The 109,902-nt window shown below is 67.0% G+C and carries 112 protein-coding genes (1 of these 112 only partly in view); 55 read left to right on the top strand and 57 right to left on the bottom strand.

The features are described from left to right. Positions 1–190 precede the first annotated feature (190 nt). Positions 191–1,177 carry a cobaltochelatase subunit CobS gene (gene cobS, locus ILP92_RS08515; RefSeq protein ID WP_198915953.1) on the top strand — a complete coding sequence of 329 codons (987 nt, stop codon included), beginning with the start codon at positions 191–193 and terminating at the stop codon, positions 1,175–1,177. Positions 1,178–1,310: 133 nt separating this feature from the next. Here cobS and ILP92_RS08510 read toward each other — a convergent pair whose 3' ends face one another. After that, complete coding sequence (locus ILP92_RS08510; protein WP_198915952.1) at positions 1,311–1,856, bottom strand: PRC-barrel domain-containing protein; 546 nt, start codon at positions 1,854–1,856, stop codon at positions 1,311–1,313. Positions 1,857–2,140: 284 nt separating this feature from the next. Between ILP92_RS08510 and cobT the strand changes: the two genes are divergently transcribed. The 3 genes from cobT (at position 2,141) to ILP92_RS08495 (ending at position 6,279) form a co-directional block, all read left to right on the top strand. Beyond that, complete coding sequence (cobT, locus tag ILP92_RS08505; protein ID WP_198915951.1) at positions 2,141–4,015, top strand: cobaltochelatase subunit CobT; 1,875 nt, start codon at positions 2,141–2,143, stop codon at positions 4,013–4,015. A gap of 52 nt (positions 4,016–4,067) precedes the next feature. Next, a complete protein-coding gene (locus ILP92_RS08500) occupies positions 4,068–5,876 on the top strand; it encodes an aminopeptidase P family protein (RefSeq protein WP_198915950.1) in 1,809 nt (602 codons plus the stop codon). A gap of 61 nt (positions 5,877–5,937) precedes the next feature. Next, positions 5,938–6,279 (top strand): DUF427 domain-containing protein, encoded by a 342-nt coding sequence (locus ILP92_RS08495; protein WP_198915949.1) that lies wholly within the window; start codon positions 5,938–5,940, stop codon positions 6,277–6,279. Between the two features lie 4 nt (positions 6,280–6,283). Here ILP92_RS08495 and ILP92_RS08490 read toward each other — a convergent pair whose 3' ends face one another. After that, complete coding sequence (locus ILP92_RS08490) at positions 6,284–7,972, bottom strand: chloride channel protein (protein WP_198915948.1); 1,689 nt, start codon at positions 7,970–7,972, stop codon at positions 6,284–6,286. A gap of 100 nt (positions 7,973–8,072) precedes the next feature. On the opposite strand from ILP92_RS08490, the gene ILP92_RS08485 reads away from it, so the two are divergent. Continuing rightward, a complete protein-coding gene (locus tag ILP92_RS08485; protein ID WP_235971238.1) occupies positions 8,073–8,498 on the top strand; it encodes a YybH family protein in 426 nt (141 codons plus the stop codon). Between the two features lie 70 nt (positions 8,499–8,568). Here ILP92_RS08485 and ILP92_RS08480 read toward each other — a convergent pair whose 3' ends face one another. Further along, entirely contained in the window at positions 8,569–8,949 is a 381-nt protein-coding gene (locus ILP92_RS08480) for a hypothetical protein (protein ID WP_198915946.1), read from the bottom strand. A gap of 260 nt (positions 8,950–9,209) precedes the next feature. On the opposite strand from ILP92_RS08480, the gene ILP92_RS08475 reads away from it, so the two are divergent. The 5 genes from ILP92_RS08475 (at position 9,210) to ILP92_RS08455 (ending at position 13,942) form a co-directional block, all read left to right on the top strand. After that, on the top strand, positions 9,210–9,845 hold the full coding sequence (locus tag ILP92_RS08475) for an SDR family NAD(P)-dependent oxidoreductase (protein WP_198915945.1): 636 nt from the start codon (positions 9,210–9,212) through the stop codon (positions 9,843–9,845). A 66-nt stretch (positions 9,846–9,911) separates the two neighbouring features. Beyond that, positions 9,912–10,685 carry a 5'/3'-nucleotidase SurE gene (surE, locus tag ILP92_RS08470; protein ID WP_198915944.1) on the top strand — a complete coding sequence of 258 codons (774 nt, stop codon included), beginning with the start codon at positions 9,912–9,914 and terminating at the stop codon, positions 10,683–10,685. Then, on the top strand, positions 10,682–11,323 hold the full coding sequence (locus ILP92_RS08465; protein ID WP_198915943.1) for a protein-L-isoaspartate(D-aspartate) O-methyltransferase: 642 nt from the start codon (positions 10,682–10,684) through the stop codon (positions 11,321–11,323). Before surE ends, ILP92_RS08465 begins: the two co-directional genes overlap by 4 nt. A 127-nt stretch (positions 11,324–11,450) precedes the next feature. Beyond that, positions 11,451–12,617, top strand: coding sequence for a peptidoglycan DD-metalloendopeptidase family protein (locus ILP92_RS08460; RefSeq protein ID WP_198915942.1), 1,167 nt, complete (start codon positions 11,451–11,453; stop codon positions 12,615–12,617). A 116-nt stretch (positions 12,618–12,733) separates the two neighbouring features. Then, positions 12,734–13,942, top strand: a complete 1,209-nt coding sequence (locus tag ILP92_RS08455) for an SMP-30/gluconolactonase/LRE family protein (protein ID WP_214649985.1) — start codon at positions 12,734–12,736, stop codon at positions 13,940–13,942. A 68-nt stretch (positions 13,943–14,010) separates the two neighbouring features. Here ILP92_RS08455 and ILP92_RS08450 read toward each other — a convergent pair whose 3' ends face one another. The 6 genes from ILP92_RS08450 to ILP92_RS08425 form a co-directional block, all read right to left on the bottom strand. Then, positions 14,011–14,844, bottom strand: coding sequence for an ATP-binding protein (locus ILP92_RS08450; RefSeq protein WP_198915941.1), 834 nt, complete (start codon positions 14,842–14,844; stop codon positions 14,011–14,013). Positions 14,845–14,885: 41 nt separating this feature from the next. Continuing rightward, a complete protein-coding gene (gene tatC, locus ILP92_RS08445; protein ID WP_198915940.1) occupies positions 14,886–15,785 on the bottom strand; it encodes a twin-arginine translocase subunit TatC in 900 nt (299 codons plus the stop codon). Then, the gene (tatB, locus tag ILP92_RS08440; protein WP_198915939.1) at positions 15,782–16,255 is read right to left on the bottom strand and encodes a Sec-independent protein translocase protein TatB; all 474 of its coding nucleotides are present in this window, start codon (positions 16,253–16,255) and stop codon (positions 15,782–15,784) included. Before tatB ends, tatC begins: the two co-directional genes overlap by 4 nt. A 24-nt stretch (positions 16,256–16,279) precedes the next feature. Next, positions 16,280–16,534, bottom strand: a complete 255-nt coding sequence (gene tatA / locus ILP92_RS08435; protein ID WP_198915938.1) for a twin-arginine translocase TatA/TatE family subunit — start codon at positions 16,532–16,534, stop codon at positions 16,280–16,282. Positions 16,535–16,799: 265 nt separating this feature from the next. After that, a complete protein-coding gene (locus tag ILP92_RS08430; protein ID WP_198915937.1) occupies positions 16,800–17,894 on the bottom strand; it encodes a Gfo/Idh/MocA family protein in 1,095 nt (364 codons plus the stop codon). Positions 17,895–17,902: 8 nt separating this feature from the next. Then, positions 17,903–18,604, bottom strand: coding sequence for a GntR family transcriptional regulator (locus ILP92_RS08425; RefSeq protein WP_198915936.1), 702 nt, complete (start codon positions 18,602–18,604; stop codon positions 17,903–17,905). A 90-nt stretch (positions 18,605–18,694) separates the two neighbouring features. On the opposite strand from ILP92_RS08425, the gene ILP92_RS08420 reads away from it, so the two are divergent. From ILP92_RS08420 to ILP92_RS08395, 6 genes are all read left to right on the top strand, one after another. Continuing rightward, positions 18,695–19,849, top strand: coding sequence for an LLM class flavin-dependent oxidoreductase (locus tag ILP92_RS08420; RefSeq protein ID WP_198915935.1), 1,155 nt, complete (start codon positions 18,695–18,697; stop codon positions 19,847–19,849). Next, complete coding sequence (locus ILP92_RS08415; RefSeq protein WP_198915934.1) at positions 19,849–20,742, top strand: aldo/keto reductase; 894 nt, start codon at positions 19,849–19,851, stop codon at positions 20,740–20,742. The genes ILP92_RS08420 and ILP92_RS08415 overlap by 1 nt, the downstream gene beginning before the upstream one ends. A 4-nt stretch (positions 20,743–20,746) precedes the next feature. Continuing rightward, positions 20,747–21,247, top strand: a complete 501-nt coding sequence (locus ILP92_RS08410; RefSeq protein WP_198915933.1) for a flavin reductase family protein — start codon at positions 20,747–20,749, stop codon at positions 21,245–21,247. A 70-nt stretch (positions 21,248–21,317) separates the two neighbouring features. Next, positions 21,318–21,899, top strand: a complete 582-nt coding sequence (locus ILP92_RS08405) for a TRAP transporter small permease (protein WP_198915932.1) — start codon at positions 21,318–21,320, stop codon at positions 21,897–21,899. Between the two features lies 1 nt (position 21,900). Continuing rightward, complete coding sequence (locus tag ILP92_RS08400; RefSeq protein ID WP_198915931.1) at positions 21,901–23,190, top strand: TRAP transporter large permease; 1,290 nt, start codon at positions 21,901–21,903, stop codon at positions 23,188–23,190. Positions 23,191–23,212: 22 nt separating this feature from the next. Beyond that, complete coding sequence (locus ILP92_RS08395; protein ID WP_198915930.1) at positions 23,213–24,289, top strand: TRAP transporter substrate-binding protein; 1,077 nt, start codon at positions 23,213–23,215, stop codon at positions 24,287–24,289. Between the two features lie 126 nt (positions 24,290–24,415). Here the strand turns inward: ILP92_RS08395 and ILP92_RS08390 are convergent, their stop codons facing one another. Together ILP92_RS08390 and ILP92_RS08385 are read right to left on the bottom strand one after the other, a co-directional pair. Further along, positions 24,416–26,215 carry an NAD(P)/FAD-dependent oxidoreductase gene (locus ILP92_RS08390; protein WP_198915929.1) on the bottom strand — a complete coding sequence of 600 codons (1,800 nt, stop codon included), beginning with the start codon at positions 26,213–26,215 and terminating at the stop codon, positions 24,416–24,418. A gap of 176 nt (positions 26,216–26,391) precedes the next feature. Further along, the gene (locus ILP92_RS08385) at positions 26,392–26,832 is read right to left on the bottom strand and encodes a phosphate-starvation-inducible PsiE family protein (protein ID WP_198915928.1); all 441 of its coding nucleotides are present in this window, start codon (positions 26,830–26,832) and stop codon (positions 26,392–26,394) included. A gap of 126 nt (positions 26,833–26,958) precedes the next feature. Here ILP92_RS08385 and ILP92_RS08380 point away from each other — a divergent pair, with 126 nt between their 5' ends. Together ILP92_RS08380 and ptsP are read left to right on the top strand one after the other, a co-directional pair. Next, positions 26,959–28,197: an aspartate kinase gene (locus ILP92_RS08380; RefSeq protein ID WP_198915927.1), complete on the top strand. Its 1,239-nt coding sequence runs from the start codon at positions 26,959–26,961 to the stop codon at positions 28,195–28,197. Positions 28,198–28,412: 215 nt separating this feature from the next. Continuing rightward, positions 28,413–30,677, top strand: coding sequence for a phosphoenolpyruvate--protein phosphotransferase (gene ptsP / locus ILP92_RS08375; RefSeq protein WP_198915926.1), 2,265 nt, complete (start codon positions 28,413–28,415; stop codon positions 30,675–30,677). Between the two features lie 56 nt (positions 30,678–30,733). Here the strand turns inward: ptsP and ILP92_RS08370 are convergent, their stop codons facing one another. Then, positions 30,734–31,522 (bottom strand): EcsC family protein, encoded by a 789-nt coding sequence (locus tag ILP92_RS08370; RefSeq protein ID WP_198915925.1) that lies wholly within the window; start codon positions 31,520–31,522, stop codon positions 30,734–30,736. Positions 31,523–31,559: 37 nt separating this feature from the next. Beyond that, positions 31,560–32,045 (bottom strand): GNAT family N-acetyltransferase, encoded by a 486-nt coding sequence (locus ILP92_RS08365; protein WP_198915924.1) that lies wholly within the window; start codon positions 32,043–32,045, stop codon positions 31,560–31,562. Between the two features lie 91 nt (positions 32,046–32,136). On the opposite strand from ILP92_RS08365, the gene ILP92_RS08360 reads away from it, so the two are divergent. Continuing rightward, entirely contained in the window at positions 32,137–32,742 is a 606-nt protein-coding gene (locus tag ILP92_RS08360; RefSeq protein WP_198915923.1) for a flavin reductase family protein, read from the top strand. Between the two features lie 27 nt (positions 32,743–32,769). Here ILP92_RS08360 and ILP92_RS08355 read toward each other — a convergent pair whose 3' ends face one another. Then, a complete protein-coding gene (locus tag ILP92_RS08355; protein ID WP_198915922.1) occupies positions 32,770–34,389 on the bottom strand; it encodes a SulP family inorganic anion transporter in 1,620 nt (539 codons plus the stop codon). 268 nt (positions 34,390–34,657) lie between these two features. Here ILP92_RS08355 and ILP92_RS08350 point away from each other — a divergent pair, with 268 nt between their 5' ends. The 4 genes from ILP92_RS08350 (at position 34,658) to ILP92_RS08335 (ending at position 38,286) form a co-directional block, all read left to right on the top strand. Further along, positions 34,658–35,536, top strand: a complete 879-nt coding sequence (locus ILP92_RS08350) for an S-methyl-5'-thioadenosine phosphorylase (RefSeq protein WP_198915921.1) — start codon at positions 34,658–34,660, stop codon at positions 35,534–35,536. 185 nt (positions 35,537–35,721) lie between these two features. Further along, positions 35,722–36,258: an adenine phosphoribosyltransferase gene (locus tag ILP92_RS08345; protein WP_198915920.1), complete on the top strand. Its 537-nt coding sequence runs from the start codon at positions 35,722–35,724 to the stop codon at positions 36,256–36,258. A gap of 1 nt (position 36,259) precedes the next feature. Further along, positions 36,260–36,934 (top strand): type 1 glutamine amidotransferase, encoded by a 675-nt coding sequence (locus tag ILP92_RS08340; RefSeq protein ID WP_198915919.1) that lies wholly within the window; start codon positions 36,260–36,262, stop codon positions 36,932–36,934. Then, a complete protein-coding gene (locus ILP92_RS08335; RefSeq protein ID WP_198915918.1) occupies positions 36,931–38,286 on the top strand; it encodes a glutamine synthetase family protein in 1,356 nt (451 codons plus the stop codon). Before ILP92_RS08340 ends, ILP92_RS08335 begins: the two co-directional genes overlap by 4 nt. A 12-nt stretch (positions 38,287–38,298) precedes the next feature. Here the strand turns inward: ILP92_RS08335 and phaR are convergent, their stop codons facing one another. The 3 genes from phaR to ILP92_RS08320 form a co-directional block, all read right to left on the bottom strand. Further along, complete coding sequence (gene phaR, locus ILP92_RS08330) at positions 38,299–38,850, bottom strand: polyhydroxyalkanoate synthesis repressor PhaR (RefSeq protein ID WP_198915917.1); 552 nt, start codon at positions 38,848–38,850, stop codon at positions 38,299–38,301. A gap of 145 nt (positions 38,851–38,995) precedes the next feature. After that, positions 38,996–39,448 carry a phasin family protein gene (locus ILP92_RS08325; RefSeq protein WP_198915916.1) on the bottom strand — a complete coding sequence of 151 codons (453 nt, stop codon included), beginning with the start codon at positions 39,446–39,448 and terminating at the stop codon, positions 38,996–38,998. Positions 39,449–39,596: 148 nt separating this feature from the next. Beyond that, positions 39,597–41,396 carry a PHA/PHB synthase family protein gene (locus tag ILP92_RS08320; RefSeq protein WP_198915915.1) on the bottom strand — a complete coding sequence of 600 codons (1,800 nt, stop codon included), beginning with the start codon at positions 41,394–41,396 and terminating at the stop codon, positions 39,597–39,599. Between the two features lie 122 nt (positions 41,397–41,518). On the opposite strand from ILP92_RS08320, the gene phaZ reads away from it, so the two are divergent. Then, positions 41,519–42,844, top strand: a complete 1,326-nt coding sequence (gene phaZ / locus ILP92_RS08315; protein ID WP_198915914.1) for a polyhydroxyalkanoate depolymerase — start codon at positions 41,519–41,521, stop codon at positions 42,842–42,844. 3 nt (positions 42,845–42,847) lie between these two features. On the opposite strand, the gene ILP92_RS08310 is transcribed toward phaZ, so the two are convergent. From ILP92_RS08310 to ILP92_RS08295, 4 genes are all read right to left on the bottom strand, one after another. Continuing rightward, positions 42,848–43,567 (bottom strand): alpha/beta fold hydrolase, encoded by a 720-nt coding sequence (locus ILP92_RS08310; protein WP_198915913.1) that lies wholly within the window; start codon positions 43,565–43,567, stop codon positions 42,848–42,850. A gap of 130 nt (positions 43,568–43,697) precedes the next feature. Then, the gene (locus tag ILP92_RS08305) at positions 43,698–44,651 is read right to left on the bottom strand and encodes an alpha/beta hydrolase (RefSeq protein WP_198915912.1); all 954 of its coding nucleotides are present in this window, start codon (positions 44,649–44,651) and stop codon (positions 43,698–43,700) included. Beyond that, positions 44,648–45,379 carry an alpha/beta hydrolase gene (locus tag ILP92_RS08300; RefSeq protein ID WP_198915911.1) on the bottom strand — a complete coding sequence of 244 codons (732 nt, stop codon included), beginning with the start codon at positions 45,377–45,379 and terminating at the stop codon, positions 44,648–44,650. Before ILP92_RS08300 ends, ILP92_RS08305 begins: the two co-directional genes overlap by 4 nt. A 39-nt stretch (positions 45,380–45,418) precedes the next feature. Further along, positions 45,419–46,702, bottom strand: coding sequence for an MFS transporter (locus tag ILP92_RS08295; RefSeq protein ID WP_198915910.1), 1,284 nt, complete (start codon positions 46,700–46,702; stop codon positions 45,419–45,421). 223 nt (positions 46,703–46,925) lie between these two features. Here ILP92_RS08295 and thrS point away from each other — a divergent pair, with 223 nt between their 5' ends. Beyond that, positions 46,926–48,872, top strand: coding sequence for a threonine--tRNA ligase (gene thrS, locus ILP92_RS08290; RefSeq protein WP_198915909.1), 1,947 nt, complete (start codon positions 46,926–46,928; stop codon positions 48,870–48,872). Here the strand turns inward: thrS and ILP92_RS08285 are convergent. Then, positions 48,865–49,218, bottom strand: a complete 354-nt coding sequence (locus tag ILP92_RS08285) for an arsenate reductase family protein (protein ID WP_235971236.1) — start codon at positions 49,216–49,218, stop codon at positions 48,865–48,867. The genes thrS and ILP92_RS08285 overlap by 8 nt on opposite strands. 157 nt (positions 49,219–49,375) lie before the next feature. Here ILP92_RS08285 and ILP92_RS08280 point away from each other — a divergent pair, with 157 nt between their 5' ends. Then, positions 49,376–49,582 carry a cold-shock protein gene (locus ILP92_RS08280; RefSeq protein WP_198915908.1) on the top strand — a complete coding sequence of 69 codons (207 nt, stop codon included), beginning with the start codon at positions 49,376–49,378 and terminating at the stop codon, positions 49,580–49,582. A 70-nt stretch (positions 49,583–49,652) separates the two neighbouring features. On the opposite strand, the gene ILP92_RS08275 is transcribed toward ILP92_RS08280, so the two are convergent. From ILP92_RS08275 to thyX, 4 genes are all read right to left on the bottom strand, one after another. Then, entirely contained in the window at positions 49,653–49,928 is a 276-nt protein-coding gene (locus ILP92_RS08275; RefSeq protein ID WP_198915907.1) for a hypothetical protein, read from the bottom strand. Between the two features lie 139 nt (positions 49,929–50,067). Next, a complete protein-coding gene (locus tag ILP92_RS08270) occupies positions 50,068–50,538 on the bottom strand; it encodes a hypothetical protein (protein WP_198915906.1) in 471 nt (156 codons plus the stop codon). Between the two features lie 614 nt (positions 50,539–51,152). Next, on the bottom strand, positions 51,153–52,217 hold the full coding sequence (locus ILP92_RS08265; protein WP_198915905.1) for an ATP-binding protein: 1,065 nt from the start codon (positions 52,215–52,217) through the stop codon (positions 51,153–51,155). Further along, entirely contained in the window at positions 52,214–53,119 is a 906-nt protein-coding gene (gene thyX / locus ILP92_RS08260; protein WP_198915904.1) for an FAD-dependent thymidylate synthase, read from the bottom strand. The genes ILP92_RS08265 and thyX overlap by 4 nt, the downstream gene beginning before the upstream one ends. A gap of 149 nt (positions 53,120–53,268) precedes the next feature. Here thyX and ILP92_RS08255 point away from each other — a divergent pair, with 149 nt between their 5' ends. From ILP92_RS08255 to ILP92_RS08235, 5 genes are all read left to right on the top strand, one after another. Then, the gene (locus ILP92_RS08255; RefSeq protein ID WP_198915903.1) at positions 53,269–54,441 is read left to right on the top strand and encodes a hypothetical protein; all 1,173 of its coding nucleotides are present in this window, start codon (positions 53,269–53,271) and stop codon (positions 54,439–54,441) included. Further along, a complete protein-coding gene (locus tag ILP92_RS08250) occupies positions 54,441–55,811 on the top strand; it encodes a porin family protein (protein WP_198915902.1) in 1,371 nt (456 codons plus the stop codon). The genes ILP92_RS08255 and ILP92_RS08250 overlap by 1 nt, the downstream gene beginning before the upstream one ends. Before the next feature lie 169 nt (positions 55,812–55,980). After that, positions 55,981–56,415 (top strand): VOC family protein, encoded by a 435-nt coding sequence (locus ILP92_RS08245; protein ID WP_198915901.1) that lies wholly within the window; start codon positions 55,981–55,983, stop codon positions 56,413–56,415. Then, positions 56,382–57,080, top strand: a complete 699-nt coding sequence (locus ILP92_RS08240) for a DUF1194 domain-containing protein (protein ID WP_198915900.1) — start codon at positions 56,382–56,384, stop codon at positions 57,078–57,080. Before ILP92_RS08245 ends, ILP92_RS08240 begins: the two co-directional genes overlap by 34 nt. Continuing rightward, entirely contained in the window at positions 57,077–57,784 is a 708-nt protein-coding gene (locus tag ILP92_RS08235) for a DUF1194 domain-containing protein (RefSeq protein WP_198915899.1), read from the top strand. Before ILP92_RS08240 ends, ILP92_RS08235 begins: the two co-directional genes overlap by 4 nt. Here ILP92_RS08235 and ILP92_RS08230 read toward each other — a convergent pair. Genes ILP92_RS08230 through ILP92_RS08220 form a run of 3 tightly spaced genes read right to left on the bottom strand, consistent with a single transcriptional unit; the run spans position 57,778 to position 59,031 of the window. After that, entirely contained in the window at positions 57,778–58,275 is a 498-nt protein-coding gene (locus tag ILP92_RS08230) for a MarR family winged helix-turn-helix transcriptional regulator (RefSeq protein WP_198916020.1), read from the bottom strand. The genes ILP92_RS08235 and ILP92_RS08230 overlap by 7 nt on opposite strands. Before the next feature lie 58 nt (positions 58,276–58,333). After that, the gene (locus tag ILP92_RS08225) at positions 58,334–58,615 is read right to left on the bottom strand and encodes an FAD assembly factor SdhE (protein ID WP_198915898.1); all 282 of its coding nucleotides are present in this window, start codon (positions 58,613–58,615) and stop codon (positions 58,334–58,336) included. Further along, complete coding sequence (locus ILP92_RS08220) at positions 58,612–59,031, bottom strand: helix-turn-helix domain-containing protein (RefSeq protein WP_235971234.1); 420 nt, start codon at positions 59,029–59,031, stop codon at positions 58,612–58,614. Before ILP92_RS08220 ends, ILP92_RS08225 begins: the two co-directional genes overlap by 4 nt. 73 nt (positions 59,032–59,104) lie before the next feature. Between ILP92_RS08220 and ILP92_RS08215 the strand changes: the two genes are divergently transcribed. Together ILP92_RS08215 and ILP92_RS08210 are read left to right on the top strand one after the other, a co-directional pair. Beyond that, positions 59,105–60,307, top strand: coding sequence for a pyridoxal phosphate-dependent aminotransferase (locus ILP92_RS08215; protein WP_198915897.1), 1,203 nt, complete (start codon positions 59,105–59,107; stop codon positions 60,305–60,307). Between the two features lie 169 nt (positions 60,308–60,476). Continuing rightward, entirely contained in the window at positions 60,477–60,896 is a 420-nt protein-coding gene (locus ILP92_RS08210; RefSeq protein WP_198915896.1) for a hypothetical protein, read from the top strand. A gap of 38 nt (positions 60,897–60,934) precedes the next feature. Here the strand turns inward: ILP92_RS08210 and ILP92_RS08205 are convergent, their stop codons facing one another. Continuing rightward, a complete protein-coding gene (locus ILP92_RS08205; RefSeq protein WP_198915895.1) occupies positions 60,935–61,756 on the bottom strand; it encodes a DUF4198 domain-containing protein in 822 nt (273 codons plus the stop codon). Here ILP92_RS08205 and ILP92_RS08200 point away from each other — a divergent pair. Beyond that, on the top strand, positions 61,755–63,113 hold the full coding sequence (locus ILP92_RS08200; RefSeq protein WP_235971232.1) for a HupE/UreJ family protein: 1,359 nt from the start codon (positions 61,755–61,757) through the stop codon (positions 63,111–63,113). The genes ILP92_RS08205 and ILP92_RS08200 overlap by 2 nt on opposite strands. A gap of 149 nt (positions 63,114–63,262) precedes the next feature. Here ILP92_RS08200 and ILP92_RS08195 read toward each other — a convergent pair whose 3' ends face one another. Next, positions 63,263–64,162 carry a UTP--glucose-1-phosphate uridylyltransferase gene (locus ILP92_RS08195; RefSeq protein WP_198915894.1) on the bottom strand — a complete coding sequence of 300 codons (900 nt, stop codon included), beginning with the start codon at positions 64,160–64,162 and terminating at the stop codon, positions 63,263–63,265. Between ILP92_RS08195 and ILP92_RS08190 the strand changes: the two genes are divergently transcribed. From ILP92_RS08190 to ggpS, 4 genes are all read left to right on the top strand, one after another. Then, positions 64,161–64,460 carry a hypothetical protein gene (locus ILP92_RS08190; RefSeq protein ID WP_198915893.1) on the top strand — a complete coding sequence of 100 codons (300 nt, stop codon included), beginning with the start codon at positions 64,161–64,163 and terminating at the stop codon, positions 64,458–64,460. The two genes, ILP92_RS08195 and ILP92_RS08190, sit on opposite strands and share 2 nt — an antisense overlap. Before the next feature lie 126 nt (positions 64,461–64,586). Continuing rightward, positions 64,587–65,702, top strand: coding sequence for an NAD(P)H-dependent glycerol-3-phosphate dehydrogenase (locus tag ILP92_RS08185; protein ID WP_235971230.1), 1,116 nt, complete (start codon positions 64,587–64,589; stop codon positions 65,700–65,702). Next, positions 65,699–66,475 (top strand): HAD-IIB family hydrolase, encoded by a 777-nt coding sequence (locus ILP92_RS08180; protein WP_198915891.1) that lies wholly within the window; start codon positions 65,699–65,701, stop codon positions 66,473–66,475. Before ILP92_RS08185 ends, ILP92_RS08180 begins: the two co-directional genes overlap by 4 nt. Next, entirely contained in the window at positions 66,475–67,965 is a 1,491-nt protein-coding gene (gene ggpS / locus ILP92_RS08175; RefSeq protein WP_198915890.1) for a glucosylglycerol-phosphate synthase, read from the top strand. The genes ILP92_RS08180 and ggpS overlap by 1 nt, the downstream gene beginning before the upstream one ends. Positions 67,966–68,044: 79 nt before the next feature. On the opposite strand, the gene ILP92_RS08170 is transcribed toward ggpS, so the two are convergent. After that, positions 68,045–69,160, bottom strand: coding sequence for a polysaccharide biosynthesis/export family protein (locus tag ILP92_RS08170; RefSeq protein WP_368667858.1), 1,116 nt, complete (start codon positions 69,158–69,160; stop codon positions 68,045–68,047). A gap of 99 nt (positions 69,161–69,259) precedes the next feature. On the opposite strand from ILP92_RS08170, the gene ILP92_RS08165 reads away from it, so the two are divergent. Both ILP92_RS08165 and ILP92_RS08160 read left to right on the top strand, forming a co-directional pair. Then, entirely contained in the window at positions 69,260–70,090 is an 831-nt protein-coding gene (locus tag ILP92_RS08165; protein WP_198915889.1) for an NAD-dependent epimerase/dehydratase family protein, read from the top strand. Beyond that, positions 70,087–70,698, top strand: coding sequence for a sugar transferase (locus tag ILP92_RS08160; RefSeq protein WP_198915888.1), 612 nt, complete (start codon positions 70,087–70,089; stop codon positions 70,696–70,698). Before ILP92_RS08165 ends, ILP92_RS08160 begins: the two co-directional genes overlap by 4 nt. Here ILP92_RS08160 and ILP92_RS08155 read toward each other — a convergent pair. The 3 genes from ILP92_RS08155 to ILP92_RS08145 all read right to left on the bottom strand — a co-directional run bounded on the left by ILP92_RS08155 (position 70,695) and on the right by ILP92_RS08145 (position 75,507). Beyond that, complete coding sequence (locus ILP92_RS08155) at positions 70,695–71,360, bottom strand: YjbF family lipoprotein (protein WP_198915887.1); 666 nt, start codon at positions 71,358–71,360, stop codon at positions 70,695–70,697. The genes ILP92_RS08160 and ILP92_RS08155 overlap by 4 nt on opposite strands. 2 nt (positions 71,361–71,362) lie before the next feature. After that, positions 71,363–73,486 (bottom strand): YjbH domain-containing protein, encoded by a 2,124-nt coding sequence (locus tag ILP92_RS08150; protein WP_198916016.1) that lies wholly within the window; start codon positions 73,484–73,486, stop codon positions 71,363–71,365. Positions 73,487–73,629: 143 nt separating this feature from the next. After that, positions 73,630–75,507 carry a polysaccharide biosynthesis protein gene (locus ILP92_RS08145; RefSeq protein WP_198915886.1) on the bottom strand — a complete coding sequence of 626 codons (1,878 nt, stop codon included), beginning with the start codon at positions 75,505–75,507 and terminating at the stop codon, positions 73,630–73,632. Between the two features lie 271 nt (positions 75,508–75,778). Between ILP92_RS08145 and gnd the strand changes: the two genes are divergently transcribed. Next, a complete protein-coding gene (gene gnd / locus ILP92_RS08140) occupies positions 75,779–77,179 on the top strand; it encodes an NADP-dependent phosphogluconate dehydrogenase (RefSeq protein ID WP_198915885.1) in 1,401 nt (466 codons plus the stop codon). Positions 77,180–77,251: 72 nt separating this feature from the next. Here the strand turns inward: gnd and ILP92_RS08135 are convergent, their stop codons facing one another. The 7 genes from ILP92_RS08135 to ILP92_RS08105 form a co-directional block, all read right to left on the bottom strand. Continuing rightward, on the bottom strand, positions 77,252–78,898 hold the full coding sequence (locus ILP92_RS08135; RefSeq protein ID WP_198915884.1) for an acyl-CoA dehydrogenase family protein: 1,647 nt from the start codon (positions 78,896–78,898) through the stop codon (positions 77,252–77,254). Between the two features lie 69 nt (positions 78,899–78,967). Then, positions 78,968–80,392 (bottom strand): UdgX family uracil-DNA binding protein, encoded by a 1,425-nt coding sequence (locus ILP92_RS08130; RefSeq protein ID WP_198915883.1) that lies wholly within the window; start codon positions 80,390–80,392, stop codon positions 78,968–78,970. Next, positions 80,392–81,627, bottom strand: coding sequence for a putative DNA modification/repair radical SAM protein (locus ILP92_RS08125; protein WP_198915882.1), 1,236 nt, complete (start codon positions 81,625–81,627; stop codon positions 80,392–80,394). The genes ILP92_RS08130 and ILP92_RS08125 overlap by 1 nt, the downstream gene beginning before the upstream one ends. Positions 81,628–81,676: 49 nt before the next feature. Further along, entirely contained in the window at positions 81,677–82,066 is a 390-nt protein-coding gene (locus tag ILP92_RS08120; RefSeq protein WP_198915881.1) for a type II toxin-antitoxin system death-on-curing family toxin, read from the bottom strand. Then, on the bottom strand, positions 82,063–82,287 hold the full coding sequence (locus ILP92_RS08115) for an AbrB/MazE/SpoVT family DNA-binding domain-containing protein (RefSeq protein ID WP_198915880.1): 225 nt from the start codon (positions 82,285–82,287) through the stop codon (positions 82,063–82,065). Before ILP92_RS08115 ends, ILP92_RS08120 begins: the two co-directional genes overlap by 4 nt. A 52-nt stretch (positions 82,288–82,339) precedes the next feature. Beyond that, entirely contained in the window at positions 82,340–83,437 is a 1,098-nt protein-coding gene (ychF, locus tag ILP92_RS08110; RefSeq protein WP_198915879.1) for a redox-regulated ATPase YchF, read from the bottom strand. A 63-nt stretch (positions 83,438–83,500) separates the two neighbouring features. Beyond that, positions 83,501–83,695 carry a hypothetical protein gene (locus tag ILP92_RS08105; protein ID WP_198915878.1) on the bottom strand — a complete coding sequence of 65 codons (195 nt, stop codon included), beginning with the start codon at positions 83,693–83,695 and terminating at the stop codon, positions 83,501–83,503. A gap of 82 nt (positions 83,696–83,777) precedes the next feature. On the opposite strand from ILP92_RS08105, the gene trpA reads away from it, so the two are divergent. The 8 genes from trpA to ILP92_RS08065 all read left to right on the top strand — a co-directional run bounded on the left by trpA (position 83,778) and on the right by ILP92_RS08065 (position 91,885). Next, the gene (gene trpA / locus ILP92_RS08100) at positions 83,778–84,569 is read left to right on the top strand and encodes a tryptophan synthase subunit alpha (RefSeq protein ID WP_198915877.1); all 792 of its coding nucleotides are present in this window, start codon (positions 83,778–83,780) and stop codon (positions 84,567–84,569) included. Positions 84,570–84,733: 164 nt separating this feature from the next. Further along, entirely contained in the window at positions 84,734–86,044 is a 1,311-nt protein-coding gene (locus ILP92_RS08095; RefSeq protein ID WP_198915876.1) for an NAD(P)/FAD-dependent oxidoreductase, read from the top strand. Between the two features lie 30 nt (positions 86,045–86,074). Beyond that, positions 86,075–87,247 (top strand): alpha-hydroxy acid oxidase, encoded by a 1,173-nt coding sequence (locus tag ILP92_RS08090; protein WP_198915875.1) that lies wholly within the window; start codon positions 86,075–86,077, stop codon positions 87,245–87,247. Between the two features lie 24 nt (positions 87,248–87,271). Continuing rightward, positions 87,272–89,194, top strand: a complete 1,923-nt coding sequence (locus ILP92_RS08085) for an alpha-amylase family protein (protein ID WP_198915874.1) — start codon at positions 87,272–87,274, stop codon at positions 89,192–89,194. Positions 89,195–89,395: 201 nt separating this feature from the next. Beyond that, positions 89,396–90,070 (top strand): 50S ribosomal protein L25/general stress protein Ctc, encoded by a 675-nt coding sequence (locus tag ILP92_RS08080; protein WP_198915873.1) that lies wholly within the window; start codon positions 89,396–89,398, stop codon positions 90,068–90,070. Positions 90,071–90,231: 161 nt separating this feature from the next. Next, on the top strand, positions 90,232–90,930 hold the full coding sequence (pth, locus tag ILP92_RS08075) for an aminoacyl-tRNA hydrolase (RefSeq protein ID WP_198915872.1): 699 nt from the start codon (positions 90,232–90,234) through the stop codon (positions 90,928–90,930). 18 nt (positions 90,931–90,948) lie between these two features. Further along, positions 90,949–91,320 (top strand): DUF2237 family protein, encoded by a 372-nt coding sequence (locus ILP92_RS08070; RefSeq protein WP_198915871.1) that lies wholly within the window; start codon positions 90,949–90,951, stop codon positions 91,318–91,320. Beyond that, positions 91,307–91,885, top strand: a complete 579-nt coding sequence (locus ILP92_RS08065; RefSeq protein WP_198915870.1) for a DUF4893 domain-containing protein — start codon at positions 91,307–91,309, stop codon at positions 91,883–91,885. The genes ILP92_RS08070 and ILP92_RS08065 overlap by 14 nt, the downstream gene beginning before the upstream one ends. Before the next feature lie 93 nt (positions 91,886–91,978). Here ILP92_RS08065 and trpB read toward each other — a convergent pair whose 3' ends face one another. The 11 genes from trpB to ILP92_RS08010 all read right to left on the bottom strand — a co-directional run bounded on the left by trpB (position 91,979) and on the right by ILP92_RS08010 (position 102,351). Continuing rightward, entirely contained in the window at positions 91,979–93,211 is a 1,233-nt protein-coding gene (gene trpB / locus ILP92_RS08060; RefSeq protein ID WP_198915869.1) for a tryptophan synthase subunit beta, read from the bottom strand. Positions 93,212–93,336: 125 nt separating this feature from the next. Further along, positions 93,337–93,615: an N-(5'-phosphoribosyl)anthranilate isomerase gene (locus ILP92_RS08055; protein WP_198915868.1), complete on the bottom strand. Its 279-nt coding sequence runs from the start codon at positions 93,613–93,615 to the stop codon at positions 93,337–93,339. Positions 93,616–93,687: 72 nt separating this feature from the next. Next, complete coding sequence (locus tag ILP92_RS08050; RefSeq protein ID WP_198915867.1) at positions 93,688–94,332, bottom strand: phosphoribosylanthranilate isomerase; 645 nt, start codon at positions 94,330–94,332, stop codon at positions 93,688–93,690. Positions 94,333–94,336: 4 nt separating this feature from the next. Next, entirely contained in the window at positions 94,337–94,702 is a 366-nt protein-coding gene (locus ILP92_RS08045) for a LapA family protein (RefSeq protein WP_198915866.1), read from the bottom strand. Positions 94,703–94,709: 7 nt separating this feature from the next. Next, entirely contained in the window at positions 94,710–94,991 is a 282-nt protein-coding gene (ihfB, locus tag ILP92_RS08040; RefSeq protein ID WP_198916015.1) for an integration host factor subunit beta, read from the bottom strand. A gap of 305 nt (positions 94,992–95,296) precedes the next feature. Beyond that, entirely contained in the window at positions 95,297–96,973 is a 1,677-nt protein-coding gene (gene rpsA / locus ILP92_RS08035; RefSeq protein ID WP_198915865.1) for a 30S ribosomal protein S1, read from the bottom strand. A 296-nt stretch (positions 96,974–97,269) separates the two neighbouring features. Continuing rightward, a complete protein-coding gene (locus ILP92_RS08030) occupies positions 97,270–97,866 on the bottom strand; it encodes an inner membrane-spanning protein YciB (protein WP_198915864.1) in 597 nt (198 codons plus the stop codon). 9 nt (positions 97,867–97,875) lie between these two features. Then, positions 97,876–98,781, bottom strand: coding sequence for an EamA family transporter (locus ILP92_RS08025; RefSeq protein ID WP_198915863.1), 906 nt, complete (start codon positions 98,779–98,781; stop codon positions 97,876–97,878). A 40-nt stretch (positions 98,782–98,821) separates the two neighbouring features. Further along, the gene (copM, locus tag ILP92_RS08020; RefSeq protein WP_198915862.1) at positions 98,822–99,244 is read right to left on the bottom strand and encodes a CopM family metallochaperone; all 423 of its coding nucleotides are present in this window, start codon (positions 99,242–99,244) and stop codon (positions 98,822–98,824) included. Positions 99,245–99,369: 125 nt separating this feature from the next. Next, positions 99,370–100,602, bottom strand: coding sequence for a signal recognition particle-docking protein FtsY (gene ftsY, locus ILP92_RS08015; protein ID WP_198915861.1), 1,233 nt, complete (start codon positions 100,600–100,602; stop codon positions 99,370–99,372). Positions 100,603–100,668: 66 nt separating this feature from the next. Further along, a complete protein-coding gene (locus ILP92_RS08010) occupies positions 100,669–102,351 on the bottom strand; it encodes an NAD(P)H-dependent oxidoreductase subunit E (protein ID WP_198915860.1) in 1,683 nt (560 codons plus the stop codon). A 194-nt stretch (positions 102,352–102,545) separates the two neighbouring features. On the opposite strand from ILP92_RS08010, the gene ILP92_RS08005 reads away from it, so the two are divergent. Both ILP92_RS08005 and ILP92_RS08000 read left to right on the top strand, forming a co-directional pair. Further along, positions 102,546–103,595, top strand: coding sequence for an alkane 1-monooxygenase (locus tag ILP92_RS08005; protein WP_198915859.1), 1,050 nt, complete (start codon positions 102,546–102,548; stop codon positions 103,593–103,595). Positions 103,596–103,638: 43 nt separating this feature from the next. Then, positions 103,639–104,031 carry a hypothetical protein gene (locus tag ILP92_RS08000; RefSeq protein ID WP_198915858.1) on the top strand — a complete coding sequence of 131 codons (393 nt, stop codon included), beginning with the start codon at positions 103,639–103,641 and terminating at the stop codon, positions 104,029–104,031. A gap of 61 nt (positions 104,032–104,092) precedes the next feature. Here ILP92_RS08000 and xseA read toward each other — a convergent pair whose 3' ends face one another. Together xseA and ILP92_RS07990 are read right to left on the bottom strand one after the other, a co-directional pair. Further along, positions 104,093–105,640, bottom strand: coding sequence for an exodeoxyribonuclease VII large subunit (gene xseA / locus ILP92_RS07995; RefSeq protein WP_198915857.1), 1,548 nt, complete (start codon positions 105,638–105,640; stop codon positions 104,093–104,095). 37 nt (positions 105,641–105,677) lie between these two features. Continuing rightward, positions 105,678–105,878, bottom strand: a complete 201-nt coding sequence (locus ILP92_RS07990) for a hypothetical protein (RefSeq protein ID WP_198915856.1) — start codon at positions 105,876–105,878, stop codon at positions 105,678–105,680. Positions 105,879–106,046: 168 nt separating this feature from the next. Here ILP92_RS07990 and purD point away from each other — a divergent pair, with 168 nt between their 5' ends. From purD to ILP92_RS07975, 3 genes are all read left to right on the top strand, one after another. Beyond that, on the top strand, positions 106,047–107,315 hold the full coding sequence (gene purD / locus ILP92_RS07985; protein ID WP_198915855.1) for a phosphoribosylamine--glycine ligase: 1,269 nt from the start codon (positions 106,047–106,049) through the stop codon (positions 107,313–107,315). Positions 107,316–107,406: 91 nt separating this feature from the next. Next, positions 107,407–107,985 carry a nitroreductase family protein gene (locus tag ILP92_RS07980; protein WP_198916014.1) on the top strand — a complete coding sequence of 193 codons (579 nt, stop codon included), beginning with the start codon at positions 107,407–107,409 and terminating at the stop codon, positions 107,983–107,985. Then, positions 107,982–108,710: an EI24 domain-containing protein gene (locus tag ILP92_RS07975; RefSeq protein ID WP_198915854.1), complete on the top strand. Its 729-nt coding sequence runs from the start codon at positions 107,982–107,984 to the stop codon at positions 108,708–108,710. The genes ILP92_RS07980 and ILP92_RS07975 overlap by 4 nt, the downstream gene beginning before the upstream one ends. Here the strand turns inward: ILP92_RS07975 and ILP92_RS07970 are convergent. Beyond that, positions 108,640–108,936, bottom strand: a complete 297-nt coding sequence (locus ILP92_RS07970; RefSeq protein ID WP_198915853.1) for a DUF1467 family protein — start codon at positions 108,934–108,936, stop codon at positions 108,640–108,642. The two genes, ILP92_RS07975 and ILP92_RS07970, sit on opposite strands and share 71 nt — an antisense overlap. After that, positions 108,933–109,337 carry a methylmalonyl-CoA epimerase gene (mce, locus tag ILP92_RS07965; protein ID WP_198915852.1) on the bottom strand — a complete coding sequence of 135 codons (405 nt, stop codon included), beginning with the start codon at positions 109,335–109,337 and terminating at the stop codon, positions 108,933–108,935. Before mce ends, ILP92_RS07970 begins: the two co-directional genes overlap by 4 nt. A 147-nt stretch (positions 109,338–109,484) precedes the next feature. Between mce and ILP92_RS07960 the strand changes: the two genes are divergently transcribed. Further along, positions 109,485–109,902, top strand: partial view of a response regulator transcription factor gene (locus ILP92_RS07960; protein WP_198915851.1) — the 5' portion only. It continues 296 nt past the right edge of the window; the window shows 418 of its 714 coding nt (coding positions 1–418); its start codon is at positions 109,485–109,487; the stop codon falls past the right edge of the window.

Below are 109,902 nucleotides of genomic sequence, written 5' to 3'. Positions count from 1 at the left end.
GCAAGCGGATCTCCCGGCGCAGCGCGTTCTTGTTGCGGGGGACTAGATCAAACGGCGTCCGCCAACACCAGCGTCAAAGCGCCCGCGCCCCTTCCCCTTGCACCACGAAGGGATATGTTGCACCACGCGCGGCAGATGCACTTGGTCCCGTATTCGACGCCCTTGGGACCGGATGAAAGGACCTTTCCCGATGGCCGATGGCAGCATTGATATCGACGCCAAACCCACCGAAGATATCTCGGTGCGCGATGTGTTCGGCATCGACAGCGACATGAAGGTGCACGGTTTCGCCGAGCGCACCGATCGCGTGCCCGAATTCGACAGCACCTATCGCTTCGATCCCGACACCACGCTGGCGATCCTGGCGGGCTTCCAGTTCAATCGCCGGGTGATGATCCAGGGCTATCACGGCACCGGGAAGTCCACCCATATCGAGCAGGTTGCGGCGCGGCTGAACTGGCCCTGCGTGCGGGTGAACCTGGACAGCCATATCAGCCGGATCGACCTGATCGGCAAGGATGCGATCAAGCTGCGCGACGGCGTGCAGGTGACCGAGTTCCAGGAAGGCATCCTGCCCTGGGCGCTGCGCAACCCGACGGCCATCGTGTTCGACGAATACGACGCGGGCCGCGCCGACGTGATGTTCGTGATCCAGCGGGTGCTGGAGGTGGACGGCAAGCTGACGCTGCTGGACCAGAATAAGGTGATCGAACCGCACCCCTATTTCCGCCTGTTCGCCACCGCCAACACGGTGGGTCTTGGCGACACGACCGGGCTTTACCACGGCACCCAGCAGATCAACCAGGGCCAGATGGACCGATGGTCGCTGGTGGCCACGCTGAACTACCTGGACCACGACGCCGAGGCCGAGATCGTGATGGCGAAGATGCCGGGCTACGACACCGACAAGGGCCGCAAGATCGTGGGGCAGATGGTCACCGTCGCGGACCTGACCCGCACGGCCTTCATGAACGGCGATCTATCGACCGTCATGTCGCCCCGGACCGTCATCGCCTGGGCGCAGAACGCCAACATCTTCAACGACGTGGGCTACGCGTTCCGGCTGTCGTTCCTGAACAAGTGCGACGAGCTCGAGCGCGAGACGGTGGCCGAGTTCTACCAGCGCTGCTTCGACGAGGAGTTGCCCGAAAGCGCCGCCAGCCTGTCGCTGGGCTAGGACGGGCCTGCGCCCGTGCGAGAGGCGCTGCCTCTCGCGCTCTCCGGGATATTTTCGAAAAGATGAAGGGGCGGCCCGTGCGGGGTCGCCCCTTTTTCAATTTCGGTCGCGGCTTCGGCGTGGCCGGGCGGGCCTAGCCGCCGGTACCCTCGGCACCCTGGCTTTCGACCGCTTGCTGGTTCTGCTCGATGGCGCGCTGGCGCGAGACGCTGACGAATTCGTCGGCCGCTTCCAGGTCGGCCTTGGTCGCGCTGGTGACCAGCCGGACATTGCCCATGTCATCGGTGCTGGTGGACAGCGCGCTCATCTGAAGGGCGACCGACTTCTTGCCCATCCCCAGGAAACCACCGACGCCGATCACGATGCCTTCGACGGCTCCGTCGAGGGTCACGATCATGTCGTCGATATCGCCGATGCTTTCGCCGGTCTGCGAATAGACGCGGCTGCCCAGCAGGTCGTCGGCAAGGATCGTGTTCTCGCTTTGCATCACGATCTGGCCTTCGACGGGTTTCGGGGGCGGGGCGGGCTCGGCCTGGGCCACGTCATTGGCCATGGCATCGCCTTCGACGGGCGCGGTCGCGCCGTCCGTGGCCTCGGTCTGGGCCGAGACCGCCAGCGGGACGGTGGCGAGCAGCGCGAGCAGGGCGGCAGGTCCGGTCTTCTTGAACAGTGCAGACATCACTTTCCTCCTTGTCGCGACCGCCGGATCGCGCGGGCGCGCCCCTTCGCGGCGCCCGTCGGCGGCGGTCGATGTGAGCGTCAAGTCTGCGCTCGGGGCACGACCCGCGCGATAGCCGGACCCGCGGGGCGCCGGAATCGGCCAAAACCGGACCGTTTCGCCCCGGGCGATCGGCCAATTCCGGCCCATGGCAGCGGCGCACAAAATCGTGCGGAGCTCGAAAAGCGCGGCAACCGGGGCGCCTTCGCATTGTGTCTGCAGCCACGCAGGCTAGATTGCGCGCCATGAGCAAACCGCCCGACAATCCAGCCGATCCGTTCAAGAAGGCCCTGGCCGAAGCCACCCGCGTGCTGGCCGACGACCCCGACATGGGCGTGACCTATTCCGTCGATCCGCCGGGGATGAACAATGACGGGCTGCGCCTGCCGCAGATCAGTCGCCGGATGAGCCGCGACGAGGTCATGCTGGCGCGCGGCACCGCGGACAGCTTCGCGCTGCGCCGCCGGTATCACGACGCCGCCACCTTCAACCGCTACGCCCCGCCCGGCCAGATGGCGCGCGAGATCTACGAGACCATGGAAAACGCCCGCTGCGAGGCCATGGGCGCGCGGATCATGCCCGGCACAGCGGGCAATATCGACGCGCGCATCGAGGCCGAGGTGGTCAAGAAGGGCTACGACAACGTGGGCGAGCGCAAGGAAGTGCCGCTGTCGGTCGCCGCGGGCTACCTGATCCGCCAGATGGCCACGGGCCGCGATCTGCCCGAGGGGGCCGAGAAGGCGGCGGCGCTGTGGCGCGAGTTCTTCGAAGGCCAGGCGGGCCAGACCCTCGAGGGGTTGCAGGACACGCTGTCGGACCAGGCTGGCTTCGCGCGCATGGCGCGGCAGGTGATCGACGACCTGGGCTACGGCGACCAGCTGGGCGAGGATCCCGACGCCGAGGATGCCGACGACGACAGCGAAGCCCAGGACGAGCCCGACGACGGCACCGATCCCGACAGCACCGGCGACGACGACAGCGGCGAGGATCAGGACGCCGACGCCGCGCAATCCCAGGAGCAGACCCAGGACGCGGCGCAGGCCGAGATCTCGATGGACGAGACCGCCGACATGGAAGCGGGCGACGAGGTCGAGATGCCCGAGGGCGACGCGCCCATGGAGCCGCCGCCCCCGCCCCCCGTCAGCGAGGCCGATCCGGGCTACGTGGTCTACGACCAGTCCCACGACGAGGAGATCCGCGCCGAGGAACTGGCCGAACCGGCCGAGCTGGAGCGACTGCGCGCCTATCTCGACAAGCAGCTCGAGCCCATCAAGGGTGCTGTGGGGCGACTTGCCAACAAGCTGCAGCGGCGGCTGCAGGCCAAGCAGAACCGCTCGTGGGAGTTCGACCTGGAAGAGGGCACGCTGGACGCGGGCCGCCTGGCGCGCGTCGTGGCCAACCCCACCACGCCGCTGAGCTTCAAGGTCGAGAAGGACACCGAGTTCCGCGACACGGTGGTGACGATCCTGCTGGACAATTCGGGCTCGATGCGGGGACGGCCGATCAGCATCGCCGCGATCTGCGCCGACGTGCTGTCGCACACGCTGGAGCGTTGCCAGGTGAAGACCGAGATCCTGGGCTTCACCACCCGCGCCTGGAAGGGCGGACAGGCGCGCGAGGCGTGGCTGAACGCTGGCCGCCCGCAGCGACCGGGTCGGCTGAACGACCTTCGCCACATCGTCTACAAGGCCGCCGACGCGCCCTGGCGGCGGGCGCGCACCAACCTGGGCCTGATGATGAAGGAAGGGTTGCTGAAGGAAAACATCGACGGCGAGGCGCTGGAATGGGCGCATCGGCGGCTGTCGGCCCGCCCCGAGGCGCGCAAGATCCTGATGGTGATCTCGGACGGCGCGCCGGTGGACGACAGCACCCTGTCGGTGAACCCGGCGAACTACCTGGAAAAGCACCTGCGCGACGTGATCGACATGGTCGAGCGGCGCAAGCGCGTGGAGCTGATCGCCATCGGAATCGGCCACGACGTGACGCGCTATTACAACCGCGCCGTCACCATCACCGATGCCGAGCAGCTGGCCGGTGCCATGACCGAGCAACTGGCCGGGCTTTTCGACAGCGACCCGCGCAAGCGGGCGCGGGTCTTGGGCATCCGGAACATCCATTGAACCTGCATCGGCCGCCGCGCCGCGATACCTGAAGACGAAAGGAAGGGGCGCGATGTTCCAGGATTTCGATGTCTCGAACCGTCCCGACCAGGGGCCGCCCCGCATCGCCGCGCTGCGTGCCGAACTGGCCGCGCGCGGACTGGATGCGTTCCTGGTGCCGCGCGCCGATGCGCACCAGGGGGAATACGTGGCCGATCGCGACGCCCGTCTGGCATGGCTGACGGCATTCTCCGGCTCGGCGGGGATATGCGCCGTCTCGGCGGCGGGCACGGCCTTGTTCGTCGACGGGCGCTACACGCTGCAGGCGCGCGCGCAGGTGGATTCCAGCATCTCGGTTCACGAAATCCCGGCCGCGAAGCTGTCGAACTGGTTGGTCGAGACGCTGAAGCCGGGCGCGGTGGTGGGGTTCGATCCGTGGCTGCACACCCAAGCCGAGGTGGAGCGCCTGCGCAAGGCCTTCGGGGCGAGCGATCTGTCCCTGAAACCGGTCTCGAACCCGCTGGACGCGGTCTGGACGGACCGGCCGGACCCGCCCAAGGGAAAGGCCCAGACCTATCCCGACGCTCTGGCGGGGGCATCGGCGGCCCAGAAACGCGTCCGGATCGCGAAGGATCTGCGCGCGGCGGACCAGGCCTGGGCCGTTCTGAGCCTGCCCGACTCGATCTGCTGGCTCTTGAACATCCGCGGCAGCGACATCCCCCGGATCCCGATCGTGCAGTGCTTCGCGCTGATCGAGGCGGCCAGCGGCGACGTGCGCCTGTTCGTCGATCCGGCGAAACTGGATGGCGTGGCGCTGGACGGCGTCGATATCCTGCCGCCCGACGGGCTGGTCGCGGCCCTGGCCAATCTCAGCGGCCCCGTGCGGGTGGACCGTGACAGCGCGCCTTTCATCGTCGGTCAGACGCTGGCGGAGGCGGGCATCGACGTCGCCTGGGACATGGATCCCTGCCTGCTGCCCAAGGCCCGCAAATCCGACGCCGAGATCGCGGCCACCCGTGCCGCGCATCTGCGCGACGGCGCCGCGATGTGCGAGTTCCTGTGCTGGCTCGACGCGCAGCTGGACGATGTGACGAACGGCGCGCGCCTGACCGAAATCGACGTGGTGCGCGCGCTGGAAGGGTTCCGGCGGGCCACCAATGCGCTGCGCGACATCAGTTTCGACACCATCGCGGGCACCGGCCCGAACGGCGCGATCACCCATTACCGTGTGTCGCAGGACAGCAACCGGGCCGTCGCGTCGGGCGACCTGCTGCTCGTGGACAGCGGCGGGCAGTACGTGGACGGCACCACCGACATCACCCGCACGATGGCCGTGGGTGCGCCCGACGCCGCGCAGGTCGCGGCCTTCACGCGGGTGCTGAAGGGGATGATCGCGATCAGCCGCGCGCGCTGGCCGAAGGGGCTGGCGGGGCGCGACCTGGACGCGCTGGCGCGCGCGCCGCTATGGATGGCGGGGCAGGATTACGGCCACGGCACCGGGCATGGCGTGGGCGTCTATCTCAGCGTGCACGAAGGCCCCCAAAGGCTGAGCCGCCAGAGCGAAATCGCGCTCGAGCCCGGCATGATCCTGTCGAACGAGCCGGGGTATTACCGCGAGGGCGCGTGGGGCATCCGGATCGAAAACCTCGTGGTCGTGCGCCCGGCACCCGCCCTGGCCACCGCCGACGCCGATCGCGACATGCTGAGCTTCGAGACGCTGACATGGGTGCCCATCGACCGACGCCTGATCGACGCGGGCGTCCTGTCGCCGGGCGAACGCGCCTGGATCGACGGCTATCACCGGGACGTGGCCGCGCGCATGGCGGGCAAACTGAGCGCCCGGGCGGCGGACTGGCTTGCGCGGGCGACCGCGCCGCTCTGACATTGCCAGCGCGCGCGGGTCTGCTAGTCTGCGCGCTCACATCGCAAGGGAGGGCCAGCGGATGTCTGATCGGATCACAATCGAAAACGCCGAAGGCACGTGGGTCGTGCGCGCGGGCGGCGCGGTGATCGGCGAGTCGACCGACGCCCTCATGCTGCACGAAGACGGCTATTCCGACGTGGTCTATTTTCCCCGCAGCGACATCGCCATGGCGTTCCTGGACACGTCCGACAAGACGACGACCTGCCCCCACAAGGGCCAGGCCAGCTACTTCTCGATCGTCACGAAAAGCGTGACCCTCAACGATGCAGCATGGTCCTACGAGGATCCGAAGGACGACGTGAAGCAGATCGCCGGGCACGTGGCGTTCCAGCACGAAGACCTGGCGGTCGAACGGGTCTGAGCGATCAAGAATGCTCTTCGGCGGCGGTCGCGGCAAGCGCCCGGTTATAGGCGCGCAGCGCGTCCACGTGAAAGAGCGCGCCCAGCATTTCCGGCGGCTCGCCCCGCGCCCCCAGCTTGACGACCGGGATGAACAGCCGGGTCGTGTCCTCGAACATGGGCATGGCTTCTTCCAGCGTGGCGTCGCCTTCGATCAGGATGCCGCGCTCGATGGCCTCCCAGATCTGATCGCGGGGCGCGGCCCGTTCGTGATCGGGGCCGCGCATGACGTTCTTCACGCGGAACATCGACAGAAGATACGCCTGCGGCCCGGCCGCCAGGTGGATGTTGCGCCGCTCCAGCTGGGTCAGGAAGAAGCTGCGATCGACCAGGCGTGACGCCAGTGCGGTGGAGGTGGACACGGCCACCATCACCGCCAGCCCGGTCTGCCAGTCGCCGGTCAGCTCGAACACGATCAGCGTCGTCGAAATCGGCGCGCCCAGCACCGCCGCCGAAACCGCGCCCATCCCCGCCAGCGCATAAAGCGTCTCGGCCCCGGACACTTCGGGAAAGACGCTGGTCGCCACGAGCCCGAAGGCCAGTCCCACCAGCGCGCCCAGCATCAGCGACGGCGAGAACACGCCGCCCCCCATGCGCCCGCCCATGGTGATTGCGACGGCGGCGGTCTTCACGATGGCCAGCACGACCACTTCGTGCAGCACCAACTGGCCGGTCAGTGCCAGCGACGTCGTCTCATATCCCACGCCGATGATATGGGGGAAGTAGATGGCAATGCCGCCCAGCAGCGCGCCCGCCACCATCGGGCGCGCCCAGCGCGGCAGGCCGAGCCGCGCCTGCCCTTCGCTGGCCAGATCTTCGGCGAAGAAGATCGCGCGCATCAGCACCACCGCCATCAGCCCGCAGACCAGCCCCAGGATCAGGAAGGCCGGAAGCTCCTGGTAGAAGGACAACACGCCCTCTTCGATCAGGATGAACTCGGTCACGTCGCCGAATTCCAGCCGGTTGATGACCGTGCCCGCCGCCGACGCGATGACGATGGGGGCGAAGGCGTGGACGGCGAAATGGCGCAGCACGACCTCCAGCGCGAACAGCGCGCCCGCGATGGGCGCGTTGAAGCTGGCCGACACCGCCGCCGCCACTGCGCAGCCCAGCAGATCGCGCGCGGTGATCCCGTTGGCCCGGATCAGGTTGTTGACCCATGTGGCGATCACGGCCGCCAGGTGGACCACCGGGCCCTCGCGCCCAGACGAGCCGCCCGAGCCCAGCGTGATCAGCGACGCCGCCGCGGAGGCCAGCCCCTCCTTCACCTCGACCCGGCCATCGCGCAGCGCCGCGCCCTCGATCACGTCGGCAACCGAGCGCACGCGCCCGGCCTCGGTATAGCGGTTCAGGATCAGTCCGACGACCAGCCCGCCGCAGATCGGGTAGAGCAGGATCAGGTACCACGGCAGCGCCTGGGCGAACTGGGTCAGCGCGCTGATGTCGTCGGTGCCGTAAAGCGTCGCCTGCAGCCACTCGATGCCCTTGCGAAAGAACAGCGCCGCGAAACCCGATGCACAGCCGACGGCAAGCGCGATGAACCAGAACTGGATCTGCCCCGGCCCCCGGTGGCGCAGGACGCGCCAGCCGTTGCGGCAGCTGACGACCACCTCGTTCAGCAGGGACCAGTTCGGATTCGGGCCGCGATCGGTCATGTGCTGCGTGACCCTTGGAAGACTGCAATGCGTGTTTTACCTCTAGGACATTGGTGTGGCTGCGAAAAGGGAAGGATCGGAAATGCGGGATCCGGGCGATATGCCTGCGCTTTTCGTGCAAGCGTGGATGGCGCGCGATGCCGATGCGCTGGCCGCCCTGTTCGCGCCGGACGCGGATTTCGTCAACGTCGTCGGGCTTTGGTGGCACGACCGCGACGCGATCCGGCGCGCCCACGCCTACGGGCTGCGCGGCATGTTCTCCGCCTCGACGCTGCGCGTGGGGCGCGTCAAGCGGCGGGATCTGGGCGGGGTCTGCGTGCTCCACGCGCGGATGCACCTGGACGGTCAAACCGCGCCGGATGGCAGCGAAGCGGGCCCGCGCCAGACCGTGATGAGCTTCGTCATGGCGCGGCAGGGCGACGGCACCTGGCTGTGCGTCTCGGCCCACAACACCGATATCGTGCCGGGCGCCGAAAGCCACGTGAACGACGGCGCGGACCTCAAGCCTGCCGATTACCGGGACTGACCGCAGATCCCGGGCCAACGCGGTCCCGCAGGGCACGGCGCAGACAGGCCCGAAAGCAGCGCATCGTCGGTCAGGGAACGATCAACTTCAGGCGCAAAGCCGTCAGGAAGAACAGCGTCGCGCTGAAGACATGCAACGCGATCCAGCGCTCCCAGTCGATGGCGACGACATAGAGCGCCACGCCCGGATGCGCGGCAAGCCGCCAGAACGCCCAGGCGAATGTCGCGTGAAGCGTGACTTGCAGCGAAATGGTCAGGGACACCAGGCCGATCCCGGTCACGTCGCCCAGAACGATCAGGACCGGTCCGATGGGCCCGCGCCGGATCAGCTGCGCGTGGTGGTTGATCAGCCAATCGCCCTGCTTGTCGGGATCGCCCCCGGTCACGGCATCGTTCAGGAACCCCAGGACGATCAGGATCGAACAGACACCGATCAGGACTGTCAGGAACACGCGGCTGGAGCACCGTGCCGCCGATCTGTCCGTCTTCTTCTCGAGATGACACCCGTCTTCCCTTCGGTCCTGCAGGCGACGGATCGTTCCCGCGCCACGATAGGAAGAACGGGGGGCGCGCGCAAACGGTTATCCCCCATGCCGCGCAGGGCCGCGGCAGGCGGGCGTCGCCTCACAGGCACGACCGGACCCGCTTCGCGCGGGTCGATTGATGCGGCTGACCGCTTGACCCCGCGCGCGCGACGCAGCACACCGCGCCCATGACCGACGTAGCCCTCATCACAGGTGCATCGCGGGGCCTGGGCGCGGCCTTGGCGCTGGCGCTCTGCGACACCCATCACATCGTCGCCGTCGCCCGCACCACCGGCGCGCTGGAAGAGCTCGACGACAGCATCCAGGCGCGCGGCGGACAGGCGACGCTCGCGCCCATGGACGTGACCAATGCCGACGCCATGGCGCATCTCTGCCGCGGGATCTATGACCGCTGGGGCCGCCTTGCGCTCTGGCTTCACCCTGCCGTGCACGCGGCCCCCCTGGCGCCCGCGCCGCACCTGGCCGCGAAGGATTGGCAGAAAAGTGTCGCGGTCAACGCCACCGCCACCGCGACCCTGATCCCCATGGTCGCGCCGCTTCTGGGCACCGAAGGCCGCGCCGTGTTCTTCGACGATCCCCGCGCGGGCGAAAAGTTCTTCGGCCATTACGGGGCGACGAAGGCCGCGCAGATCGCGCTTGCCCGCTCGTGGCAGGCCGAGACCGCGCGCACCGGACCGCGTGTCGAGATCGTGACCCCGGCCGCCATGCCCACGGCCACGCGGGCGCGGTTTTTCCCCGGCGAAGACCGCGCCGCGCTCACGTCCTGCGCCGAGGAAGCCACACGCATCGTGTCGCTGCTCTAGGCGGCTTGCTGCCCGATTTGGCCTGACCTAGACAGGGTTCAGACCCCATCGAAAGGCGGCCCTGCTTTGCGCATCCTCATCACCAATGACGACGGCATCCATGCGCCCGGCCTGCAGGTCCTTTCCGAGATCGCGCATGCCATCGGCGACGAGGTCTGGACCGTGGCACCCGCCTTCGAGCAGTCGGGCGTCGCGCATTGCATCAACTACGTCCACCCGACCCTAATCCAGCAGCACGGCGATCGGGTCTGGGCCGCCGAAGGCTCGCCCGCCGATTGCGTGCTGGGCGCGCTGCACGAAATCCTGCCCGGCCCGCCCGACCTGATCCTGTCGGGTGTGAACCGGGGCAACAACGCGGCCGAGAACGTGCTCTATTCCGGCACCATCGGCGCCGCTATGGAAGGCGCGCTGCAAGGCATCAACTCGATCGCGCTCAGCCAGTTCTACGGTCCGGGCAACCGCAAGCTGGACGACACGTTCGACGCCGCGCGCGGCTGGGGCGAGCGTGTCGTGCGCGCGATCCTGGCGGCCGATCAATGGGGCGACGAGGATTACCGCACCTTCTACAACGTCAACTTTCCGCCCTTCCCGTCCGACCAGGTCAAGGGCGTGCGCGCCTGCTCGCAGGGCTTTCGCCGCGGCACGGGCTTTCACGTCGCGCCCGTGACAGCGCCTTCGGGCCGCAGCTTCCTGTGGATCCGGGGCGGCGACCAGCAGCGCCCCACCGCCGAGGGTTCGGACGCGGCGGCGAACCTGGACGGCTACGTGTCGGTCACGCCGCTGACCGCGGACCTGACCAATCACGGCGCGCTCGCGTCCCTGTCGGACGCGCTGGGATGAGCGTGGACGCCGCGACCCGGATGCAATTCCTGTTCGCGCTGCGCAGCCAGGGCATCACCGACAAGCGCGTGCTCGACGCGATGGAAAAGATCGACCGGGGCGCTTTCGTGCGCGGCATCTTCGCCGACCGCGCCTACGAGGACATGCCCCTGCCCATCGCCTGCGGCCAGACCATCAGCCAGCCGTCGGTCGTGGGTCTGATGACGCAGGCGCTGGACGTGCAGCCGCGTCACAAGGTGCTCGAGATCGGGACCGGCTCGGGCTACCAGGCGGCGATCCTGTCGCAACTGGCCCGCCGGGTCTATTCGGTCGACCGTCACCGCCGCCTGGTGACCGAGGCGCGCGAGGTCTTCGACCGGCTGGGCCTGACCAATGTCACCGCCTTCACCGCCGACGGCAGCCACGGTCTGGACGACCAGGCGCCCTTCGACCGCATCCTGGTCACGGCGGCCGCCGAAGACCCGCCCGGTCCCCTCTTGGCGGAATTGCGTGTCGGCGGTATCATGATCGTGCCCGTGGGCCAGAGCGACGCGGTTCAGACGCTGGTGAAGGTGACGCGGACGGAAGACGGCTTCGACTACGAAGCCCTGCGCAAGGTGCGCTTCGTGCCCTTGCTGGAAGGACTGGGGCGCGAGTAACGCGCCGGTCGGAAGGGAATGCGGCAAGGTCATCCGGGCACAGATCCGGGGGCCGAACGAGGCGGAAACAGACGGCGCGCTATCGGCCCGGCAAGAGGCCTGCGCCCCCGACGAAGGACGAGCAGACATGACCTTCCCCCCCCTATCGATGCGGCCCCTGCCGCTGATCCTGGCGTCGGCGCTTGGCCTGGCGGCCTGCGACCAGACCGGGACGTTCGATTTCGATCTGCGCGACACGGTCGACGGCTTCGACACCTCCACCGCGGTGCGGCAGGCCGTGGCGGCCCCGCCGCGCCCCGACAGCCGTGGCATCGTCTCCTATCCCAGCTACCAGGTGGCCGTCGCCCAGCGCGGCGACACCGTGCAGGCCGTCGCCAGCCGCGTGGGCCTGCCCGCCGACGAGGTGGCGCGCTACAACGGATTGCCCCCGAACGTGCCGCTGCGGCGCGGCGAAATCATCGCCCTGCCCCGCCGCGTGGCCGAGCCGTCGCCTGCCACCGGGGCCCCCATCGCCGGTCCGATCCGCCCGGCGCTCGAAACGCCGGGTCTGGCGGTGGAATCGATCACCTCAACGCCGCTCGAGCAGCGCGCGGGCGAAGCGATCCGACGGGCCGAGGCGCGCGGCATCCAGACCGGGCAAGAGCCCACGCGCCATCAGGTCGCCCGCGGCGAGACGGCCTTTTCCATCGCGCGGCGCTACGGCGTTCCGGTCAGGGCGCTGGCCGAGTGGAACAGCCTCGACGCCGACATGACCGTGCGCGAAGGCAGCTTCCTGCTGATCCCCGTGGCGACCGAAGCGCCGCCCGAAAGCGTCACGGCCCCCGGCGCAGGCTCGGTGGCCCCCGCACCGCCATCGGCCGTGCAGCCCCTGCCCGACGAACAGCTCGACCAGGCGCCGCCCCGGGATGTGCCCGCCTCGCCCGACCTGGGCGCGCAAAGCGCGGGCGGCAAGTTCGTCTTCCCCGTCACCGGTCCGATCATCCGGCCCTATCGCAAGGGGCGCAACGACGGCATCGACATCTCGGCCACGCCCGGAACCCCGGTCAGGGCCGCCGACGCGGGAACGGTCGCGGCGATCACCCGCGACACCGACCAGGTGCCCATCCTGGTGCTGCGCCATCCGGGCAATATCCTGACGGTCTATGCGGGCGTGGAAGGGATCGGCGTGCAGAAGGGCGACAGCGTGGCCCGCGGCCAGACCGTTGCCCGGATCCGCGACACCGACCCCAGCTTCCTGCATTTCGAGGTGCGCGAAGGCTTCGATTCGGTCGATCCGGTGGGCTACCTGGAATAGCGCGGCTCGGCGGCTTCCCGCCCGTTTCCGCGCCGCGGCGACAGTGCTGCGCGACAGCGTCCTGCGGCGGTGCCTAGTCTTGTTCCCTGGCACGATTTTTTCAGGGAGAGATTGACATGGCTGATCTAATTTCAAGGCGCGCGGCGCTGGGGGCGATCGGCGCGGGGTCCGCGGGATTTGCCTTGACCGCGGCGCAGGCGCAGGAGTCCGGCCCGGCCCTCGGCCCCGTCGAACCCCCGTCGACGGTCAGCGATCCGCCGCGCCAGTTCGGCCCCGACGCGCCGCCCAACGTATATTTCTGGGATGCGGACGTGATCGCGGTGGATCCCAGCTTCAACGGCCTCGCCCAGGCCAACGCGCCCATCCAGCGGCTCTGGACGGGCGCGCTCTGGGCCGAGGGGCCCGCCTGGAACGGTGTCGGCAAGTACCTGATCTTCTCGGACATCCCCAACAACCGCCAGATGCGCTGGCTGGAAGACGACGGCCACGTGAGCACGTTCCGCTACCCGTCCAACAACTCCAACGGCAACAGCTTCGACTGGCAGGGGCGGCAGCTGAGCTGCGAGCACCTGACCCGCCGGGTGGTCCGCTACGAGCTGGACGGATCGGTGACGGTGCTGGCCGACCGGTTCGAAGGCATGCGCTTCAATTCGCCCAACGACATCGTGGCCGCGAAGGACGGCAGCTACTGGTTCACCGACCCGCCCTATGGCGGTCAGCTCTACGAAGGCGCCGTGGGCGCGCCGGGCGGGCCCACCAATCCCGACGGGCTGATCAACCAGCGGCTGGGCCAGCCGCCCGAGATCGGCGACGCGGTGCGCGAGATGGAAACCGCAACCTACCGCATCGCGCCCGACGGAACGATCACCCGCGTGGTGGGACAGGACGGAGCCCCCGACCCCAACGGCCTGGCGCTCAGCCCCGACGAGACCACGCTTTACATCGCGTCCACCGGACCCGGCCCGGGCGATGGCGGCGTCGGCGGCGAGGGCAACATCTTCGCATTCGACGTCACGCCCGAGGGCGAAGCGGTGAACGGGCGGCTCTTTACCGACTGCATGGTGGACGGGGTGAAATGCGGACCCGACGGGCTGGCGGTGGATGTCTACGGCAACGTCTGGTCGTCGTCGAACGCGGGGCGCAACGTGGGGTATAGCGGTGTCACCTGCTGGTCGCCCGACGGCGCACTTCTGGGCCGGATCCGGCTGCCGGAAGTCTGCGGCAATTTGTGCTTCGGCGGGCCCAAGCGTAACCGGCTGTTCATGGCCGGAAGCCAGTCGCTTTACGCGGTCTACACGGCGACCCAGGGCGCGGGGGCCGCGTGACGGGACCAGCGGGGGCCAGCCCCCGCACCCCCGAGGTATTTCGGGAAAGATGAAGCAGGGGCGTGGCGTCAGAGATCGACGCCGCGGCGGCCTGCCAGGTCGGTGAAGTATTGCCAGGCCACGCGGCCCGAGCGGGCGCCGCGGGTGGCCTGCCATTCGATCGCCTCGGCGCGCAGGGTGGCGTCGTCGATGTCGATGCCGTGCGCGTCGCAATAGCCGCGGATCATCGCGAGATATTCGTCCTGGGTGCAGGGATGGAAGCCCAGCCACAGCCCGAAGCGGTCGCTCAGCGATACCTTTTCCTCGGTCGCCTCGGTGGGCGAGATGGCGCTGGCGCGCTCGTTCTCGATCATGTCGCGGGGCATCAGGTGGCGGCGGTTCGACGTGGCATAGAAGACCACGTTGTCCGGCCGCCCCTCGATCCCGCCATCCAGCACCGCCTTCAGCGACTTGTAATGCTGGTCGTCATGGCTGAACGACAGGTCGTCGCAAAACAGGATGAAACGGTGCGGCGCGGCGCGCAGGTGGCCCAGCAGGCGGCCGATGGACGGCAGGTCCTCGCGCTGGACCTCGACCAGTTTCAGCGGGTGATCGCGGCCGATTTCGGCGTGGATCGCCTTGACCAGCGACGACTTGCCCATGCCGCGAGCACCCCACAGCAGCGCGTTGTTGGCAGGCAGACCGCGCGCGAACTGGCGGGTATTGGCCAGAAGCGTGTCGCGCGACCGGTCGATGCCCACCAGCAGGCCCACCTCCACCCGCGCGATCCGCGTCACCGGATCCAGCCGGTCGGGGGTCACGTGCCAGACGAAGGCATCTGCCGCGTCCCAGTCCGGATCGGCCAGGGGCGGCGGCGCCATGCGCTCGAGCGCGTCGGCGATCCGGTCCAACGCGTCGGTCATGCGCGGCTATTCCCTTTTGACGTCATGCGGATCTTCGCGCGCTACGGACGTTTCGTGTCGTCGTCGGGCTCGCCATCGTCCAGGTCGTCGTCGTAATCGTAGAGCTCTTCGTCCTCGCCCAGCACGCCTTCGGCCCGCAGCGCGGCGGTGCGCTGGCGCTCGACCCGGCGCACCAGGATGATCGACACCTCGTAGAGCCCGTAGACAACGACGAACAGGATCACCTGGGTGATCACGTCGGGCGGCGTCACCAGCGCGGCCAAGACCAGGATGCCGACAACGGCGTATTTACGCACTTCGCCAAGGCCGCGCGCGCTGACCAGTCCCGCCTTGCCCATGAGCGTCAGCAGGACCGGCAGCTGGAAGCACAGCCCGAAGGCCACGATGAACTTGATCGTCAGGTTCAGGTATTCCTGCGCCGAGCCCTGGAAGACCACCGACAGCGGTGCTGCGTTCTGCTCGGGCGTGACCGCCTGCCCGGCATCGCCGAATTGCTGGAAGCCCAGGAAGAAGTCGTAGGCCAGCGGCGTGACCACGTAGAAGGCGAAGGCCGCGCCCAGCACGAACATGAAGGGCGACGCCACCAGGAAGGGCAGGAACGCGCCGCGCTCGGACTTGTAGAGCCCGGGCGCCACGAAGCGCCACATCTGGCCCGCGATGATCGGGAAGGCCAGGAACAGCCCGCCCAGCAGCGACACCTTGATCGCCACGAAGAAGCCTTCCTGCGGCGAGATGAAGATCAGGTCGCAATCCTGGCCGCGCTGCGCCAGCACCTGGCACAGAGGATCGGTCAGGAAGTTGAAGATCGGCGTGGCCACGGTGAAGCAGATCACCATCCCGATGATGAACGCGACCACCGAGCGGATCAGCCGTGTCCTGAGCTCGGCCAGGTGCTCGATCAGCGGCGCGGCGCTGTCTTCGATCTCGTCCTGCGCGCTCACGCGTCGGACTCCGTGGCCTTGGTCAGCGGCGTGTCCGCCGCGGTGCCGGTGTCCTTCGCCGCGGCAGGCTCGGCCTGCAAGCCGCCATCGGCCCGCTCGGCCGCGGCCCGGCGCAGGTCGTCGGCTTCGGCCTTGCGCTTGTCACTCAGGGCCTGCGTTGCCGGACCTTTCGGCTTCGACGACGCCGACTTACCGGGCTCCCACTTCTCGAAGGAATCCGCGGCCTCGTTCAGCTTGTCCAACCCGTATTTCTTCGGGTTGCTCATGCCCTTCAGGTCGCGGCTGATATCCTTCACGCCCGCCTCGTCGGCGGCGTCGTCCATGGCGCGCTGGAACTCGCGGGCCATGCCCTTGATCTTGCCGGTGAAGCGGCCAAGCGTGCGGAACATGCCCGGCAGGTCCTTCGGCCCCACCACGATCAACGCGACGATGCCGATGACCAGCAGTTCGGTCATCCCGATGTCGAACATGGGCCTGGCTCCCTTCGGGAACGGTTAGGTGCGGGTCTCGGACTTGTCGTCGGTGTGCACCGCGGGGGTCGCAGGTTTGTCGCTTTCATCGGGGCTTGCGATCTCGCGCGCGTTCTCGGCCTTCTTGGCCTCGTCGTCGCTGTCGCTCACGCCCTTCTTGAAGGCGGTGATCCCCTTGCCGACTTCGCCCATCAAGGACGAGATCTTGCCGCGCCCGAACAGCACCAGCACCACGACTGCGATCAAAAGAAGGCCCGGAAGGCCGATATTGTTGAGCATCTGCTCTCTCCCTTTTCGGGCGGCACGTGCAGCGCCGCCGGAACGTCCGCATGTTATCTATGCGAAGTCAGGGCTGGCGTGAAGGCGCAAAGCGGTCACCTTTTCGATGGTCGCGGCGAATTTCCAAGGCCCCGGGCCATGGCGCCCGGTTTTGCGATGCAAAACCCTGTCCGCACACGCGGTTGCGGTCGGATCCGAAGGCGCACGAGCTTCCAGCGGTATGGCGCCCACGCCGCCGTTGACCTCGATCCACCTTCACCGCTCGTCAGCGGCGCGGCAACGTCACGGCCTGTCCCGTCAGGGCGGAGTCCTGCGCGGCAAGCCCCATTTCGACCGCGATCGCGCCGTCCTGCAACGACACTTCGACCGGGCCGCGCCCCAGCACGACCTCGCGGAAACGGCTATGCTGGTAGAAGGTCGAGCCGTTGTGGTCACCCGCATCCAGAAGCGTCGGATCCACCGGAACTTCAATGGCTTGCGGGCCGCGCGGACTGCGCGGGCTGATGATGACCTGCGCCACGGGCGGCGCGCCCAGATGCGTGGGCCAGAAGCGGCCCGGTCCCGGCACATGCGCCTCGATCTTGCCCTTGGGACCGACCACGCTGATCTCTTCCTGGAACCGCGCGCCCTCGGCGAACATGCACAATTCCAGCATCGCGCGCGCGCCGTTGTCGAAATCGACGATGACATAGCCGTTGTCCCAGATGTCCGGGCGGCGTCCGTCGATCACTTCGTCGCGGTGATTGACCGCTTGCGACGCACTGGCCATGACCCGCACCGGCTCGGCGCGCAGGATCAGGCGCATGAGATCGAAGAAATGACAGCATTTTTCCACCAGCGTGCCGCCCGAACGGTCGTTGAACCGGTTCCAGTCGCCGACCTTTTGAAGGAACGGATAGCGGTGCTCGCGGATCGTCAGCATGACCGGACCGCCGGTGGCCGCGTCTACCTGCTCGATCAGCGCCTGGATCGGGGGCATGTAGCGGTATTCCATCGCCACCCAGATCGGCGCGGAATAGTCGATCTGCAACAGGGACCGCGCCTGGTCCGGCGCCGTGAAGAGCGGTTTTTCCATCAGCATGGGCAGCGCGCGGCGGGCGGCGATCTGCGCGATCTGGTCCACGTGCAGGTTGTTGGGCGACGCCACGACCAGGCAATCCAGCGGCGCGACGGCCAGCAGGGCGTCGATATCGGGACAGAGCTGCGCCTGCGGGGCCAGCGCGCGCGCCAGGGCTGCCTGCTGGCTGTCGGGTTCGACCACCGCGACGACGCGGGCGTCGGGCAACAGGGCGATATTGCGCATGTGCTCCTGCCCCATCATCCCGCACCCGATGATCCCGTAATTTACGATTTCAGGCATTCATATTCCTATTTGAGCCGATTCACGTAGCGAACCTTGTCCGAATCGAACCAGGTTCGCGAAAATTCGCAGGGCGTGCCATCCTGCGCCCAGGCCAGGCGCTCCACGTGTCCCATGAGCGTTCCAACCGGTTGCGCAAGACGCTCATCCGCCCAATCGGGCAAGCCGGCCACGCCGATCCGGTCTTCGACCCGCACGATGCGCAGGGACAGGTGCGTGCGATAGGTGTTGTAGAGCGACGGTGTGATCACATCGCGCGTCAGACCGGACCCGCGGGCCCGGTCCAGCCAGATTTCCTCGAGTGCGGCGGCAGTGCCGTCCAGGCTGCGCAGGCGCCTGATGCGAAACGCCTGGGGATCCTCGCCGAAGTCCGGCGCGTCACTTGGCTTCGGCCGCAGATCGAATGCGATCAGCCGCGCATCCGGCCGCCCCTCGCCGCCGGGCGGCTCGAGCCGGAAGAAGCCGTACAGCCCGCCGATATCGCGCACCCCCCGCACGTAATTGCCCGAGCCGTGCCGCCGCTCGATCAGCCCCTGCGCCTGCAATTCCCGCAGTGATTTCCGCACGGTGCCCACGGCGACCCGGTGGGTTTGCGCAAGCTCGCGTTCGGGCGGCAGACGTTCGCCGGCGATCAACGTGCCGGACGCGATCTGGCGCACCAGAAGGTCGGTGATCTGCCGGTAAAGCGGCGCGGTCGGTGGCGGGGGCATGGCGGCCTTGACGGAATTGATATACGATTGATGCACATTCGGGGCCATGCTAGGCAAGCTGAAAATGCACCGTCTGAAAGGGTCGCGCGCATGAGCATCGTTCCCATCACATCGGCCGATCTGGACGCGATCGAAGTGTCGTGGTTCGCGGCGCTCTGTTCGGATGATTACGAATATCTCGGCATGCCCGACGGGAATCTGCGGTCCAGCTGGTCCCATTGCAGCGCGATCCTGAAAGAGGCCGAGGCGCAGGGCTTCCGCAACATCCTGTGCCCGTCGTCCTACCAGGTGGGCCAGGACACGCTCAGCTTTGTGGCGGGCGGCGCGCCGATCACGGACCGCATCAACATGCTGGCCGCCATCCGCTGCGGCGAGATGCAGCCGATCATGCTGGCGCGCACGGTGGCGACGCTGGATCACATGCTGGAAGGTCGACTGACGCTGAACGTGATCTCGTCCGACTTCCCGGGCGAAAAAGCCGACAGCGCCTTCCGCTACCAGCGCTCGCGCGAGGTGGTCGAGATCCTGAAACAGGCCTGGACGCGGGACGAGATCAACTTCACCGGACAGGTATATGATTTCAAAGGGATTACGACGGATCCCGCGAAGCCCTACCAGACCGGCGGGCCGCTGCTCTACTTCGGCGGCTACTCGCCCCCCGCGCTGGATCTCTGCGGCGAGCATTGCGACGTCTATCTCATGTGGCCCGAGCCCAAGGACCAGATCGCCGAGCGCATGAAAGCCGTCCATCAAGTCGCTGAGGAATATGACAGAACGCTGGATTACGGCCTGCGCGTCCACATGATCGTGCGCGATACCGAGGCCGAGGCGAAGGAATACGCCGAGCACCTGGTCAGCAAGCTGGACGACGAATACGGCGCGCTGATCCGAGACCGTGCCCATGACAGCACCAGCCTGGGTGTCAGCCACCAGGCCCGCGCCCGCGACCTGGCCGACCAGTTCGGCTATGTCGAGCCGCATCTGTGGACCGGGATCGGGCGCGCGCGCTCGGGCTGCGGCGCCGCACTGGTGGGCAGCACCGACCAGGTCCTGAGCGAGATCGAGGCCTATCGCGAAATGGGGATTCGCGCTTTCATCTTCTCGGGCTACCCTCACCTTGATGAGTGCCGATCGGTCGGGTCCCGGATCCTGCCGCATTTGAAAACCTGTTCGCTGCCGCACGCCTATGGACGCGTGCCCGCGGCGACACCGAAGACCCCGCTCGGGGCAGGAGAACGCCGCTGATGGATCGCGTGGAACTGCAAGAGGGGCTGAGCCTCAGCCGGATCGTCTATGGGATGTGGCGGCTCGGCGACGATTCCGACACCAGCGCCGCCCATGTCCGCGACAAGATCGAGGCCTGCATCGACCAGGGCATCACCACGCTGGACCAGGCCGACATCTACGGCGGCTACATGGCGGAAGAGATCATGGGCAAGGCCCTGACCAAGGATCTGCGCCAGCGCATCGAGATCGTGACGAAATGCGGCATCGTGGCCCCCGCCGGGCGGCACAAGGGCGCGCGGGTCAAGCATTACGACACCTCTAGCGCGCATATCGAAGCGTCCATCGACCAGTCGCTGAAGCTCATGGGCATCGACGAGATCGACCTGCTGCTGATCCACCGCCCCGATCCCTTCATGGACCACCACGACACCGGCGCCGCGCTGGATGCCGCCGTTAAGGCGGGCAAGGTGCGCGCCGTGGGCGTGTCGAACTTCAAGCGGCACGACTGGACGCTGCTGCAATCGGCCATGCAGACCAAGCTGGTCGCCAACCAGATCGAGATGTCGCTGGGCCACACCGACCCCTTCACCAACGGCGACCTGGCCTTCATCCAGGAATACGGCGCGGCGCCCATGGCCTGGTCGCCCCTTGGCGGCGGCACGCTGATGACCGGCAAGGGCGGCCACACCAAGCTGCGCACCAACCTTTCCGATTTCGCCAAGCGCGAGGGCTGCGACATGGCCGCCGTCGCCGTCGCCTGGCTGCTGGCCCATCCCGCCCGCATCCTGCCCGTCATGGGCACCAACAACCTGGACCGCATCAAATCCATCGGCGACGCCCGGAAGGTGAAGATCAGCCGCCAGGACTGGTTCGAGCTTTATTCCTACGCCATCGGCCGGGAAGTACCCTGAGCGGATGGACAAGGTCGCCACGCAGGTTTCCCCGCAGGACGGACGCGCGCTCAGGCAGGCCCTGGGCCGCTTCGCCACGGGCGTCACGGTCATCACGACGGGGGCCGATACCGGGCCGCTGGGCATCACCGCCAACAGTTTCGCGTCGGTCTCGCTGGATCCGCCGCTGGTGCTGTGGGCGCCCGCCAAGTCGTCGAGCCGGTTCAAGCCCTTCACCGAATGCGACAATTTCGCCATCCACGTGGCGGCCGACGACCAGGTCGCGCTGGCCGATACCTTCGTCAAGGAAGGCGACGCCTTCGACAAGCTCGACTGGTGGCGCCACGACGACGGCACGCCCCTGATCGAGGATTGCCTGGCGCGGTTCCACTGCACGACCGAGACGATCCACGACGCGGGCGACCACGTCATCGTCATCGGCCGGGTGCTCAGCGCCGTGCACCGGGATGGCGCTCCGCTGATCTTCGCGGGCGGAAAATATGGGCAGTTCACAAGGCTGGACTGACCTGCAAAGGTGAGAAGACGACGCAGCCGCGATCAACGGGGCGCGGGGGCGACATAGGGAGGAGCGGCGCATGCGCGTCCTGAAGGGCCTTTTGTGGCCTTTCCAGACATGGAACGACCTGGTGTTGCCGGTGGGCCGCATCGTCTCCATCGTCGCCATCGCGCTGATGGTCGCCGCGATCCTGGTCCAGGTCTTCTTTCGCTACGTGCTTAACAACGCCCTGCCCTGGCCCGACGAGGCCGCGCGCTTCATGATGCTGTGGATGACCGGCCTGATGGCGCCCATGGCCTATCGCCGGGGCGGTTTCGTGGCCATCGACACGATCCTGGTGCTGCTGCCGCGCGTGCTGGCCGCCGCCCTATCGCTGGTCCTTCTGGCCATCGCAGCCGTGGTGCTGGGCTTCGCCGTCCGCATCGGCTGGTCCGAGGTCACGGGCTTCGGCGGTCGCTTCGCCACCGCGTCGCTGTATCTGCCGCTGCCCGACGGCTGGTACCGCATCCCGCGGTCGTGGATGATGGCCAGCCTGCTTGTCGGTGTCGTGCTCATGCTGATCGTCAATATCGAGCTGATCCTGCGCAACATCCTGACGCTTCTGGGCGCCGAGGACCTGAAAGAGATCGCGCCCGCCGAAGAAGAAATCATGGCGGAATGACATGCTGATCTGGTTCCTGCCCGTTTTCCTGATCTTCCTGGTGCTGGGCCTGCCCGTCTTCTTCGGCCTGCTGGCAGCCCCCGGAATCCTGCTGTGGATGGCCGGGCAAGAGCGCGACATCACCCTGCTCTATCGCAATGTCTATAACGGCATGGACAGCTTCCCGCTGATGGCGATCCCGTTCTTCATGCTGGCGGGCGAGCTGATGAACAAGGGCGGCATCACCGCGCGGCTGGTCGAGTTCTCTCAGGCGCTCATGGGACACCTGCGCGGCGGGCTGGCGCACGTGAACGTGCTGAGCTCGATGCTGTTCGCGGGGCTGTCGGGCTCGGCCGTGGCCGATACCAGCGCGCTCGGCTCGATGTTGATCCCGGCGATGGAGCGTCAGGGCTATACCCGCAAGTTCGCCGCCGCCATCACCGCTGCCAGTTCCGTCATCGGCCCGATCATCCCGCCCTCGGGCATCATGATCATCTATGCCTACGTCATGGGCGAGTCGGTCGCCGCGCTGTTCCTGGCGGGCATCGTGCCCGGTGCGCTGGTCGGCGTCGGGTTGATGATCGTCATCAAATTCATGGCCGACAAGTACGATTTCCCCGTCGCCAGCCGGAAAAGCACGTGGGCCGAGCGCGGACAGGCCAGTCTGAAGGCGTTCTTCCCGCTGCTGACCCCCGTCATCATCATGGGCGGGATCCTTCTGGGCATCTTCACCCCGACCGAGGCCGCCGCCGTCGCCGTGGCCTATGCCCTTTTCATCGGGCTCTTCGTCATGCGGACCCTCAAATTCTCGGAAATCGGCGAGGTGCTGTCGCGCTCGGCCACGACCTCGGCCGTGGTGCTGCTGCTGGTGGGGGCTGCGATGGCGTTCAAGACGGTGGTGTCGCTCAGCCACGCGCCCGAGATCATGGCCGACTACATCCTGTCGCTGTCGGAAAACCCGCTGATCCTGCTGTTCCTCATCAACCTGCTGCTGTTCGCCGTGGGCATGTTCCTGGACGCGGGCCCCGCGATCATCATCCTGGGGCCCATCCTGGGGCCCATCTTCGTCGACCTCGGCGTCGATCCGATCCACTTCGCCATCATCATGTCCGTGAACCTGACCGTGGGGCTGGCCACGCCGCCCATGGGGCTGGTGCTCTTCGTGGCCTCGTCGGTCAGCGGCGAACGGGTCGAAGCGATTTCCCGGGCGATCCTGCCCTTCCTCGCGGTCGAGGTGCTGGTGATCTTCCTGATCACCTATATCCCCGCGCTATCCATGACGATCCCGCGCCTGACGGGCTTCGCGAACTGACCATCAACAAGGGAGAGAACAGATGTTGAAACACCTGACCACCGCCGCGCTGTCCGCGGCCCTGCTGGGGGGCACGGCCGTCACCGCCTTCGCCGCCGAGCACACCGAAACGATCACCCTGCGCGCCACGGCCAACTCGAACGAAAACGACGAGGATTACGACGGCCTGATCGTGTTCAAGAACTTCGTCGAGCAGGCCTCCAACGGCGCCATCGCGGTCGAGATGTTCATCGGCACGCAGCTCTGCTCGAACGGCGCCGAGTGCATGCAGGGCGTGGCCGACGGCGCCATCGACATCTACGTGTCGACCTCGGGCGGGACCTCCGGCATCTTCCCCTTCGTGCAGGTGCTGGACCTGCCCTACCTGATGGCCAACGACCGCGTGGCGGAGGGCGTGCTGGAGAACGGCACCGAGTTCGTGACCACCATGCAGGACATGGTCGAAGAGACCTCCGGCGGCGCGATCAAGCTGATGACCATCGGCAATACCGGCGGCTGGCGCAACTTCGCCAACACCCAGCGGCGGATCGAAACCCCCGCCGACCTGGAAGGACTGAAGATCCGCACCGTGGTCGCCGACCTGCCGCAGGAACTGACGCGCGCCCTCGGCGCGTCTCCGACCCCGATCCCGTGGCCGGAACTCTTCACCTCGCTGCAGACGGGCGTGGTCGAGGGCTCGAAGAACGGCATCACCGACATCATGGGCATGAAGTTTCCCGATGCGGGCCTGCAATACCTGACGCTGGACGGCCACGCCTATATGGGCGCGCTGTGGTTCATGAATGGCGAGCGGTTCAACGGTCTGACCGACGACCAGAAGCGCATCGTCGTGGACGGGTTCTACCAGTTGCAACAGGCCACCTTCGCGTCGCCCAAGCGCAAGTCCATCGACGCCTACCAGGCGTTCCAGGAGGGCGGCGGCGACCTTTATGTGCCCACGCCCGAGCAGAAGCAGATGTTCGCGGATGCGGCGGCACCAGTCTACGACTGGTTCACCCAGAACGTCGACGGCGGCAAGGCCGTCTATGACGCGATGACCGCGACCGTGGAAAAGGTCGAGGCCGAGATCGCCGCCCAGCGCGAAGCCACGATCCAGTAAAGCCCGCCGCGGCAACCGCAAACGACACCGCCGGAGCTGCAAGGCTCCGGCGGTTTTCGTTTCTTCGGGCAGGCAAACGTTTTCCTCGAGGAAAACATCACGGATTTCTCGAGAAATCCGGCCCCCTCAACTCAGGTGGTGCACCGGCTGCAACCCGTAGACCGGCGTCGGCAGTCCCGCCTCGCGCGCCTTCAGCTGCAGCGCGAGGTACAGCGAATAGTGCCGCGACTGGTGCAGGTTGCCGCCGTGGAACCACAGGTTCGGCTGCTGCGTGGGCTTCCACATGTTGCGCTGCTCGCCTTCCCACGGGCCGGGATCCTTGGTGGTGTCGGACCCCAGGCCCCAGACCTTTCCGACCATGTCCGCCATGTCCTGGCCCATCAGGTCCGCGACCCAGCCGTTCATCGACCCGTAGCCGGTGGCCAGCACCACCAGGTCGGCCTCGAGCTCGGTGCCGTCCTCCAGCCGCACGCCGGTCTCGGTGAATTCCTTCATCTGGCCGTTCACCAGTTTCACCTTGCCGTCGATGACCAGCTGGCTCGCGCCCACGTCGATGTAATAGCCCGACCCGCGGCGCAGGTATTTCATGAACAGGCCCGATCCGTCATCGCCCCAATCGTGCTGGAACCCCGCATCCTCGAGCCCCTTGTAGAAATCGGCATCGCGCTTGGCGATCTCCTCGTAGACGGGGATCTGGAACTCGTGCAGGATCTTGTATGGCAGCGACGCGAAGATCATGTCGGCCTTCTCGGTCGTCACGCCGTTGCGCACCGCCTTCTCGGAGTAGAGATCGCCCAGGCCCACATCCATCAGGCTGTCGGACTTCACGATATGGGTGGACGACCGCTGCACCATGGTCACGTCTGCGTCATGCTCCCAAAGCGCGGCGCAGATGTCGTGGGCCGAGTTGTTGGACCCGATCACCACCACCTTCTTGCCAGTGTAGGCATCGGGGCCGGGATGCTCGCTGGAATGCTGGATCTCGCCCTTGAACTGGTCGGCGCCGGGAAAGTCGGGCTTGTTCATCTTGCCCGACATGCCGGTGGCCATGACCAGGTGCTTGGGCTTCAGGATCACCTCTTCGCCGTCGCGATCCACGACGATGGTCCATTCGCCGGTCGCCTCGTCGAACTTGGCCGACTTGGCCTCGGAGCGGGTCCAGTAGTTCAGCTCCATCACCTTGGTGTACATTTCCAGCCAGTCGCCGATCTTGTCCTTGGGGCTGAAGACGGGCCAGTTCTCGGGGAACTTGATGTAGGGCAGATGGTCGTACCAGACCGGGTCGTGCAGGCAGAGCGACTTGTAGCGCTTGCGCCAGCTGTCGCCGGGGCGGTCGTTCTTTTCCACGATGATGGTGGGCACGCCCAGCTGGCGCAGCCGCGCGCCCAGCGCGATGCCGCCCTGTCCGCCGCCGATGATGACGGTGTGCGGCTGTGTCTTGTAGCCCAGCTCGGCCGCTTCGCGCGCGCGCTCTTCCTGCCAGGTGGTGCGGTCCTTGTCGGCGCCGTGCTCGGCGCCCATGGGCCGGTCGAAGCCCTTGGGTTCCTCGTGGCCCTTCAGCTCCTGCATGGTGGTGAGCAGCGTCCAGATCTTGCCGTCCTTCAGGCGCAGCAGGCCGAAGCCGCGCGCCACGTCCGTCTCGAAGGTGATCCAGGCGGTGACGATGCCGCCCTCTTCGGTGGGCAACTCGTCTTCCAGCAGGGTCCAGTGCGACGGCTTCACCTCGTCCAGCCGCGCCTTGAGCATGTCGGCCACCTGGTCGCGGCCCTCCATGGTCTTGATGTTCCAGGTGAAGGTGACCAGGTCGCGCCAATAGCAATCCTCGACGAACATCTCGCGCACCGCGTCGATATCGCCGCGGGCCAGCGCGGCGCCGAACTGGTCGAGGAATTCCTGGGTCTGGTCGGTAAGGGTGGTGTCGAGCATTTTTGATATCTCCTTCTCCACTGAGAAGCTCAAATTGCCTGACCATACGTCAAGTATCCATGGGTCTAAGGTCTTAGTGGCAAGCAGTCGCGCAGCGCGCCGCGGATGCGCGTCCGCGGCGCCGGGGCCGTTTTCCTCGAGGAAAACGTGACGGATTTCTCGAGAAATCCGGGCCCTCAGTCCGGGCGGCGGTTCTCGATCCAGCGGATCGCCACCAGGCCGATCGCCAACGCCGCCACCGCCGCCGCGATGCCCAGCAGGAACCCGCCCGTGGCCTGGTCGACCTCGAGCACGATCAGCTTCCGCACCACCGCCAGCATCCCGATCGAGATCACGGTCCTGAGTTGCCCGAAACCGTGATCGCCCGCCACCATCTGGCGGATCGAATGGGCCAGCTCGACCGCGATCACCGCGGCGAGCACCCGGTCGAACAGCGTCTGGAACTGCACGTAATCCAGCGTCGCGTTCTCGGCCAGGGTGATGCCCACCAGCGTGCGCAGGAACGAATAGGTGGCCAGGATCACCACCCCGACCATGCCCAGCAGGATGACGCCCGAGACCACGCGCTCGAACCAGGTATAGACCGCCAGGAACGGACCTTCTTTTCTGTCGGACATACCCGCACTCCACTAGGACAGCCGAAAACCTAGCGTGGGACGCGGCCCGGGCGAGCGTGCTGGCTTGCGCCCACCCCGCGCGCCCCATAAAAGCGCGCGGAATTCAGGGGCCTTGCAGGGGACGGCATGTCAGTGCTGGTGATGAAATTCGGCGGCACATCGGTCGGCACCACCGACCGCATCAAGCGTGCCGCCAAGCGCGTGGGCCGCGAGGTGGCCAACGGCCACGATGTCATCGTGATCGTGTCGGCCATGTCGGGCAAGACCAACGAGCTGGTGGGCTGGGTCGACGAGACCTCGCCGCTTTACGACGCGCGCGAATACGACGCGGTGGTCAGCTCGGGCGAAAACGTGACCGCCGGGCTGATGGCGCTGACGCTGCAGGAAATGGATATCCCCGCGCGCAGCTGGCAGGGCTGGCAGGTGCCGCTGAAGACCAATGGCGCGCATGGCGCGGCGCGAATCGAATCCATCCCGACCGCCAATCTGGACGCGCGCTTCGCGGACGGCATGAAGGTCGCCGTGGTCGCGGGCTTCCAGGGCATATCGCCCGAGGGCCGCATCACCACCCTGGGCCGCGGCGGGTCCGACACCACCGCAGTCGCCTTCGCCGCGGCCTTCGGCGCGATGCGCTGCGACATCTACACGGATGTGGACGGCGTCTATACCACCGATCCCCGCATCACGTCCAAGGCCCGCAAGCTCGACCGCATCGCCTTCGAAGAGATGCTGGAGCTCGCCAGCCTGGGCGCCAAGGTGCTGCAGACCCGGTCGGTGGAGCTGGCGATGCGCTACAAGGTGAAGCTGCGGGTGCTCAGCTCATTCGACGAATACGACGAAACGGCCGGAACCCTGGTCTGCGGAGAGGACGAGATCATGGAAAACAACGTAGTGGCCGGTGTGGCCTATTCCCGCGACGAAGCGAAGATGACCCTCATCAGCGTGGCCGACCGGCCCGGCATCGCCGCCGCGATCTTCGGCCCCCTGGCCGAGGCGGGCGTGAACGTGGACATGATCGTGCAGAACATCTCGGAGGAAGGGCGCACCGACATGACCTTCTCGTGCCCCGTGGACCAGGTGAAGCGCGCCGCGAAAGCGATGGAAGACGCCAAGCAGCGCGGCGAGATCAATTACCACGACCTGGTCGCCGATACCGAGGTCAGCAAGGTGTCCGTGGTGGGCATCGGCATGCGCAGCCACGCGGGCGTCGCGGCCCGGATGTTCAAGGCGCTGCGCGACGAGAACGTGAACATCAAGGTCATCACGACCTCCGAGATCAAGATCAGCGTTCTGATCGACCGCAAATACATGGAATTGGCCGTCCAGGCGCTCCACGATGCGTTCGAGCTGGAAAAGGCGCGCTAGGTCCAACCGGGCCGGTCTACGGGACGAAAGCCCCCGCCCCGGCCGCTGCCGCAAATGCCGACAGAGCGCGTAGCGCTTGGACGAAATCGGAAATCGAATTAATCCGGGATAATGACCAGACTGCAATCTGAGCGAATGTCATTGACGGCGCTTGCGCATTGTGGCTGCACGGATCTTGAGAAATTTGATTGAATAAATTGAAGATCCCGGGGTCCATGCCGCACACGTCAACAGAATCCGAAAGCCGAAAACTGCTGGGCCGCTTGCGCGACGCGCTGGCGGACGACAGCGCGGGCCAGACGCGGCTGGATCGCATCACCGAACTGATCGCCGGAAGCATGCAGACCGAGGTCTGCTCGATCTACCTGTTCCGCGATCCCGAAACGCTCGAACTCTGTGCCACGCGCGGCCTGAAGCCCGAGGCCGTCCACAAGACGCGGATGCGGCTGGGCGAAGGACTGGTTGGCCGGGTGGCGCGCAAGGGGCGCGTCATCAACACGGCCGACGCACCGGCGACCCGCGGCTTCCGCTACATGCCCGAAACGGGCGAGGAACGGTATTCCTCGTTCCTGGGCGTCCCGATCCAGCGGCTCGGCGAAAACCTGGGCGTGCTTGTCGTGCAATCGAAGACCGCCCGCGAATATTCCGAAGACGAGGTCTACGGCCTGGAAGTCGTCGCCATGGTGCTGGCCGAGATGACCGAGCTCGGCGCGTTCATCGGCGAAGGTGCGGCCCTGTCGGCGCGCCACCAGCAGCCGGTGATGATCAAGGGCACCGTCGGCCAGGAAGGCACCGCCGAAGGCCAGGTCTGGCTGCACGAGCCGCGCGTCGTCGTCACCAACCCCATCGCCGAGGACCCCGAGGCCGAGACCAAGCGCCTGACCGACGCGATCGAGCAGCTGCGCGCCAGCGTCGACGACATGCTCGACGGCCACAAGAACGCCGACAAGGACCAGCGCGAGGTCCTGGAAACCTACCGGATGTTCGCCCACTCGCGCGGCTGGCTGCGCCGCATGTGCCAGGATATCGAGCGCGGGCTTTCGGCCGAAGCGGCCGTCGAAAAAGAGCAATCCGCCGCCCGCACCCGCCTGCAGAACGCGCCCGACGCCTACATGCGCGAACGGCTGACCGATCTGGACGACCTGTCGCGCCGCCTGCTGCGCATCCTGACGGGCCAGGGCCGCGAAACCGGGGCCGAGATGCCGAAGAACCCGATCCTGGTCGCCCGCAATATCGGCCCCGGCGAGCTTCTGGATTACGGCCGCTCGCTGAAGGGGATCGTGCTGGAACAGGGCTCGGTCGGCTCCCACGCGGCGATCGTGGCGCGCGCTTTGGCGATCCCGCTGGTGGTTCATGCCCGCGACATCATCGCCGAGGCGCTGAACGGCGATCCGATCCTGGTGGATGGCGAGCAGGGCATCGTCCACCTGCGCCCCGAGGAAAACATCGTCGCCGCCTTTCGCGACAAGATGGCGATGCAGGCCAAGGCCCAGGAACGCTATGCCGGTCTGCGCGACCAGCCCGCACGCACGCTTTGCGGCTCGGTCATCGAGCTGACGATGAATGCGGGGCTGATGGCCGACCTGCCGTCGCTGGCCAGTTCCGGCGCCGAAGGCGTGGGCCTCTTCCGCACCGAGCTTCAGTTTCTCGCCCGCTCGAAAGTGCCGCGCCGGGGCGATCTGGCCGCGCTTTACCTGCGCGTGCTCAACGCCGCCGACGGCAAGCCCGTGACCTTCCGCACGCTCGATATCGGGTCCGACAAGGTGCTGCCCTACATGAAGCGCCCCGAAGAGCCGAACCCGGCGCTGGGGTGGCGGGCGATCCGGGTGGGGCTGGACAAGAAGGGCATCATGCGGATGCAGAACCAGGCGCTGATCCGCGCCGCCGTGGGCCGCCCCCTGCGCGTCATGTTCCCGTTCATCGCCCAATTCGACGAGTTCCGCGAGGCGCGCCAGATGCTGCTGGACGAGATCGAGCGCGAGCGCAAACTGGGCCATGACCTGCCCACCGACCTGAAGATTGGCGCCATGCTGGAAACCCCGTCGCTGGTCTTCGCGCCGCACCAGTTCTACGACATGGCCGATTTCATCTCGATCGGCGGCAATGACCTCAAGCAGTTCTTCTTCGCCGCCGACCGCGAAAACGAACGGGTCCGCCGCCGCTACGACACGCTGAACGTGAGCTTCCTGACGTTGATCGGCACGATCGTGGCGCGCTGCCGCGAAGCGGGCACGCCGGTCAGCTTTTGCGGCGAAGATGCGGGCCGCCCGGTCGAGGCGCTGTGCTTCGCCGCCATGGGGCTGCGATCGCTGTCCATGCGCCCGGCCTCCATCGGGCCGATCAAGCACCTGCTGCGGCGCGTGAACCTGGACGAAGCGCGCGCGGTGATCGAGATGTCGCGCGCCGCGGGGGTGCAATCGGTGCGGGCCGACGTCACCGAATGGCTGGGACAGGCCATGGCGCGCGCCCCGGCGAACTGAGCCGAACTCGGCCCATCGCTTTCCCTGTTCGCTAAGAATATCCCGGCGCGGGCGCGTCAGCCGATCTGCTTGGGCGGCTGCATCTTCAGCCGGAATTCCTGCATCAGCACCTCGAAGGGAATGTCCTCATCCCGCGCCAAGGCCCGCAGGCCGAAATAGACACGCGCCATTTCCTGGTAATAGCTGGTGAAGGCGTAATTCGTGGCGGCCCCCGCCATGGCGCCCAGTACCGGCACCGCCTGGGTGGCCAGCTTCTGGCTCAGGACCGTGGCCAGCTTCGGCGCGACCCGCGCGATGATCCCGTGCACCGCCGCACCCGACAGCGTCACGCGCGACGACAGGAAGGCCAGGTCCGCACCGTCATCGTCCGAGAGCGGCCCCGAGGCCGAGAACACCTTGATGCACTGCGCCTGCACCAGCGGCGTGTCGGTATCGAAGCCCAGATCGGTCGCAACCCCCTGGATCGCGCGCAGCAGCATGGTGATCGTCACCGGCAACTCGGCGAGCGCCGTGGGCAGGCCGCCCACGCCCCCCGCCGCGCCCATGGCAGCGGTCATGGCGGTGTTCTGCCAGTCGGGCCGGTCCGGCACCGACCGGCGCGACGCCCACGCCACGCGGGACGCGTATTCCAGCCCCTGCCGGGTCGCGCCTTCGATCTGCATGCGCACCGACACGGGCAGCTTTTCCAGCTGGTGTTCCAGCTGCGAGCCGACGAGGCCAAGACCGCGCATCACGATCCCGCGCGCGTTTTTCGACCGCCGCGCCAAGGCCTCGAGCTCGGCCGCGATTTCGGGCGCGATCTGGTCGGTGGTCACGGGGATGTCGGTGCCTGATGTCTCGCTCATTTCCCCAAGATGGGGGCAAGCGGCGATGTCGACAAGTTCAAACCGCGCGCGTGACCGCACCGGTCACGCCGTCCCACGCGCCGGGGACCAGCGCATGGCCCAGCACGCGATCGGGATTTGTGGGCGGCGGCATGGCGACATCGCCCAGCTTCTCGAACCCGAACCGCCCGTAATAGGGCGCATCGCCCACCAGAAGTGCGCGCGCCCAGCCCAGTCCGGCCGCGCGCTCCAGCACTTCCTGCATCAGAAGCGCCCCCAGGCCTTCGCCCTGGCGCGTCGGGTGCACCGCGACGGGTCCCAGCAACAGCGCCTCGGCCGTCCCGATCCGCACCGGCCAGACCCGCACCGCGCCGCCCAGGATGCCGCCCTCGTCGCGCAGCACCAGGCACAGATCCGCCACCGGCGAGACGCCTTCGCGCAGCCGGTAGGACGACAGCGCCGTGCGCCCGGGCGCGAAGCTCAGATCGAACAGCGCCTCGACCTCCCACCGGTCCTCGGGAGCTTCCTTGCTCAATCCCCGCATGCGTGTGCCGCGCCCATCCCCGATAAAACTGGCCGCCGCCCTAGCACGGGGCTAGGTCTGGATACAAACCAGATGAAGGACCATCCCCCGCATGTTCTATCGCCCCCAAGACGGCCACGGCCTGCCCCACAATCCGTTCAACGCCATCGTGACGCCGCGGCCCATCGGCTGGATCTCGACCCGCGGGTCGGACGGCTCGGAAAACTTGGCACCCTATTCGTTCTTCAACGCGGTCGCCTACACGCCGCCGCAGGTGATGTTCTCGTCCACGTCGGCGAAAGAGGATCGCGGCGACACCAAGGACAGCGTGGCCAATATCCGCGACACGGGCGTGTTCTGCGTGAACATCGTGGAATACGCGATGAAGGACGTGATGAACGAAAGCTCGGGCGCCTGGGACAAGGAGGTGGACGAGTTCACCAAGGCCGGTGTCGCGCGCGCCGACTGCGAAACGATCCCCTGCTCGCGGGTGGCCGACGGTCCCGCGTCGCTGGAATGCAAGTTGACCCAGATCGTCAAGATCGAGGGCGCGCACAATTTCCTGGTCCTGGGCGAGGTCACGGGCGTCCACATGCGCGACGATTGCCTGGTCGACGGCGAATTCGACGTGCTTCGGTTCAACCCGCTGACACGCATGGGCTACCGCGACTATTCGGTGATCCGCGAGAAATTCGCGCTCAAGCGTCCCGGCGAATAGCGACTTCCACCAGCCCGGGCGCGCCGGTCAGTGCCCCGCGCCCAGCTGGCCCGTCCGCACCCCGTAATCCACCGCCAGCGCGTAGTCGGGATCGTCCTCGCTGTCGGTCATCAGCTGGCCTGCCTTCGTCAACAGGTAGTGGCAGTCGCGGCTCAGGTGGCGCAGTTCAAGCCGCTTTCCCGCGGCCTCGTATTTCGCCGCCAGCGCCTCGATGGCGGTCAGCGCCGACTGGTCGGCCACGCGCGATGCCGCGAAATCCACGATCACCAGATCCGGGTCGTTTTCGGGATCGAAGAGCTCCGAAAACCCTTCGGCCGAACCGAAGAACAGCGGCCCGTCGATGGCATAGATCTTCGCGCCGTCTTCGGTGATCTCGGTGCGGGCGTGGATGCGGCGCGCGTTTTGCCAGGCATAGGCCAGCGCGCTCACTATCACGCCCACGACCACCGCCGTCGCCAGGTCGTAGGCCACCGTCACGCCGGTCACCAGCACGATCACGAAGGCATCGACCAGCGGCACCTTCGTGAGGATCTTCAGCGAATTCCACGCGAAGGTCCCGATCACCACCATGAACATGACGCCCACCAGGGCCGCCAGCGGCACCAGCTCGATCACCGGGGCGAAGAACAGGATGAAGGCCAGCAGGAACAGCGCCGCCGAGATCCCCGACAACCGCATCCGGCCGCCCGAATTCACGTTGATCATCGACTGGCCGATCATCGCGCAGCCGCCCATGCCGCCGAAGAAACCCGTCACCGTGTTGGCGGCACCCTGGGCGATGCACTCCTTCGACGCGCCGCCGCGCCGCCCCGTGATCTCGCCCACCAGGTTCAGCGTCAGCAGCGACTCGATCAGTCCGATGGCCGCCAGGATCACCGAATAGGGCAGGATGATCTCGAACGTCTCCCATGTCAGGGGCACCATCGGGATATGGAAGGACGGTAGCCCGCCCTGGATCGACGCGAGGTCGCCCACGACGGGCGTGTTCAGGCCCAGCGCGATGACCAGCACCGCCACCACCGCGATCCCGGCCAAGGGCGCGGGGACGATGTTGGTCAGCTTCGGCAGACCCCAGATGATCGCCATGGTCAGCGCCACCAGCCCCAGCATCAGGACCAGCGGCCAGCCCGACAGCCACTCGCCCCCCGACATGCCGTGGCCCGAGACTTCGGCCGTCCCGGGCACCTGGAACTGCACGAGCTGCGCCAGGAAGATCACGATCGCCAGCCCGTTCACGAAGCCCAGCATCACCGGATGCGGCACCAGCCGGATGAACTTGCCCCAGCGCATCACGCCGACGAAGATCTGGATCAGGCCCATCAGCACCACCGTGGCGAACAGGTATTCCACGCCGTGCTGGGCCACCAGGCTGACCATGACCACCGCCAGCGCGCCCGTCGCACCCGAGATCATCCCCGGCCGACCGCCGAACACGGCCGTGATGAGCCCCACGATGAAAGCGGCGTAAAGACCCACCAGCGGCTCCACCCCGGCCACGAAGGCGAAGGCCACCGCTTCGGGGACCAGCGCCAGCGCGACGGTCAGTCCCGACAGGATTTCGGTCTTGATCTGGCGGGGATCCGTGTTGGCGCGGACCGACGGCACGTTCAGTGCGTCGCCCAGGACCGAAAGCAGGGGTTTGGCCATCGTGGTCTCCTTCAGCGTGTCCCGTGGACCGTCTCGCGGCGCGTGGGGGCAGTGTTTGCGCCCGCATAGGCCCATGTGGTCCGCGAAGCCACCCCCGCGCGCCCCAATTCCGCAGCGGAAAAGACCCGTCCAGCCCACGAGGTAACGCGCATCCGGTCGAAGACCACGAAATCGCCGCGCGGCGGGGCTTCGCGGGCGGTTTTCAAGGCGCCCGACTTCGGGCAAGGTCGCGCCGACCCCGAACGGGGCCTGGCGGAAGGGGAATTGCATGGACACGCGCATCGGCATCATCGGCGGATCGGGTCTCTACCAGATCGAAGGGCTCGCGGACGCGGAATGGGTCGGCGTCGACACGCCGTGGGGCCACGCGTCGGACAAGATCCTGACCGGAACGCTGGACGGCGTGCCCATGGCCTTCCTGCCCCGCCACGGGCGCGGCCATGTGCATTCGCCGTCGACGGTGCCCTACCGCGCCAATATCGACGCGCTGAAGCGGCTGGGTGTCACCGATATCTTCAGCGTCTCGGCCTGCGGATCCTTCCGCGAGGATTTGGCACCCGGCGATTTCGTCATCGTCGACCAGTTCATCGACCGGACCGTGGGGCGCGAAAGCTCGTTCTTCGGCACCGGCTGCGTGGCGCATGTGAGCGTCGCGCACCCGACCTGCCCGCGCCTTGGCGACGCGGCCTTCGCGGCGGCGAAAGCACAGGGCGTGACCGTGCACCGCGGCGGAACGTACCTGGCGATGGAAGGCCCGCAATTCAGCTCGGCCGCGGAAAGCAAGATGTACCGCGACGCCTGGGGCGCGGACGTGATCGGCATGACCAACATGCCCGAAGCGAAATTGGCCCGCGAGGCCGAGATCTGCTACGCCAGCGTCGCCATGATCACCGATTACGACAGCTGGCATCCCGACCACGGCAGCGTCGACATCAGCGACATCCTGGCGATCCTTGGCGGCAATGCCGACGCGGCGCGGGGCCTTGTCGCGCGCTTGCCGGGCCTGCTCGGGGCCGACCGCGCCCCCTGCCCGCATGGCTGCGACCGGGCGCTCGAATTCGCGCTGATGACCGCGCCGGACCATCGGGATCCGACGCTGGTGGCAAAGCTCGAGGCGGTCGCGGGCCGCGTTCTGCCGCGTGGTTAATCAAACCTTCACGAATGGCGCGCAATGTGGATCCATGAAAATCGTCCTGCTTCTTTTCGCCTTGGCCTGGATCGGCGCGACCGCCGGGATCGCCCTGCCCTAGGACTGCGCAAGACAGTTTCCCTGCAGCCCTTCGGTGCTAGGTCTGCGATGACTCCGGCTCGTTCATCGCAAAGGCTTGGCCCATGACCCGCAAGACCGTCCGCGACTACATCCGCACGATCCCCGATTTTCCCACGCCGGGGATCATGTTCCGCGACATCACCACCCTGCTGGCCGATCCGCGCGGATTTCGCATGTGCGTGGACCAGATCCTGCACCCCTATGCCGACCAGCGGATCGACAAGGTCGTGGGTCTCGAGGCGCGCGGTTTCATCCTGGGCGGCGCGGTGGCGCACCAGTTGAACAAGGGGCTGGTCCTCGTGCGCAAGAAGGGCAAGCTGCCCGCCGCCACGCTGTCGCAGGACTACAACCTGGAATACGGCTCGGCCACGATGGAAATCCACGACGACGCCCTGCAGGCGGGCGAGCGGGTGCTGATCGTCGACGACCTTCTGGCCACCGGCGGCACCGCCGAAGCGGGGATCAAGCTTTGCGAACGCCTGGGCGCCGAGGTGGTGGGATGCTCGTTCATCGTCGATTTGCCCGATCTGGGCGGGCGCGAGCGGCTGACCGCCCTGGGCATCGCGGTCGACGCGCTTTGCGCCTTCGAAGGGGACTGACGTGAAGATCGGCCTTCTGCAATGCGGCGCCACCGCGCCCGAGCTCGACGTCCACCACGGCAGCTATCCCGAATTCTACGCTGAACTGCTCGGCCCCGGCTTCGACTGGCAGACCTGGCGCGTCTTCGACGGCGCGTTCCCGGAAGGGCCCGGTGACGCCGAGGGCTGGCTGGTCTCGGGCTCGAAACACGCGGTCTACGAAGACCACGACTGGATCGCGCCGCTGGAGCAGCTGATCCGCGACATCCACGCCCGGGACATCCCCCTGGTCGGCATCTGCTTCGGCCACCAGATCGTGGCCCAGGCCCTGGGCGGCCGGGTCGAAAAATTCGCGGGGGGCTGGGCGGTCGGCCGTCGCCCCTACGATCTGGACGGCGAAACGGTACACCTGAACGCCTGGCACCAGGATCAGGTGGTGCAGCCGCCCCCCGGCGCCCGGGTGATCGCGTCCAGTGACTTCACGGCCTATGCGGGCCTTGCCATCGGGCCGGCGACGCTGACGCTGCAACCGCACCCCGAATTCTCGTCCGACTACATCGCGGCCATGGTGGCGCTTCGAAGGGGCGGCACCGTTCCCGACCCGCTGCTGGACCAGGCCGCCCGCGACATCGGACAGAATGTCGACAACGCGGCCATCGGCGCGCGGCTCTCTCGATTTTTCAGGGATCATCAATGACCGACTGGCTGTCCCAAACCCCCGAGGCGGCGCAGGCCTACCTGCGCGGCCACCGCCTGGACGAGGTCGAATGCATCGTGTCCGACCTGCCCGGCATCGCGCGCGGCAAGGCGATGCCCGCGTCGAAATTCGCGCGCCAAAGCCGGTTCTTCCTGCCGTCTTCGATCTTCCTGCAAACCATCACCGGCGACTGGGCCGACGATGGCGTGGACGACGGCGCGACCGAGCCCGACATGATCCTGACCCCCGATTACGGCACCGCGACCGCGGCCCCCTGGACCGCCGACTGGACGCTCCAGGTGATCCACGACCTGCACCTGCAATCGGGCGAGCCGGTGCCGTTCGCGCCGCGCAACGTGCTGAAAAGCGTGGTCGCCGCCTATCACGCGCGCGGCTGGACGCCCGTCGTCGCCCCCGAGATGGAATTCTACCTGGTCGCCCGCAACGTGGATCCGGCCCAGAAGATCGCCCCCATGACCGGCCGCACGGGCCGCGCGGCGGCGGCGCGGCAGGCCTATTCCATGTCGGCGGTGGACGAATACGGCGCGGTGATCGACGACATCTACGACTTCGCCGAAGCGCAAGGGTTCGAGATCGACGGCATCACCCAGGAAGGCGGCGCGGGGCAGTTGGAAATCAACATGCGCCACGGCAACCCGGTGAAGCTGGCCGACGAGATCTTCTTCTTCAAGCGCCTGATCCGCGAGGCGGCGTTGCGCCACGACTGCTTCGCCACCTTCATGGCCAAACCGATCGAGGGCGAGCCGGGATCGTCCATGCACATCCACCACTCGGTGCTGGACGCCGCGGGGCACAACATCTTCAGCGCCCCGGACGGCTCGGAAACGCCCGCCTTCCAGCAATTCATCGGCGGGCTGCAGCACCACCTGCCCAGCGCGGTCGCGCTGCTGGCGCCTTACGTCAATTCCTATCGCCGCTACGTGCGCGACTTCTCGGCCCCGGTGAACCTGGAATGGGGCCGCGACAACCGCACCGTGGGCTTGCGCGTGCCAGTGTCCGACCCGGCCGCGCGGCGGGTGGAAAACCGGATCGCGGGCATGGATTGCAACCCGTATCTGGGGATCGCGGCATCGCTGGCCTGCGGGTATCTGGGGCTGGTCGAAGGCCGCACCCCACGCCCCGAGCGCACCGACGTGGCCTATGACGCGGCCAGCGACATCTCACGCAACCTGGGCGAAGCGCTTCAGACCTTCGGCGCCGACACCGCCCTGCAGGATCTGCTGGGACCTGAATTCGGGCGCATCTACACGACCGTCAAACAGGCCGAATATCACGAATACCTGCAGGTGATTTCACCGTGGGAGCGCGAGCATCTGCTGATCAACGTCTAAGCCGCGTCCGCGTCACTTCTTCATCTTGGCAAGCTGCTCTTGCAGCGCCGAAAGCTGGGATCGGATCTCGTCCAGCTCCTTGGTGCTTTTCGCGTCGTCCTTGCCGGACGGCTTGGTGTCGCTTTCGTCATCGGACCAGGTGCCGGTCATCGCCTTCAGGAAGGCGCGTTGCTGCGCCTGCATCGCGTCGAAACCGGGGACGGCGGACATGGGGTTCATCGCCCGCTCGACCATCTTCGACTGGCCTTCGCGCAGCATGTCGAAGCTCATCGCCAGGAATTGCGGCACGACCGATTGCGCCTGCGTGGTATAGCTGCGCACCAGGTCGGTCAGCACGCCCAGCGGCAGCACCGACTCGCCCTTCGACTCGTGCTCGGCCACGATCTGCAGCAGGTATTGCCGGGTCAGATCATCGCCGGTCTTCAGATCCACGATCTGGACCTCGCGCCCTGCCCGGATGAATTTCGCGATGTCCTCGAGCGTCACGTAATCGCTGGTCTCGGTATTATAAAGCCGCCTGCTGGCATAGCGCTTTATCAGCAGCGGCTTTTCCGTCTCGGGCATCGGGATCTCCAGCGATTCGACTTGGGATTTCGGCAGTGCAGAAAGAGCCTAGAGGTGCCGCAGGCAAAAAGAAAGGGCGGACCGAAGTCCACCCTTTCAGTGTTGGCGCGCTTCGGGGAGAGCAAAGCGCGCCGGTCTTGACGATTTACTTCGCCGTGGCGGTCGCTTTCTTAGCGGCGTCCGTCATGTCCTTCTGCGCCTTCTTGGCGGCGGCGGTCATGTCTTCCGACACGTCCTTGCCGGCGGCCAGCATCAGCTCGACCGTTTCCATCTGGACCTTCTTCGCGACTTCGGCGAAGGCGGCCATGGTTTCGGCGGTCATCTCGGCTTGGGCCGACGCGAAGTCGGTCATTGCCTTGGCGTAGTCGGTGGGCTCGTCACGGGCGACCGACATATCCGACACCTTGGACAGGGTCTCTTTCGTCCACTTGGTCGAGATCTCGGTCGACTTCTCGGCGGCTTCCAGGGCCACTTTCGACATCTTCTCGCCGAACGAGGCGTAGGACTTGAAGCCGTCCTGCATCGAGCTCATGTCGACGGGGAACGACGACATCATTTCGTTGATCATCTTGGTGTAGTCTTGCGTTTGCTTAGCCATGATATTGCTCCTTTAACTGGAAGCCGGGTGGGTTCGGGGTGGCTTCCGTCTTGTTCTGTAAACAATATGCATGCTGCAGTGCGGCATTGCAAGGGTTTTTTCTGCACTGCAGCAAAAAAATAATGGAACCCGGACTCCCTGCGATGCGTCAGTTTCTGCTTATAACATAGGTTCCGGGGGCATCGCAAAGCACTTCCTGGCCGTCGGTGCCGGGTGCACGCGCAGCAACTTTCTTGCCGGATTTCTTGGCCAGCCATTCGCCCCAGCGGTCCCACCAGGATCCGTCGTAGAACGCGGCCGCTTCGTGCCAATCTTCGGGCGTGCCCTTCCAGTCGCCGCCCGTGTAATGGCCGTACTTTTTCTTGCTGGGCGGATTGACGATTCCGGCGATATGGCCCGATTCCGACAGTATGAAGGTCTTGGATCGGCCGCCCATCTTCTGCATGCCCCGGAAGCTGCTTTTCCAGTTCGCGATGTGGTCGGTTTCGCACGCGACGGCCATCAGCGGCACCTTCACGTCCTTGATGTGAAGGGTCTCGCCCAGCAACTCGATGCCCGTGGTGGCGAAGGCGTCGCCCTGGCAAAGCTCGCGCAGGTATTGCACCGCCATCTTCGCGGGCAGGTTCGTGCTGTCGCCGTTCCAGTAGAGCAGGTCGAACGCGGGCGGCGCCTCGCCCAGCATGTAGCTTTTGATCGCCGGCTGGTAGATCAGGTCGTTTGACCGCAGGAAGCTGAACGTCCGGCTCATGTAGAAGCTGTCGAGCATCCCGTGCTCCTTCACCTCGGCCTCGATCCCGTCGACGAAATCGTCCTCCAGGAACACGCCCACCTCGCCCCGGTCCGAGAAATCGGTGAGCGTGGTGAAGAACGTGGCCGAGTTGATCGGCTTCTGGCCGCGCTTTTCCATCAGCGACAGGGTCAGCGCCAGCGTGGTGCCCGCGATGCAGTAGCCCACCGCGTTGAGCTTGTCCTCGCCGGTGATGGACTGGACCTGCTCGATGGCGGCAAGGAATCCGTCCTCGATGTAATCGCCCAGGCCGACATCCTCGTAGCTGGTATCGGGGTTGACCCAGGACACCATGAACAGCGTGAACCCCTGGTCCACGATCCACTTCACCATCGAGTTCTTTTCCTTCAGATCCAGGATGTAGAACTTGTTGATCCACGGCGGGAAGATCAGCAGCGGCGTCTTGTGGACCTGCTCGGTGGACGGGCTATACTGGATCAGCTCGAACATGCGGTTGCGGAACACCACCTTGCCGGGGGACGTGGCCAGGTTGCCGCCCACCTTGAAGGCGTCCTTGTCCGCAAGCGTCACGATCAGCTGCCCGTCATTGGCTTCCAGGTCGCGCACCAGGTTTTCCAGCCCGTCCACCAGCGACTGGCCCTCGGTCTCGAGCGCCTTGGCGAGCGCCTCGGGGTTGGTGCTCAGGAAGTTGGTGGGCGACATCATGTTGGTGATCTGTTCCGAGAAATAGCGCAGCCGCTTGCGATCCGCGGGCTCGAGACCCTCAAGATCGTCGACCGCCTGGCTGATCGCTTCGGAATTCATCAGGTATTGCTGCTTGAGGTAATTGAAGAACGGATGTTCGGACCACATGTCGTCCGAGAATCGGCGATCGGACCCGGTGGGATCCTCGGGCGGGCTGAAATCGCCCTGCATCATCTTCTGCTGCGCCTCGATGTAGTGCTTCATGGTCTTCGACCAGTAGCCCACCTGGTGCTCGAACAGCTTGCCCGGATTGGTCATCGCCTCGGTCATCCAGGCGCCCATGGCCTTCATGTAAAGATCGCTGCCCGGCGCCTGCAGATTGGCGGGCACCTGTCTTTTCTGCGCCATGGCGTTCATCAGACGTTTTGACAAAACCTCAAGTTTCGCGAGATTCTCGGCCATCTTTTCGGTGATATCGGTGCCGTTTTCTGACGTATCTGTTTGTTTAGTTGCCATCTCTGGTCCCCCGCCCTATTTTGCTGCACAGCAGCATCGCCGTTCTACCACGTCCTCCCTTGTAGGGTAGGACACCAGTGGAGTGAAACAACTCCCTCGGCGGGCACCAGGAGGCTTCGAGCATGCGATACATGATGACTTACGATCTGATGGAAACGACGCGCGTCACCAACCAATGGTTGGGTGCGACCGCGCAGGCCCTCGGATCCTACCCCGCCATGGGACTTTTCCCCAATCCGTTCTTCCAGCTGATGTCGGCCTGGGGCGACGTGACCGAGCGCAGCTTCGGCCGCATGGTGGCCAAGCCCGACTGGGGCGTGGAAACGGTGGTGGCCGAGGACGGGCGCGATCACATCGTCCAGATCGAGACCGTGAAGGAAAAGCCCTTCGGCAATCTGATCCATTTCAACGTCCAGGGCCGCGCCGCCAAGCCGCGCAAGATCCTGCTGATCGCGCCGATGTCCGGCCACTACGCCACGCTCTTGCGCTCGACGGTCAAGTCGCTGCTGCCCGATGCCGAGGTCTATATCACCGACTGGCACAATGCCCGCGACATCCCGGTGTCGGAAGGCAAGTTCGACGTGGACGACTACACGCTCTACCTGACGGAATTCATGTCACATCTGGGCCCCGACACCAACGTCATCGCCGTCTGCCAGCCCGTGCCGCTGGCGCTGGCCGCGACCGCCTACCTGGCCGAGCACGATCCGGCGAACCAGCCCGCGACCCTGACCCTGATCGGCGGTCCGGTCGACCCCGACGCGCAGGCCACCGAGGTCACCGATTTCGGCCGCCGCGTGACCATGGGCCAGCTGGAAGAAATGGTGATCCAGCGCGTGGGCTTCAAATATGCGGGCGCGGGCCGCATGGTCTATCCCGGCCTGCTGCAGCTGACGTCCTTCATCTCGATGAACGCCGAAAAGCACGCCAGTGCCTTCTACAACCAGATCATGAAGACCGCGAAGGGCGAAGCGGGCGATCACGACAAGCACAACAAGTTCTACGACGAATACCTCGCCGTGATGGACATGACGGCGGAATTCTACCTTTCGACCGTCAAGCGCGTCTTCAAGGACCGCGACATCGCGCGCAACGCGTTCTCGATCAACGGCAAGCCGGTGGATATCTCGAAGATCACCGACGTGGCCGTGAAGATCGTGGAAGGCACCGAGGACGACATCTCGGCGCCCGGTCAGTGCCTGGCCGCGCTGGATTTGCTGAAGAACCTGCCCGACAACAAGAAGGCCGCCCACCTCGAAGAGGGCGCGGGCCATTACGGCATCTTCGCGGGCAAGTCCTGGCGGACCAATATCCGCCCGCTCGTGCTGGATTTCATCGACGACAACGCGGGTCGAGAGCATACGCCGCGCGCGGCGAACGTGAAATCGGCGCCCCGCACCGAGGTCAAGCGCCGCAAGCGGTCCAGCGAAGGACCGATGCCCGTCTAGGCGCTAGCGCAGCAGCAGCGCCTCCAGCGGCCACTCCATCCATTCCATGAGCGCCCCGGTCACCCGATCGGGGCGTTCGAGCATGGGCAGGTGCCCCGCACCGTCGATGATGCGCAAGCTCGCCTTCGGCATCAGCCCGGCCAGGAATTCCAGCCGTTGCGGCCGGACCACCGTGTCCTCGGCGCCGCCCATGACCAGCGACGGCAGCCGCGCCGTGCGCAGGACCCGTTGGCAATCGGGGCGCTTTTGCATCGCGCGCGACTGCGCCAGGTAGGCATCGACGCCGAAGCGCTCGGCCATTTCCAGCACGAAGCCGTGCAGCGGGGCGCACAGATCGCCGTCCGCCAGGCAGGTCTTCGGCAGATCCTCGGCCATGACGGCGGCCAGCCGCCCGCCCTTGGCGCGCACCATCCGCAACTCGCGCTCGGCCGCCATGGGCGGCGTTTCGGCCAGGCACGGCGCCGACAGGATCGCGATCCGCTCGACCCGGTCCGGGGCGCGGCGCAACAGCTCCATCGCCACGTGCCCGCCCAGCGAATGCCCGGCCAGGGCGAAGCGTTGCGGCAATTGCGGCAGCAGGTTCTCGGCCATGCGCTCGACGCTGTCGAAGGTGCCGAGCGTCGGAAGAACCAGCGTGTGATCCTGCGCGAGCGCTTCGATCTGCGGCCCCCAGACGCGCAGGTCGGACATGAAACCCGGCAGCAGCACCAATGGCATGCCCATGGGATTATCCTTGTGTTTTCAGAGACCTGCCCGGTCGCCGTGGGTAAATGTTCTTATTTTAAAAGAATCCTAGAAGCCATGGTGCCGCGCCGCAAGCATCTTGGCGGCGCGTCGGCATTTTTCGGCGGGCCTATGGCAGCGCCCGCACCCAGTCCAGGATCATGTCGGTCACCGGGGCGGTCATGTCCGGCGACAGGATGTCGCCCGCAAGGACGTGATTCGACGGCGCGTTGCCCGGCGGCGGGCTGACGGGTTCCAGCGTCACCGGGCCGCCCCAGCGCGCCATTGCCGCGCGCGTGGCCTCGGGGCGGACGACCTGGTCGTCCTCGGAAAAGATCACCAGCGCGGGCGTCGTGATCCGCTGAAGCGCGGCGGCCTTCGCGGCGCGTACCGACAGCGCCATGGGCACCACGGCCTCGGTCGGGTAGCGGGTCGTCCAGTATTTCGCGTGGGCGGGGTTCTCGGCCTCGAAGCTGCGGGTCTCGCCCACCAGCAGCGGCACCCAGGACCGGGCCCCGGGCAGCGTCAGCAGGAAAGCCCCCGCCGCCTGCACCCCGAAATTGGGCGACACCATCACCTGCGCGTCCACATCCCGCCCCCGTGCCGAGGCCAGCGCCGCGATGGTCCCACCGGTCGATGCCGACATGACCAGCACCCGGTCGCCCAGCCGTCGGGCGATCGCCAGCCCCTCGTCGAAGTCGCGCAACCACGCCTCGGCGCTGCTCTCGGCCATGGCCGCACCATCGCGGCCGTGCCCTTCGAGTCGGGTAAAATAGAGGTTCGCGCCCAAAGCCGCGGCCACCTGGTCGGGCACCGGCCGGATCTCTTCGGACGAGGCCGAAAAGCCGTGCACATAGACCACCACCCAGTCGGTCCGCGCGCCCGGATCCCCCGCCCAGACGACGCGCTTCTGCGTGCCCTCCACGATATCGTCGAAGCGCGACTCCTGCGCCGCCAGATACGCGACCGGGTCATCGCCGATGGCGTCGGCGTCGAACGCGATTTCACCCACACCCGGGCGCAACAGCCACACCGCGACACCCAGCAGGACCAGCGCGGTCAGGATCCGCACGACCCACTTCATCCCAGCACCTGGTCAATGGCGCTTTCGATCAGGGCCAGGCATTCGGGGCTGGAAAACCGGTGATCGGCGCCCTTCACCAGCGTCAGCCGCACGTCGCCCTGCAGATGATCCAGAAGCCGCAGCGCCACCGAGCGGTCCACATCCGCGTCCTCGGTGCCCTGCAACAGGCGCACGGGTCCGAAATCGCGCATGGGCTCGCGCAGGACCAAGTGGTTGCGGCCATCCTCGATCAGCCGTTTCGTGATGATATAGGGCTCGCCGTATTCCGACGGCAGGGCCACGCGGCCCGTGCGCTCCATCTCGGCGTGCTGCTCGGGCGAGAAGCCCGCCCACATGCTGTCCTCGGTGAAATCGGGCGCGGCGGCGATGCCCACCATACCGACGACGCGCGTCAATTGCCGCGCCACCAGCAACGACACCCACCCGCCCATGCTGGACCCGACCAGCACGACCGGGCCGTCGGTCAGCGCGCCGATGGCATCCGCCGCGTCCTGCGACCAGTCACCGATGCCGCCCTCTTCGAACGTGCCCGAGGACTCGCCGTGGCCCGAATAGTCGAACCGCAGGAAGGCGCGGCCCCGCGCCTTGGCCCAGGCTTCCAGGTGCACGGCCTTGGTGCCGCCCATGTCGGATTTGAACCCGCCCAGGAAGACGACCCAAGGCCCCTTCCCCTCGGTGCGGTGATAGGCGATGCGGCGGCCATGGGCCGTGTCGAGGAAATCGGTCATGGGGGAAGACACTAGGCGCGCGGCCGGGAATGAAAAGCGTTACTCGACGTCTTCCAGCTTGCCCGCCACCACGACCGCGAGCAGGCACATCACGGCGAACAGCGCCAGCGTGCTGCCCGCCCCCCAGATCGACGCCAACGCGCCGAACAGGCCCGATCCCATCAGCACGACGCCGATCACCGTGTTCGACACCGCCGTATAGGCCGGTCTCTGATCCTTCGGCGCCATGTCCACCAAGTAGGTCGAGCGGCCCTGCCGCACGCCGTGATAGGCGATCATCAGGACGAACAGCACGACCGGCATCGCCCACCACGCGCCCGCCAGCCCCTGCATGTCCAGCAGGATCGCGCCCGCCAGCGCAATGGCCCCCAGCCCGCCCGACCGCCTCAGCACGTCGCGGCTGGACCGGTCGGCCATGCGCCCCCAGACATAGGATGACAGGAACGACGCCACGGACGAGGCCAGCACCAGCGCACCCAGCTGGTCGAAGCTGCCCTGCCCCGCTTGCGCGCCCAGCAGCACCAGGTAGGGCGGCGCCAGCGCGGTCGCGGTCAGCAGGCCGCGGGTGACGATGAACAGCACCAGCTGGCGATCCTCGCGCAGCAGGGTGAGCTGCCCCCAGGGCGTGCCTTCCGCCGCGCGCGGGGTCGGCTCTTCGCGCAACGTAGCGAACAGCGCGCCCGCGATCAGCCACAGCGCGGCGGCGAGCGTCAGCGCGCCGATCACCAGCGTCATCCGCGCACCGAGGTCCAGCACCAGCATCAACGCGAACACGATCACGCCGATGCTGGCGACGCTGGCGGCAAGCCCCGTGGCCGATCCGCGCCGGGTCTTGCCCACGGTCTTGCCCAAAATGTCCTTGTAGCTGACCGAACAGACCGAACGCGCCAGCGCCAGCACGGTCAGCGCCACGCAGATGGCGATGCCCGCGGCGTTGCCCTCCATCGTCAGCCCGGCGACCACGATCCCCGCGCAGGCCAGCCCCTGCACCACCGAGCCACCGGCCCAGGCCCATTTGCGCCGCCCCATGGCGTGGATGCGCGGCGCCGTGAAAAGCTGCGGCAGAAGCGCGCCCGCCTCGCGGATCGGGACCAGCAGGCCCACCAGGAAGTTCGACGCGCCAAGCGTGCTCAGAAGCCACGACAGCACCAGTTTCGGCGACAAGAGCCCGTCGGCCAACTTCGTCATCGACAGCGACGCCGCGTGGCGCAGGAAATTGCCCGCCTCGTGGGATTGGGCGGTGTCGCTCAATCCGCCGGGGCTGTCGGTGTCCTCGGTCAGCGCCTCGAACAGGGTTTCTTCGTAGCTCGTGGTGTCGCTCATCGCTCTCTCCGGTCGGTCTTCGCGAAAGTAGTCCGCTTGCGCGGTCTGTCGCCAATTTCCCGGCGCACCGCTCCTTTCCGACGTGGTCTCGAGGCATTGAGAGGCCAGGGATGGCAAGCCCGGCGCGCGCCGTGGGTTGACTTGGGCGGCCGGGCTGGGCAAGTCCGTGCACACATAACTTGCAACCGGGCGTTCCGTGGGCGCCAAACCGACGAGGTGGCCCATGGCCCAGATTTCCCTGACATTTCCCGATGGCAACGCGCGCGACTTCGACGCGGGCGTGACGGCGGCCGACGTGGCCGCATCGATCAGCAAGTCGCTGGGCAAGAAGGCGATTTCGGCCACGCTGGACGGCGAGCACTGGGACCTGCAATGGCCCATCGAGCGCGATGCCCGGATCGCCATCAACACCATGGACGATGCCGCCCCCGCGCTGGAACTGGTGCGCCACGACCTGGCCCACATCATGGCCCGCGCCGTGCAGGAAATCTGGCAGGACGTGAAGGTGACCATCGGTCCCGTGACCGACCATGGCTGGTTCTACGATTTCGACCGCGCCGAGCCCTTCACGCCCGAAGACCTGGGCCAGATCGAGGACCGGATGCGCAAGATCATCAACGCGCGCGACCCGGTGCGCACCGAGATCTGGGACCGCGACCGCGCGATCCAGCACTATAAGGACACGAACGAGCCCTTCAAGGTCGAGCTCATCGACCGCATCCCCGAGGACGCGCCGATCCGGATGTACTGGCACGGCGACTGGCAGGATCTTTGCCGCGGCCCGCATCTGCAGCACACGGGCCAGGTGCCCGCCGACGCGTTCAAGCTGATGGGCGTGTCGGGCGCCTACTGGTTCGGCGACGTGACCCGGCCCCAGCTGCAACGCATCACCGGCGTGGGCTTCCGCACCAAGAAGGACCTGAACGCCCACCTGACCATGCTGGAAGAGGCCGCCAAGCGCGACCACCGCAAGCTGGGCCGCGAGATGGACCTGTTCCACATGCAGGAAGAGGCGCCGGGCCAGGTGTTCTGGCACCCGAACGGCTGGAACATCTACACGACCTTGCAGGATTACATGCGCCGCAAGCAGCGCGCCCACGGCTACCGCGAGATCAACACGCCCCAGATCGTGGACCGCAAGCTGTGGGAAGCCTCGGGCCACTGGGAAAAGTACCAAGAGCATATGTTCATCGTCGAGGTGGACGAGGAACACGCCCGCGAAAAGGCCGTCAACGCGCTGAAGCCCATGAACTGCCCCTGCCACGTGCAGGTGTTCAACCAGGGCCTGAAATCCTATCGCGACCTGCCGCTCAGGCTGGCCGAGTTCGGGGCCTGCTCGCGCTACGAGCCGTCGGGCGCGCTGCACGGGCTGATGCGGGTGCGCGGCTTCACCCAGGACGACGCACATATCTTCTGCACCGAGGACCAGATCGAAGCCGAATGCGCGGGCTTCATCGACATGCTGGCCAGCGTCTATTCGGACCTCGGGTTCGACAGCTTCGACATCAAGTTCTCGACCCGGCCAGAGAAGCGCGTGGGCAGCGACGAGTCGTGGGACTACGTTGAAAACGCTCTGGAAAACGCGATCAAGGCGACGGGGCATCCTTACGAGCTCGATCCCGGCGAAGGGGCGTTCTACGGGCCGAAGCTGGATTTCAAGCTGACCGACGCGATCGGCCGCGAATGGCAGCTGGGCACGTTCCAGGTGGATCCCAACCTGCCCGAGCGGCTGGATGCCTCCTATGTGGCCGCCGACGGCAGCAAGCACCGCCCCTACATGCTGCACCGCGCGATCCTCGGGTCGTTCGAGCGGTTCCTGGGGATCCTGATCGAAAACTACGAGGGCAAGCTGCCGTTCTGGATCGCTCCGCGCCAGGTGGTCGTGGCGTCCATCGTGTCCGACGCCGATGCCTATGTCACTGAAATCACGGATCTTCTGCGCAAGAACGGCATCCGGGCCGAGGCGGATACCCGCAATGAGAAGATCAACTACAAGGTTCGCGAGCACTCGGTGGGCAAGGTGCCGGTGATCCTGGCCATCGGCGCGCGCGAGGTCGAGGATCGGACCGTCTCGGTCCGGCGGCTGGGCGAGAAGCAGACGCGCACCGCCCCGCTCGACACGCTATTGGCCGATTTGCAGGCCGAAGCGACGCCGCCCGATCTCAGGTAAGGGCGGCCTGCACGTCCTTCGTCCAGCCCAGGTACAGCCGCGTCCCGTCGTCGATGACGGGTCGCTTCATTACTGCAGGATATTGAGAAATCAGGGAAATCACGTCCTGCCCGTGAGCGCTATCGCCCAGCTGGCGCCAGGTCGACGACCGCTTATTCATCAATTCCTCGCCCAGGTCAGCATGAAACCGCTCAAGGGTCTCCCGCGGCAATCCGTCGGCCCGGACATCGTGGAAAACCACGTCATGCCCCGCATCCCTTAATGATTTCAGGGCCTTGCGACAGGTATCGCAGGTTTTCAGCCCGTAGAGCGTCAGCGACGCGGGCGCTTGGCTTGGCACTGTCATTTGACTTTCACTTGCAATCTGTGCGCGAATTTACCAGCGTTTCCAATGTGACGACAGACGTTCTATCGGATAGTGCCCACGCGGCCATGACGGAAGACCTGGCAGCACCATCCCGCCGCAATTCCGCGGGCGGGCACGACCACAGGGAGACACGGGAATGCCCACTGGCACCGTTAAATGGTTCAACACCACCAAAGGCTACGGCTTCATTGCGCCGGACGATGGCGGCAAAGATATTTTCGTTCATATTTCGGCGGTTGAGCGGGCCGGCATGACCGGCTTGGCCGACAATCAGAAGGTCAGCTACGAGTTGATCGCGGGCCGTGACGGACGCGAATCGGCCGGAGAGCTCCAGGCGCTTTAGCCCATTTTCACACCAGCACCGCCGAAAGCCCGCCCCGGCACACCGCGGCGGGCTTTTTCGTGCGCGCCGCTCAGTCGATCCCCTTGCCGGTCGGGATGCCCTTCTGGGCGGGGATGTGGCGCACCGCGCGGGCCTGCCGCTTGGGCGCCGGATGCGCCATGACCTGGGCATAGGTCGTGTGGGTCGTGGGCGTGCCGCAGCAGATCTCGCCGCCCGCATAGACGGGCTGCAACCCGTTGGGGCAGAAATTCTCGTGCGTCTTGAACGGATAGACGGCGTTGCCGGCGATGGCGGGTGCGGCGAAGGCGGACAGCGTCAGTCCGAAAGCGATTGCGGTGCGTGTCATCTGGTCCCTCGCGTCCTTTGTCCCGGCGGTCGCGCCGCCATCGGGCAAAGCGTAGCCGGTGCCCCGCAAGCGGTCAATTTGGCGTTTCGGAAACAATCGCGGCGCGCGGCGGCCATGACACCGCCGCGCGCCGGGTGCGTCAGGGCATGGTCAGCTCGCCGATGACGTTGTTTGTATAGGCGCCCGCGTCGTCGGTGCCCGCGTCGAAGCTGCCGCCGCCGGTGACGCCCTCCCACGAGCCGGTGCCGCCGACCACTTCCCAGCTGCCCTGGGTGCGGCCGTTCTCGACGGCTTCCGCGGTCCAGCTCAGCACGGCCTCGCCGCCGTCCTCGTCGGAATAGCGGCAGAGCCCGCTGCCGGACACCGCACCCGCGTTCATCAGCATCGAGCCCCAGCACGGCCCGCTCAGGCCCACCAGCGGGTTGTCGGGGTCGTCGGAGTCGAAGCGCTCATAGGTGCTGGCGACCTGGACCGCGACGATGTCCTCGGTCAGCGGCATGGGCTGGTTGTCCGAGGTGCCGTGCCCGGTCCCCGTCACCTCCATCGCGGCCAGGGGAGCCGCGGCCAGCAACCCGGCCGCCAGGAAACCCTTGAAAATAGTCTTGGTCATGAATGTTCTCCCACTTCTCCCCGAGGGCGAAATTGCCCAGGGTGACGTAAGGTAACACAGGTTTGATACCGCGCCTAATTTGTGAGCGCCGAGCGAAGACCAGCGCGCTCGCCCGCGATGGGTTTTCGGGCGGAAAGCCCCAAGGGCCGAACGCGGATTGCGCAAGCAATGCGCCGGGGCGTTTGTCAGGTTGGCCGAGGGTCGTGCAATGCGATGAGGGCAGCGCCCGACCCGAGGGGTGAGGCCCGGTCGCGGGCCTGCCCGCGATGGGGCTTTCCAGTGGAAAGCCCCAAGGGTCGAACGCGGATTGCGCAAGCAATGCGCAGGGGGGCATCTGTCACAGGGACCGAGGGTCGTTCATCGCGGACGGGGCAGCGCCCGACCCGAGGGTGGGCGTGAAGCGCCCGCCCTGGGGGGCGGGTCGGGCGCTGCCCGGCGTACCGCCGGGCGGACATTGGTTTCAGAGGATCGGTTGATTGAACCATGGCAACAGCGCGCTCGAAGCCGTCCGACGTCGCTGCACATTTCGCTTCCGATCACGGAACACGCGAGATGATAAGTTATAGAAGTAGAATAAGAGCTAAATCAGCAGTGGCAGAGTTTAGGTTAGCCGCTTACTGCACCAGCTCTTGCGCGTCACGCCATCTTTTCCGTGTCGCTTGAGACGCAACTACATCTACGAATTCACTCGGATTTTGCCTCGCAAAATTCAGGATCTCCTCCCTTCCGGCTCGGAAATAAATTGTAGTTCCAGTTAATGGCTCAACACCGGTGTTCACACCGTCACCCTCTGTCCGACGCCAAAACCCCAAATGCGACGCTGCCTTCTTTAAGTGTGAGAAAGTCCAAGGGAAATCGTTACCAAAAATATTGTGAATCTCTTCTAGCTGGCTAGCGGCAGTTTCCGCCGCGCGCATGGGCAGTCTCGGATCAATGTCGCCGGGTGCAAACAAGTTCACATTTCCTACGATTTCGTAGGCTGGCGCTCCGTCTTCTTCTATCAGCCTTGCGCGATCAACGATATTGAGGTCACTGGCTGAGCTAGAAGGGATATAGAAGGTCATCCTCTCGGCATCTTGCTGGGCTTCACCCTTACCACCTGCGACGATCGCACGGTCAAATCCTATGTCTCGACCGCGCCCGAGGAACTGAAATATCCTCGCCTCAGTCAAATCGTCCCTCATGCGCATCATCTGCGTAAATTCAGCTCCGGTGATCGGGGACGTCTGTCCCCTACGCCTCGTGTAAACTGTGCCTTGCCTCAAAAGTGGATCTTCCCCTTGACCTCCACTGAGATCGCGAATTGCAATAGTGGGCAGTCGGGGGTTCTGAAAAACTTCGAAAATTGCGACGCGAAGACCAAATATATCAAGATAAGTCATCGACCAATCGGGAGCAGGCGAAATTGATTGAATGACCTGTTCGGACAACTGGCCATCGTCTAAGTCAGCAGCACCTATACCCACAATATTACGTGGCCTATCTGATACTCCGAATACGATCCATCCACCTTTACAGTTAGAAAATGCAGCAACTGTTTTTAGAGATTTCCGGAAGGTAGCAAGAGTGAGCTCACGCTTGAACTCTAAGTCGACGGATTCGCGCGATTTGACGCGAAAGCCATCCCCGACAGGGATAGGCGAGAGACGAGAGAGACATTCTTCTTGACTTACGGTCACCCAACAACCCCCATCAACTCCCCCCACTCCCGCTTCGTCAGACCGGACGTCTCCTGCGTCACCGTCTCCCCGGCGATCATCCGTTTCACCACCGCCACCGCCGTCGCCGACAGTTGCGCGCCCCCTAACCGGTATTCCTCGAACGCGGCATAGGCGAGCGGGACCCAGTCCTTCACGATCTCGCAGATCACGTCGGCATAGACGCGGATCTCGTATTGCGCGTGGGGGTCGGCGCGCAGGCGCAGGAAGTGGAAGAGGTTGTGCAGGTCCACCTTCCAGTACCATTGCGTATAGACGTTGGCGGGCAGGTTCATGCGGGCCAGTTCGCGGGCAAGGCCCTGCTGGCCGTCCTGGGACAGCATGGATTCGTAGTGGTCATAGGCGCGGTCGGCGTCGGATTTGAGGGTTTCGAGGACACGGGCGGCCTCGTCGCCCTCCAGCACCGCACCGCGGCCCTGGTTGTTGATCGACGATTGCGCGGCCAGGTGTTCGGGCGCGGGGATGTAAAATTCGCGGTCCAGCACCGAGTAGCGGGCCGAGTACTCGTTCACGTTGGCGGTGCGGTGGCGGATCCACTGGCGCGCAACGAAGACCGGCAGCTTCACGTGCAGCTTGATCTCGCACATCTCGAATGGGGTCGAGTGCCAGTGCCGCATGAGGTAGCGGATCAGCCCCTCGTCGTTCTGCACCGACTTGGTGCCACGCCCGTAGCTGACCCGCGCGGCCTGGGTGATGGCGGCGTCGTCGCCCATATAGTCGATGACGCGCACCAGCCCGTGATCCAGCACCTCGTGGGCGCGGTAAAGACGCGCCTCCATCCCCGGCACCGTGGCGCGCAGGGTCTGGTGGCTTTCGGCGCGCTGGTCGTCGATGTCGGCCTGTTGCTCGGGCGAAAGGGGCATGGCGGGCGATCCTTCGATGCTGGCTTGAGTCGAACAACACAATATCTGGCCAGAGCGGCTGCACAAACCACTATATGGGGATATCTTACCCGAAGGTTGGTAATTTCCCCACAGGCTGGGTCCGATTTCGGCAAAGCGGACCGGTACGCTTGACCAAATCGAACCCGGGCGGGCAATTTGGCCGCAAAACAATCGATCCGAGGCACAGCAGTATGATCCCCAGATATTCCCTCGCGCTCTGCGCGATACTGGCGCTTGGCGCCTGCGATGGCGGCAACCCGTTCGAGCCCATTCACGACGACGAGGTCGATGGCGGCACGGGTGAGGATGGAGATCCGGTCACGCCGATCGACAGCGACGGCGATCTGCCGCCGGGCACGGAAAGCCCGAGCTCAAGTTCCGACATCACCCGCCGCGAGGAACGCGGAGAGGGCTCGGGCTACGTGGAGAGGGTCAGCTACAACAGCGAGACCGACACGTTCACCGTGGACAATCTGGCGTTTGACGGCGACCCGGATGTGGGCCCCGACACCGACCAACAAAGCACCTATCGCCGCAGCCCGACTGTCGCCACGCTCGACCCGGTGCCGACCACGCCGCCAGGCGGCCAGCCGCGCGAGTCGATATCGCAGTTCGCGGTATATGAGCCGACCGAGCCGGTACCGGATCCGCTGAACGGCGATCAGATCGACCAATTCCTGTACCGCGCTGTCTACGGTGTAAGTCCTTCGGGGCAGTCGGAATTCGCTATCGTGCGCACGGGCTCCTACATCCCGTACGGCTTCGGCGGCTTCATCTACCAGCGCAATGGCAACGTTGAGATTCCCCAGACCGGACAGGGCTCTTATAAGGGGGAATATGCCGGGCTGCGGGACTTCGACGGTCGCGGCGGTCTTGAATATACGACCGGTCGCGCAACCGTGCAGATCGATTTCGAAGATTTCAACCAACAGCCGAATACCATCGGTGACGGTGTAAACGCGACGATTTTCGACCGGCGGGTGTTTGATCTGGCGGGGAACGACATCACCGCCGAAATCGCGGGTGCTCTTGAAGAAGGGCGTGCGACCCTTCCCGAGGTCAGGATGGTCATCAACGATAGTGCGGCCAAAGCCAGCGGCGAAATCGTGACGGACGTCTTCTCGCGCTTGCCCGGCGAATCCGACAACTATGAGGATGGACAATTCTTCGCTGTCCTTTCGGGTGAAGATGCCGAGGAAATCACCGGTATCGTCGTGTTGACCAGCCAGGATCCCCGGTTCGAAAACGTCACCGCGCGCGAAACGGGCGGCTTCATCGTCTACCGACGTCCGGAAGGCTGATGCCGCATCGGGTGCTTCGATCGGTTTTATCGATCGGTATCGCCGTTGCGCTCACAGCGGCGGCGACGGCCGAAACTTTGTCTCCCGATCAGATGCGCACACGCGCCGTCACCGCCGTGGCGGAGGGCGACAACGCAACCGCGCAAGCCCTGACGGACGCCCTTCTCGCCCGTGATCCTGCCGATGTGACCGCGCTTCTCGTCCGGTCCCGCGCGCAGCGGAACGCGGGCGACTACGACGCCGCCCTTGCGACTGCGAAACAGGCCTGGAGAACGGCCGAAACCGATGGCGAGAAATATCGCTCGGCCCTTCTGGTCGCCCAGGCGCTGTCATCTCAGGGCGCGCGGTTGCGGTCGCAATTCTGGCTGCGCCGCGCCGCAGAGATCGCGCCCGGTGAAGCCGAACGCAGGCGCGCCGTCGCCGATCTGCGCCACGTCCGAAATCGCACCCCCACAAGGGTCAAACTGAGTTTCGCTGTCGCGCCGACATCGAACGCGAACGGCGGCGCAACCAGCGATCAGGTGGAACTGTTCGGCCTGCCCATTGTCCTCAGCGGGTCAGCGCTTGCGCTGTCGGGAACACGCTTCGCATTCGGTGCCGACATCGAGCGTATCATTTCCGTGAGTGAACGCAGTCGAACGACTCTGTCGCTGGACCTGTCGCATCAGACCTACAGGCTTTCGGGTGAAGCGAAGCGGATCGCGCCTGACGCGGATGGCAGTGATTTCGCGCAGACCGGCGTCGGACTGGGACTTGTCCACGATATCAGCGCCGGTGCAGGCGCAGGATATTGGTCTCTGGGGGGCGTGGTCAACGCGGATTGGTATGGCGGCCACCCCTTGGCGCGATCCGCGCGATTCTCCCTGGGGCGAAGCTGGCGAAGCGACGGAGGCACGTTCTTTCAGGCGGAAATCGCGGCGGAATACACCAAGCGGTTGCAGGGAAATGACGCGACGCCCTTTTCCATGGGGGTCAGCTTCGATGCTGCGCACAGGATCACCGGCGGTACGCTGCGGCTGGGATTGTTCGCCAGCGAAAGCCGCGCGGACTCCATGTCGTTCGATTTCACAACCGGGACGGTGAGCGTCGGGTACACGCTGGGTCGACCGGTCCTGACAAGTCTGGGCGGCGGGATGGGTCTGACAATCCGAGCCGCCTATGGCCTGACCGACTTTGACGCCACCCCCTACCAGTCGGGTGGGCGGTTGGACCGTGTCGTTCAGGGTTCCGTGACGGCGACATTTCGCGGACTGGATTACTACGGCTTTGCGCCGTCGGTGACGCTGGAGGGATCACGGCGGTCGTCGAATGTCGATCTTTTCGACACGGATCGTCTCGGCGTGAGTCTCGGGGTGGTTTCGACCTTCTGATCCCTCTGCGGCCTGACGCCGGACGCTCGCAAGTGGATTCTCTCCGGCGTCTTATCGCAAAAGTCCATCCCATGGGATGAACCCGGCGACAGGCGTTTCGCCTGCTTTACCCGAAGCCTCGGGACGCTACCTGCCCTTGCGAAGGAAACGTTCAAGAAGGAAGCCCCTCATGGCAATCGAATATCTGCACACCATGGTCCGCGCCAAGGACCTGGACAAGACGATGGAATTCTTCAAGCTTCTCGGCCTGAAGGAACGGCAGCGCAAGGATGTCGAGGCCGGGCGCTTCACGCTGGTCTTCATGTGCCCGCCCGAGCAGGACAACGGCATGGCCGATGTCGAGATCACCTACAATTGGGACGGCGACGACGCGCTCCCCGACGACAGCCGCCATTTCGGCCACCTGGCTTACCGCGTGGACGATATTTACGAGATGTGCGCGAAGTTGCAGGATGCGGGGGTGACGATCAACCGCCCGCCGCGCGACGGGCACATGGCCTTCGTGCGCTCGCCCGACAACATCTCGGTCGAGCTTCTGCAAAAAGGCGACGCGAAGGAGCCGCAAGAGCCGTGGGCGAGCATGGAAAACACCGGACACTGGTAGGCGCCGCCGCCGCGCTGGCGGTCTGGGCGGGTGCGGCCGACGCCCAGTGCCGACTGGCGCTGCTGCTGGGGCTGGACATCTCGTCCTCGGTCGACGCCCGCGAAGACGCGCTGCAGCGCCAGGGACTGGCCCGCGCGCTGCTGTCGCCGCAGGTGGTGCAAGCCGCGACCGCCATCCCCGACCAGCCCATCGCCCTGGCGGTTTTCGAATGGTCGGGGCGGTGGCAGCAGGACTTGCTGCTGGACTGGATCCTGCTCAGCAGCCCCGAAGACATGCAGCGGGCGAGCGATGCGATCGCCACGTCCCGGCGGTCCTACGCCGACTTCCCGACCGCGCTGGGATATGCGCTTGGCTATGCCTCGGGGCTGCTCGAGCGCGCGCCGCCCTGTCTTTTCAAGACGTTGGACGTCTCGGGCGACGGGATCAACAACGACGGGTTCGGGCCGGACCTGGCCTATCGAAACTTCCCCTTCGACGAAGTCACCGTGAACGGGCTGGTCGTCACCGGCCACGACGAGGCGGTGGTGACGTGGTACGCCCGCGAAGTGGTGCGCGGCCCCGCGTCCTTCGTCGAGGTCGCGCAAGGCTTCGAGGATTTCGAGCGCGCGATGCGGCGCAAGCTGGTCCGCGAAATGGGCGCCCGGGTGATCGGAGCGAGCGAGTGATCTGGCCCGCGCTGGCGCTGACCCTTGTCCTCGCCGCGCCGACGGATGCCGCCTGTCGCCAGGCCCTGGCGCTGGGCCTGGATATCTCGGGATCGGTGGACACGACCGAGTACCGATTGCAACTGGACGGGCTCGCGGCGGCATTGCAGCGCCCGAGGGTCGTGGCGGCACTGCTCGACGATCCGGAAACCCCCGTGGACCTGGCAATTTTCGAGTGGTCCGATCCGGGCCAGGTCCGGCTCACCCAGCGCTGGGCTTCGGTGGTCTCACGTAACGTGATTGACGATATCGCCGCGCGCCTGCGCGACGCCACGCGGCCCGCATTCGGGCCATCCACCGGGCTCGGTGCCGCGATGGCCTTCGGCGCGGGGCTTTTGGCCCAGCGCGCGGGCTGCTGGCAGCGCACGCTGGATATTTCCGGCGACGGGCCCCGCAACACCGGCCCCCGGCCCCGCGACGTGCGCGCGGGCGGCACGCTGGACGGGATCACGGTGAACGCGCTGGCCATCGGCGCGGACGCGCCATCTTCGGGCGACGCGCGGCAGGTCGAGATCGCCGAGCTGTCGTCCTATTTCAGGGCCGAAGTGATCCACGGCCCCGATGCCTTCGTCGAAACAGCGCTTGGCTTCGACGATTACGCCGACGCCATGGAGCGCAAGCTTCTGCGCGAGTTGCGGGTCGTGGTTCTGGGCGCCGCTCAGTAGATATAGCGGATCTGGTCGGTCCAATAACGCTCGACCCGGCGCAAGGTGCCGTTGATCAGGTCGATCTGGTCATGGCTCAGGACGCTGCGCGATTGCAGCCCCTCGGCGTGGCGCGCGAACAGGCGTCCCACGGTCTTGTGCACCTCGCGCCCCTTCTGGGTGAGCTTCACCCTAACGGCGCGGCGGTCGATTTCGCAGCGCTGGTGGTGCATGTAGCCCATCTCCACCAGCTTCTTCAAGTTGTAGGACACGTTCGAGCCCTGGTAGTAGCCGCGCGATTTCAGCTCGCCCGCGGTCACCTCGTTGTCGCCCACGTTGAACAGCAGCAGCGCCTGAACCGGATTGATCTCCAGCACGCCGACCCGTTCGAATTCATCCTTCAGCACATCCAGAAGCAGCCGGTGCAGTCGTTCGACCAGCGACAGCGTGTCCAGATATTCGGCGATGAACCCGCGGTCCTGGCCCGTCTCCACCCTTTGCAGAACGCTCATCATGATCCTCGTTTCACAGCTTCGGGGATCAAGATGCGCGGAATTGGCTAATTTTCCGTCAAGACGCGTCGTTTTTCTGCACGTGCCGGGCCATGTGCGCGCGGATGTCGTCCACCAGCGCGGCGAACCGGTCCGGCGGGGCCACCTGCCCGCTGACCCAAGTGTAAAGTTCTTGGTCGTTTTCGAACAGCATCTCTTCGTAAAGCGCCACCGTCTCGGGCGACAGCTCGGCCAGGCGGCCATCGGCATAAGCGCTCAGGATCAGGTCCATTTCCTTGATCCCGCGCCGCATCGATCGCATCTTCAGGCGCCGGAGCGTGATGTCGTCCACCCCGCTCATCGCGCGGTGTCCAGCGCAAGGCGCAGCCGCTTCTGAAGGCGCCCCAGCCGGTCGGCCTGCCGCACCATGTCGCGCTGCATCTCGCGCAGTTCGCCCATCATGTGGTGGATGTCCTCGGGCAGCGCCATCTCGTCGACGGGGGCCGAAAGCCCTTCCCCCTCGCCCGTCATCAGCCAGCGCAGGCTGACATTCAGAAGCCCGGCAAGGATGTTCAGACGCGCCGCGCGCGGCTCGGACAGGTCGTTTTCCCACGCCTCGACGGTGGCAGGCTTGATCCCCAGGCGCTGGGCCAGGTCCGCCTGGGTCATGCCCAGGGCCTCGCGCGCATCGGCCAGGCGGTCGCCGAAGGTCGCCGTCTCGTTCGAATACCAATCGTGTTCCACGTCTTCCATGGTCATCGCATCACCTCGGATCATTCGTTTTCATGTTGAAGGAACATGGGGCCGAGCCTAAGACATGCCAGCCTGACCTTACCTCCGGAGGACGACCATGGACCATCTTTCCGCGACATTGTCCCGCGTGAAACCCTCGCCCACCATCGCCGTCACCACCAAGGCGGCCGAGCTGAAGGCCGAGGGGCGCGACGTGATCGGCCTGGGCGCGGGCGAGCCGGATTTCGACACGCCCGACCACATCAAGGACGCGGCGAAGGCGGCCATCGACGCAGGCAAGACCAAGTACACCGCGCCCGACGGCATCATCGAGCTGAAGCAGGCGATCTGTGCCAAGTTCAAGCGCGACAACGGGCTCGACTACACGCCGAAGCAGGTCAGCGTCGGCACCGGCGGCAAGCAGATCCTCTACAACGCGCTGATGGCGACCCTGAACCCCGGCGACGAGGTCATCATCCCCGCGCCCTACTGGGTCAGCTACCCCGACATGGTGCTGTTGGGCGGCGGCGAGCCGGTGATCGTGGAATGCGGCATCGAGCAGGGCTTCAAGATGACGCCGAAGCAGCTCAACGACGCGATCACGCCCAAGACCAAGTGGCTGATCTTCAACTCGCCGTCGAACCCCACCGGCGCGGGCTACAGCCGCGACGAGCTGAAGGCGCTGACGGATGTGCTGGTGCATCATCCGCACGTGCTGGTGATGACCGACGACATGTACGAACACCTGCGCTTCGGCGATTTCGAGTTTACCACCCCCGCCCAGGTCGAGCCCGCGCTCTACGACCGCACGCTCACCTGCAACGGCGTCAGCAAAGCCTATTCCATGACCGGCTGGCGCATCGGCTACGCGGGCGGGCCGGAATGGCTGATCGCGGCCATGCGCAAGATCCAGTCGCAATCCACGTCGAACCCCTGTTCCATCAGCCAATGGGCGGCGGTCGAGGCGCTGAACGGCCCGCAGGACTTCCTGCAGGACTGGTGCGCCAGCTTCCAGGAACGCCGCGACCTGGTGGTGTCCGAGCTGAACGCGGCCAAGGGCATCACCTGCCCGACGCCCGACGGCGCGTTCTACGTCTACCCGTCCATCGCCGAGCTCATCGGCATGGTCAGCCCCGCGGGCACCGCCATCGACAGCGACGAAGCCTTCGCCACGGCGCTGCTGGAAGAGGAAGGCGTCGCCGTGGTCTTCGGCGCGGCCTTCGGCCTCTCGCCCGCCTTCCGCGTGAGCTACGCCACCTCCCATGCCGCGCTGACCGACGCCATGACCCGGATCAAGCGGTTCTGCGCGGGCTGCAGCTAGGCCGCCGCGGGCGCGCGCCACGGATCCGCGCGCGCCCTGCCCCATCTTTGTTCTTCCAAATATCCCGGCGCCACGGCGGCCGATAGCGGATGCGTCGGGCGGTGCTGCGACTTGCGCAAATCGGTCCCGATCCGCCATAAGCGCACCAGACCCGCGCAAAGGCCGACCCATGTCCGCAGAGCTTCCCGATTACTTCTTCCGGACCCGTGAAAACGGGGCCTTCGTGTTCCGCGTCGATGCAGAAAACCGCCAGCGCCGGATCGAGATGGACCAGATCGCCGTGGTCAACATCCGCAACGGCGAGATCAAGCCCCATGGCGACCGCGACCTCGACGAAGACGACATGGCCGCCATCACCACCTGGATGGAAGAGCGGCGCGCGACGCTGGCCTATCGCGACATCGACGACATCCTGCGCACCGTCGACCACCTGAACCAGACCGCGCACTGGGTCCAGACCAGGGCCACTGAAGAGCAGATCGACGCGGTCCTGAACCCGCTTCTGCTGTCGATGCACGACCTGCGATCGGTGCTGGTGCGCAAGCGGACCGACCGGATGCTGCGGGAACGCCAAGACCCCGAAAGCTGATCACCGCCCGAATTTTCGCCGAAAATTCGCGCCCCGGCTCACGTCCCTTCGGGGATGGCGAAGGTCAGCGACGCCCACAGGCTTTCCCAGACCGCGCCCATGCTCTCGACCGCCTCGGGCTTCGGCTCGCGCAGGAGCACCGAATCCACCAGGTAGGATTTGCCGGGCTCCACGGGCACCGTGACCAGGCCGCTCTTGTCGGTCATCAGCTTGGTGATCTCGACCGTGCCCTCGGCATCCTTGGCGAAGACCTCGACCTGGGCATCTCCGCGCGGCTCGCCTTCATACAGCACCTGCACGTCCAGCCCGTCGCTCATGTCGTCGGTATAGGGGTTTTCCAGCGCCACGATCTCGGTCAGCAGCCCGAAGCTGTGATCCTGCCCCGCGCCGTCGCCCACGGCGATCAGCGACTTGCCGTAGCGCGAATAGGCCTCGACCGGGCCTTCCTCGGGCAGGCCGCGATCGGCGTGGCTGCCCAGCACCCAGGCGGCATCCTTCGATTCCACGAAACTCACGAAATCCTCGTAGCTGTCGTATTCCAGCTCGTAGTCGCGGGTCACGTGGACCAGGATCGCCAGCCCTTCCCGGGTCGCTTCCAGGTTGACCGCCGGACGGTCGCCCGGGCGCCCGTCCACCGGGGCCATCTCGCCGCCCTGCTCCAGGTCGAAGCGCAGGAAGTTGTCCGGCAGATACGCGTAGGACGAGCCCTCGAATGCCTGGCCCACGCGGATCGCCGCGATGATGCGGAAGCCCGGCTCGGTCTGGTAGAGCACGGGCTCGATCCAGAATTCGTGGCTTTCGGCGGCGCCTGTGCTAAGTGCGCCGAAGGCAAGGATGGCGGCGAAGGATGCGCGGGACATGATGATTTTCCAATTGTTTGGCCTGCCCGTCAGGGTGGCGCGGGCGGCCGTGCTGTCAAGCGTGATTGCCTGCGCCGGGCTGCTGCTCGCGCTGATGTCATCGCCTGGCCTGGCGCACGAGGTGCAGCCGTCGGTGGCGGACCTGACCATCGCCGACGGCACGGTGACGCTGGATTTCGAAGCGACGCTCGAGCCCTTCGTCGCGGGCGTGGACCTGGAAGGCCTGCAAGATACCAACGCGTCCGACCGCGCGGACGAGGTGGACCGACTGCGCGCGCTCGACCCCGACGCCATGGCGCAGGCCTTCCGCGACCGCTTCGACGCCTTCGCCCGGCAGATCAGCGTCACGTCGGGCGACGCGCGGATCCCGCTGAGCCTGCAAAGCGTGGACGTGCCCGAGGTCGGCAATGTCGCGCTGCCGCGCCTGTCGGATTTCGTGGTCACCGGCGCCCTGCCCCCGGGTGACGCGCCGGTGATCGTCCAGTGGGACGCGAGCCTCGGCGCGCTGGTGCTGCGCCAGATGGAAGCGGGCCCCGAGGCCTATACCGGCTACCTCACCAACGGCGCCGAAAGCGCACCGATCCCGCGCGTGGGCCCGTCCTCGCAGACGTGGCTGCAGGCGTTCCTGGCCTATATCCCGGTGGGCTTCGAACATATCGTACCGCTCGGCCTCGATCACATCCTGTTCGTGCTGGGCCTGTTCTTCCTGTCCACCCACCTGGGCCCGCTCTTCTGGCAGGTCAGCGCCTTCACCCTGGCGCACACGGTCACGCTGGCCCTGGCCGCACTCGGCATCGTCAGCGTCTCGCCCGCCATCGTCGAGCCGCTGATCGCCGCCTCCATCGTCTATGTGGGGGTCGAGAACGTGCTGAGCCGGGGCATGACGCCGTGGCGGCCCGCGGTGGTGCTGGCCTTCGGGCTGCTGCACGGGCTGGGCTTCGCCGGCGTGCTCACGGAATACGGGCTCGGCACGTCGAACTTCGTGGCCAAGCTGATCGGCTTCAACGTGGGCGTCGAGCTGGGCCAGCTCTTCGTGATCGCGCTGGCCTTTGGGCTGGTCTTCATGGCGATGCGCGAATACGGGCGCGCGGCGGTCCAGCGCTTGCCCGCCTGGATCTCGCTGGGGCTGGCTTTCGTGATCGTGCCCGCGCTCTTCGCCGGGATGAGCCTCCTGGGCGTCACGTTGGAGGGCGGCCTGCTGCCCCTGGCGGCGACGATCGCGGTCCTGCTGGGCCTGTCGGGCGCGGCCCTGGCCTCGGAAGGCGACGATAGCTATCGCCAGAACGTGGCCAACCCCGCGTCGATCCTGATCGCATTGGTCGGGGCATACTGGTTCGTCGAACGGGTCTTTCTTTAGATCCGATCCCGATGCCGTCTGCGGATCGCTCGTGTGGGATCGGCCAAGGCAGGACAGGCATCCGCATCGCGGACGTCGCACCCCACGAAGGCAGCGAAAAAAGCCGCCCCGACCGGGGCGGCTGGCTGAAACCATGCTTCAGATGCGCGTCACGCCGCGACGGGCGACGTGGCGTAGGTCGTGACGCAGAATTCCGACAGCACATCGGCGTAATCGGCGTCCTGCGCGGCCATGTACAGGGTCGCGGCCAGCATGCCCTGCTTCGAGCCGCAATCGAAGCGGCGCCCCGAAAAGGCGAACCCGGCCAGCCCGATCCGGCGGATGCCCGCGGCGATGGCGTCGGTCAGCTGGTATTCACCGCCGGCACCCGGCTTGAGGGCATCGAGATCCGCGAAGATCGAGCCGTCCAGGATATACCGCCCGACGACGGCCTGGCGCGACGGCGCGTCGGCGACCGCGGGCTTTTCGACCATTCCGGACGAAAAGATCAGCTGGCCTTCGGTCCGCGACGGGGCGAGCACGCCATAGGACGACACCGCGTCCGGGTCGACCTCCATCGACGCGACCATGTGGCCCGCGTCGCAGCCCGCATAGGCTTCGACCATCTCGGCCAGGCATCCTTTCCCCACGATCAGATCGTCGGGAAGGATGACGGCGACGGCACCGGGCAGCGCGTGCTGGGCGGCACAATTGACGGCGTGGCCCAGACCCAGCGGCTCGTCCTGCATGACGAAGATCACCTCGTGCGTGGCCTCGTCCAACGCGGCGCGTTCCAGCTTGCGCGCGACCGAGTTCTTGCCGCGGCGGCGCAGCGTGCGGGTCAGGTCCGCGTCGTGGCGCACGTGCCGCTCGATGCTGGCCTTCGATGGGTGGCTGACGAAGATCATCCGCTCGATGCCCGCCTCGCGCGCCTCGTCGATGGCGTATTGGATCAGCGGCGTGTCGATGACGGGCAGCAGCTCTTTCGGCGTGGCCTTGGTGGCGGGCAGAAAGCGCGTGCCCAGTCCCGCGACGGGGAAAATGGCGGTGCGGACGGGGGCATTGGGCATGATCTGGGTCTCCTACTTTCTGCGACTGCGACGGCGACTGTTGCACCGCAGCATATCTGCTGATCGGGTACCGACCAAAGCGTTGCGCGGCCGGATTGGTTACCTCGAAAGGTTCGCGAGCGGCGATACATTGCCGGGCGTCCGTCCGGTTTTGCCCGTGCAACACGGCGGAATTTTGACAAGTTTGAGAAAGAATTATCGAAAATCGGCGAAATCGGCCGTCGGCGGAGCGCTCCGCGACAATCCGACCTGGCGCATTGAAAATCAGCCGGTTGCCCGCTATTTCAGCACGATATGATTGTATTGGCCCTGTCGCCCGCAGCCGGACAGGCCGGGCCGAGGGCATGGCAAGATGGGTGGAACCCGCCCGCGCCCGTTGCATTGCCATTCGACATCCTGTGTTCCCACCGCCAAGGTGCCTTCCATGACTCTCAGCAAGAAAGACCGGCACCTGCTGCCCACGCTGGCCACGCCCTATACCCGGATCGCCGTGATCGGGGCCGGGTCCTGGGGCACGGCCCTGGCTACCGTCGCACGGCGCGCGGGGCGCGAGGTCGTGATCTGGGGCCGCGACGCCAAGATCGTGGACGCCATCGCGACCCGCTCGGAAAATCCGAAATACCTGCCCGGCATCGCCCTGCCGCCGGGGATCGAGGCGACGACCGACATGGCCCACGCGCTGTCGAAGGCGGATGCGGTGCTGATCGTCACGCCGTCGACGACGCTGCGCAAGATCTGCGCGCAGCTGAAGCCGCACCTGCCGGACGGCGTGCCGGTGGCGCTCTGCGCCAAGGGGATCGAGGCGCGCACCGGCCTGCTGCTGGGCGAAGTCGCGGCCGAGGAGCTGCCCGGACACCCCATCGGCGCGCTGTCGGGTCCGACCTTCGCCCGCGAAACCGTGCTGGCCCATCCCACGGCCGCCACGGTCGCCTTCCATTTCCGCTACCGTGATCGCCTGGACCCGCAGGACAGCCCCGCCGCGCGGCTCGCGATCTCGATGAGCAGCGAATCCTTCCGCCCCTATATCAGCGACGACCTGGTGGGGGTCGAGATCGGCGGCGCGGTAAAGAACGTCATCGCCATCGCCTGCGGCATGATGTCGGGCGCGGGCTTCGCCGAGAACACGCGCGCGGCCCTGATCACCCGCGGCATGGACGAGATGAAGACGCTGGCCGAAGTGCTGGGCGGGCGGCGCGAAACCGTCACCGGCCTGTCTGGCGCGGGCGACCTGACCCTGACCTGCTCGTCCACCACGTCGCGGAACATGAGCCTGGGCACGCAGCTGGGCAAAGGCCTGAAGCGCGAAGACTGCTTCGACGGCAAGCCGGTCGTGGTCGAAGGCGAAGTGAACGCGATCTCGGTCATAGACCTGGCGGGGCGCATCGGTGTAAGCCTGCCCATCTGCGAAGCGGTCCACGCCGTGCTGCACCAGGGCGCGGACCTGACACATACCTTCCGCGACCTCTGGGCGCGGCCCATCGAAGCCGAGCCCAAGGCGCTCGGCATTTCCCTGGACCATCCATTTGGAGAGCACGCATGAGTGACGAATTCGTTCCCGGCTCGGATATGGGGGGCCGCCGTTTCGTGCTGGCCACCGACCTGGACGGCACCTTCCTGGGTGGCAGCGACGGCGACCGCCGCAGGCTCTATGACTGGATCGAGGTCAATCGCTCGACCATCGGGCTGATCTTCGTGACCGGCCGCGACCCCGATTTCATCGCCGAACTCTGCGACGGCGGCGTGCCCTGGCCCGAATACGTCGTGGGCGACGTGGGCACCACCATCGCGCAGATCGAGAACAAGCGCGTGTCGCCGATCAAGTCGCTCGAGGTCGAGATCGCCGAGAAATGGGGCGATGCGGGCGAACGTATCCGCGCCGAGCTGGCCGACGCCCCGGGCCTGACGCTGCAGCCGACCGAGTTCCGCTACCGCGTCAGCTACGACATGAACCCCGACGATTTCGACCCCGCCATCTGCGAGCGGGTGCGCGACATGGGGTTCGATCCGCTGACCTCGGACAACAAGTATTTCGACGTCCTGCCCAGGGGCATCAGCAAGGGCCCGTCGCTGAAGCGGCTGGTGGCCCATCTGGGCATTGCGCCCAACAAGGTGCTCTGCGCGGGCGACACGCTGAACGACCTGTCCATGCTGGAATGCGGCCTTCCGGCCGTGGCCGTCGGCGGGGCCGAAGCGGCGCTGGTGGACCGCGTGTCGCCCCTGTCCCATGTCCATGTCGCGACCGCCATCGGGGCCGCCGGGATCATCGAAGCGGTCGCCGAATTCGAATTGCACGACCTGCCCGAGGAAGCCTGATGCCGTCAGATCTTGTCATCGTCTATCACCGCCAGCCCTACGAAGAGGTCGAGGAAAACGGCCGGACCGTCTTCAAGGAAAACAAAAGCCCCAATGGCATCGTCCCGACCCTGAAGTCGTTTTTCGGGCGCGTGGACAAGGGGGCCTGGGTGGCGTGGAAACTGTCCGACACGCCCACGGACCCCGATTTCGAGCGGGTCGTGGAAATCGAAGACAGCTATGGCACCTATTCCGTGTCGCGCCTGCCCCTGACCGAAGCGCAGGTGAAATCCTTCTACCACGTCACGTCCAAGGAAGCGTTCTGGCCGATCCTGCACAGCTTCAAGGAAAAATACGACTACGACCCCGTCGACTGGCCCACCTTCCGCGAGGTGAATTGGGCCTTCGCCGAAGCCGCCGCCAACGAGGCGGCGCAGGGCGCGGTGGTCTGGGTGCACGACTACAACCTGTGGCTGGTGCCCGGCTATCTGCGCAAGCTACGCCCCGACCTGCGGATCAGCTTCTTCCACCACACCCCCTTCCCCGCCGCGGATATGTTCAACGTGCTGCCCTGGCGCCGCGAGATCATGGAATCGCTGCTGGCCGCCGACGTGGTGGGCTTCCACATCCCGCGCTATGCCGCCAATTTCGTCGGTGTCGCCGAATCGCTTTTCGACGTGCAGACCGGCCCGCGCCAGCCCGTGAACCCGGATTTCATCCGCGAACACGTGGCGCTGAGCGAACGGCGCGTGGCACAAGAAGTGACCTGGCAGGGCCACCGGGTGCACGTCCAGGCCTCCCCCGTCGGGGTTGACATGGACTACATCGCGGGCCGCGCCGGTACCGAAGAAACCCGCGCCGCCGCTCAGGCCATCCGCGAGGAACTGGGCGACGTGTCCATGGTCCTGTCGGTGGGCCGCACCGATTACACCAAGGGCGGCACCGACCAGCTGATGAGCTTCGAGCGGGTGCTGGACGAAAACCCCCACCTGCACGGCAAGGTGCGGCTGCTGCACGTCTCGGTCAGCGCCAACCGCAACATGACCGTCTACGAGGGTATCCAGAACGAGATCGAGCAGACCGTGGGCCGCATCAACGGCCGCTTCGGCACGTTCGACTGGACGCCGGTGACGCTGTTCTCGCGGGCGATCCCGTTCGACGACCTGGTGGCCTATTACCGCGCGGCGGACGTGGCCTGGATCACGCCGCTGGCCGACGGGATGAACCTGGTGGCCAAGGAATTCGCCGCCTGCCGCAGCGACAATCGCGGCGCGCTGGTGCTGTCGGAATTCGCCGGTGCCGCGGTGGAAATGGGCTCGGCGGTGCTGGCCAACCCGTTCTCGCACAAAAGCATGGACCGCGCGCTGCTGCAGGCGCTGGAGATGTCGGAAGAAGAGCAGGAAGCGCGGATGAAGGACATGCGCGCGACCATCGCGAAATACGACGTGCGCGCCTGGGCCGAAGACCAGATGGCGGGCTTTTCGGGCGAGGACGGCCAGATCGCGCCCTGACGGCCGGACGGGGCGACGGAACTTTCGAAAATTCCGTTCCGCGTTTTCTCAAGAAAACGCGCACCGCCGAGCGGTTCCGTCAGTTCGACAATTGCCGCGCGAAGCCTAGCCCGCCGCCGAAAAGCGACAGCGCCACCTGGATCGAGCTGACCGGCGACTCGGTCGCAAGCACCACGTCGCCGGGCATGATCTGCAGGTTCTTGGCACTGAAAAGCCCATCCGCCGTGGTCAGGTCGATGGCGAAAACCACCCGCTGCTGCCGGGGACCGCGCAGGCCCGCGTCCAGCGCCGAGGCCGGGTATTCCCGCAGCACAAGCACGCCCTCGGGATCGGCGCGCGTGTCGGTGATCCCGCCGATCAGCGATATCGCCTCGAGCGCGGTCACGCGGTCCTGGGGGAAATAGATGACATCTTCCTTGCCCGCCGCACCCAGCGCCAGGAAGTAGCGATCGTCCTGTTCCACGATAATCGTATCGCCCGAATGGACCAACGCATTCGCATCCGGGTTCTCATAGAGCCGCTTGAGCGAGGTCGAGTAATTCTTCTGTCCGCGTTGCAGCCGGATCCGCGGATTGCGCAAGGTCGGCGAAACGCCGCCCGACTGGCTGATCACCGACAGCACGGTGGTGTTGCGATCGCGCAGCGGCACAAGGCCGGGGCTGTTCACGCCCGCGGCCACCGACACGGCGTTCTGCGTGCCTTCGGCTAGCGCCAGCTGCACCTGCGACGACGGTGCGATGGCCGACAACCGGTTCTGGATGGCCAGCCGTGCGCTTTGCGGGCTCACCCCCGCGATCCGGACATCGCCCACGTAGGGCACGAAGACCGAGCCGCCGGGGCTCACGACCATCTCGCCCAGCGAGGTCGAGCGCTCTTCGATCCCCGTCAGAAGCGAGTTCTCGGAACTGTCCCAGATCCGGATCGCCACCGTGTCCCCGGGCCGGATCAACTGGCCCAGCGCGCCGTTCTGCGCCCGCGGCCAGCCGTCGGTGGGCACCGTGTTGACCGATGGCCAGGCCGCGACCGTGGGCAACAGCGCCCGGGTCACCGGGTAGAAGGCATAATCCGACGCTTCCGCAGCCGCCGGTCGGCTGATTTCCGAGCGAATCGCAGAGCCGCGCGGCAAGCCCGAGCAAGCGGCGAGCGCAAAAAGGAGAAGCCCGCCAAGACAGGCGGTTCCGATCCGTCGATTCACTGGTATCTCCTTGCGGCAGCAGGGCAGAATGGGGCCGTTTCGCCCGCGCGCTCAAGATACTAGGATAGGCCGGGAAGGCAATCGCGTATGAGGCAGTCGATGTCACAAGCCACGACGGCGCGACCCGTGGTGCTGATCGGTGCGGGCGGGCTCGTGGGGCGTCGGGTCTGCCGCGCCTGGCACCAGGCGGGTGTGCCGTTCCTGCGCGTGGGCCGCAGCGGTGACCTGGTCTGGAACCTGATCGGCGCGCCGCCGCCCTGCCCCGCCGCCCACGGCGCCAGCGTCGTCGTCCTGGCAGGCGTCACGCCCGTCACCGGCGGCGACCTGTCCGAGAATACCCGCCTCGCCCAGGCGGGCGTGGACGCCGCCCGTCGCTGGAACGCGGCGCATGTGTTCGTGACCTCGTCCTCGTCCATCTACGGGCCGACACCGCGCGATCCGGTCGGCGAAGACGCCCCTGCGGACCCGCGCGGCGCCTATGCCGAGGCCAAGCTCGCCATGGAGCACGCCACGCGGGCGCCCGATGTCACCGCGCTGCGGCTGGCCAACGTGGCGGGCGCGGCGCAACCCTTCCTGGCCATCGACGCCGGGGCCGCCCGGCTCGACGCCTTCCCGGACGCGCCCGACGCGCCCATGCGCAGCTTCATCGGCCCGGTCGCGCTGGCCCGCTGCCTCGCGTCGCTCGCCGCCGCGGTGGCCCACGGGCGGGCGCTGCCGCCGGTGCTGAACGTGGCCGCGCGCAGGCCGATCCCCATGCTCGACATCTTCCGGGCGGCGGGCGTGGACCCCGCGCGCATCCCCGCGCCGCAGGGCGCCGTGGCCTACGCCAATCTCGACACCGCGCGCCTGGCGGGGTTCTGGGACGTGCCGGAGCAGTCGGCGGACGCGCTCTGGTCGGAGGTCCGTGCAACCGATATGTCCCCCCCATGACGCCCGCCAAACGCCTTTTCGACCTGACACTGGCCCTGCTCATGGGAACGGTGCTGCTGATCCCGATCCTGGTCATCGCGGCGCTGGTGCTGATCCAGTCGGGACGCCCCGTATTCTACCCGTCCGAGCGGATGCGCGGGTTGGACGATCCGTTCGTGCTGTGGAAATTCCGCACCATGCGTCCCGATCCGGGCGATGGCGGCGTCACCGGGGGCGACAAGTCCGACCGGATCACGCCCATCGGCCGCGCCCTGCGGCGCACCCGCCTGGACGAGCTTCCGCAGCTCTGGAACGTGATCCGCGGCGATATCAGCTTCGTCGGGCCGCGCCCGCCGCTGCGCCGCTATACCGAGCTGTTTCCGGACCTCTACGAACGCGTCCTGCGCAGCCGCCCGGGCATCACCGGGCTGGCGACCTTGCGCTTCCACGGACACGAAGAGCGGCTGCTGGCCGCCTGCGCCACCGGGGCGGAAACCGAAGCCGTCTATTGCCGCCGCTGCGTGCCGCGCAAGGCGGCGCTGGACCTGATCTACCAGCGCAACCGCGACCTGTGCCTGGACCTGAAGCTCATGGCCGAGACGGCGCGCAAGGTGCTGGACCGGGCCTAGCGCAGGCCGGTATGGACCGCCTGCAGCTCGATATAGCCCAGCTGCGGCGACACGAACTGGCGCGACTGGCGCACCACGCCACGCCCGTCGATCCAATAGACGTTCTGCGCGGTCTGACCGTCTTCGGTGCGACACTCCTCGTCGATGCGGGTGGTCGCGAAGCTGCGGCCGGTGACGCTGACCGTGTCGCCGGACCGGCGCAGCGCGCAGAAGTAGCGGATCAGGTGGATATCCTCGTCGCCCAGCAGCCGGTAATGGTCGCGCACCACGCGCTCGGCCCCCCCGCGCAGGTCGGGAACCTGCGCGCTGGCGATATCGCTGCCGAAGCCCGCGGTGCTGACGACCTGGCCGTCCTTCAGCGACACGGCGGTGCCGTCCGGCGTGATCCAGGTGGTCACGTCGCGGTTCTGCGCGTGGGTCACCAGGCCCGCCTCGCTGCCGAGCTCGGGCACTTTCATCAGCATCAGATCGGCCGGGGACGCGTTCAGCTGCGCATCGGTCAGGGTGATGCGGGTGCTGGCATCGTCGCCCCGCCGGAACACGGAGGACAGCGCGCCGACGACCTCGCGCGTCAGCCCCCGCTCGTCCGAGCTGTCGCGGTTCGAGCATCCCGCGATCGCGGTCAGCGCGATCAGCGCGAGGATCGGCAGGCGCGCTGTCATGGTCATCTCCATACCCGGCCCCATTGGTCATCCAGCCCGTCTTCGTGGTAGCCGTTCACCCGGCCGTAAAGCCGACCGTCCACGGACAGCCGCGCCCCGCCATCGCGCGTCACGGGGCGCAGCGTGGTGCTCAACGATTGCTGCGTGGGCCGCCCGGTGAACCAGGCCACCGGGATCGACACGGAAATCCCCTTGTCGAAGGATCCTTCGCCGAATTCCTCGGCCGACACGTCGGTCTTGGTGGCGAATGCGCTCACCCGCCAGCCATTGTCGAAGACGCGGCTCAACGCCAGTGTCGCGCCCACGTCGCCCGCCAGGTAGCGGCCCACGTCCAGCCGCACGTCGAACTTGTCGTTCAGCTCGTAATAGGCCGACACGTGCCCCGTCGCGACCGAGTAGTCCCGGAACCCGAATTGCTGATCGAACTCGCGCTGCTTGACGTAGTTGAGCTCGATCCCAAGGCCCAGGCGGCTTTGCACCGGCTTCCACAGAAGCTCGGTCGACAGGCCGCCAAACATGCGCTCCAGGTAGCCCGCCGTCACCCGGCCATAGAGGTTCGGGCCCGGCTTGAAGTAATAGGCGGCCGTCAGGGTCTGCAGCGCGGGATCGCCCTCTTCGTTGTATTTCTTGAAATCGGTCCGGACCTTGGGCAGCACCGAATTGCTCTCGGTCGTGTCCTCGGTCAGGTTTCCGAACAATCGCTTCGTGACCGAGCCGGACAACACCACGCCGGGCCGCGGCTCGTAGGTGGCGCCCGCGCGGACGCCCACCGAATACCGGAACGGCGACGACGGCTGGAACAGCAGGCGCTGCGCGTAGGGCCCGATGGACCAGTCGAAGCGCGGGAACATGTCGGGGTTCAGCGACGCGCCCGGGTTCGATGCGCGCGCGTCCTCGATCCCCGCGACGGCGTTCAGCTGCGCCGCCGCGTTCGGCGCATAGACCAGGGCTTCAAGATCGGAACGGCGGATGACGACCGTCGACGCGGGCAGGCCGACAACGCTGGGCACGATGCGGAACGTCTCGACCGAGGCGGGCATGGTCGACGCCAGCGCGCGCGCCATGCGCCCCACGGCCTGCGCGTTCGCGTTGTAGCGGCTGTTGCGGAACCGCACCTCGACGACGTTCGGGCTGATGACTTCGAAGGACTCGATCTCGAGCCCTTGTTCCTCGACCACCTTGTCCAGCGCCGTCAGCAGCACCGACTGCGTGCGGGGGTTCTGCGCCCAGGTTTCCACCCACTTGTCGGGCGCGGCCTGGCGCGACGGGCGGGCCAGCAGCGGCGGCGGCGCGGGCCCGACGCTGGCGGGCACCGGCGGGCGGTTCGGATTGCCGACAAAGCTGACTTTCACTCCGATTTCCGAGCCGTACATGTAATAGGCGCCCAGCGTCGCGGCGTTGTTGACGCGATAGGTGACGCCGAAATTCAGCGGGCTATCGCGGGTCAGGATCCTGTCGGACCGATCGGTCCCCTGCTCGAGCTCGTAGATGTCCGAGCTATATTCGGCCAGAAGCGTCAAGCGGTCCGTGGGGCGGTAGATGACGCTCGCAAAGGGGGCTACGTCGCCCGAAAACCATTCCTCGATGTTGAAATTGCCGCCCTTTCCTACCTCGGTCTCGCCGCGCTCGCCGAGGCTGCCGATGGGCTTGTAACTTCCCAGACGCCCCCATCCCAGACCCGCCGTGACCGCCAGGCGGTCGCCGAAGGTCTTGGTGGCGACCACATATTCCGCGGACGAAAAGCCCGTTCCCGCGAAATCCTGCAGGCCGACCTTGATCGCGGGCAGGAAGCGGCTTTCCTTCAGCAGCCGGATCGAAATGTCGAAGCTGCGGTCCAGATAGTTCTCGTAATTCTCTTCATCCTGAAGGTTCAGGCCACCGAAGCGGGTATAGCGGAATGCGCCCTGCACCGCGGGCAAGCCCTGAAACGACAGGGTTCCGCGGGTGATATTGCCGAAATACCCGACGGTCAGAGCCAGCTCGCCCTCGGGCTGGTCCAAAGCCGTGGGCGTGTCGATGGCACCGGTCACGCCGTATAGGTTCAGCGTCGGGCGTTCGAAATCGGCGTGGGATGCGCCAGCGCCTGCCAGAAGCATCGCGCAGGCCGTGCAGGCGAGCCGTCTCATAGCTGTCACGGAGATCCCCTTCCTGCGGGCTTCCAGCGGGTTCGACGACATCTATGCCGATCACGGCACGCGGCGTAAAGACCGGCCGACACGACGCGACCGCGCAGCGGTGCGCGGGGGCAACGTCGGCAGGCATCCGCCGCTCAGGCGCGCGGCTCGACCGTGTCGGCGTCGCGCCGGTATCCCTCGACCCAGCGGCGCGCCACCGCGGCGGCCGCATCCACATCCGCCGTCGCCATGGCTTCGCGCAGCGACCGGATGGCCGACGCGACTTCGATCTCGCTCAGGCGGGCCTCGCGGACGGTGAAGATCTTTTCGTGCGACGTGGTCAGGTGGCCCTCGCCGATCACCAGTTCCTCGTGCAGCTTCTCGCCCGGCTTCAGCCCGATCTCGACGATGGCGATGTCGCCGTCGGGATCGGCCTCGCTGCGCACGGTGTAGCCGTGCTCGTCGATCAGGTGTTCGGCCAGGCGCCAGATCCGCACCGGCTCGCCCATGTCCAGCACGTAAACCTCGCCGCCTTGGGCCATGGACCCCGCCACGAGCACCAGGCTGACCGCTTCTTCCACGGTCATGAAGAAGCGCGTCACGTCGCGGTGGGTGACCGTGACGGGCCCGCCGCGGGCGATCTGTTCCTTGAAGAGCGGGATGACCGAGCCGGACGACCCGATCACGTTGCCGAAGCGCACGGTGGAAAAGATCGTCCGGTTGGCCCGCGCGGCCAGGTCTTGGATCACCAGTTCTGCCAGCCGCTTCGACGCGCCCATGACGTTGGTGGGACGCACCGCCTTGTCCGAGCTGACCAGCACGAACCGCTCGCATCCCGCGCGCATGGTCTCGCGCGCCAGCGTCCAGGTGCCCAGCACGTTGTTGGCCAGGCCCACCAGCGGGTTCTGTTCGACCAGCGTGACATGCTTGTAGGCGGCGGCATGCAGCACCACGTCGACGTCGTGATGCTCGATCACGTGGCGCACCAGGCGCGCTTCCGTGACCGAGCCCAGGATCGCCACAAGCTCGACATCCGCTTCCTGCGCTAGCGGGCGCAGGGCCTTTTCCACCTCGTAAAGCGCCAGTTCCGACAGTTCGAAGATCACCAGCTTGCGCGGCGCGCAGCTCAGCACCTGTCGGCACAGCTCCGAGCCGATCGAGCCGCCGCCGCCCGTGACCAGCACCGCGCGACCCGCGAATTCCTGCGTCGCCTGGTCGGATTGGCGGTCGCGCACCTCGCGCCCCATGATCCGCGCGGCCGACAGCGACACCAGCTTGTCGACCAGCGGCTCCTGCCCGATCAGCTGCGAAAAGGACGGCAGCGCCTGAACTTCCAGCCCGGCGGCGGTCAGCCGCTTGGCGATCTGCGATTGCTTGGGCCGCGACAGCGACGGCATGGCCAGAAGCACGCGCTCGACCTGGCGCTCCGCGACGATGGCCTCGATATCCATGGGGCGCAGCACCGGCAGGCCCGCGATGGTCAGGTTCTGCAGCGACGGGTTGTCGTCGACGAAGGCCACGGGCTCGATCGTGTCGTGGTGGACCAGCGCGCGCGCCAGCTGCATCCCCGTCGTGCCCGCGCCGTAGATCACCACGCGGCAGCGCTTGCCCTGCATCCGGTAGAAGGCCACCAGCACTTCCAGCATCACCAGCCGCGACGAGGCCAGCGCCACGAACAGCATCAGCCCGAAAACGATGAAGGTCGACGAATCGAGCGGCGCCGACGCGATGCGGTGCAGCGCGGCCGCGATCAGCGCCGAGATCAGCGACAGCACCCCCACCCAGCCGATGCCCTTGGCGTCATAGGCATTCAGCCGGATATTGGGGATCTTCAGGATCACCGATGTCACGCCGGTCATGCCCAGCAGCATGGCCAGTGTCAGCTGCCCGACGCCGCCGCCCAGCATGTCGGCCACCGGCGCCCCCATCAGCGCCAGCGCCGCCACGTAGGACAGCGCCGTCAGCGTCAGGTCCACCGTGACCAGGATGAAGCGCTTTTCCCGGCGGTCCAGCGACACGGCCCAGCGCGACATCAGATCCGCCAACGATCCTGCCGCGCCACGGAACCCGGCGGTGATTTGCGATCTGCGAGACGGCATCGGATCCTGTCGTGGCATGGTCGCGCCGACCCTTGCGGCGCGGGCTTCGTTAGCGTCTTACCTAGCCGAGATGCCGCGCTGCAACAAGCGCGGGCCGCCCGACCGACCGCAACCCGACGCGGAACCGCCGAAGGCGGCGTCGGCTGGACAGGCGGTGGCCGCCGCCTACCCTCAGACACTGGCACATCGATGGCAGGAGACGGGCATGGGCACTTCACGGATCGGCTTGATCGGACTCGGGACCATGGGCGCCGCGCTGGCGCTGAACATGGCCAACAATGGCGTGTCGGTGGCCGTCTACAACCGCACGACCCAGCGCACCCACGATTTCGTGGACGGCGCGGGTGAATTGGCCGACCGGCTGACCGCCACCGAAAGCCTGGAAGACCTGGTCGCCGCCATCGCGCCGCCCCGCGCGGTGGTGCTGATGGTGCCCGCGGGCGACATCGTCGACGATCACATCGCGCGGCTGCGCCCGCTCATGGACAAGGACGACCTGATCATCGACGCAGGCAACGCCAATTTCCGCGACACGATCCGCCGCGCCAAGGCCGCGCGCGACGACGGCGTGCCCTACCTGGGCATCGGCGTGTCGGGCGGCGAGGATGGCGCGCGCCACGGGCCGTCGATCATGGGCGGCGGCGACGGGGCCGCGTGGGAGCGGGTGGCCCCGATCCTGACCGCCATCGCGGCAAAGCACGACGGCACGCCCTGCGCCACCTATATGGGCCCCGACGGCGCGGGCCATTTCGTGAAGGCGGTGCACAACGGCATCGAGTACGCCGACATGCAGATGATCGCCGAGATCTACGGCCTGCTGCGCGACGGGCGCGGCGCGTCCTACGACGACATCGCCGCATTGTTCGAGCGTTGGGACGGCGGGCCGCTGCAAAGCTACCTCGTCGAGATCACCGCCAAGGTCTGCGCCGCGAAGGATCCGCGCGGCGCCGGCCCGCTTCTGGCGGTGATCGAGGATACGGCGGGCCAGAAGGGCACCGGCCGCTGGACGGCCATCGAGGCGCAGCACCTCGCCGCGCCGGTCCCGGTGATCGAGGCCGCGGTGGCCGCGCGCAACATGTCGGCGCTGAAGGACCGCCGCGCGGCGGGCGAGGCGCGGTTCGGCGCGGGCGCGCAGGCCTTCGACGTGCCCGGTGACGCCACGCTGGAACGCGCGCTGATCGCGGGCAAGATCCTGTGCTACAGCCAGGGCTTCGACATGCTGTCGCGCGCCAGCGCCGATTTCGACTGGTCGCTGCCGCTGCCCGAGATCGCCAAGGTCTGGCGCGCGGGCTGCATCATCCGCTCGGCCATGCTGGACGACATGGCCGACGCGTTGACGGACAGCGACACGTCGCTGATGCTGTCAGGCGGTTTCGCAAACCGTCTGGAGGACGCGATGCCCGCTTTGCGCGACGTGGTGGCCCGCGCCATCGCGGCGGGCCACGCGGTCCCCGCGCTGGCGGGCGCGGTCACCTATTTCGACACGATGCGCACCGCGCGCGGCACCGCCGACATGATCCAGGGCCAGCGGGATTTCTTCGGCTGGCACGGCTTCGCGCGGCTCGACGACGCGGGGCGCGACCACCATGGGCCGTGGGTCGACTGAAAGCGCCGGAGCGAGGGGCGCTGCCCCTCGCGCTCCCCGGGATATTTGGAAGAACAAAGATGGGAAGGCGCGTCAGCCCGGCCGGGCGCGCGCAAGGATCGCGTCGAGGTCCAGCCCCTTCGGCAACGTGCCGTAGGCGCCGCCCGGGGGCCGGGCCAGGCGGCTGGCGCAGAACGCGTCGGCCAGTTCCGGCGGGCCGTGTCGGGTGAGGAGCGCGCCCTGCATGGTCAGCGCCAGGCGCTCGGTGATGACGCGCATCTGGCCTTCCAGGCCGTCGCGGTCGGCCAGCGCGTCCTTCAGCCCGTCGATGGCGGCGTCGAGCGCCGGATGCGCGCCCCGCGCCGGGGCAAGTTCGTCGAGCCAGGCGTCGATGGTGTCCGGCGCCCGGTGCAGCGCGCGCAGCACGTCGAGGCCCATGATGTTGCCCGACCCTTCCCAGATCGAGTTGACCGGCGCTTCGCGGTAGAGCCGCGGCAGGATGCTGTCCTCGATGTAGCCGGGGCCGCCGTGGCACTCCATAGCCTCGTAGGTGACGCCCGGCGCGCGCTTGCAGATCCAGTATTTCGCCACGGCCGGGCCGATCCGCGCCAGGACCGCCTCGGCCGGGTTGTCCAGGTGGTCCAGCGCACGGGCGACGCGCAGGGCCAGCGCCAGCGCCGCCTCGGCCTCGATGGCGAGGTCGGCCAGCACGTTGCGCATCAGCGGCTGGTCGATCAGCCGCTTCTGGAACGCGCTGCGATGGGCGGTGTGGTGCAGCGCCTGCACCAGCGCCTGCCGCATGATCCCCGCCGACGCACTTGCGCAGGCCATGCGGTTCAGCGCCACCATGTCGATGATGGTGCGGATGCCGCGCCCCTCGTCGCCGACCATAAGGCCGTGGGCGCCCTGGAGCTCGATCTCGGCCGACGCGTTCGAGCGGTTGCCCAGCTTGTCCTTCAGCCGCTGCAGGTGCAGCGCGTTGCGGGTGCCGTCGGGCCGCCAGCGCGGCATCAGGAAGCACGACGGGCCCGCGTCGGTCTGCGCCAGCGTGAGGAACGCGTCGCACATGGGCGCCGAGCAGAAAAACTTGTGGCCGGTCAGGCGATAGGCGTCGCCGTCGCACACCGCGCGCGTAGTGTTGGCGCGCACGTCCGATCCGCCCTGTTTCTCGGTCATGAACATGCCCAGAAGCGCGCCGGATTTCTCGGGCGCGGGGATGTCGCGGGGATCGTAGGTGGTCGACAGGAGGCGCGGCAGCCAGTCCCGCGCGATCGCAGGGGCCGCGCGCAAGGCCGGGACGGCCGAATAGGTCATGGCCATGGGACAGAGCGCGCCGCCCTCGGGCTGGGCGAACAGGTAGCCCAGCGCGGCCTGCGCCGTGTGGCCCGCGTGGCCTTCGTGGTGCCAGGCGTAGTTGTGCAGGCCGTGGGCCGTGAAGCGCGCCATCAGGTCGTGCCACGCGGGGTGGAACGTGACCGCGTCGATCCGCATCCCGTAGCGGTCGAAGGCGCGCAGTTCGGGCGGGAAGCGGTTGGCCTGGGTCGCCGCGTCGAGGGTCGCGTCCAGCCCGGCCTGTCGCCCCGCCGCCGCAAGGTGATCGGCATGCGCCCCGGCCCCCATGGCGCGCACCCAGTGGCGCAACGCGCGGTCGCCGACCCACAGGTCCTGGTCGCCCATATGGGGCGGCGTGTTCAGGACCTCGTGGGTCGGCAGATCGGCCGTCGGCGCGCGGGGTATCATCGGTTTCTCCCTGCCCCGCAGCGTAGCGGGCGCGCGGGGCGGGCCGCAAATCAAATCAAACGGACGCGGTCAGGCCGCCAGCCGCGCGACGGCCAGCGACAGGTCGGCGCGGAAATCGCGCAGCGCGGCCTCTTTCGCCGCCGGGTCGGGCACGCGCAGCAGGTAGGACGGGTGCAGCGTCAGCAGCACCGGCGTGCCTTCCCGCGTCGTCTCGAACGTGCCGCGCCGCTTCAGAATGCCCTGCCCGGTGCCCGTCAGGCTGGCCGCCGCGGTGGCGCCCATGGCAAGGATCAGCCTGGGGCGGATCAGCGCGCGTTCGGCGTCGAGCCACCATTTGCAGGCCACGACCTCGCCCGCGTCGGGGCGCTGGTGGATGCGGCGCTTGCCGCGGGGGGCGAATTTGAAGTGCTTCACGGCGTTGGTGACGAAGGCGTGCCGACGATCGAGCCCGACCTCGCCCGCGATCCGGTCGAACAGCTGGCCCGCGGGCCCGACGAAGGGGCGGCCCGCCAGGTCTTCCTGGTCGCCGGGCTGTTCGCCCACGATCATCAGCGCCGCGTCGCGCGGCCCCTCGCCCATCACCACCTGCGTCGCATCGCGGTAGAGCGGGCAGCGGGTGCAGCCCGTGGCCTGCTGGCGGAGCGCGTCCAGGTCGCTGGCGGGGGGCGGCGCGGGCTGCGCCAGGCTTTCGGTGATCCGGGCGGCGCGGATCGGCGGCAGCGTGGGCGCCGCGGCCTGCATCTGGCGCGCGCGGGCCTCGGCATGGGCGATCATGTCGGGGATGGCGGCGGCTTCGGGCAGGTTCTTCCAGTATTTCTTGGGCATCTCGGACTGCATCGCCTGGATCTTCAGGCGCGCGGGATTGAAAATGTTGCGGAAATAGGTGGTCCACAGCGCCTCGTGCGCGTCGTCGGGCAGGTCGGGCTTGGCCGCGCCGTCGTGCAGCGTGATGTCGCCGCCGGTGAACTCGACCGAGCGGGTGGGCGTCACGATCAGCCAGTCCATGTCACCGAAGCGGCGCGCGAAGAACCCGGCCATGGGCTCGGCGATGTGGTGCGTCGGCTCGAACCACGCGGCGAAGCGGCGGCGGTCGGTGACCTTCGGCACCTCGCGGAAGCGCAGGAAGGCCTTCATCTTGTGCTTGTCGCGGCTCACGGCCTTTTCCATCAGGCGCAGCCGGGCCAGGTCCGCGTCGCCCCGGTCGGCGATCAGTCCGGAATTGTCGCGCAGCCGCCAGAGCAGCGCGTAAAGCCGCGCGAAGCGTTGCGGGTCGGAGTGCCAGCAGACGTTTTCCGACAGGGCGACGAAGCTCTTGGGCACACCCACCTTCGCGGCGGCGGGTGGCGCGGCGGGCGCATCGGCGAAGAGATCCGCATCGCCATCGCCGAATTGCCAGAGCACGTCCGCAGGCGGCACCCCGGCCCCCAGCAGCCCGCGCGCCGCGTCGCGCCAGGCGCGGGCCGTGTCCAGCGCGGGCACCCGGATCGTGGGCATCAGAACAGGCTCAGCTGTTCCGGCGGGGGCGCGAAGCGGGCGCGCAGATCGGCGCTGTCGGTCAGCACGCCGGGGGTCCACCCCTTGGCGGTGATGAAGGCGCGGGCCTTCTTCAGCGACGCGCCCATGCGGGTCAGATCCTCGTAGCGCAGGGTGCGGTGGCGGCGCGTGGTCAGGATCCGGTTGACGGTCTTCACGCCCAGCCCCGGCACACGCAGCAGCATCTCGCGCGGGGCGGCGTTCACGTCCAGCGGGAAGTGGTGGCGGTTCTGCAGCGCCCAGGCCAGTTTCGGGTCGATCTGCAGGTCCAGGTTGCCGTCCTTGGTGGCACCCGTGATCTCGTCCAGCCCGAAGCCGTAAAACCGCAGCAGCCAATCCGCCTGGTAAAGACGATGCTCGCGCTCCAGCGGGGGACGGATCAGCGGCAGCTTGGCGCTGGCATCGGGGATAGGCGAGAAGGCCGAGTAATAGACTCGCTTCAGCTTGTAGCTGGAATAAAGCCGCGTGGACTGGCCCAGGATCGTCGCGTCGTTGGCCCCGTCCGCCCCCACGATCATCTGCGTCGACTGCCCCGCGGGTGCGAATCGCGGCGGGCGTTTGCCGGTGTGGCTGCGCTCGGCGCTGGCCTCTTTCGTCAGGCGCACATCGGCCATGGCCTTGCGGATCGTGCCGGGGTTCTTTTCCGGGGCAAAGGTTTTCACGGCAGCGTCGGTGGGCAGCTCCACGTTGATCGACAGGCGGTCGGCGTGGCGCCCTGCTTCCTCGATCAGCTTGGGGTCGGCATCGGGGATCGTCTTCAGGTGGATATAGCCGCGGAACTTGTGGATGGTGCGCAGCTCGCGCGCGATGCGGACCATGTCGGCCATGGTGTCGTCGGGCGACTTGATGATGCCGGACGACAGGAACAGCCCTTCGATGTAGTTGCGCCGATAGAATTCCAGCGTCAGCGTGATGACCTCTTCGGGGGTGAAGCGGGCGCGGGTGACGTTGCTGCTGACCCGGTTCACACAATAGACGCAGTCGTAGATGCAGAAATTCGTCATCAGGATCTTCAGCAGGCTGATGCAGCGCCCGTCCGGCGCATAGGCGTGGCAGATCCCGCTGCCTTCGGTCGAGCCCAGCCCGTCGCCCTTGCGCGAATGGCGCTTCGCCGTGCCCGACGACGCGCAGGACGCATCGTATTTCGCCGCATCCGACAGAATCGCGAGTTTTTGCTGAAGATCGTGCTTGGCCATGCGTTCACCCTACGTTCACATCTCGCGCGGAACAAGGGGGGAACGTGCGCTACCGCGCCGCAGCTCCCGCGCGCAGCCACGACGCGAATTCGGCCTCGGGCACGCGGGACTGGGCGAGGTCTTCCATCATGGCGACGACTTCGGCATTTGGCACATCCAGATCCTGCCCGTTCAGGTACAGAAAGACGAAGCACGTCTGGAACGCCGTGCGTTTGTTGCCGTCGATGAATGCGTGTGCCTTGGCGATCCCGAATGCGTAGGCCGCCGCCAGGTCGAACAAATCCGGCTGACCGTAGGCGTGAAGGTTCAGCGGCCGCCCGCAGGCCATTTCAAGCAGGGCCTCATCCCGCATCCCCGGCGTGCCGCCGTGGCGAGAGATCATCCGGTCGTGGATGGCCTTGATCGCTGCGAACGGCACCCAGCGGGGCGCGTCGGTCATGCCAGCGCGTCCATCGCCTTGTTGTAGCGGCGCGCCCCGACTTCAAGCGCGTCCATTGCGTCGGCGAAGTCATCCTCGTGCCGACGCAGGGACAATGACCCGTCATCGGTGCGCACCAGGTAAACGGTATCGCCCTCGGCCGCGTCGAGCACGGCGAGCGCTTCCTTCGACAGGGTCAGGACGCAGGAATTGCCGACCTTGCGGATCTTGGTCTCGAACATGGGTGAGCCTCCAACGGTATATACGACTGTATGTATATACCGTTGGATATTGTCAAGCGTTGAACAGGAAGTGCATCACGTCGCCATCCTTGACGACATAGCTCTTGCCCTCGACCCGCATCTTGCCCGCGTCCTTGGCGCCCTGCTCGCCCCCAAGCGAAACGTAGTCATCGTAGGCGGTGGTCTCGGCCCGGATGAAGCCGCGCTCGAAATCGCCGTGGATGACACCCGCGGCCTTGGGCGCGGTGGTGCCTTCGCGGATGGTCCAGGCGCGCGCCTCCTTGGGGCCCACCGTGAAGTAGGTCTGCAGGCCCAAAAGCTCGTAGCCCGCGCGGATCAGCCGGTCCAGCCCGGGCTCGTCCAGGCCCAACTCGTCCAGGAATTCCTTGGCCTCGTCGGCGTCCAGCTGGGCGATCTCTTCCTCAATCTGGGCCGAGATCACCACGGCGCCCGCCCCCTGCTCGGCGGCCATCTGCGCCACGGCTTCCGAATGGGCGTTGCCGGTGGCGGCCTCGGCCTCGGACACGTTGCAGACATAGAGGATCGGCTTCGACGTCAGCAATTGCAGCAGCTTCCACGCGCGCGCGTCCTCGTCGGACACCTCGACACTGCGGGCGGGCTTGCCTGCCTCCAGCGCGGCCTGCGCGGCCTGCAACAGGCGTTCCTGCTGCACCGCTTCCTTGTCGCCGCCGCGCACCTTGCGCGACAGGCCCGCAAGGCGCTTTTCCACCGATTCCAAGTCGGCCAGCATCAGCTCGGTCTCGATCGTGTCGGCGTCCTCGACCGGGTTCACCCGGCCGTCCACGTGGGTCACGTCGTCATCCTCGAAACAGCGCAGCACGTGGGCGATGGCGTCGCATTCACGGATATTGGCCAGGAACTGGTTGCCCAGCCCCTCGCCCTTGGACGCCCCTTTCACCAGCCCCGCGATGTCCACGAAGGTCATGCGGGTGGGCACGATCTGCTTGGACTTGGCGATCCCGGCCAGCGTGTCGAGCCGCGCGTCGGGGACGGCGACCTCGCCCACGTTGGGCTCGATCGTGCAGAAGGGAAAATTCGCGGCCTGCGCGGCGGCGGTCTTCGTGAGCGCGTTGAAAAGCGTCGACTTGCCCACGTTCGGCAGCCCGACGATGCCCATCTTGAAGCCCATGACATGATCCCCTTGCGCGTAAATCCGCGCCCCATCTAGGGGGCGCGCGGGATCAGCACAAGGTCAGACGCGGTCGCGCCGGTCGGCGTGGGACTGGTAGATCAGGATCCACGCCAGCACGATGAACATCGGATGGGTCAGTCCGCCCGAGAAGATGATCGCGGGCACCCAGATGATGAACGTGATGATGGCGGTGAAGATCCGGCCGGTCAGCAGGATCGAGAGCGGGGGCAGGAAAAGCGCGAGTACATAGTTCATGGCACTCAGATAGGCGCGGATCGGGCATTGAACAATATCCCCCCGCGCGCTTATGCAGAGCGTCAGCATCAGGGGGGGCGACATGGGCCGCATCGCAGATTGTTTCGCACGGCTGAACGCCGAAGGGCGCAAGGCCTTCGTCAGCTACACCATGGGCGGCGATCCCGACTATGCCACGTCGCTGGAGGTCATCAAGGGCCTGCCCGGTGCCGGTGTCGACATCATCGAGCTGGGCCTGCCCTTCACCGATCCCATGGCCGATGGCGAGACGATCCAGCTTGCGGGCCAGCGGGCGCTGGCGGGCGGACAGACGCTGAAAAAGACGCTTCAGATGGTGCGCGACTTCCGCGCGGGCGACGACACCACGCCCATCGTGATGATGGGCTACTATAACCCGATCTACAATCACGGGGTGGACGCGTTCCTCGACGACGCGAAAGAGGCCGGGATCGACGGGCTGATCGTGGTGGACCTGCCGCCCGAAGAGGACGACGAGCTGTGCCTGCCCGCCTTGGCCAAGGGAATCGACTTCATCCGGCTGGCCACGCCCACCACCGACGACGCGCGCCTGCCCAAGGTGCTGCAGAACACGTCCGGTTTCGTCTATTACGTGTCGATCACCGGCATCACCGGGGCCGCCGCGCCGCAACCGTCGGACGTGGCGCCGGAGGTGGCCCGGATCAAGGCGAAGACGGACCTGCCGGTGATCGTGGGCTTCGGGATCCGCACCCCCGAAATGGCAAAGGGCATCGCGGAAATCGCGGATGGCTGCGTCGTGGGCTCGGCCATCGTGGCGGAAATGGCGAACGGCAAGTCGCGCGACGCGGTGCTGGACTTCGTGCGCGGGCTGGCCGAGGGCGCGCATTCGGCCTGAGGACGGCGCGCGGTGCGGGCGTGGCGTTTCAGGTATTTATTGAAAGATGAAGCAGGGGGTCGCGCGCCGCTGCGACACGGGGCGCATTGGCATGGCGGATTTTTCCGCTAGCTTCACAATAGCTTTACAGACGATGCGGCATCGCAACCCTTCGGAGACCTGACATGGCCAAGCGCAAGACACAGATCGTGGTGGTGGGCGGCGGCGCCGCGGGGTTGGGCCTGGTGCGCAAGCTGGGCAAGAGATACGGCCGCGAGAAGCACGACATCATCCTGATCGACCGCAACCGTACCCACGTGTGGAAGCCGCTGCTGCACGAGGTGGCGGCCGGATCGCTGGACCCCAACCTGGACGAGGTCGGCTATGGCGGGCACGCCGCGCGCTGGGGCTACCGGTTCTTCAACGCGGGCCTGGAAAGCATCGACCGCGATGGCCAGACCGTCACCACCGCGCCGCTGCTGGACGAAGAGGGCAAGGTGATCGTGGACCGCCACGAGATCCGCTACGATTACCTGGTGCTGGCCATGGGCGGTGTCAGCAACGATTTCGGCATCGAAGGGGTGCGCGAGCACGCCATGTTCCTGGAAGATCGCGGCCAGGCCGACCGCTTCCGCCAGACGCTTCTGAACGCCTGCCTCAGGGTGAACCAGGCGCGCCAGCGCGGCGAGAACGCCACCCTGCCCATCTGCATCGTCGGCGGCGGCGCCACGGGGGTCGAGCTGTCGGCCGAGCTGGTCAATTCGGCCAAGGCGCTGCAATCCTACGGGCTGGAAGTGTTCGACGACAGCGCGATCCAGCTGACCTTGCTGGAAGCCGGGCCGCGGCTATTGCCCGCGCTGGACGAAAAGATCTCGGACAGCGTGAAGGACCAGCTGACCAGCCTGGGCGTCGATGTGCGCACCGGTGCGATGGTCAGCCGGATGGAGCCGGGCCGCGTTCACATCAAGGACAGCGGCGCGCTCGACGCGACGATGATCCTGTGGGCCGCGGGCGTCCGCGGCGACGACGCGGTGCGCGGCATGGGCGATCTGGAGCTGAACAAGCTGGACCAGATCGTCGTGAAGCCGACGCTGCAAAGCACGGTGGACGACCGCATCTTCGCCATCGGCGATTGCGCGTCCTGCACACTGCCCGGCGCGGATCGGCCCATCCCGCCGCGCGCGCAATCCGCCCAGCAGATGGCCGATTGCGTGTTCGAGAACCTCGCCCGCGCCCAGCGCGGCGAAAAGCTGAAACAGTTCGTCTATAACGACCGCGGATCGCTGGTGTCGCTGTCGCGCTTCGCCACCATCGGCAGCCTGATGGGCAACCTGGTGGGCGGCAAGATGGCGATCGAGGGCCGCATCGCGCGCGCCGCCTACATGTCGCTTTACCGGATGCACATTCTGAACGTGCATGGCTGGTTCCGGGGCGCGGCGCAGATCGTCGTGTCGAAGATCAACAACGTCGTGCGCCCGGCGTTGAAGCTGCACTAGGCCGCTTCCCCCGCCGCTCAGGAGTACGCAATGGCCACCCCCATCACCGAGATCGCCGACCTCAAGCGCCTCTACAAGCGGCGCGTGCCGAAGATGTTCTACGACTATTGCGAAAGCGGGTCGTGGACCGAGCAGACGTTTCGCGACAACACGTCCGATTTCGACCTGATCCGGCTGCGCCAGCGCGTGGCGGTGGACATGGCCAACCGCTCGACCGCGGGCCAGATGATCGGCGAGGACGTGGCGATGCCCGTCGCGCTGGCCCCCGTCGGCATGACCGGGATGCAGCACGCCGACGGCGAGATCCTGGCGGCACAGGCGGCCGAGGAATTCGGCGTGCCGTTCTGCCTGTCCACCATGTCGATCTGCTCGATCGAGGCGGTGGCCGCGGCGACCACCAAGCCCTTCTGGTTCCAGCTTTACGTGATGAAGGATTACGACTTCCTGGAAAACGTGATCGAGCGGGCCCGGAAAGCGGGCTGCACCGCCATGATCCTGACGCTGGACCTGCAGATCCTGGGCCAGCGCCACAAGGACATCAAGAACGGCCTCAGCGCCCCGCCGAAGCCCACGCTGAAGAACATCGTCAACCTCAGCACCAAGGTCGGCTGGGGGCTGGAGATGTTGCAGACCAAGCATCGCAGCTTCGGCAACATCATCGGCCACGCCAAGGGGGTGGGCGACGTGTCGTCCCTGTCGTCCTGGACCGCAGAGCAGTTCGACCCCCGGCTCGACTGGGCCAAGGTCAAGAAGATCCGCGACATGTGGGGCGGCAAGCTGATCCTGAAGGGCATCATGGATCCCGACGACGCGCGCGCGGCTCTGGACGTGGGCGCCGACGCGATCATCGTCAGCAACCATGGCGGGCGGCAGCTGGACGGCGCGATCAGCTCGATCCGCGCGCTGCCCGAAATCGTCAACGCCGTGGGCGGCCAGACCGAGATCCATCTCGACAGCGGCATCCGCTCGGGCCAGGACGTGCTGAAGGCGCTGGCCATGGGCGCCACCGGCACCTATATCGGCCGCGCCTTCGTCTACGGGCTGGGCGCGAAGGGCAAGCAGGGCGTGACCGACGCGCTGACCGTCATCCACAAGGAGCTGGACACGACCATGGCGCTTTGCGGCCGCAACGACGTGAAGGACGTGAACCGCGATATCCTGCTGACCGACGACGCCTTCTACCGCTATCGTGGCAACTGGTAGGCGCGCTTGTCACTCAAGGATCCCATGCCCCCGAAGACGACGCCCAGGCCCGCCACCAGCAGCGTGACCGACGACCAGCTGTTCGACCTGCGCTGGGCGCGCGCTTTCGAGTCCACCAGCCAGCCGCTGCAGCGGCTCTACGGCGACGCCATGCCCATCGACACGCTGATGGATCGGCTGCACGACCTACTGGCCCGGCGCTGGGCCGCGCGCCCAGACGATCTGCGGTTGCTGGATTTGAAGCGCGACCTGGATCCGCACTGGTTCCAAAGCTCGAAGATGGCGGCCTATGTCTTCTACGTGGATCGCTTCGCGGGCAGCATGCAGGGGGTCGGCGAAAGGATCCCCTACCTGCAAAGCTTCGGCATCACCTACGCCCATTTCATGCCCTGCCTCATGCCGCGCCCCGGCGACAGCGACGGCGGCTACGCGGTGATGGACTACACAAAGATCGACCCGAAGCTGGGCACCATGGCCGATTTCAGGCAGGTCACCCGCGACATGCGCGCGGCCGGGATCAGCCCCTGCATCGACATGGTGCTGAACCACACGGCCGCCGAACACGACTGGGCGCAGAAGGCCCGCGCGGGCGATCCCTTCTACCGCGCCTTCTACCGCATCTACGACACCCCGGACGAGCCGCTGGAATACGAGAAAACCCTGCACGAGGTCTTCCCCAACCAGGCGCCCGGCAACTTCACCTATGACGAGGACATGCAGGCCTGGGTCTGGACCACGTTCAACAGTTTCCAGTGGGACCTGAACTGGGCCAACCCCGAGGTGTTCCTGGCGATCCTCGACATCATCCTGGACCTCGCCAACGCGGGCGCCGAGGTGCTGCGCCTGGACGCCGTGGCCTTCATGTGGAAGCGGCTCGGCACCGATTGCCAGAACCTGCCCGAAGTCCACGACATCCTGCAGGCGATCAACCAGGCCGCGTCCGTCGCCGCACCCGCCACCATCTTCAAGGCCGAGGCCATCGTCGGCCCGCACCAGCTGGTCCCCTATCTCGGCGCCGGGCGGCATACGGGCAAGGTCTGCAACCTGGCCTATCACAACAGCCTGATGGTGCAGTTCTGGTCGGCGCTGGCCACGCGCGAGACGCAGCTGATGACCGACGTGCTGTCGCATTACTTCCCCGACCGCTTCATCAACGCCGAATGGGCCACCTATATCCGCTGCCACGACGATATCGGCTGGGCGATCACCGAAGACGACGCCGAGGCGCACGGCGTTTCCGGGCCGGGGCACCGCGGCTTCCTGGCGGATTTCTACGCGGGCCGGTTCGACGGCAGCTTCGCGCGCGGCGCGGATTTCCAGGTCAACGAAGTCACCGGCGACAAGCGCACCAATGGCAGCTTCGCGTCGCTAGCCGGGCTCGAAGCCGCGCTCGAGGCGGGGGACGACGCGCTGATCGACCTAGCCATCAAGCGGATCAACCTGGGCCACGCGCTGATCGCGGGCTTCGGGGGCGTGCCGCTGATCTACATGGGCGACGAGCTGGGGCTTCTGAACGACCGCGCCTACGCGACCGACCCCGACCGCGCGGGCGACGGGCGCTGGATGCAGCGCCCCGCCATGGACTGGGACCGGGCAGAGACGGCCGAGACCTCGGACGCGCCCCATGGCCGAATCTGGCGCGCGCTGCGCCATATCCTGAAGGTCCGCGCCGCCTGCCCCGAGCTGGGCGGCGACGTGCCGTCGCGCATCCTGCACACCGGGCACGGGCGGCTCTTTTCCATGATCCGCCCCGGCACCAACGCCACGCTCTGGATGGTCTGCAATTTCAGCGAGGACGCGCAAAGCATCCCTCCCGCCGACTTGGCAATCCCCGAAGACGCGCGCCCCACGGACGTGCTGAACGGCGACGCGCTGCCGCAGATGCAGGGGGGCCGGATCGTCGTCCCGCCGCTCGCCTGCCTCTGGCTGCGCCAGCCGATCTGGTAGGCGCGCGACCTGCTGCGAAAGCGGTGCGCGATGGCGGCCGCCCAGCATATCAACGCGGCTACGGGCCGGAAATGGGCCCCCGCCCCCCGGCGCGCCCGCTTCGGACTTGCCAATCGCCCGGCCCTGCCTTAAACGCGCCGCTTGTCCCGTGTGCCCACCCTTGGAGGCGGCGGGAATTTGCAACCTTAGGAGATTAAGATCATGGCAGGCGAAACACCTGACATCATCGCGATGGAACGCACGGGGACAGGCAAGGGGGCCGCCCGTCAAGCTCGTCGCGACAACCTTGTGCCCGGCATCGTCTATGGCGGCGGCAAGGACCCCCTTGCCATCAACGTGCCCTACAACGCGCTGATCAAGCAGCTGAAGGCCGGACGCTTCCTGGCGACGCTCTTCAACATGAAGGTCGAAGGCCAGGACGACGTGCGCGTTATCTGCCGCAGCGTCCAGCGCGACGTGGTGAAGGACCTGCCGACCCACGTGGACTTCATGCGCCTGAACCGCAACAGCCGCGTGTCGCTGTTCATCCCGGTCGAGATCGAGGGCGAAGAAGACAGCCCCGGCCTGAAGTCCGGCGGCGTGCTGACCATGGTGCGCCCGGAAGTCGAGCTGCGCTGCACCGCGGGCGACATCCCCGAAAAGCTGGTGGGCTCGGTCGCGGGTCTCGAGGTCGGCGATACGCTGACCATATCGATGATCGACCTGCCCGCGGGCACGCGTCCGACCATTGACCGCAACTTCGTGATCGCCAACATCCAGCCGCCGTCCGGCCTGGCCAGCCAAGCCGAAGACGACGAAGAAGAGGTCGCCGTCGACGAGGTGCCCACCACCGAGATGGGCCCGCCCGATGGCGAAGAGGGCGACAGCGAAAGCTGATCGTCCTGCGCCTCACCGCGGAATGCGACAGGGTCCGGTCCTAACCGGGCCCTGTTTTCGTTTCCGCATCCCGCGTCCCGCAAACCCGCGCCGGTCGCGTCACCTTGCGCAAAGCCCCCGGATGCGCCAGTCAGGAACCGCGCAACAAATCGGAGACAGCCATGCGTCTGTTCGTGGGCCTGGGCAATCCCGGCGGGAAATACGCGGCCAACCGGCACAATATCGGCTTCATGGCCGTGGACCGGATCGCCGAAGATCACGGCTTTCCCCCCTTCCGCGCCAAGTTCCAGGGCCACGTCTCGGAAGGGCGGCTGGGCGGGCAGAAGGTGGTCCTGCTGAAGCCCGACACGTTCATGAACAAGTCCGGCCAATCGGTGGGCGAAGCCATGCGCTTCCACAAGCTCGACCCGTCGGACGTGGTGGTGTTCCACGATGAAATCGACCTGGCGCCCGGCAAGCTGAAGGCCAAGACCGGCGGCGGTCACGCGGGCCATAACGGCCTGCGCTCGCTGCACGCCCATATCGGGCCGGACTACGCCCGCGTGCGCATGGGCGTGGGCCATCCCGGCCACAAGGACGCGGTGCCGGGCTACGTGCTGCGCGATTTCGCCAAGGCCGACCAGGACTGGCTGGACGACATGCTGCGCGGCGTGTCCGACGGCGCGCCCGCGCTGGCCCAGGGCGACACCGCGAAATTCCTGAACGCCGTGGCCCTGCGGCTCAGCCCGCAGCGCCCCTCGACCGGCACGAAGGGCCCCGCGAAAGCCGACACGACCGAGCCCAAGCCCGACCCGAAGCCCGCCCCCGCGCCCGACGATACCCGCAGCGCCATGCAGAAGCTCGTGGACCGCTTCCGCTGAGCGGCATAGGGTGGCCCCATGGAACAAGAGCCTTCGATCAACGTGCTGGGGACCGATCTGGAACCCTGCTCGACCGACCCCGTCACCGGTTTCTTCCGCGACGGGCATTGCAACACCTGCGCCGCGGATGAAGGCTCGCATACCGTCTGCGCGGTGATGACGGCCGAGTTCCTGGCGTTCTCCAAGTATCTCGGCAACGACCTGAGCACCCCGCGCCCCGAATTCGGCTTCGCGGGACTGAAGCCCGGCGACCGCTGGTGCCTGTGCGCCAGCCGCTTCCTGCAAGCCGCCGAAGAAAACGCAGGTCCCCGCGTGCACCTGGAATCCACCCATATCCGCGCACTCGACGTGGTCTCGCTGGACCTTCTGACCCGCCATGCTGCGCGCTAGCGGCCTGGCGCTGCTGCTGGGCGCCCTGCCCGCCCTGGCGGCACCGCCCCTGCGCGATGCGGATCTCGACCGGCTGGCGCGCTTCGAGACGGCGGCGGGCGACGCGCTGTTGCAGGCTTTGTCGACCGGGGCCGACGCGGATGTCGCCATCCTGACCCGGGCGCTCTCGGGCGCGCCGGTGCCGCCCACGCCCTCGGGCGACTGGAACTGCCGCACGCTGAAGCTGGGCGGCGCGGTCGGGCTTGTGGTCTACACCGATTTCGACTGCCGCATCCGCGGCATCGGGCCGACCGAATGGACCTTCGAGAAGCTGACCGGATCGCAGCAGACCGAAGGCACCATCGCATTTCAAGAAGGCCGCGCGGTCTATCGCGGCGTCGGCTACACGGGCGATGCGCCCGCCATGGACTACGCCGCCCTTCCCGCCGGTCAGGAGCCCCTTGAGCCCAACCAGACCATCCCGCAGGTCGCCGTGTTCGAGCAGACCTCGGACACGACCGCGCGGCTCATGTTTCCCTATCCGCTGCTCGAATCGGATTTCGACATCCTGTACCTGACCCGCTAGCGACAACGGACCGCGCAGCGCCGGGATCGGACCCCGCACACCAACCGGACGCCTTGACAAATCCGCAGGCTCGGCAGCACCGCCGCGGGTGGATCAGCCGCCGGTGTCCATGTCGAACCCCAGCGCCTTGGCCACGGTGAAGATGTCCTTGTCGCCGCGACCGCACATGTTCATGCAGATGATGTGATCCTTCGGCAGGTCCGGCGCGATCTTCATCACGTGGGCCAGCGCGTGACTGGGCTCCAAAGCGGGGATGATCCCCTCTTTCTCGCAGCAGAACTGGAACGCCTCCAGCGCCTCGCGGTCCGTGATCGCCACGTATTCGGCGCGGCCGATATCGTGCAGCCACGAATGTTCGGGCCCGATGCCGGGATAATCCAGCCCCGCGCTGATCGAGAACCCTTCCAGGATCTGCCCGTCATCGTCCTGCAGCAGGTAGGTCCGGTTTCCGTGCAGCACGCCGGGACGGCCCCCGGTCAGGGACGCGCAATGCTCCATCTTGGCGTTGACGCCCTTGCCGCCGGCCTCGACCCCGATGATCTGCACGTCCTTGTCGTCCAGGAAAGGATAGAACAGGCCCATGGCGTTCGACCCGCCGCCGATCGCGGCGATCAGGGTGTCGGGCAGACGGCCCTCGGCGGCCTGCATCTGCTCTTTCGCTTCCTTGCCGATGATCGCCTGGAAATCGCGCACCATGGCCGGATAGGGATGCGGGCCCGCGACGGTGCCGATGCAGTAGAACGTGTCGCGCACGTTGGTCACCCAGTCGCGCAGCGCGTCGTTCATGGCGTCCTTCAGGGTGCCGCGGCCGCTGGTCACCGGCACGACCTCGGCGCCCAGCAGGCGCATGCGGAAGACGTTGGGCTTCTGCCGCTCGACGTCATGCGCGCCCATGTAGACCATGCATTTCAGCCCGAACTTGGCGCAGACCGTGGCGGTGGCCACGCCGTGCTGGCCCGCCCCCGTCTCGGCGATGATGCGGGTCTTGCCCATGCGGCGGGCCAGGATGATCTGGCCCAGCACGTTGTTGATCTTGTGCGCGCCGGTGTGGTTCAGCTCGTCGCGCTTCAGGTAGATCTTGGCGCCGCCCAGCGCGTCGGTCATCCGCTCGGCGAAATACATGGGGCTGGGCCGCCCGACGTAATGGGTCCAGAGGTGGTGCATCTCGGCCCAGAAACTGTCGTCGGTCTTGGCGTGCTCGTATTGGCGTTCCAGCTCCAGGATCAGCGGCATCAGCGTTTCGGACACGAAGCGGCCGCCGAACTGGCCGAAGCGGCCCTTCTCGTCCGGGCCGGTCATGAAGGAATTGAACAGGTCGTTGGGCATGGCGCTCACTCCGCAGCGGGATCACGCCTTGGGGGTAGCCCCGCGGGCGGTCGAGGGCAAGCACCCGTATGGACGCAGACCGAAGGCGTTTGAAACGCCTTCCGACCGCCGCGGCCCCGCGGCGGTCAAACGCTCTTGCAAGAGCGTTCGGGAAGGGCCTTCACAGGCCCTTCGGCCCGGACGCGCAGGACGGGACTGCCATTGCAGAAGATCACGAAATGGCGGCCGTTCTCGACTGCCTGGTAGCCGCGGCGCGCCACTTCGGCCGCGAAGGCGCTGCGGCCCACCAGCCGTTCCACATCGCTGACCTGGCGCTTGACCACGCCGCCGCGCCGCGCTTCGCCGGACGCGAAGATCTGCGCCAGCCAGCGTTCGGGGGTCACGTGATCGGGCATAAGGGACATGGCTTCGACCACACCCGAACTTGATTAAGAAACCGTGAACCCGGCCGGTTCCCGGGTGCCGCCGCCCTTGCCTTACGCCTCGCGGGCCGCGCGCAGGAAGGCGCCGATCCGCGCAGGATCCTTCACGCCCGGCGCGCTTTCGACGCCCGAGCTCACATCCAGCTGCGCCGCCCCCGTCAGCCGCACCGCCTCGGCCACCGTGTCGGGCGTCAGCCCGCCCGCCAGCATCCACGGCACGGACCAGCGGCGGCCCGCGATCAGGCGCCAGTCGAAGGCCAGCCCGTTGCCGCCCGGCAGGTCCGCGTCCGGCGGCGGCTTCGCGTCCACCAGAAGCTGGTCCGACACCCGGGCATAGGCGTCCAGCGCCGCCAGGTCGGCCTCGGACGCCACCCCCACGGCCTTCATCACCGGCAGGCCATAACGGCTGCGGATCTCGGCCACGCGCGCGGGCGATTCCGCACCGTGCAGCTGGATCATGTCCAGCGGCACGGCGCAGACGATCCGGTCCAGCGCCGCGTCATCCGCATCCACCGTCAGCGCCACCTTGGCCACGCCGGGCGGCGCCGAGCTCGCCAGCATCGCGGCCAGCGGCAGCGCCACGTTGCGGGGCGATTTGGGAAAGAACACGAAGCCAAGATAGGACGCGCCCGCCTGAACGGCCGCCTCCACGCCCTCGGGGGTCGAGAGCCCGCAGATCTTCACGCGAATGTCGGTCATGGGATCAGCGCGGAACGCTGCCGTCTTCCAGCAGGGCCAGGATGTCGTCGTTGCGCGACGCGCCCCGGCGGTCGGTCTTCAGCTGCTCGTTCTCGCGCTGCAGCGCTTCCCTCTCGCGGCGCTCGTTGCGGGCGGCGACGCGGTGCTTGTGCTCGCGCAGCCATTCCCACAGGAACCCGATCAGCAGCCCCAGGATGACCGCGCCCAGGATGACCACGAACATGGGCAGCGTGATCTGCCACGACCAGCCCAGGAAGCCCGCCATCGTTTCGGGCAGCACGCGCAGCGTCACCGCCATGGAATTGGCGAGCGCCACCACGATCAGCAGGACGGCCAGCACCGCGAGGAAGACGTATTTCACCAGGCTCATTCGCAGTTCATCCTTCGTTCAAGCGGTCCCTGAGAAGCTTGCCGGTCTTGAAGAACGGCACGTGCTTCTCTTCTACATGAACCGACTCGCCGGTCCTAGGGTTCCGCCCCTGTCGCGCATCTCTTTTCTTCACCGAGAACGCGCCGAAGCCCCGCAGCTCGACACGATCGCCACGGGACATGGCGCTGATGATTTCGTCGAAGATGGTCCCGACGATGCGTTCCACGTCACGCTGGGTCAAATGCGGATTTTCGTCCGCGATCTTCTGAATCAATTCAGACCGGATCATCGGCAACTATCCCCCCTGTAACTCACGCACGTCCGGCGCATTCGGCAACACACCGACTATAGCGGGAAATTCGATTTACGAAACCATCCATCGGCGGGAATCGCGGCAATCCGCACTCAGGTCATGCGCAAAGATGCCGTATTATCAAGGAGGTTGGGAAACCGGGCAGCGCCCGTCGAGCCATGGGCCCGCCCGCGCCAAAGCGATTCGCAAGCCCCGACAGCGCCGCACCCGGACAAGAAAAGCCCCGCGACACCAAGGTGCGCGGGGTTGTTCTGCGACCCGTGAAAAGGTCTGGCTTCAGGTCACTCGTCGCCCTTCAGAGCGGCGCCCAGGATGTCGCCCAGCGACGCACCCGAGTCGGACGAGCCGTATTGTTCGACCGCCTCTTTCTCTTCGGCGATCTCGCGGGCCTTGATCGACAGGCCCAGGCGGCGCGTCTTCTGGTCCACGTTGGTGACGCGCACGTCGACCTTGTCGCCCACCCCGAAGCGCTCGGGGCGCTGCTCGGAGCGGTCGCGCGACAGGTCGGAGCGGCGGATGAAGGACTTGGCGCCCTCGTATTCCACCTCGATGCCGCCATCCTCGATCGCGGTGACTTCCACGGTGATGATCGAGCCGCGTTTCACGCCCTCGGTCGCCCCGGTGAAGCTGTCATCCAGCGCCTTGATGCTGAGGCTGATGCGCTCTTTCTCGACATCCACCTCGGTGACGACGGCCTGCACGGTGTCGCCCTTCTGGAAGGACTGGATCGCCTCTTCGCCGCGCTGGTCCCAGCTGATGTCGGAAAGGTGCACCATGCCGTCGATATCGCCTTCGAGACCGACGAACAGACCGAATTCGGTGATGTTCTTCACCTCGCCCTCGACCTGGGTGCCCTCGGGATGGGTTTCGGCGAAGACTTCCCACGGGTTGCGCATGGTCTGCTTCAGACCAAGCGACACGCGGCGCTTCTGGGTGTCGATCTCCAGCACCATGACCTCGACCTCTTGGCTGGTCGACACGATCTTGCCGGGATGGACGTTCTTCTTCGTCCACGACATTTCCGAGACGTGCACAAGGCCCTCGACGCCCGGCTCGAGCTCGACGAACGCACCGTAATCGGTGATGTTCGTGACGCGACCGGTATGCACCGAGTTCAGCGGGAACTTGGCTTCCACGCTGTCCCACGGATCGTCCTGCAGCTGCTTCATGCCCAGGCTGATACGGTGGGTTTCCTTGTTGATCTTGATGACCTGCACCTTGATCGTCTCGCCGATGGTGACGATCTCGGACGGGTGGTTGACCCGGCGCCACGCCATGTCGGTGACGTGCAGCAGGCCGTCGACGCCGCCCAGGTCCACGAAGGCACCGTATTCGGTGATGTTCTTGACCACACCGTCCACGGCCTGACCCTCGGCCAGGTTGCCGATGACCTCAGCGCGCTGCTCGGCGCGGGACTCTTCCAGGATGGCGCGGCGCGACACGACGATGTTGCCGCGGCGGCGATCCATCTTCAGGATCTGGAACGGCTGCTTCAGACCCATGAGCGGGCCCGCATCGCGCACCGGGCGCACATCCACCTGAGAGCCGGGCAGGAACGCGACCGCGCCGCCCAGATCCACGGTGAAGCCACCCTTGACGCGGCCGAAGATCGCGCCTTCGACGCGGTTCTCGTCGGCATAGGCCTTTTCCAGACGGTCCCACGCGGCTTCGCGACGGGCCATCTCGTGGCTGATGACGGCTTCGCCGCGGGCGTTCTCGACCTGGCGCAGATACACTTCGACCTCGTCGCCGACAGCGATTTCAGGGGCTTGTCCGGGTTCGGCGAATTCTTTCAGATCGACGCGGCCCTCCATCTTGTAGCCGACGTCGATGATGGCCTGTCCTGCCTCGATGGCGAGGACCCGACCTTTGACGACAGACCCTTCGTCGGGCGTGTCGATGTCGAAGCTTTCGTTCAGGAGGGCTTCGAATTCCTCCATGGATGCGTTTTGAGCCATGTGGCCTATGAGTTCCTTTTAGCGGTTTATACGGGCCGCGCGGTTGTCTCCGCCGGTCTTTGGGTTGGTCTTGGGCACGGGTCCGGGTATGGCAAAAAGGGTCGGTGGATGACCGACCCTGCTCATGCCCGGGGCTGTTCCGCCCCTTCGACGGGCCGGACTTACGAAAGATCCGCGCGCGGCGCAAGACCCAGAGACTCCGCGCGCGACGCCCCGACCGCGAAACGGACGCGCCCGGGACCCGTTCGGACCCCCCGCCCCGGCTTCATCTTTCCACAAATACCTGAATTGCGCCGTCAGTCGGCGTCGCCGGTGCCGTGGTCGCGGAACAGGCGGCTTTGGAGTAGGAAGAACACGAAGATCGCGCCGGTCAGCCCGAATGTCTTGAAGTTCACCCAGGCATCCGTGGACATGGTGCGCCAGACAAGCTCGTTCAGGGCCGCCAGCCCGAAGAAGAACGCGCAGAAGCGGCGCGTCAGGATCATCCAGCCCGCATCGTCCAGCGGCAGCACGCCGCCCATGACGGCCCTCAGGTAGCTTTGCCCGCGCAGCAGGCCGAAACCCAGGATCACGCCGAAGATCAGGTAGATCAGCGTGGGCTTCATCTTGAAGAACCGCTCGTCGTTCAGCCACACGGTCAGCCCGCCGAACACCACCACCAGCACCAGCGTGACCACCTGCATCTTCGACAGCGCGCCGGTGATCTTCCGGATCAGCGCCATGGACACGACCAGGATCGGCACGAACAGCGCGGTCATCAGGATGAAGCCGGAATATTCCTGCCCCGCCACGGTGAAGGTGCGCTCGCGCAGCAGCAGGTAGCCCAGGAAGAACAGCGCCACGGGGCCAAGCTCCAGCGCGGTCACCAATCCCTTTTTCGATGTGTCAGACATGGGGTGCCCTTATCCGCCGATTTCCACGATGACAGCTCCTAGCGCGATCAGCGCCATGAGCACCAGCCTGCGCGGGCCGGTTTTCTCGCCCAGCATCAGCCAGCCGATCAGCGCCGCGAACACGGTCGAGGTTTCGCGCAACACCGCCGCCTCGCCCACCTTGTCCAGCCGCGTGGCCAGCATGATCGACCCGAAACTGCCGAACGCCACCAGCCCGCCGGTGATCCCGCGCCGCGCCAGCGCGCCCCAATCGGCGATCTGCGCGACCTTGCGTCGGTGGAAGAACGCCACCAGCGGCGCGAATCCCAGACCGTCGATCAGGAAGAACCACGCCAGGAACGTGAACGGATCGGCCGTCGCGCGGATGCCGTAGGCGTCGTAGGTGGTGTAGAGCGCCACGAACAGACCCGTCAGCACCGCAAGCCCCAAAGCCAGCGGCATGGTCTCGCGGTCGATCGTGACGTGGCGCAGGTTGTAGATGGCAAGCCCGTAGATCCCCGCCAGCAGCACCGCCACGCCCGCCCATTGCGGCGCGGTGAAGGTCTCGCTGAAGACGACGCTGGCACCGATCACGGCAAAGAGCGGCCCGGTGCCCCGCACCACCGGATAGACCACGGTGAACGCGCCCTTGGTGTAGCAATAGCCCTGCAGCAGCTTGTAGGTGACGTGGATCGCGTAGGCGCCCGCGAAGATCGGCCACATATGCGGCTCGGGCCAGGGCACGACGAACAGCGCGAAGGGCAGCGCCATGGTGCCGTAGCTGGCGTCGATGGCCATGCGGCTGATCCACGGGTCGTGACGGCCCTTCTGCAAAGCCCCGAAGACGGCGTGCAGGATCGCCGCCGTCAGCGCGAGGATAAGCGCCAGGGTGTGCCCGGTCGCCGTGCCCTCGAGGGACGTGAGCCAGCCGCTCACGCCGCGCGCCGGGCGGGCGCGTCACGTCCATGCCCGCGGCTCAGCCGCCGTGCCGGTCCAGCCAGTCGGTGAGAAACGCGATCTCGGCCTGCTGCGCGGCCACGATGGCTTCGGCGAGCTCGCGGATCTCGGGGTCCGATCCGCTGTCCAGCACCGTCCGGGCCATGTCGATGGCGCCCTGGTGATGCACGATCATCCCGCGCGCGAAATCCACGTCCGGATCGCCCGTCGGCGTCATCCCCATGCCATCGGCCATCGTCCCATGCGCGCCGTCGCCCTGCGCCATGCCCGCCATGTGTCCGTCGGCCATGGGGCCGTCCGTCATCTGCGCGCCGCTGGCGGCCGGATCGGGCCGCGGCGCGGGCGGCGTCTCGCCCTGGGCGTAAAGCAGGTTGAGCGAGGCGATCGTGAACGCCAGGGCCAGGGCGACGACGATCGGGAAACCAGGCTTGGGACGGGCCATGTGCGGCAACTCCTGTTGATGTTGCCATGGATCTAGGGCGCGCCGGTGGGGCGGCGTAGGTGGCCCGCGATGACGTGTGCGTGATCGTGCCGGTCGGTGCCGCGCGCCGCCACGGGCCGGGCCGGTCAGGCATCCGCGCCGGTCAGCGCGGCGGCGAATTCCTCGGGGTCGAAGGGGGCCAGGTCGTCGATCTGCTCGCCCACGCCGATGGCGTGGATCGGCAGCCCGAACTTGTCGGCCAGCGCCACCAGGACGCCGCCGCGCGCGGTGCCGTCGAGCTTGGTCATCACCAGCCCCGACACGTCCGAGATCTTCTGGAAGATCTCGACCTGGCTCAGCGCGTTCTGGCCCGTGGTCGCGTCCAGCACCAGCACGGTGTTGTGCGGCGCGTCAGGATCCTTCTTGCGGATCACGCGGACGATCTTGGCCAGCTCTTCCATCAGGTCGGCGCGGTTCTGCAGGCGGCCCGCCGTGTCGATCATCAGCAGGTCGGCGCCGTCGGCTTCGGCCTTGCCCATGGCGTCGAAGGCCAGCGACGCGGGATCGCTGCCTTGCGGCGCGGTCAGCACCGGCACGCCCGCCCGCTCGCCCCAGACCTGCAACTGCTCGACGGCCGCCGCGCGGAACGTGTCGCCCGCCGCGATCACCACCGATTTGCCCGCCGCGCGGAATTGCGCGGCCAGCTTGCCGATGGTCGTCGTCTTGCCCGAGCCGTTGACGCCCACGATCAGCACGACCTGCGGCTTCTTGGCGTAGATCGGCAGGGGCTTGGCGACGGGCTCCATGATGCGGGCGATCTCGGCGGCCATGAGCGCCTTGATCTCGCCGGTGCTCAGGCGCTTGCCGAAGCGGCCCTCGGCCATATTGGCGGTGACGCGGGCGGCGGTGTCCACGCCCATATCCGCGGATATAAGCAGGTCTTCGAGCTGTTCGAGCATGGCGTCGTCCAGCGGCCGCCGCATGACCGGCGCCGCGGGCGGAGTCCGTCCGATCAGGCGCCCGATGACGCCGCGCTTGGGCTCGGGGGCGGGCGGCGGCGTCTCGGTCTCGACCGTTGCGGGGGGCTCAGGCGGCGTCTCGGGCGGCGTATCCTGCGGCACCTCGGGCGGCGCCGGGGCGGGTTCGGGGTCCTGCGGCGCCGGGAAGGGCTCGGGCGCCAGCTCGGGGCGCGGGCCCGGTCCCGGCTCGACCGGCGGGCTTTCGGGGGGCGGGGGCGGCGCCCGATCGGGTGCCGGCGCGGGCGCGTCGGCCTCGGGCGGCGCGATCTCGCCCTGTTCCTCGACGATGGCGTCGATGCCTTCGTCCAGTTTGGACGACGACTTGAACAGCTTCGATTTCAGCTTGTTGAAGAATGACATGGGCGTGGCCTCCGGGCTTGGGTGTCACTTAGGACACCCTTGCGCCGGTGAAAAGCCGCGCGGGCCTCAGATCTCGTCGGGGAAGTGCTTCATCACCAGCCGAATCGGGTTCGGCGCCGCCTGCCCCAGCCCGCAGATCGACGCGTCGGTCATCACGGTGCACAGATCGTCCAGAAGCTCGGTGTCCCAGCGATCCGCCTGCATCAGCTTGACGGCCTTTTCGCAGCCGTTGCGGCACGGCGTGCACTGGCCGCAGCTTTCATCCTCGAAGAAGCGCAGCATGTTCAGCGCGGCGGCGCGGGCGCTATCCTGGTCCGACAGCACCACCACGGCGGCCGAGCCGATGAAGGTGCCGTGCTCCTGCAGGCAGTCGAAATCCATGGGGATGTCGTCCATCGACGCGGGCAGCAGGCCCGAGGACGGGCCACCCGGCTGGTAGGCCTTGAATATATGGCCCTCGGCCATGCCGCCCGCCGCGGCGATGATGTCGGTGATCGTCGATCCCGCGGGCAGGACATGGACGCCGGGCTTGGCGACGCGGCCCGACACCGAATAGCTGCGCAGCCCCTTGCGGCCGTTCTTTTCCACGCCGGTCAGGATCTTCTTGCCCTCGCGCAGCACGCGGGTGACCCAGTAGAGCGTTTCGACATTGTTCACGAGCGTCGGCCGCCCGAACAGGCCCACTTGCGCGACATAGGGCGGGCGGTGGCGCGGATAGCCGCGCTTGCCTTCCAGCGATTCGATCATCGCGCTTTCTTCGCCGCAGATATAGCTGCCCGCGCCGCGGCGCAGGACCAGGTAGCCAGGCTCGACGATGCCGGCGTCTTCCAGCGCGGCGATCTCGCGGCGCAGGATCTCGACCGAGGCCGGGTATTCGTCGCGCATATAGATGTAGATCCGCTCGGCCTCGACCGCCCAGGCGGCGATCAGCATGCCTTCGAACATCAGGTGCGGCGCGGTCTCCATCACCGCGCGGTCCTTGAAGGTGCCCGGCTCGCCCTCGTCGGCGTTGACGGCCATCAGGCGCGGGCCCGCATTGGCGCGCACGAAGCCCCATTTCTTGCCCGTGGGAAAGCCCGCGCCGCCCAGTCCGCGCACGCCCGCATCGAGCAGGCTCTGCTGCACCTCTTCCCAGTCGCCGCTATCGCGCAATGTCGCATAAGTGCTGTAACCGCCGTCTTGGCGGTAGGCATCCAGCCCTTCATAGTCGGGAATGTGCACATGGGTGTCGCCGGTGGCGATGGCGTCGCGCACCATTTCGGGGGTCGCGAAGTCCAGGTGGTTGTGGCCCAGCTCGACCACCGGGGCGGTGTCGCAGCGGCCCATGCAGGGCGCGCGCAGCACGCGCAGCTCGGACGGATCGAACCCGTCTTTCAGCGCCTGTTTCAGCGCCTGCGCCCCGGCCAGCTCGCAGGCCAGCGAATCGCAGACCCGCACGGTCAGCGCGGGCGGCGGTGCCTCGCCTTCCTTCACCAGGTCGAAATGGGCGTAGAAGCTCGCGACCTCCCACAGCTCGGCCTGGGGCAGCTTCATCTCTTCGCCCAGCGCGCGCAGGTGCGCGGCGCTCAAGTGGCCGTATTCATCCTGGATGAGATGCAGGAACTCGATCAGCATGTCGCGGTCGCGGGGCCGGTCGCCCAGCAGCGCGCGCACTTGCGACCAGGCGTCGTCGTCGAGCTGGCGCCCCTTCGGCGTGACCCGGCCCTTGCCCCGCCCGCGTTTCCAGACGCCGTCCTTGTTGTCGAGCATGGTGCCGCCTTTCTGCTGCCGTGGCCCAAGGGATAGCGCGCCATGGGCTGCACGCTCCACCCAAAAGCGACGCATGGGCGATCACAAAAGGCGGGGGTCGGCGAAATCATCCCGCGCGGCCACGATGTCGCGCGGACTATCCCGGCCCGGCCTTTCGTGGCATGGTCGCGCGGTTTGCAACCGGGAGAGTTCGGATGGGTCCGAAACCGGCCTTCTGGGTGGCCACGCTGCTGCCGCTGATCTGTCTTTGTGCCGGGGTGATCTGGTCGGGCGCCTGGCCGGTGCTGGCGCTACTGAGCATGACGCTGGTGGTCCGACTGCTGGACCGGCTGGGGGCCGATTTGGACAGCGACGAGGGTGTCGAGTTTCCCGCCGACACGGGTCTGGCCGTCGTGCTGGGCGTGGGACAGCTGGTGCTTCTGGCGGCCATGGTCTGGCACCTGTCGCGCGCCACCACGCCCGTCGCCGACCGGGCGCTGCTGTTCGCCGCCGCGGCGCTTTGGCTGGGGCAGGTCGGCAATTCCAACGCCCACGAGCTGATCCACAGGCCGCAGCGCGGGTTGCGGAGCTTGGGCAAGCTGCTGTTCGTGTCGGTGCTTTACGGCCACCACGCCTCGGCCCATCCGAAGGTGCACCACACCCACGTGGCGACGCCGAAGGATCCCGCGACGGCTAGGCTGGGCGAAAGCTTCTTCGCCTACGTGCCGCGCGCCTGGATCGGCGGCTTCGTCGCGGGCCAACGGGCCGAGGCGCGGATGCTGCAGGCGCGCCACGGCGCGGGCTGGTGGCGGCACGATCCCTATATCTTCTACGTGGGCGGCGCGCTGGGCTTCTGCGCGCTGGCGGCCTGGGTGGCGGGCCCCGGCGGGGTGCTGGTCTACCTGGCGCTGGCCGCCTGCGCGCAGCTGCAATTGCTGATGTCGGATTACGTCCAGCATTACGGGCTGCAGCGCGCCGAGATCGCGCCGGGCCGCTATGCGCCGGTGGGCTCGGCCCATAGCTGGAACGCGCCGCATTGGTATTCGGGCGCGCTGATGCTGCACGCGCCGCGCCATTCCGACCACCACGCCCATCCCGCGCGCCCGTTCCCGCAACTGACGCTGCCACCGCGGGACGTGGCGCCGCGCCTGCCCCGCTCGCTGCCGGTGATGGCCTGCGTGGCCTGCGTGCCGCCGCTGTGGCGGCGGATGATGGACCGGCGCGCGCAGGCCTGGGCCGCGCGCGCATCGGCCGATGCGGCCTGACGGCGACTGGCATCGCGCGCGCCCCTGTGGCATCCTGAGTGCTATGAAACACTTGATCCTGTCCCTGCTGCTCTGCGCCGCGCCCGCCCTGGCCGAAACGCCCATGACCGCGGCCGAATTCGAAGCCTACGTGGAGGGCAAGACGCTTTATTACGCGTCGGGCGGCGTGTCCTACGGGATCGAGGAATACCATCCGGGCCGCGAAGTCCGCTGGTCGTTCCTGGACGACGAGTGCAAGGAAGGCACCTGGTATCCGCAGGGCGACCAGATCTGTTTCGAATACACCGACGGCACGGGCCCGCAATGCTGGACGTTCTTCCTGGACGACGGCGGATTGCGGGCGCGATTCGGCGACGATCCGCCCGGAGCGGACCTGTATGAGACCCGCGCCAGCGACGAGCCGCTGAAATGTCCGGGACCGGCCCTGGGGGTTTGAGCGGCGGAGCGAGGGGCGCTGCCCCTCGCGCTCCCCGGGATATTTGTGAAAAGATGAAGGACTAGAGAAGCGTGCCCTGTTCGGGGGGCGGGGTCTTCTTGCGGGCGGGTTTGGGATCGGGCGCGGCGCCGGGTGTCATGCGGCCATCGCGGAACTCGATCTCGATGGCGCGGGCTTTCTTCGCGGATTTCGCGGTGGTGACGACGGCGCCGTCGCCGCGGACCACCGCGTAGCCCCGTTCGAGCGTCGCCTGGTAGCCCAGGCTGGCATGCAGCCGGTCGAGAGTGCCCAAGCGGCGGCGCTCGGTGTCGAGGCGGCGCTGGGTGGCGCGGGCCATGCGGGTTTGCAGGTCGTCCAAGTGTCGGCGCTGCCGTGCCGCGTCACGGGTGGGGGCGAGACGGGCCAGTTGCCGCGTCAGCTGGTCCAGCCGCTCGCGTCGCTGGGCGGCCGCGCGGCGCAGCAGCGGGCCCAGGCGCGCGGCGGTCTGGTCCGCGCGACGGCGCTTGTCGGCGAGCCCCTGGCGCAGGGTCGCGGGGCGCAGCCCGCCCGACAGTTCCGACAGGCGCGCGCGGCGCAGCGCCACGGTGCCGCGCAGGCCCGCGTCGAGCCGGTGCTCGGCCAGGTCGAGCCGTTGGCGCGCGGCCGACAGCAGCGTCTCGGGCCGCGGCAGGGCGCGGGCCAGGTCGGCCACGCGCTGGCGGCGGTCGGTTATCGTCCGGCTCAGGCCGCGCGACAGGCGGGCGCCCTGCCCGTCGAGCCAGGCCTGCAGTTCCAGCCGCACCGGCACCGCCAGCTCGGCGGCGGCGGTGGGGGTGGGCGCGCGCTTGTCCGAGGCGTAGTCGATCAGCGTGGTGTCGGTTTCGTGCCCCACGGCCGAGATCAGGGGGATGTCGCTGGCCGCCGCCGCGCGGGTGACGGCTTCCTCGTTGAAGCCCCACAGATCCTCGATCGAGCCGCCGCCGCGGGCCACGATGATGAGGTCGGGCCGCGGCAGCGGGCCGCCGGGGGTGAGCGCATTGAACCCGGCGATGGCGCGGGCGACCTGGGGGGCGCAGTCGCGGCCCTGCACGGCCACGGGCCAGACCAGCACCTTGCGCGGAAAGCGGTCGCGCAGGCGGTGCAGGATGTCGCGGATCACCGCCCCCGAGGGCGAGGTGACGACGCCGATCACGTCTGGTAGGAAGGGCAGCGGGCGCTTGCGCGACTCGTCGAAGAGCCCTTCGGCGGCCAGGGCCTTCTTGCGCTGCTCGAGCATCGCCATCAGTGCGCCGACGCCCGCGGGCCGCAGATCGTCCACGTTCAGCTGGTATTTCGACTGCGAGCCGAAGGTGGTCAGCCGACCGGTGGCGACGACCTCCATCCCCTCTTCGGGCTTGGTGGCGAGTGACGCGACCTGCCCCTTCCACGCGACTGAGGCCAGCACGTTCCGGTCGTCCTTGATGTCGAAGTAGAGATGCCCCGAGCGTGCGACGAAGACGCGCCCCACCTCGCCACGCACCCGGACGCGGCCGAATTCGCCTTCGAGCACGCGCTTTACCGCGCTCGAGATTTCCGAGACGGTGTATTCGTGCGCGTTCTCGCCCGGTTGCGGGTCGTCGATCAGGTCCATGGGACCGTTCTAGCGGGGCGCCCGGGGCACGAAAAGCTCAATCCGAGCAGTCCGCGCAGCAGGTCTGGCAGGGCGTCACCTTGTCGTACTGTTCGCGCGCGTGCTTCAGCCCGGTGTCGCAATTGGCGTAGTCGCCCAGCGCCTTGCGGTTCTCGGGGTTGGGCAGGAACTGGCAGGCCTCGGAATGCATGGCGTGGCTGCCGTCGTCGCGCTCGTCGGTGTTGACGTAGTATTTCATCTGGGATCTCCGTTTCGGGGTCGAACGCGCGAGTCCTGCCGGTGGTTGCGCCGGTCGCTCGCGACGGGGTCCAGGTATTTGGGGAAAGATGAAGCCCGGGACGAGGCGCTTCCAATCGCGGCGTGGCGCGCGTATTCGGTCGGCGACGGCGATTTGGGGGGCGGCGCGATGAACATCCTGATCCTTGGCAGCGGCGGGCGCGAGCATGCGCTGGCCTGGGCGGCGCTGCAGAATCCCAAATGCGACAGGCTGATCGTGGCGCCGGGCAATGCGGGCATCGCCGGGATCGCCGAGGTCGCCAAGCTCGACATCGAGGACGCCGAGACGGTGGCGTGGTTCGTGGCCGAGAATGCCGTCGATTTCGTCATCATCGGGCCCGAGGCGCCGCTGGCCAAGGGCGTGGCGGACCTGCTGCGCGCTTCGGGCGTGACGGTCTTCGGGCCCAATGCCGACGCGGCCATGGTCGAGACCTCGAAGACCTTCACCAAGGAGCTCTGCGACGTGGCGGGCGCGCCCACCGCCGCCTGGGCGCGCTTCGACGATGCGGATGCTGCGCGCGACTACGTGACGGCCCAGGGCGCGCCCATCGTCGTGAAGGCCGACGGGCTGGCCGCGGGCAAGGGCGTCATCGTGGCCGAGACGGTGGACGCGGCCCACGCCGCCATCGACGACATCCTGGGCGGCCAGTTCGGCGCGGCGGGCGCGTCGGTGGTGATCGAGGAGTTCATGCAGGGCGAAGAGGCGTCGTTCTTCGTTCTGGTGGACGGGACGGACGTGCTGCCCATCGGCACCGCGCAAGACCACAAGCGCGTGGGCGAAGGCGACACCGGTCCGAACACGGGCGGCATGGGGGCCTATTCCCCGGCGCCGGTGATGACGGACGCGGTGGCCGAGCGCGCGCTCGACCGGATCATCCGTCCCGTCGTCGACGAGCTGGCCCGGCGCGGCACGCCCTACAGCGGGGTGCTTTACGCGGGGCTGATGATCGCGGACGGCCAGCCACGGCTGGTGGAGTTCAACGCCCGGTTCGGCGATCCCGAGGCGCAGGTGCTGATGATGCGGCTGGGTGCGCAGGCGCTGGACCTGATGCAGGCCTGCGCCGAAGGCAGGCTGGCCGAGGCGCGCGTGAACTGGGCCGACGATCACGCGCTGACGGTGGTGATGGCGGCCGAGGGCTATCCCGGCAGCTACGAGAAGGGCACGCCCATCGGCGGGCTCGAGGCGCTGACCGGCACCTCGTCGCAGATGGTGTTCCACGCGGGCACGGCTTTGCGGGACGGCAAGCTCGTCGCCAGCGGCGGGCGCGTGCTGAACGTGACCGCGCGGGGCCAGGATCTGCAGCAGGCGCGCGCGCGGGCCTATGCCATGTGCGACGCCATCGACTGGCCGGGCGGCTTCTTCCGCCGCGATATCGGCTGGCGGGCGCTGGACGGCTAGGCGCGTCGGTGGGCTTGACCCGCCCCACGCGCGGCCCGACATGATACCCACGCCCCGCAGCCGGGACGCCAGGACCGAGGACACGACACCGATGCCCGACCCGAACCCCGCCGCGCTCGACTTCCTTCTGACGCGCCGCTCGCGCCCCGCCAAGACGCTGGGTCTGCCGGTGCCCGACCGCGCGGCGCTGGAGCCGATCCTGCAGGCGGGTTTGCGCAGCCCGGATCACGGCAAGCTCGAGCCCTGGCGCCTGCTCGTGCTGGAGGGGGCCGCGCTGATGCGCCTGGCGCAGCTGGTGCCCGACCGTGGCCTGGCGCTGCAAAAGACGCCAGAGGAAATCGCCAAGCAGGTGAAGCAATACGCGGATGCGATGTTGGCGGTCGCCGTCATCGCCTGCCCCGCACCGTCGCCCAAGGTGCCCGAGCGCGAGCAGGCGCTGTCGGCGGGTGCCGTCTGCCTGCAGCTTCTGAACGCGGCACTTGCCGCCGGGTGGGGCGCCAACTGGCTGAGCGGCTGGGCGTCGCACGATCCGGTCTTCGCGCGCGACGGGCTGGGCCTGGCCGACGGCGAATGGATCGCGGGCTTCATCCACATGGGCACCGAGACCAGCGCCCCGCCCGAGCGCCCGCGCCCCGACATGGACGCCAAGGTGAGCTGGATCAGCGCATGAGGGTCGTCGCCGACGCCGCCCGCGCCATCGGCCAGATGGGCGATCCGGCCTTCCGGCGGGTGCTGCTGCTGGGGGTCGGGCTGACCCTGGCGCTGCTGGCGGGCTTCATCGCGGCCTTCTTCTGGGGCGTGGCGTGGCTGATCCCCGACACGCTGAGCCTGCCCTGGATCGGGCCGATCACCTGGGTGGACGACGTGGTGTCGTGGTCGTCCGTGCCGCTGCTGCTGTTCCTGTCGAGCTTCCTGATGATCCCCACGGCCTCGGCCTTCACGGGGCTCTTTCTGGACGACGTGACCGACGCGGTCGAGGCGCGGCACTACCCCGCGCTGGCCCCTGCCCCGCGCCTGTCGCTGTCCGAGGGCGCGACGGACGCGCTGAAATTCCTGGGCGTCCTGCTGGGGGCGAACCTGGCGGCCTTCGTGCTTTACCTGGTGTTTCCGCCCTTCGCGCCGCTGATCTTCTTCGCCCTGAACGGCTACCTTTTGGGGCGCGAGTATTTCCAGCTGATCGCGGCGCGCCGCCTGGGTCCCAAGGGCGCGCGCCAGATGCGCCGCCGCCACGCGGGAAAGATCTGGGCGGCGGGCTGCCTGATGGCGGTGCCGCTGGTGGTGCCGCTCTTGGGGCTAGTGGTGCCGGTGCTGGGGGCGGCGACCTTCACCCATCTGTTTCACCGGCTGCCGGGACCGGATCCATCCGCTGGAACCAGTCGATATCGCGCACGCTGATTCCGCCGAACTGTATCACGCCCGCGATCAGCGCCCAGAGCACCACCGAGATCACGGTGACCTGCCGCGCCTTGCGCCACATGTCGGTGCGCGCCGGGCTGCCCGCATGGGTGCCCTTCAGGACGCGGCCTTCGTCGCCCTGGGTGCTCAGCCCCACGGGCAGCAGCACGAAGAGCACCATGAACCAGATCACGGCGAACAGCACGATGGCGGAGGTGATGCTCATACCTCTTCCAACTCGATCAGGCAGCCGTTGAAATCCTTGGGATGCAGGAACAGGACCGGCTTGCCATGGGCGCCGATCTTGGGGCTGCCGTCGCCCAGCACCCGCGCGCCCGTGGCCTGCAGCTTGTCGCGCGCGGCCAGGATGTCGTCGACCTCGTAGCACATGTGGTGGATGCCGCCCGACGGGTTCTTGTCCAGGAATCCGCGGATCGGAGAGTTGTCGCCCAGCGGATAGAGCAGCTCGACCTTGGTGTTGGGCAGGGTGATGAAGATCACCGTCACGCCGTGATCGGGCTCGTCCTGGGGCGGGCCCACATCGGCGCCCAGCGTGTCGCGGTATTGCGCGGCGGCGGCCTCCAGGTCGGGCACGGCGATGGCGATGTGGTTGAGGCGTCCGATCATGGGGCGCGTCCTTGTCGTTGAAAACCGTCGTCCGAATAAGCGGTGCGGCCAGCGCCCGCAACCGGCGCGATTGCCGCAACAGCGACGCCGTTAACCTTACCTTAGGATCGACCGATCTTAATTATGACAGCCGAATCGGAGAATGCGATGACCGACATCCTTGATGAGTTCCTGTTTCCCCGCCGCCCCACGGCCGAACGCCCGCTTCTGGGGCAGACGATCCTGGTGGTGGAAGACAGCCGCTACGCGGGCGAAACCATGCGCCTCATGTGCCTGCGCGGGGGGGCCCGGATCCGGCGTGCCGACAGCCTGCGCGCCGCCGCCCGCCACCTGTCGACCTATCGCCCCAGCGTGATCCTGGTGGATCTGGGGCTGCCGGACGGATCGGGGCTGGACCTGATCCGGCAGCTCTCGGGCTCGATCCCGCGGGTGCCGGTGCTGATGGCGCTGTCGGGCGATCCCTCCAACCGGGCCGAGGCGCTGAAGGCGGGCGCGGATGACTTCATGGAAAAGCCCTTCGGTTCGGTGGCGCAATTCCACGCCGCGATCCTGAACCGCCTGCCCG

This window comes from Palleronia pontilimi, assembly GCF_016412875.1.
Classification (GTDB): Bacteria; Pseudomonadota; Alphaproteobacteria; order Rhodobacterales; family Rhodobacteraceae; genus Palleronia; species Palleronia pontilimi.
Note: the sequence above shows the minus strand (reverse complement) of the source record. Positions and strands in the feature narration are given on the sequence as shown.

Bases quoted from the DNA above. Each gene is read 5' to 3' on its own strand.
- ILP92_RS08215 (WP_198915897.1), top strand. From the start codon at position 59,105: ATGGACCATCTTTCCGCGACATTGTCCCGCGTGAAACCCTCGCCCACC.
- ILP92_RS08225 (WP_198915898.1), bottom strand. From the start codon at position 58,615: ATGAGCGGGGTGGACGACATCACGCTCCGGCGCCTGAAGATGCGATCG.
- ILP92_RS08245 (WP_198915901.1), top strand. From the start codon at position 55,981: ATGGCAATCGAATATCTGCACACCATGGTCCGCGCCAAGGACCTGGAC.
- ILP92_RS08345 (WP_198915920.1), top strand. From the start codon at position 35,722: ATGACCCGCAAGACCGTCCGCGACTACATCCGCACGATCCCCGATTTT.
- mce (WP_198915852.1), bottom strand. From the start codon at position 109,337: ATGATCGGACGCCTCAACCACATCGCCATCGCCGTGCCCGACCTGGAG.
- ftsY (WP_198915861.1), bottom strand. From the start codon at position 100,602: ATGTCATTCTTCAACAAGCTGAAATCGAAGCTGTTCAAGTCGTCGTCC.
- ILP92_RS08420 (WP_198915935.1), top strand. From the start codon at position 18,695: ATGAGCATCGTTCCCATCACATCGGCCGATCTGGACGCGATCGAAGTG.
- ILP92_RS08000 (WP_198915858.1), top strand. From the start codon at position 103,639: ATGAAACACTTGATCCTGTCCCTGCTGCTCTGCGCCGCGCCCGCCCTG.
- ILP92_RS08070 (WP_198915871.1), top strand. From the start codon at position 90,949: ATGGAACAAGAGCCTTCGATCAACGTGCTGGGGACCGATCTGGAACCC.
- phaZ (WP_198915914.1), top strand. From the start codon at position 41,519: ATGCGATACATGATGACTTACGATCTGATGGAAACGACGCGCGTCACC.
- ILP92_RS08085 (WP_198915874.1), top strand. From the start codon at position 87,272: ATGCCCCCGAAGACGACGCCCAGGCCCGCCACCAGCAGCGTGACCGAC.
- ILP92_RS07970 (WP_198915853.1), bottom strand. From the start codon at position 108,936: ATGAGCATCACCTCCGCCATCGTGCTGTTCGCCGTGATCTGGTTCATG.
- ILP92_RS08200 (WP_235971232.1), top strand. From the start codon at position 61,755: ATGATGATTTTCCAATTGTTTGGCCTGCCCGTCAGGGTGGCGCGGGCG.
- ILP92_RS07990 (WP_198915856.1), bottom strand. From the start codon at position 105,878: ATGAAATACTACGTCAACACCGACGAGCGCGACGACGGCAGCCACGCC.
- ILP92_RS08410 (WP_198915933.1), top strand. From the start codon at position 20,747: ATGGACAAGGTCGCCACGCAGGTTTCCCCGCAGGACGGACGCGCGCTC.
- trpB (WP_198915869.1), bottom strand. From the start codon at position 93,211: ATGCCCAACGACCTGTTCAATTCCTTCATGACCGGCCCGGACGAGAAG.
- ILP92_RS08280 (WP_198915908.1), top strand. From the start codon at position 49,376: ATGCCCACTGGCACCGTTAAATGGTTCAACACCACCAAAGGCTACGGC.
- ILP92_RS08305 (WP_198915912.1), bottom strand. From the start codon at position 44,651: ATGAAGTGGGTCGTGCGGATCCTGACCGCGCTGGTCCTGCTGGGTGTC.
- rpsA (WP_198915865.1), bottom strand. From the start codon at position 96,973: ATGGCTCAAAACGCATCCATGGAGGAATTCGAAGCCCTCCTGAACGAA.
- ILP92_RS08230 (WP_198916020.1), bottom strand. From the start codon at position 58,275: ATGAGCGTTCTGCAAAGGGTGGAGACGGGCCAGGACCGCGGGTTCATC.
- ILP92_RS08285 (WP_235971236.1), bottom strand. From the start codon at position 49,218: ATGACAGTGCCAAGCCAAGCGCCCGCGTCGCTGACGCTCTACGGGCTG.
- ILP92_RS08165 (WP_198915889.1), top strand. From the start codon at position 69,260: ATGTCACAAGCCACGACGGCGCGACCCGTGGTGCTGATCGGTGCGGGC.
- ILP92_RS08490 (WP_198915948.1), bottom strand. From the start codon at position 7,972: ATGACCGATCGCGGCCCGAATCCGAACTGGTCCCTGCTGAACGAGGTG.
- ILP92_RS08360 (WP_198915923.1), top strand. From the start codon at position 32,137: ATGTTCTATCGCCCCCAAGACGGCCACGGCCTGCCCCACAATCCGTTC.
- pth (WP_198915872.1), top strand. From the start codon at position 90,232: ATGCGTCTGTTCGTGGGCCTGGGCAATCCCGGCGGGAAATACGCGGCC.
- ILP92_RS08180 (WP_198915891.1), top strand. From the start codon at position 65,699: ATGAGTGACGAATTCGTTCCCGGCTCGGATATGGGGGGCCGCCGTTTC.
- ILP92_RS08405 (WP_198915932.1), top strand. From the start codon at position 21,318: ATGCGCGTCCTGAAGGGCCTTTTGTGGCCTTTCCAGACATGGAACGAC.
- ILP92_RS08190 (WP_198915893.1), top strand. From the start codon at position 64,161: ATGATCTGGGTCTCCTACTTTCTGCGACTGCGACGGCGACTGTTGCAC.
- ILP92_RS08415 (WP_198915934.1), top strand. From the start codon at position 19,849: ATGGATCGCGTGGAACTGCAAGAGGGGCTGAGCCTCAGCCGGATCGTC.
- cobS (WP_198915953.1), top strand. From the start codon at position 191: ATGGCCGATGGCAGCATTGATATCGACGCCAAACCCACCGAAGATATC.
- ILP92_RS08450 (WP_198915941.1), bottom strand. From the start codon at position 14,844: ATGACCGACGCGTTGGACCGGATCGCCGACGCGCTCGAGCGCATGGCG.
- ILP92_RS08195 (WP_198915894.1), bottom strand. From the start codon at position 64,162: ATGCCCAATGCCCCCGTCCGCACCGCCATTTTCCCCGTCGCGGGACTG.
- ILP92_RS08045 (WP_198915866.1), bottom strand. From the start codon at position 94,702: ATGAGCCTGGTGAAATACGTCTTCCTCGCGGTGCTGGCCGTCCTGCTG.
- ILP92_RS08135 (WP_198915884.1), bottom strand. From the start codon at position 78,898: ATGATACCCCGCGCGCCGACGGCCGATCTGCCGACCCACGAGGTCCTG.
- ILP92_RS08125 (WP_198915882.1), bottom strand. From the start codon at position 81,627: ATGGCCAAGCACGATCTTCAGCAAAAACTCGCGATTCTGTCGGATGCG.
- ILP92_RS08010 (WP_198915860.1), bottom strand. From the start codon at position 102,351: ATGCTCGACAACAAGGACGGCGTCTGGAAACGCGGGCGGGGCAAGGGC.
- ILP92_RS08250 (WP_198915902.1), top strand. From the start codon at position 54,441: ATGCCGCATCGGGTGCTTCGATCGGTTTTATCGATCGGTATCGCCGTT.
- ILP92_RS08295 (WP_198915910.1), bottom strand. From the start codon at position 46,702: ATGAGCGACACCACGAGCTACGAAGAAACCCTGTTCGAGGCGCTGACC.
- ILP92_RS08460 (WP_198915942.1), top strand. From the start codon at position 11,451: ATGACCTTCCCCCCCCTATCGATGCGGCCCCTGCCGCTGATCCTGGCG.
- ILP92_RS08430 (WP_198915937.1), bottom strand. From the start codon at position 17,894: ATGCCTGAAATCGTAAATTACGGGATCATCGGGTGCGGGATGATGGGG.
- ILP92_RS08120 (WP_198915881.1), bottom strand. From the start codon at position 82,066: ATGACCGACGCGCCCCGCTGGGTGCCGTTCGCAGCGATCAAGGCCATC.
- ILP92_RS08300 (WP_198915911.1), bottom strand. From the start codon at position 45,379: ATGACCGATTTCCTCGACACGGCCCATGGCCGCCGCATCGCCTATCAC.
- ILP92_RS08320 (WP_198915915.1), bottom strand. From the start codon at position 41,396: ATGGCAACTAAACAAACAGATACGTCAGAAAACGGCACCGATATCACC.
- ILP92_RS08370 (WP_198915925.1), bottom strand. From the start codon at position 31,522: ATGAGCGAGACATCAGGCACCGACATCCCCGTGACCACCGACCAGATC.
- ILP92_RS08335 (WP_198915918.1), top strand. From the start codon at position 36,931: ATGACCGACTGGCTGTCCCAAACCCCCGAGGCGGCGCAGGCCTACCTG.
- ILP92_RS08030 (WP_198915864.1), bottom strand. From the start codon at position 97,866: ATGTCTGACACATCGAAAAAGGGATTGGTGACCGCGCTGGAGCTTGGC.
- ILP92_RS08400 (WP_198915931.1), top strand. From the start codon at position 21,901: ATGCTGATCTGGTTCCTGCCCGTTTTCCTGATCTTCCTGGTGCTGGGC.
- ILP92_RS08115 (WP_198915880.1), bottom strand. From the start codon at position 82,287: ATGTTCGAGACCAAGATCCGCAAGGTCGGCAATTCCTGCGTCCTGACC.
- ILP92_RS08310 (WP_198915913.1), bottom strand. From the start codon at position 43,567: ATGGGCATGCCATTGGTGCTGCTGCCGGGTTTCATGTCCGACCTGCGC.
- thyX (WP_198915904.1), bottom strand. From the start codon at position 53,119: ATGCCCCTTTCGCCCGAGCAACAGGCCGACATCGACGACCAGCGCGCC.
- ILP92_RS08185 (WP_235971230.1), top strand. From the start codon at position 64,587: ATGACTCTCAGCAAGAAAGACCGGCACCTGCTGCCCACGCTGGCCACG.
- ILP92_RS08220 (WP_235971234.1), bottom strand. From the start codon at position 59,031: ATGATCCGAGGTGATGCGATGACCATGGAAGACGTGGAACACGATTGG.
- ptsP (WP_198915926.1), top strand. From the start codon at position 28,413: ATGCCGCACACGTCAACAGAATCCGAAAGCCGAAAACTGCTGGGCCGC.
- ILP92_RS08055 (WP_198915868.1), bottom strand. From the start codon at position 93,615: ATGTCCCTTATGCCCGATCACGTGACCCCCGAACGCTGGCTGGCGCAG.
- phaR (WP_198915917.1), bottom strand. From the start codon at position 38,850: ATGCCCGAGACGGAAAAGCCGCTGCTGATAAAGCGCTATGCCAGCAGG.
- ILP92_RS08080 (WP_198915873.1), top strand. From the start codon at position 89,396: ATGGCAGGCGAAACACCTGACATCATCGCGATGGAACGCACGGGGACA.
- ILP92_RS08130 (WP_198915883.1), bottom strand. From the start codon at position 80,392: ATGCCCACGATCCGGGTGCCCGCGCTGGACACGGCCCGCGCCTGGCGC.
- copM (WP_198915862.1), bottom strand. From the start codon at position 99,244: ATGGCCCGTCCCAAGCCTGGTTTCCCGATCGTCGTCGCCCTGGCCCTG.
- ILP92_RS08475 (WP_198915945.1), top strand. From the start codon at position 9,210: ATGACCGACGTAGCCCTCATCACAGGTGCATCGCGGGGCCTGGGCGCG.
- ILP92_RS08485 (WP_235971238.1), top strand. From the start codon at position 8,073: ATGCCTGCGCTTTTCGTGCAAGCGTGGATGGCGCGCGATGCCGATGCG.
- ggpS (WP_198915890.1), top strand. From the start codon at position 66,475: ATGCCGTCAGATCTTGTCATCGTCTATCACCGCCAGCCCTACGAAGAG.
- ILP92_RS08270 (WP_198915906.1), bottom strand. From the start codon at position 50,538: ATGACCAAGACTATTTTCAAGGGTTTCCTGGCGGCCGGGTTGCTGGCC.
- ILP92_RS08065 (WP_198915870.1), top strand. From the start codon at position 91,307: ATGCTGCGCGCTAGCGGCCTGGCGCTGCTGCTGGGCGCCCTGCCCGCC.
- ILP92_RS08355 (WP_198915922.1), bottom strand. From the start codon at position 34,389: ATGGCCAAACCCCTGCTTTCGGTCCTGGGCGACGCACTGAACGTGCCG.
- ILP92_RS08465 (WP_198915943.1), top strand. From the start codon at position 10,682: ATGAGCGTGGACGCCGCGACCCGGATGCAATTCCTGTTCGCGCTGCGC.
- ILP92_RS08145 (WP_198915886.1), bottom strand. From the start codon at position 75,507: ATGTCGCGCTGGGCCGTGTCGCTGGACCGCCGGGAAAAGCGCTTCATC.
- tatB (WP_198915939.1), bottom strand. From the start codon at position 16,255: ATGTTCGACATCGGGATGACCGAACTGCTGGTCATCGGCATCGTCGCG.
- ILP92_RS08455 (WP_214649985.1), top strand. From the start codon at position 12,734: ATGGCTGATCTAATTTCAAGGCGCGCGGCGCTGGGGGCGATCGGCGCG.
- ILP92_RS08350 (WP_198915921.1), top strand. From the start codon at position 34,658: ATGGACACGCGCATCGGCATCATCGGCGGATCGGGTCTCTACCAGATC.
- ILP92_RS08095 (WP_198915876.1), top strand. From the start codon at position 84,734: ATGGCCAAGCGCAAGACACAGATCGTGGTGGTGGGCGGCGGCGCCGCG.
- tatA (WP_198915938.1), bottom strand. From the start codon at position 16,534: ATGCTCAACAATATCGGCCTTCCGGGCCTTCTTTTGATCGCAGTCGTG.
- ILP92_RS08090 (WP_198915875.1), top strand. From the start codon at position 86,075: ATGGCCACCCCCATCACCGAGATCGCCGACCTCAAGCGCCTCTACAAG.
- ILP92_RS08390 (WP_198915929.1), bottom strand. From the start codon at position 26,215: ATGCTCGACACCACCCTTACCGACCAGACCCAGGAATTCCTCGACCAG.
- trpA (WP_198915877.1), top strand. From the start codon at position 83,778: ATGGGCCGCATCGCAGATTGTTTCGCACGGCTGAACGCCGAAGGGCGC.
- ILP92_RS08325 (WP_198915916.1), bottom strand. From the start codon at position 39,448: ATGGCTAAGCAAACGCAAGACTACACCAAGATGATCAACGAAATGATG.
- cobT (WP_198915951.1), top strand. From the start codon at position 2,141: ATGAGCAAACCGCCCGACAATCCAGCCGATCCGTTCAAGAAGGCCCTG.
- ILP92_RS08155 (WP_198915887.1), bottom strand. From the start codon at position 71,360: ATGACAGCGCGCCTGCCGATCCTCGCGCTGATCGCGCTGACCGCGATC.
- xseA (WP_198915857.1), bottom strand. From the start codon at position 105,640: ATGGACCTGATCGACGACCCGCAACCGGGCGAGAACGCGCACGAATAC.
- ILP92_RS08385 (WP_198915928.1), bottom strand. From the start codon at position 26,832: ATGTCCGACAGAAAAGAAGGTCCGTTCCTGGCGGTCTATACCTGGTTC.
- ILP92_RS08395 (WP_198915930.1), top strand. From the start codon at position 23,213: ATGTTGAAACACCTGACCACCGCCGCGCTGTCCGCGGCCCTGCTGGGG.
- gnd (WP_198915885.1), top strand. From the start codon at position 75,779: ATGGGCACTTCACGGATCGGCTTGATCGGACTCGGGACCATGGGCGCC.
- ILP92_RS08210 (WP_198915896.1), top strand. From the start codon at position 60,477: ATGTCCGCAGAGCTTCCCGATTACTTCTTCCGGACCCGTGAAAACGGG.
- thrS (WP_198915909.1), top strand. From the start codon at position 46,926: ATGGCCCAGATTTCCCTGACATTTCCCGATGGCAACGCGCGCGACTTC.
- purD (WP_198915855.1), top strand. From the start codon at position 106,047: ATGAACATCCTGATCCTTGGCAGCGGCGGGCGCGAGCATGCGCTGGCC.
- ILP92_RS08425 (WP_198915936.1), bottom strand. From the start codon at position 18,604: ATGCCCCCGCCACCGACCGCGCCGCTTTACCGGCAGATCACCGACCTT.
- ILP92_RS07975 (WP_198915854.1), top strand. From the start codon at position 107,982: ATGAGGGTCGTCGCCGACGCCGCCCGCGCCATCGGCCAGATGGGCGAT.
- ihfB (WP_198916015.1), bottom strand. From the start codon at position 94,991: ATGATCCGGTCTGAATTGATTCAGAAGATCGCGGACGAAAATCCGCAT.
- ILP92_RS08005 (WP_198915859.1), top strand. From the start codon at position 102,546: ATGGGTCCGAAACCGGCCTTCTGGGTGGCCACGCTGCTGCCGCTGATC.
- ILP92_RS08205 (WP_198915895.1), bottom strand. From the start codon at position 61,756: ATGTCCCGCGCATCCTTCGCCGCCATCCTTGCCTTCGGCGCACTTAGC.
- ILP92_RS08160 (WP_198915888.1), top strand. From the start codon at position 70,087: ATGACGCCCGCCAAACGCCTTTTCGACCTGACACTGGCCCTGCTCATG.
- ILP92_RS08380 (WP_198915927.1), top strand. From the start codon at position 26,959: ATGTCAGTGCTGGTGATGAAATTCGGCGGCACATCGGTCGGCACCACC.
- ILP92_RS08275 (WP_198915907.1), bottom strand. From the start codon at position 49,928: ATGACACGCACCGCAATCGCTTTCGGACTGACGCTGTCCGCCTTCGCC.
- ILP92_RS08150 (WP_198916016.1), bottom strand. From the start codon at position 73,486: ATGAGACGGCTCGCCTGCACGGCCTGCGCGATGCTTCTGGCAGGCGCT.
- ILP92_RS08510 (WP_198915952.1), bottom strand. From the start codon at position 1,856: ATGTCTGCACTGTTCAAGAAGACCGGACCTGCCGCCCTGCTCGCGCTG.
- ILP92_RS08105 (WP_198915878.1), bottom strand. From the start codon at position 83,695: ATGAACTATGTACTCGCGCTTTTCCTGCCCCCGCTCTCGATCCTGCTG.
- ILP92_RS07980 (WP_198916014.1), top strand. From the start codon at position 107,407: ATGCCCGACCCGAACCCCGCCGCGCTCGACTTCCTTCTGACGCGCCGC.
- ychF (WP_198915879.1), bottom strand. From the start codon at position 83,437: ATGGGCTTCAAGATGGGCATCGTCGGGCTGCCGAACGTGGGCAAGTCG.
- ILP92_RS08500 (WP_198915950.1), top strand. From the start codon at position 4,068: ATGTTCCAGGATTTCGATGTCTCGAACCGTCCCGACCAGGGGCCGCCC.
- ILP92_RS08495 (WP_198915949.1), top strand. From the start codon at position 5,938: ATGTCTGATCGGATCACAATCGAAAACGCCGAAGGCACGTGGGTCGTG.
- ILP92_RS08365 (WP_198915924.1), bottom strand. From the start codon at position 32,045: ATGCGGGGATTGAGCAAGGAAGCTCCCGAGGACCGGTGGGAGGTCGAG.
- ILP92_RS08050 (WP_198915867.1), bottom strand. From the start codon at position 94,332: ATGACCGACATTCGCGTGAAGATCTGCGGGCTCTCGACCCCCGAGGGC.